This is a genomic window from Terrimonas alba (genome assembly GCF_042434975.1).
Classification (GTDB): Bacteria; Bacteroidota; Bacteroidia; order Chitinophagales; family Chitinophagaceae; genus Terrimonas_B; species Terrimonas_B alba.
Map to the genome: position 1 here is coordinate 234,776 of NZ_JBHMQM010000007.1, position 115,343 is coordinate 350,118.

Here is a 115,343-nt window from a genome sequence, read left to right on the forward strand (position 1 = left end):
AGAATTCTCAGGGCGTTCAGGTCAACTAAAGTACTTGTTAGCCACGTATTCCAAAACCGAACAAAGGGAACTTTTACGGCCGTAGCATTAATTTCAATCCTCTTGGTAATATTTTCGTCAATTGCGATACTGACGGTAGAAGCTGATTTGCCCAACGGTAACATAAAAAATGCTGAGGACGCAATTTGGTGGGCGTTTGCAACAATCACTACCGTTGGATATGGCGATAAATTTCCTGTATCTACCGAAGGAAGAATGATTGCCTCTATTTTAATGATAGCTGGCGTTGGGCTTTTTGGAACATTCACAGGCTTTATAGCCTCATGGTTCATGGAAGGGAAAAAAGAAAATGAGGTTATCGAGGATGTTTTAACTGTAAATTCTTCAGAAAATTAGCAGTGTTTTCAGGATCAAAGTATCGTTCCAGTAAATAGGATTTTTTAAACTCACTTGGAAGAAATTCCCCCCATTTGGAAAATTTAAAAAGGTGCGGATTTTTTTCCAAAGCCTCATCAATTAAACTTTCAATTGATTGCAGCTCACTATTTACCTTTCCTATAATGTCATTAATCGCAGCATCCGTTTTATCAAATTCAAATAAAGAAATGGCTTCGTCATAAAATGTCTTTATCCCTTGAACCTTTAATAAAAAATCAATTGTCCTATTAACCTTTGTACCGTTAAAAGAATAAAACTCTATTACTTTCTCATTCGCTAAAACTGGTCTATCATAATAAAGGTCTTCTATCACGACCGAATTAAACATTTGTTTTAAATCATTGATACCTTCTATAGAACTCTCGTGTGCCTCGACCTCATCTACCGGCTCGTATAGCAATTGCAGCATTTTCTCTCGAATTCGGGAGTGTATATCTCCGCCAGTGCCAAAGAAAAGAGGTTTTCTGCCATCTTTAGCAGGAATAACTTGAATTTTATTTGCTTTCATATCAACATCCACAATTTTCCAAACCCTTGCTGCAAGAAAAATATTCTCATCTGGAACAACCTGGAGAGAGTACGGAATTTCGCCTAACGATTTCCCAGCATTAATCACTTTAAATTTTTCATCTGTTTTGAATACACTGTAAAACGACCTTGAATCTGCTAATTTTTCGCCTTCAACTCCTATTATCAATTCTTGTTTTAAATCTTCAATGAAATCACATCCAATCATATAATCAATCAAATAGTCTACCTCATCAGAGTTAATATTTGAAAATGCGACATTGAATTTTATCCATTCCAATAATTTAACTCTGCTAATTCCTGATTTTTCCTTTAAAACAGAAAGTATTTGATGAAACAAAATATCAAAAGGTTTTTTTTGAGGCGTAAGCGGTTCGATAAAACCTTCTTTGTACAATTCCCAGCACGCAAATGACTGTAATAATTCCCAATTCTTAGTAGCATAAAGTAAAAGATTGCTTTGTGCGCCTTCTTTTCTTCCACTTCGTCCAACACGTTGAATAAGGGAGGCAATGGAAAATGTTGAATTAACTTGAACTACTAAGTCAACTGTTCCAATGTCAATCCCTAATTCCAGGGTAGAGGTACATATTATGCAGAAGTTATGTCTTTTGTTATTCTTCGCAAAGTCTTCAATATATTCTCTTAATTCCTTATCAATTGATGAATGATGAGAAAAATAGTAAGGATGGCCTTTTTTCTTTTCGGATAATTTTTTCAGCTTAACTGCAATTTCTTCCGCTTTTCCCCTGCTATTTGGGAATATTAAAACTTTCTTATCCTTGGTAAGGTCATATAGTTCAGTTATTAAGCTGGGTGGAATTTCATCACCTTCAACTTTCATATATTTGAAAAGTGCTGAAACATCCTTTGCAGTTTTATCAAGTAATACTTTAGTTATATCTTCTTCACCCGTAAATCTTTTGGCTTCATCATAGTCACCTATTGTTGCCGACAAACCTATTGTCCTAATCTTACCTGTACATTTCCCTTTTATTCTTGAAATCAAAGATTTTAAATGTGTACCCCTTTCCGAACCAATGAAAGAATGTATTTCGTCTATTACAATAAACTTCAAATTTGAAAATAATGCGATAATATAATAAGGGTTGTTGACAAACATTGCCTCTAATGACTCTGGCGTAATTAATAAAATCCCTGATGGTTCTTTAATTAATTTCTCTTTAAGGGTTTTATTAGCCTCACCATGCCATTTAGTTACTGTTACGTCTAAATATTTGCACAATTCCTCGATTCGCACAAATTGGTCATTAATAAGAGCAATTAGAGGAGAAATATATAATACTTGTATACCCTTTTCTTTAAAATCAGTTTTGCTAAGAATAGGCAAAAATGCTGCTTCCGTTTTGCCAGAAGCAGTCCTGGATGCCAGAATATAGTTTTCCTCGGTAGACAAAATTTTAGAAATAGCTGCGGCCTGAATAGGTCTCAGGGACTCCCATCGCTTATCCCGAATATATCTTCGTATTGGTTCTGACAGTAGTTCGTAGGCCATTTATATTTCTTCTACATTTTCAAATGCAAGGTTGTCCGGCCGTTCATCTTTAATTTCTAAATCCCCAAACAATTTTTTCTTATCAAGTGAGGAATTTTGCCTCAGTACGCTGAGAATATTCAGAAAGTCCCTAATAACCTCTCTTGGAGTTAAAAATTCATTTGCCCCAGGCTTATTAAAAAGCTCCTCCATGAATAAATGAATATCAGCATCATCAACATTTATTTTCACTTTATAGTTAAAATCAAAAATGGCTTTCAGTTTTTGGAGTAAAACGAAAATTTCATTATGGCTCAAAGGCATTAGGCGAATGACAGGTTGTGCGAAATCTCTAATTTCTACGGTTTCAAACTTATTTGTCTCAAGCCTCGACTTTAATGCTTGATAACTAAACAATCCCCTTCTTTCATTCTCTAAAAACTCTCTTGTCCCTGCAAAATTGATAAAAAAATTGCTCACCTTTCCCTGAAAACAATCATTGTATATCGTAAGAATCTTTTCATAGTTTTTTTCTCTTATTTGCCCTGTAGAAATTTTGTAGAGATTTATCGCTTCATCAAGGTTTACCATAAATCCGCTATACCCCATGCTAACAAAGAGTCTGCAAAAATTCTTCAACATATCATAATAATTCAAGTCATTTATTATTTCCCTTACTCCCAAATCTTGTCTCGCCTCTGTTTTAGTCCTATACTCTCCCTTCAACCATTTTAACGCATCTCTTCTGAGGTTTTCATTATCGGTAATATATCCCTCATAATATTTAAGTACAACTAAGCCAAAATCAAAACCGCCAACATCAGTAAGTTCATTGATAGTTTTCATTATACTATCTTTAATAAGGTTGGCATATGATTCGCTTCTAATATCTGCCAGGGAGATTCCGTTTTCTTGAGCAACTTTCGAAACAATTTGTTCAATCCATTTTTCGAGTAGTATCGAAAGTGCGCCTCCTTCAGGTTTGGTCTGAATAGAGATGTTATCGATTATTGAGGAATATAAAGCTACCGCCTTGTTATCATTGGAATATAGCCTGTTCTCAGGAGTAAAATCAGCATTAGCGACTACGAATTTCTGTTTTAAGGCTACTGTATTTAACAAATGAAGCATAAACGACTTACCCGCTCCAAAATCGCCAATCCAAAACTTAACCATGCTATGACCATTCTTAACGTCTTCTAATGATTTTAAAAAAGCTTCAATTTCATCCGACCGGCCAACTGTAATATGCTGCACGCCAATTTTAGGAACAACTCCACCAAGTAGAGAATTGACTATGGAGGTCGCTTCTTTAGGTTTTACGTTTTCAATCATGGTTCTTAATTTTATTAAAATATTCCTTATTTATTTCGTAGCCATTCTCACCTTCTTCAATCAACAAATCATCCACTGATTCAAAACATTTCTCATTAACACTATCTATCAATTGATTTTTAAACAAGCCTTTGTCCTTAGTAAAGGAATCAATTGTTTCAGTTGTTAAAACAAAATTATTCTCTTCAAATAGTTTCAATAAAAGTTCCTGGTTCTTATTAAGATTTGCTTCAGCGAGAAACTCAGACTTAGGCACTTCTTGAAGAGTTTTTACAGAAATATCAATCTGCATTTCTTCCGCACCGGATTCAACAATTTTTATTTTTGTATCATTGTCTTCATATTCATCATCTAAAACCCCATTCAATATTTCTACGGTCTCAGAATGCTGCGCCTTTACCTCTTTAATGAGAGTATCGTCTAATTGTATCTTCTTTCTTCTCTTTGCAAAAATGGAAGGTGCAGCCTCAATTGCCTTTATAATATCACGGTCTTTTGAAAGTGCGCTTACAACTTTTTCAAATTCGTGTATTTCCTCTTTATTTCTAAATAAACTCTTTTGAATAGTTTTTGCTAATTGCTTACTATCAATCTTAGTTGATTTAAGGTCGGCATATAAATAGTGCAAATAGAGTTTAATTGATTCAAGCCTATCAAATTTTGCCAGAAATTTTGAAGCTTCGAAATATATATTTTCAAGGGACGGGTTTTTTTTGTTAAATTCTCCCAATTGATAAATATTGTCTACAAATAAACCTAAATGAGTTGGACTAAAGGAATTTACTAATTCATCAAATTTACTTTTCCATCTACCTGTGTTTTGCTGATTTAATTCAATTTCCGTTTCCGTGTCAGGAGCAAGTATTGAGCTTTTTAAAGATTCGAGTATCTCAATAGTATCTTTTCCAAAGCGTTTATTAAATTCAGCATTAATTTCCGTAGCAGAGGACAGGAAAATGGCTGACAACTTTCTTTTATGGTCATAAATTTCTCTCATGAAATTTTCACATAGCTGAAATAAGGTTTGAAAAACTTCGGAGTCAACCCTTTCAAGTAATTGTGAGTTACTATTAAAATCTACTCCATAATAATAAATATTATTTGCTTTATAGTACTCCAATACCCAAAATCCTAAAGCACTACTTTGATTATTGAGCGTAGTCCCTTCTTTCTTAAATTTACTTTGTAAAGCTTTGAGAACTTTCAAATAGAGATTAATTGTTGCAACACTGCAGCCTTCAATAGAAATAAAAACATTTGATGGTCTCCAAAATTTATTAAGCCAACTAACATCTTGATTACTTAACCCTAACTGACTTTTATATTTTGTTCCAAGCCGAATATCATCATATAAATACGGCAAAGACTCAACATAATTTCGCTCCTCCTCTTGTTTTACAATTTTTTGATCATTATCGTATATTAGCTTTTGTTCCTTTCCTGTAATATCAATTATAGATTTATCCGTCTCAAGTGTATCCATCTTTGATTGTTTCTTCATGTCTTCAATTAACTTCAAAAAAGTCAAGCAAAACTGATTGTGTGAAAAATCGTTATTAATCAGCAGCTCATATATATCATTATACATTGACTCAAAATCATTTTCCAACCCAACGCTTATGGACAAACCTTCTTGACCAGCTTGCGAATTTGTTTTTATTTTTATAAATGACAGGAGCAATCTTTTTTTGTTATCACTGTTTAGTAAGTCATACGCTAATCCAATTTCATTATAGAAAGGTCTATCTGGCTTAGAGGTCAATCCTTTGACAAGTAGGAAATCTTCCCACTCCAAGCCAAAATATTCATGTGCAAAGGTCAACCCTTCTTCCGAAGAAACTTTCTCTTGCATAGGCTTTATTAGTTTTAACGATTCAGAAGAATTTACAGAGATTTTAGGCTCACCAGATTCGCCCCTTTTGCCAGATTTTGCTACTATAAGAACTACTCCAACCAATAAAACGATAAATGCTATTAATGTGTCTCCGTTAGCGAACCCTCCTATAGAAATAAAACAAAGAGTCACCCCAAGAATTAAACGACCAACATTCATAAGAATCTTTGTAATTAATAGTGATACACCTTTACGAAGCAAAGGTTTAAATTAGTCTATTTCTATTTACAAAATATGGGTCGACAGCATTGCCATTATTTAACGGCGGGGGAATGGGCTTAGAGGCAACTAAGGACTTCAGTTCTGGAATATTTCCGATTGTTGACCAGTCCTGTAATCCCTCGTACCACACAAAAGTGTTATTTGTAAGCTTTTGTGTTTTTAATTGTTCAAAGGTGAGAGGACAATGCTGACTCTGGCCGTGATAGATGAAATACTCAGTCATAGTTAAGGTTCGTTTTAGGTTTAAAAGAATTCTACTTACAATAAAGGAACAAAGGGGTTTAGCCGATTTTTAAGACGTAATGACCAATAAGGAGAACGGCAAGCCCTATAATAATGCCGATAATGATTTTATTGATAATAGCGGCTTTTGCAGGGGCTTTGACAGTATTTTGTTGGAACGATGAAGCTCCGGCAGATTGAGGGGAGTTGTGAAAAACTCCACCCATATTTAATATACTGTCTTTTATATGTACTGGCGATTGATGTGCACTTTCGATTTCCTCTTTAATTTTTTGCTTTATTTCCTTAGCAAATTCTCTTCCTTTTGGAAGTAGACGGACGGTTATTTTTGCTCTGGTTAATGTTATTGCTACTCCGGCTGAACTACTTCCTAAATGACCGTATTTATTGCCATCAAGTTGTATTAATTCATCTTGAACTAAGTGGGCTAAAAGTTGATGAGGGGGGCGGCTATCTTCTCTGGCTTGCTCTAAATCATTATCATTTCGAACCGGGTACATTTCTAATAGCTTATCGCTAATCATTACCCAGTTGCCATATCCGGCTTTATCTATAAATAGCAATATTTCTTCGGCGGGGCTAAGTGGCTCTGTCATTGGAATGTATTTGTATAAAAGTATGAATAATAACTAAACAAATATTAGGTAGAATGTAGGACAAGTTATATATTAAAAGAGCATCTAAATACGATGAAAAGCTAAAGGTCAATGGCTCATTTGAAGATTTAGTTAAGGCATTAGTTACACCCAAGCCAACAACCAACAAAAAGAAGTAGATTAGTAGCTAAACAAAGCTGTTATGTCCCCGTTGCCCCAGCAATTCCCCACGTTTGATCAGCGAATTCAAATTATTTCAGCCAAATTAAGAGGTGCATATTTGGATATGTGTGGCGACTTGGAGTTTGCTCTTGTGGATATTGCTGTAGTTTGCTTAATCAAAGATCACAGAGAAAGAAAAGCCATTAAAGAGGTGTTGCTTGAAAATGCCTATATGTCAAAAAAGATAACAATGGCTGAGTCTGCGCTCAAACGGCATAACATAGGTTATTACAATCAATTCAAAGTTTGTTTTGATAAGTTTAGAGAGCTGACAGGATGGCGCAATAAATTTGCTCACTCTCGAATAACCGGGGATGAGCAGGAGAAAGATTTGTCGTTTATAATATTCCATTACATCAAAGATGGCGAGATGAAGCAAAAGCCTGAAAATGTAAGCGAATTGACAAATAAACTGTCTAAATATGCTGCCTATATTCGCAGCCTGGCTAACTTAATCCCAGTTCTTTATAAAGAGCAATATATTGCTCACTCATGTAGGAGCATGACCTATTCTTCCAATATTTCAATTCTGCCAGAGAATCAGGACAATCGGAAAACAATTTAATTGCTCTATCAAATTCTCTCATAACTCCATCTATTCCTTCCCCTTGTTGTGTGCTTGTGCCTTCATTCGATATAGAAGCCGTTTAAAAGGATTTGAATTCGGTGACTTGAAAAATATCGAATAAAAGTAATGCTTTGATTTTAGATGTCATAGCTAGATTAAACAAGGCGGATAGGTGTTTTTACTTACTTTCGGCTATTTCTAACTTTTCTTTGTGTCTTCGATTACCTGCTCTATCATTATAAAGCAATATCCCTAATACAGTAGCAAAGGAGCAAAATAGAGCAATTACAGATATTCTTATAATTCGCTCGATTAAATGGGCTTTCCGGCTCTCAAAACTTGATTCAATATTGTTAATGTTAAGAAAGACTTTGCCCTCAGCATTGCGGCAATAATCCCAAAATCCATCAACATATTCATACGGAATACTTGCAGCCGGAGCTATTGGAACTACACCCAGGTTAACGAATGGGTCGTTGATATTGTTATCACGCATAAACTTTTCACGTTCTTCCCTTATCTCTGGATGAAGTCTTTCATATTCTTGCTGTTCTCTGATTTTTGATTGTTCCGCCTTCTGCTGAATCTGATAATTTATCTGCTGAGAATTAAAATAACGATGGATTTTAACGGCCTCGTCTTCGCCAAACTTGTTTGGCTGAAATCTAAGCCATAAGAAAACAGCAATTACTACTGTTAGTGATACTGAAATTAATAATGAAGGTTTTGAAAACTTAGCAAGCAATAAACCAAACACTTTATTTCTGAGGTATGCGTGTCTGAAAGTGGCGGGGGAATCAGTAGCTAATAGCGGAGGTGTATTTTTAAAGCAATCTTTTAATTCTTCAATATCTTCTGCTTTTTGCCATGAGGCAGAATCGTTATACCATAGCAGCGTGTTTCTCTTAATCCGTAATTTTCTGAGCAATTGTCCCGTGACAGGGCCGTAGTGTCCTTTATCAGTTTTAATAAAATAGTTGGTCATATACGAATTATAAGGGGAAAAGTGTGGAGTACAGCTATAAATTGGTTTGCGATTTAGAATTCACCTTACTATCTGTGAAGGAAACGCTTATACTTTTTGACTTATCCAAATCGTACCAGATTATTGTTTGTAGGATTATCGTTTTACCATTGACTTGAGAACTACTATTACTAAGTTCTTTCCCTTCGTCAGCCAATAGCTTTACTACATCATCATAAGGCATTCCTGTTGTTATCTTTTTGTACGATTCGTAATTAATCGGAGATTGATTTGTGCTGGCCTGATTGTTTATTAATAGACTTCCTGCATATTCTTTTAAATTAGTTGCAAGAATTTTAAGGTTCTCAAAGTATTCTCCTTTTACAGCCACCCACTCTTTTTTGTTCATCTTAAAAAGCAATGAACTATTATAATTATTACTTGGCGGTTTTTCTCCCTCGAACTTTCCATAATGCACCATGTCGTGAGAGTATTCCAGATTGGAAAACTCATAGATTAGGTTTTTTGCCGTAACTGTGTAAGAAAAACTGAACTTGACAGCACCAAAGGTAGCAGTTGGTACAAGCCCCTTTGTTTTGGTTCTACTATATGTCAGCGTGCCGTTTGTTACATATTTATTGCCTCCCTTATCCTGAGTAAGAACTGACCACAAGGGCAAATTGATTGAGATTTTTTCGGTCTGTTTTGAATTGTCAAGTTTATATACTACGTTCAAGTTTGCTTCATCAATAAGAGTGTATGCCCACTTTGACAGAACATTTTTAATCTCTTGCAGAGATTTGTTTTTTACTGCAATTGAGTCCTTAATTGAAACTAACCCGGTCTGTGAGTTTACTGGCAATTCCTGACTGTATGTTTCAAAATAAATAAAAAGTAGAAGGGATAGGATTGAATATTTCATAGTTGATATTTTTTAGTCGTTTTAACATGGTAGCATTAACTCATACATTTAACTCACTAAAATAATACAATTTGTATGATTTACAAATACATAGGGTCGCTTTTTGTAAAACAAATCCCCAATCCAATATACCTTTTGGTCAAACTCATGAAAGTGAAAGACAAAAGGTTTAATGCCTTGAAAACATATATTGACTCCGGGGAAATAAAAGCGTTCTCCGAAATATTTGAGATTGTTCCAAAAGCTGTTTTTGTAAACGAAACAGGAATAAATTTTGTGCGATTAACTGAGAAAATAAAGAACCCCGAGAAATTCACTGTCAAGGAAATACTCGTTTATGCTCAACTTATAAATGTAGATAGTAGAAAACTATATGACTTGATTATAAAAACCCTTGAAAAAAAACCTTCAACAAAAAAATAAATAGCTGTTCATTAAAATCTTTTTAAAAGAGTTCACTTGCTTCACTAAATTCACTAAGACTAAAAGTGAAGCAAGTGAAGCAAATGAACGGATAAATTAAACATTTATCGTTTTGCCTTAGTAAGGAATACAGATAAACCTATATTCTTCCTTTCTACTGTGTACCCGAGATTTTCAAGTCTCTTTTTGAAATTAGTTTTACTTAAAGCCTTATACCCGTCTGCCTGGCAAAAAACCCTATAATCAGGGTAAATGTGCTTCAACAGTGTAAATGTATCATTCGACTTTACATATTCATCTCCGGATAGAAATAGATGAACACTATCTGATTGTTGTCTGTAGTCTTCTACCATTCCTCTGACTACTTCGCTGTAAGTGAAAGACTTTTGCACATTCAATCTGTTCACACCGTCTAAGACCCAATTAAATACGCCCGGTAACTCCTCTTGAATAATTCTCTTCGCAAGTTCGGGGTCTCGCTCATGTTCCGGAATTGTTGTGTTAAACGGTATAATAATAAATCTTCGAAAAAACGCTTCGGTATGCTCAACCTCCTTTGGTAGTTCATTACAATTGAAACATAACCTTGCATAATCTTCAATGGTAAATGAGTTACCGTACTTTAACCGGCATTGTATTGGTTCGCCAGAAACAAGTTGTTTAAAAATGTCACTTTGAATATTTCCCCTGATTTCGCTTCCATAATTCAACAACTTATCCACTATTAAAGCCCTGTTATGTTCTTCCGATAAATTAGTGAGGGAATAGTTTGAAATGTTAGCTTTTCCCAGCAGAGCATTAACAATTTCGAAAAAAACTGATTTTCCATTTGCCCCACTTCCATAAAGGAGTAAACATTTTTCCAGTTTCAACGACCTGATAAAAACGTATCCAAGGAATTCGCTCAGAATCATTTGAAGGGCCGGGTCGGGCAATACTCGTTCGAGGTATTTCATAAATAATGGAGCCGTCGCAGTTGGTTCAAAGCAGAACGGCAGTTGGTATGTAAGGAAATCTTTATGCGAAAACTTCCGCAATCTGCCACCTTCTGCCGTAATCTCATAAGTCCCATTTTGTAGGTTTATCAGAATAATTCCCTTATCCTTATTAAGGTTAGAAAGGCTAGCTGAAGAATAAAACTGTCTAAGCAATTGTTCCTGGAAGATATAATGTTTCGCATCTATCCTACTTACTCCCATCTTATAAGCTGCTTGGGCTAAAAACCCCTGAAAAAGCAACTCATCAACATTATTCCAGTATTCTCCATTGAAAACATATATGAATCCATTACTTCTGCATAAACCCCAGTTATTCTCTTTTGCAATTGATAAGACGTTATCAACTGTACCGACTAAATAATGTTTATTGGTTAACCTGACATCACCGTTTGACCCATTGTCAACAAGGCTTCGAAAATCAATGGGTTCAATCTTGTCAATCATTTGCTTCAATAAAGATTTGGTAGCATTTGAAGTCATTGTTAAACTGCTCATGCCATACCTCCTTGCTTTTTTGGATTTTGAGTAAGATAGTTTGCAGCGAGTATCGCTACATCGTCCTGGCTTACTTTAGACTTCGGATTTCGAAGCAGCCATTCATCCAATTCAACTCTTCGAAAGTACAGTCTCTTTCCTGTTGGGCAGTAGTGCGGTATTTGTTCCTTACAAGTGAGCTTATACAGCGTTGACGAACTGACCTGTAAGTATTCACAAGCCTCTTTAAAAGTTAGAGTTTCCTTTTTTAGTAATTTAAGTTCTGAAATGTCAGCCTCGATTCTTTTTAAATACGTAATTAAAACTTGTTCCATAATAATGGCTTTAAAATAAAGTATAAAAACCCGCCTATTCCGGTTGAAGGCGGTAACTGTTCAACCGAAATACGAGTGCAAAAAACGAAGGATTCTATGCCTAAATGGTAAGATGGTAAGGCAGGGTAAGGTTCCTTACCGACTTGCTATTAAATCTGAAAAAAAAGACTCAATATGCTTATACTGCTTGGGCTGTGGAGTTAAGCTTTTTGCTTTGGAGAGGCTTGATGCAGTTATTAATGTACCTGCTTGTGAGTGGAATTTTTTCGATGCCTCAATGTTTGAAAAAGTGAACTTTGCGGAAAACTTCTTCATCAAAGAGAGGATATAGGCAACTTGTGTGGTTTCACATTCAAACCTAATCTTCCCCGGAATACTATTGTAATTCTTTGTCGTCAATATTTCAACAAACACTTTTTCCGGGGTTTCCTCATGGTCAATAAATTTTCCAGTGTCCAATATCAATGAATGATATATCTTTCTAAGTATCTCGATTTTATCATTTGTAAAGCCAAAAGAGGTAAGGGTTATCTTAGGTTGCTCTGAAATTATTTTAGCTTCGTTTGAATCTTTATTCTTGTTGCCATTAATCACATAATAAACATCTTTAAAATAAAGGTGACTAAATTGCCGATAAAAGACACGAAGCAAATCAACAATTTCATCATACGTAATTCGACCCGGAATCTCTTTTTTATAAGAAATCTTTAGCGTATAAAGCTCGTTGCTCAAAATCGTGTACAATTCATTCTCTGGTTTTTTATGAGTTAGCAAATCGCTTTCTGTTATCCCGAAATTATTAAGAAACATTTTGTATCGCTCATCGCCTGTCATTAAAATATCTGCAATTTTGTCAAGTTCGGAATTCAAATATTTCAGGTAATCAGTTTTGTTTTCCTTAGTAAGCAACGAAAGATTCTTTAAAAACTCACTTTTAAAATTGGCAAGATAAGACCCCATCCTTGTGGTAAATCCGATAAAAGTACCCTCACCGTAGTAATCAAAGATTCTTTTTTTTAACTCTGTAAATAGTACTTCAAATTCTGAGCTATCGAGTTTCATCTACTGAAATGTTTTTGAGTATTAGGTCAAATTCAAAGTTAATTTATCAACAGCAGCCTTTCGCTTTTGGTCAATGATTTTCGCATAGACCTGGGTGTTCTTTATGTTCTTATGCAATAGTAGTTTCTGAACTGTGTATATATCCACATCATTACTGAGCAACCAAGTTGCAAATGTATGTCGAGAGCAATGGAATGTAATTTTCTTTTTAATACCAGCATTCATTACCCATAAAAGTAATTTAGTGTTTGTATGTGCGCTATACTTTAAACCGTCAAATATTAGCTTTCCTTCGTTTTCTTTCTCACCTAAAACCTCTATTGCTTGCTCGCCAACTTGAATTGTACCTTCTTCATCAGTTTTCTTTTGTTTCAATTGTATAAAGTAACCGTTGGTCTCAGAATACTGAATGTCGTCCCACTTTAATTTCGAGACATCAGACCACCGTAATCCGGTGAAACAGCTAAAGAGAAATGCTTTTTTCAACAATGGATTTTCACAGTCTGATTTTACTAATAGCGTTAATTCTTCTGCTGTCAAAAATTGCTTTCTCGGTTCTTCAGGAACAATACCTTTAACCAAATCTGTGTACTTGTTCTTTATTATGCCTTCACGGTATGCTTCTTTAATTGCAGCAATTATTTTTGAATAATAAGAAACCTTTGTATTTTGACTGAGCGTTCGACCATTAGTGCTTTTTGCTTTCTTTTCCAGGTATTCTTTCCAATTCTCAATCCAAGACTTATCAATATCCGAAAACAAAACATCGGAGTGAAAAGCCTTTAGATACTTAATGGCACTTAACCAGTTGCCATGATTTCCTTTCACCTCTTCACGTTTTTTCGCTAATTGCTCAACATATAAAACAAAGCTTCCTTTAATCCTTGATTTATCTAAGATATTATGCTCGTCATTGAAATACTGCCAACCTCTATCAGTTGCAATCTTATTGGCAACGGCCAGGGTCTTTTCATTGTGAGCTTTTTGTTCATTAGTAAGCCTCCCCTTTTCAGGTTGAGGAAACAGATACATTTTAAGGTACTCGTATTCCCGTTTGCCGTTCTCGTAGATGTCAAGGTAAAGGCTAATTTTCTTTCCCTTTTTTCTTTCCCTTAGTTTAACACTCATATAGTTTAATTGAATAGCTTGTCTATGTCTGTTCTTTTCACGATGGTTCGTCGTTGGAGTTTGGCTGCTCTCAATTTGCCGTTCTCAATCAACCGATATATTGTCCACCGGCTCGCACCAATCAATTGAGCAGTTTCCTTAATACTGAGGAACTCCTTTTGCGCAACGAGTGGGTTATAAAAAGATGTTGAATTTTCTTCCTTGATTACGTCCAGGATTTTCTGTTCTCTAATCCGGGCTTTGTAAGCACGCTTTGCGCAATTATCAGAACAGAACTGGGTAACAGTAGTCTTCGCCGTGAAACCGGCTCCGCAAAAGCGACATATTTTATCTATCCGTAGGTTGCTGCTCATAATTTGTTGCTGTGTGGCGGGGGCGGTGGCTGATAGTAGCTATATGTAGCAAAATCTCGCTCGCTCCGACCATTATAACGATTTGGGCAACAAAAATAATATCCGGGCAACAAATTAGCAACAGAAATAGAAGAAAAATAGTAGTGGGATTGTTAACATTAACAAATCAAACATTTAGTAATCAATCATTTGAAAACGTATGGAAAACATCGGAAAAGGCTGTTACTTTCCGATACAGAATTTACTAAAGATAAAATCAAGCATATCTTCATTGCTAACCTGGCCGGTTATTTCTCCCAGGTAATGCAGGCATCTTCGAATATCCAGAGCTAATAAATCACCCGGCAGTTTATTATCAAGGCCCGTTTTGATATCATGCAAAGATTTTGCAGCTTCCTTTAATGCATGGTAGTGTCGTGCATTGGTTACAATAACGTTTTCTGTTTGCACCTGTCCCTGTAAAACTGCATCCACCATTTTTTCTTTCAACACTTCAACATGCAGATTTTGACGGGCCGAAATAAAAATTATCTTTTCAACATCTTGAAATTTCGCCCTTGCATCTCTTTCACCAATCGCATCAATTTTATTGGCCACCATTAAGTAATTTAATCCCTGGTTGCTGAGCTCTGATTGCTTAGCCTGCATTTCCTGGACACTATCTCCTGCATCAAACAGGTAGACAACCAGGTTTGCCTGTTTCATTTTTTCCAGGCTTCGTTCAACTCCCGCACTTTCAATAGTATCAGCGGTATGTTGTCTTATACCAGCCGTGTCAATTAACCGGAAAAGTATCCCATCGATATTAATGGTTTCCTCAATTGTATCCCGGGTAGTGCCCGGTATGTCGCTGACAATGGCCCGGTTTTCATTTAATAGCGCATTTAATAAAGTGGACTTGCCGGCATTTGGCTTCCCAACAATTGCCACACTCACCCCATTTTTTATAACATTGCCTAACTGAAAGGAGTTGACTAACTGATCGGTTGAAAGCTGTAGCTGCCTGATTAGTTCATAAAAAGCGGAACGGTCGGCAAACTCTACATCTTCCTGTGAAAAATCTAGTTCTAACTCAATCAGGGCAGAGAAACGGATCAATTGTTCTCTTAGTTCCTTTAGTTTGGATGAAAATCCACCACGCATCGTATTCAACGCAGCTTTATGCGACGCTTCGGTATTGCTGGCTATTACATCTGCCACGGCTTCGGCCTGGGCAAGATCCAGTTTACCATTCAAAAAAGCCCGTTGAGTAAACTCCCCCGGCTTCGCCAACCTGGCGCCGCTTTCAATACATGCTTCAATGATGCGCTGATGAATAAAGGGAGATCCGTGACAGCTTATCTCAATCACATCTTCGCCGGTGTATGACCTGGGTGAACGGAATAAGGACAGAACAACCTCATCAATGATTTGATCTTTGTGCTTCAAATATCCTACGTGCAGCGTATTAGCTGCCTCCTGCAAAAGATCTTTTGACGGAAACAGGCTGTTAACAATGGGAAAAGTCATTTCACCACTCAGTCTTATTACTCCAATAGCCCCGATACCTGGCGGTGTAGCCAGTGCCACGATGGTATCATCCCAGCCGGATAAATGATTAATCATGCGATACTCAGAATTGTCTTTTGGCTTCAAAAGTAGACTTCAACTGTCATCCTATAAAAACAAAAATCCTCCCCGCTTGTGCGGGGAGGATATAAAACGCTAAAAATTTGTTTGTTATTCAGACTGAACCTGGAAAGTGATGGGCTGCTTACGATAAGCATTTACACTTCTTCCATTTTGTATAGCTGGAGTCCAGGCCGGACCCTTTTTAATAACCCGGACAGCTTCAGCTTCCATGCCATAGCCGTGATTGGTAAGGGCTCTCACATCACTAATAGAACCATCTTTGCTCACCACAAATTGAACAAATACAGTATAAGTGCCTTCGGGAGCACCGTTATCAACAGGCGCACTTGGGTTAAGATTTCTTTCAAGGTATTTTCTCCAGGCACCCTCGCCGCCTTTAAACTGGGCTTCGATTTCTACTTTTTCAAAGATTTTATTTTCATCTTCTTTTTTTTCTTCAACGATGCCTTTACCGTCGTCAATAACGGCCGGAGCAACTATACCTTCGTCTTTAATACCTTCCTGTTTAATTACATCGATTTTAGCTTCCTTTAACTCCTCTTGTGCCGGAGGTGGTTCCTGCACCTCCTCATCTTTTACGATCTTGGGAGGGGTAAATTTTTGCATTTCGATCTTTGGAGGATCTGGTGGCTTCGGCGGAGGAGGAGGCGGCAATTCCTTGGGTTTTTCCTCTTCCTGCTTGATATCTGCCAAAGTCACTTCTTTAATCTCCACTTTTTTTGACTCACCGTCATCCAGCGAACTTGCCAGTACTGAGCCTAACAAGGCCAGCAGAGCAAGAGAAGCCGTGATAACAAGAGCCAAAATAATGCGCTTATTATAAGTTCTCCGCAGATTATAAGCTCCATATTCCTTGTTCCGGTTTTCAAAAACCAGGTCCAGAATATCAGCGGATAATATTTTGTTGGCTTCCATGTTTAAGTTAATTTAAAATTAGATGCATTTCCCTGACAATTCCATACTTAGTTAGCCGGTGCTGGTGTAGCGCCGCCACCTTCAGTAGCTTTTATCAGGCCTTTTTCGGTGTCCGCAATTTTTACCATGGCAAAACGCTTTACCTGGTTGATCGTCATTTCATCGAGTATATCAACCGTATTTTTATAAGACGCCTCTTCATTGGGTTTAATCACCACAACAAAGTCTTCGTCGGCACATTCAGCCTTGGGATCTTTGCCTTTGGATTTTGCCTTTTCTTCACAGGCAGCATTTCCACGGTAATTGGAGATTACCTCTTTTTTCTTATTGATGATGATATCCCGAATGCCTTTGAAGGTAGTCTGCTTGAAATTGCTACCATCAGGTGCTAACTCACCCTCGTAATAATATACCTGGTCTTTTGCTCCAAGCATTATAGTCAGGGCGCCAGATTGCTTGGCCTTTGTTACTTCCTCCTCTTTATCGGTGTCCTTCGGCATGTTGAGGTCCATTGTAGTGGGCTCATTCATGGTTGCCGTAAAGATGAAGAAGGTGATCAAAAGAAAGCCAAGGTCCACCATGGGAGTCATATCCACACGGGTAGACAGCTTTTTCGCTTTCTTTACACCCGGGCCTTTCTTGTGGCCTCCGCCGCTATCACCGGTATCTAAACTTGCCATAACAGATGATTTTTAATTAATTGAATATTTTATTTCTTTCCTCCTCCGCCGCCGCTTTCTTTCCTGCGCTGTATGCCCAATTCTGAATTAGCAGGTGCATCCTCGGGTGATGTTACAAGATTGTACTTGTGTTGATCATTCCGCTTCATTGCACTTACCACTGCGTCAAACGTGGGGAATTTGGATTTTCCATCACCTTTGATCAGGAACGTCAATGTCTGACCTGCAAAAGCATTTTTCGACGCAGCTATCCATCTTACCAGTTCATTGGTAGCAGAATCCAAAACCGGGATCCCCTCCTGTTTTACATTTTTTTGTTCATCGGCAGGAATAGCGAGCAGGCTTTTTAATTTTGAAAACGGTACTCCAACAGCCGCTGTTTTCCTGAAGTTTGCCATTTCAGCGGGCGATAAACCGAGATTATTTGTCGTATTCAGTTCCTGGATTATTTTATCAAAAACACCGACATTTTTTTCAGACAACACGGAAAAGAAAACTTTATTGTCCTTGTCAATGGTAACCATCACTGCATCATTTGCCGGAAGTTTACCGGCTGAAACGGAGTTGGGAGTTGTAATTTCAACAGGCTCAGGTGGTTTAAACTTGGTAGCCATGATGAAAAAAGAAAGAATCAGGAATGCGATATCCACGAAGGGTGTCATATCGGTATCCGTGCTCTTTTTTGCAATATTTACACTTGGCATTTGTAATAATTTAAAATATTGAGATGAATAGCAATCAAATTTCCATACTAAGTCATCTGCTTTCTGACAAAATTATTTGTACAGCGAAGCAAAACTTTGTGTCAGGGTGAAACCTGATTCATCAATGCCATATGTAATAGAGTCAATCTTAGTGGTAAAGACATTGTACATGATCAGCGCAAATGCTGAGGTACCAATACCAAGGGCAGTGTTATAAAGGGCCTCAGAGATACCAACTGCCAGTTCACCAGCAGCACCGGCACCACCTTCTTTACCCAAAGCCGAGAATGATTTGATCATACCGATTACCGTACCGAGCAGGGCGATCAACGTACCGCAGGATACAATCGTGGATAAGAAAACCAGGTTTTTTGAAAGCATCGGCAGTTCCAGAGCGGTAGCTTCCTCTACTTCTTTTTGGATTGCAATTACTTTTTGATCCGTATCCAGACCGCCTTCGTTGATCATTTCTTTGTAACGGCGAAGACCCGCTTTCATTACATTGGCAACTGATCCGCGTTGTTTGTCGCACTCAGACAGCGCTGCATCTACATTACGATTAGCCAGGTGATACTGCACTTTACGGATAAAGTCAGAAATAGAACCATTACCCATGGCTTTACGAATAGTTAAAAATCTTTCAATAGAAAATACAATCACCATTAGCAACATACCAATCAGTAAGGGTACGATGATACCACCTTCATAAATCCTGTGAAATGCATCTTTAGGATCTTTATGCTCAGGCCAAAATCCGCCACTGGCATCAGGATTCTCAAAGCCGTCAGGGTTACCTAAAACAAAACGCCAGATTGAATAACCGGCAAGAATACATACTACGGGAGCAATCCACGAAATGGCGTTACTGCTTTTCTTTGCTTGCACAGAAGTAGCCTTAACTGTTGCGGTTGCAGTTGGTTTAGTCTCAGCCATGATCTTAATTTTTAGTGTTTTTTTAAATGTTAATGAGCCTTATTTTGAGGCTACAATTCTAATGAAAAAGTTTATACAAAAATCTTCCCGTGATTGTTTTTTTATCACAGAGGGCTTCAAGTTAAGGATTTTTTTAAAAGCACCAACTCCCTGACAAATAATTTGATAACAAATAATATTAATTATTCGTAGCGCAATGCTTCTATAGGGTTTAATCTTCCAGCCTTTAACGCAGGATACAGACCGGCGAGCAGCCCGACAATGCTGCAGATTATGATGCCGTATGCCACCCAATTCCAGGGTACAACAAAGCCTGTATTTAATACAATGGAGAAAATATTTCCAACTAAAATTCCAAGAACAATTCCAAAGACTGCTCCAAGCACACTGATGATCATTGCCTCCAGTAAAAATTGACGTCTCACCATTTTACTCTTGCCACCAATTGCCTTAACCAGGCCTACTTCCTTTGTACGCTCTGATACCGACACCAGCATGATGTTCATAAGACCAATAGCAGCGCCTATCAACGTGATCAGTCCAATTACCGTTGCTGATATGGTAAGAAAGCCAAGACTGTTCATTGCTTTTTCAGCAACACTGTCACTTTTGTCCAACACAAAATTGCTTTCTTCCGTTGTTGTCAATTTTCTTATAGGACGAAATGCTGCCTCTGCCTCACCCATAGCTTCGTTCACCTGCAAAATATCCTGTGTCAAAACAGCTACTACGTAAGAATTGTCAGAGGGAAAGTTTCGGTGCGCACTGGTGTAACTTATGACAACCATATTATCACGGCTAAACCCAAAAGTAGAACCCCGGCTTGCCATCACACCAATAACCCGGAACGGAATATTATTGATGCGTACAGTTGAATTAATGGCCATGCCTGTACTTTCTTTGAAAAGCTTCTTCGCCACATCGTTGCCTAATATGCAAACGTTGCTTGCCGATTGCACTTCGGCCTTATTAATATTTCTTCCTTCCGCAATGGTCAAGCCATTCAATAGTAAATAATTTTCATCACTGCCAAATAACGTAACATTGGGACTTGTTTTTCTTTCTTCTTTTGTGACAATGGAATTTCTATTGCCAAAAATGGAGATGCTGGTGATTGAAGGATAATGAAAGGCTTTTACAAAAAGCTCGGCTTCATCTTTTGTGATCTTTTTTCCAAGGTTAGATTTCTTCTCTTTCTTATTTGATTTTTTTGAAAGCTTGACCTCATTGTTATTACCACCGCCACCAAAATGAATATTTCTTTCCTTGAAACGAACGGTAAACGCATTAGCTCCCATAGAAGAAAAGCTTTCAGAAAACTTTTGGTTCATCGCCTTGATAGCCGTAATAATGCCAACGAGGGCCATAATGCCAAATGCAATAATAGCGACAGTTAATCCGGTACGCAATTTATTGCTGCGAACCGTGCGAAAAGCCAGGGAGAAAACATCGCGGAAATTCATGCTCGATACTTGACCCGAAATTACAGAAAGCAAGCGGATACGGGAAGAAAGTATTATGAGTGGATGAAATCAGTTGCAAGTTTCCAGTTACCGGTTTACTGGCAACTGGAAACAGGTAACTTAAAAATAGAACCAGTAAAGCAATACGTTGGGGAATACGCCCAGGATAATAATAACAGCAGCTAATCCTGCCAAAGACCATTTAAAAGCCGGGGATGCCTGTATAGTGGCCTGGCCCTCTTTAAAGTACATAGCCTGTATGACGCGGAAATAATAGTAAGCACTCACCGCAGCCATCAACACCGCAAAGATCACCAGCCAAACATGGTCACCATTGCCCAGAGCTGCCTTCAGCATATAGAATTTTGCCAGGAAGCCGGCTGTAAGCGGAATACCAGCCAGGGATAAAAATAAGATCGTTGTAACCGCTGCTACGAGTGGTTGCTGTTTTGCCAGGCCATTGAACCCTTCAAAACTATAATCACTCATTTTTGCTAACACGGAAAAAATGCCAATGGTAGCCAGGCAATACGCTGCAGCGTACAACAGAATCCCCTCTTTCGCATCGGTATTCATTGCATACAGGGCCAGCAGCATAAAGCCAGCCTGGGCGATACTCGAATAAGCCAGCATTCTTTTTACGCTTTGCTGAAATACAGCGGTGATATTTCCGATAAATAAAGTAGCTACGGTTATGATTGCAATCCACAACTGCCATTGTGCATGAAAACTTCCAAACGTTTCATCGAACAACCGGATGAAACCGATAAACACGGCCGCCTTTACGATAGTAGCCATGAAAGAAGTAAAAACGGTTGGCGCACCATCGTATACATCCGGTGTCCAGAAATGAAACGGCGCCGCAGATACTTTAAAGGCCATAGAAAAAATGAGCAACAACATGCCGGCCACCGGTAACAGGGATGGTTTGTCAACGACAAACTTCATCTGATCCACGCTAAATGTGCCTGTGGTTCCATAGATAAGCGTAATTCCCATCAACATCAACCCTGTGGAAAAGGAACCCATCAGGAAATATTTCAATGATGCTTCATTGCTTTTTAAATTCTTCTTATCACTTCCGGTGAGAATGTATAATGGAATCGAAATAATTTCAATCCCCAGGAAAAGTATTAGCAATGATTTGAACGAAGTAGTCAGTACAATACCACTAAGTATAAAAAAGGCAAGCGCAAAATACTCGCCATAATGAACACCGACCTTTTCAATATCTTTTGCTGATAAGATAAAATAGATTAGTGCGGAAATAAACGCTATGGAGTTAAACAGCAATGCAAACCTGTCAAAATGCATCATACCTGCTGTATTCACCTTAAAGAATAAAATGCCGCTCATCTCCAGGATATTCGATACCAGTAAAACTGCTACTCCTAAAATTGCAACCATCCGCACTGTATTTTTCTGTTTCAGAAAAACACCGCTGAACATCATAATAACTCCAAAAATTGCCGACAATATTAAAGCGTTCATACCTCTTACTTCGTTAGCAGATGACGTACATCTGATATTTTTAAAATACTATCTGTGATTTCGTTTGTGATATTCAAAACTGGTTGTGGGTATACTCCTATCCAAAAAATGAGTACAACAATAGCACTTAGTGCCAACTTTTCATTCAGCTGAGTATCTAATGCATTTGCTGTCCGGATTACTGACTCCCCATAAAATATTTTGCGAACCAGGTTCAGGGTATAGATGGCCGCGAGAATAATACAAACTCCAGCCAATACCGTAAACCAGATATTAAGTTTGGTGACCTGAGAGCCAAAAATACCGCTGAACATGAGGAACTCCCCGATAAAGGCGTTGGTCAATGGTAGTGCGATATTGGCCAAGGCAATTACCACAAACAGGATGGCCATTGCAGGGGCTTTTTGTGCAAGTCCACCCAGTTCAGACAGCTTTCTTGTTCCAAATTGTCTTTCGATCAGTTCGACCACGATCCAGAGCCCGATAATATTAATACCATGGTTAAACATTTGAATCATTACCCCCTGCATAGCCAATTTGTTTTCTGAGAAAATAGCCACGCACATCAAACCAATGTGAGCAATGGAAGAGTAGGCCACCAATCTTTTAATATCATCTTGTTTTATGGCTATCAATGAAGCGTAGATCATCCCAATAACTGCCAACCATGAAACTCTATCTCCCAATGAATAAGAAGCAATCGGAAGTACGGGTAATAACCACCGAATCACCCCCAGTACGCCCATCTTAACCATGACGCCGCTTAATACCATGGTAGTTGCCGTAGGTGATTGCTCATACGTATCAGGTTGCCAGGTATGAAAGGGAAAGATGGGCATCTTTACAGCAAAAGCAATAAAGAATAACCAGAACAACCAGGTTTGATCCTTGTTTGCCAAACTTGCTCCGGTGGAATAAAAAGATTGAATTGCGAAAGAATGGTCAGGCGTTTTGGCATAAATAAATAAAATACCAACCAACATCAGCAAGGAGCCTACGAACGTATAAATGAAAAACTTAAATGTAACAGCAATCCGTTTTTCGCCACCCCATTGCGAACACAGAAAATAAACGGGTATCAGCGCCAGTTCCCAGAAGAAATAAAACAACAAAGCATCCATTGCCAGGAACACACCCATCATACCTGCTTGTGACAACAGCATCAGGGCAAAAAAACTATTTGGCTTTTTATAGGAAGAGTTCCAGGTAGAAATAAAGATGAGCGGAAAGGCGATCGTGTTTAACAGGCAAAGTAACTGGCCCATTCCATCAAGTTTCACAGCAAAACTGCTTCCGAGTGTCGACATGAATGCGGACTGGTGCTCCAGCCATTTTGCTTCATTTAGTACAGTCAGCCCTACCACAGAAACGACCAGCGTAACAATCGACGAAAACAAAGCCCATGACCGCACCGCTTTTTCATTCTTTATAAGGAATGCAGCCAGCCCGGTCAGTAATGGAATTACTATTAATAAAACAGGGATCATAATTATTTTCTCAGGAAAAATTGAAATACAAAAAACAATACCATGCCCAATACCATCAACAACACGTAACTTCCTACTTGTCCACTTTGCAGCAGCCTTAATTGACGGCTGCCATAATTAACTGCCTTTCCTACTCCATTCACAATACCATCTACCACATTTTTTTCAAAAACATTCTTAAAAAACAGCGCCAGCTTGTCAAGCGGGTTCACAATAATCTTTTCATACAACTCATCCACATACCATTTATCCGCCAACACTTTTCCAAATCCTGTAGCTTCCTCCGTGTCAGGCTTTTTGCTGAATTTATTCCAGGCAAATACAATAGTGACAACAATCAGTGCGGTTGATACCCCGGTCAGCATCCACTCCGTAGCATGTGAAACTTCATGGGTCTCTAAGATCTTATTGGATCCGTCAAACACCGGCGCTAAAAATTCTTTTAAGGAATGTGCTCCATGCATGATGAACTCAGGCACACCTACATAGCCACCGATGATAGAAAGTATGGCCAGTATAACCAGTGGGATAGTAATGGCGGAGGGGCTTTCATGCAAATGATGTTCCTGGTCGTGAGTACCGCGGAAGGCTCCCTTGAATGTTGTTGCATACAACCTGAACATATAAAAAGCCGTAAGCAAAGCCGTTCCCAAACCTATCGCATATATGATGGGTGATTTGGCAAATGCACCGGCTAATATTTCATCCTTTGAAAAGAAGCCTGAAAGCCCCGGAATACCGGCAATTGCCAAACAACCCACTAAAAAAGTCCAGTTGGTTGTTTTCATGTATTTACTTAAGCCACCCATTTTGCGGATATCCTGTTCGCCACCCATGGCATGAATCACACTACCACTTCCGAGAAACAATAACGCTTTGAAAAAGGCATGTGTCATCACATGGAAAACCGCGGCAACATACGACCCTGTCCCCAGGGCGAGAAACATATATCCTAACTGGCTTACCGTAGAGTAAGCCAACACTTTTTTGATATCATTCTGCTTAAGGGCAATCGTAGCGGCAACCAGTGCAGTAGCTAATCCAATAATTGTCACGATGGTCATGGTTACCGGTGACAATGAGTATAAAATATTGCTCCTGGCAATCATATAAATGCCCGCCGTAACCATCGTAGCAGCATGGATTAATGCAGACACAGGAGTAGGACCAGCCATCGCATCAGGCAGCCAGGTATATAATGGTATCTGGGCACTTTTACCGGTAGCTCCGATAAATAATAATATGGTAATAGCGGTAAGGTCGGTGCCGCTAAGCTTGGATACATTAGCAAAAACATCACCGTAAGAAACAGAACCCAGTTTGCTGATCAACCAGAAAATAGCGATCAGGAAAGCCAGGTCACCGATCCGGTTCATGATAAATGCCTTGTTCGCCGCCTTGTTGTATTCTGTATTCCTGAACCAGTAACCGATCAGTAGGTAAGAGCACAATCCAACACCTTCCCAACCGATAAACATGATCACATAGTTGGCGCCCATCACCAGCAACAACATCGAAAAGACGAATAGGTTGAGATAGGAAAAGTATCTGCCGAAATGTTCCGTCTTTTCCTCATGCATATACGAAGTGGAATAGACATGTATTAAAAATCCAACCCCGGTAATGATGAGCAGGAAGATGGAAGATAGTTGGTCAATTTGAAACGCAAAGGGAATGTTTAATTTGTCAACAGCGATAAAGGTGAAATAATTGGCCACATGTGTATTGCCCCCCTTCACCTGCATGAATACCCATACACTGATGAGAAATGAAATGAATACAGTACCACTTCCGATAATACCGATCAGTTCTTTTGACAAAAGCTTTCGGCCAAGACCGTTGATCAAAAAGCCGATCAGCGGCAGCAGCGGAACTAAATAAACCAAGTCTAATGCGTTCTTCATAAAACCCGTTCTGGCTCCCCCTAAAGGTGGAGTATCCACTCACAGCCCTGAAGCTGATAGTGGTCTTTTAAAAAATAGTTATTCAATGATCAGGACTCCTTAAGCCCCTCCACCGGAGGGGTTTGATGAGGCCTAGTGTTTTAACCTGTTCAAAAAATTTACATCAACCGAATGAATATTACGATACATCATCACGATAATGGCCAACCCCACACTCACCTCGGCTGCCGCAACTACCATGATGAAGAATACAAATAACTGTCCGTCCGTACCGGCTACTGCATTACCAGTGGCAGCGGCATTCAGGTGGTGCATTTTTGAAAATGCCACCAATAATAAATTCACGGCATTCAACATCAGCTCTATGCACATAAAGATGATGATCGCATTACGGCGAGTGAGCACTCCCACAATACCGATGCAGAATAAAGCAATGGACAGAAATATGTAATAATTTATTGGCATACGGCCTCCCCTAAATCCCCTCCCAAAGAAGGGACTTGCCACTCACTGCCCAAAGGGCTGCAAGTGTACTATTTTTTAATATTGAATAAAGAACTATTAGTTAAAGAATGCGACCCCGAGTTCCGTCGCCTTGCTCCTCGTAGGGGCAGGCGCAACGGACGACCTGCCGGCAGGCAGGTGCCATAAAAAACTAAAGCGGGTTCCACAGTCATTCAACTAACTATTAAAAGAACATTCAAAAAACTATAAGAATACCCGATCTAAGTTCCCCCTTCCCTTCGACTTCGCTCAGGACGGGACAGGGGGTTAATCTTTCTTCCCAATCACTACCGCACCTATCATGGCACTTAAAAACAGAATACTGCTTATCTCAAACGGTACTACGTAGGTCGTGAACAACTCATTTCCCAGGTTTTTGATCAGACCGATATCCCCCCCTTTTACCTGTGCCAGCCGACCTTTTATTTCACTATTTCTCAAAGCTGCAACCAGGATCAACAACAAACACCCACCCGCTAAAGCCCCGGCAATTTTTAACCAGCGATTTTTTTGTGGTTCTGTTTCTTTATTCAGGTTCATCAGCATGATCACAAACAGGAACAAGACCATGATCGCACCTGCATACACGATGACGTTTACAATTGCGAGAAACTGCGCATTCAATAAAATATAATGACCGGAAATGGCAAAGAAGGTAACGATGAGCCACAACACACTGTAAACGGGATTTTTGCTAACTACCACCATCAAAGCCCCAAACAAAGCCATCACTGAAAGTAACCAAAACAATATTTGTGTAATTCCCATAAGCTAATAGCTTTTCTCCGCCGTCGCGGATGCAAACCCTGGATGCTTTTTTTTAATTAATTAATTATCAGAACTAACTTCAAAAGTTGCCTATTAAACTCCCTGAACTCCCGCTGCCCTGTCCCCTAACGCTTTTTTATAGGCTTCCGGGTTTTCCTTCGGATTAGGGATCAACAGGTCTTCTTTTTTATAGATAAACCCCTGTCGTCCGTAATTCGCCGGAGCAAACGTCTGCGACAAATAAATTGCGTCCTTCGGACAGGCTTCTTCACAATAGCCGCAGAAAATACAACGCAGCATGTTGATCTCATACTTTGCCGCATATTTTTCTTCACGGTATAGATGTTCTTCGCCCGGCTGCCGTTCTGCCGCTTCCATCGTGATAGCTTCTGCAGGACAGGCCAAAGCACAAAGACCGCAGGCGGTACAGCGTTCACGCCCCTCTTCATCACGGTTCAATATCTGCAGTCCGCGGAACACTTTAGAAAAAGTTCTTTTCTGCTCGGGGTATTGTATGGTTGCTTTTCTTTTGAACAAATGCGATAACGTGATCAGCATCCCTTTCGCAATATTCCACAGGTAGATCTTCTCCAGCCAGGTCATTGGCTTGCGGTCCACTTGTTTTGCTCTTTGTGTTAATTGCATATCTCAACTCTCCCAACAGGAGATTTTAATTTTTCGCAAATATAAGGCCTCACCTCCCTTCCTCCTCTCCCATCCTTCGACAAGCTCAGGACGAGGAGGCGGTACTATATCACTTTAATCATCATTATAACTACCACATCAATTTTATATCTCTACTCAACGCTCCCGAAGACACAGATGTTATCGGTATTTTCGAAAAGCGAGGGCTGTGTTTGGATGGTCCCGACATTTCGTCGGGATCGGGATGGGGCTTTATCTCTTCAACCACAGCACCACCGCGGCAGTCAATATCATATTGACCAATGCCAGTGGTATCAATGTTCTCCAACCCAACTTCATCAGCTGATCAAACCGGAAACGCGGAATGGTCCAACGGATCCACATAAACAGGAATATGAACAGCGATGCCTTGATCATTAACACAGAAAAACCAATCAGTGATAATAACCATGGAGCCAGCCCCCAGCTTGCTTCATTTACAAAAGGTATATCATACCCACCGAAATACAGTGTTGACATGATCACCCCACTGATAAACATATTGATGTATTCAGCAAAAAGATAGAAACCCAGTTTCATAGATGAGTACTCCTGGTGATAACCGAAGTTCAATTCATTTTCTGCTTCCGGCAGATCAAACGGTGTACGGTTACACTCGGCCAGGGCACACACAAAAAAGATAAGAAAGCCCAATGGCTGATACCAGATATGCCAGTTGAAAAATCCATCACCTAACTGGTTTCCCACAATGGTACTCATGCGCAAATCACCTACCAGCATCAGCAATGCAATCAAAGCAAGCCCCATTGGTAACTCATAGGATACCATTTGGGAAGCTCCCCGTATAGCTGCCAATAATGAAAACTTATTATTAGATGCCCAGCCGCCGATCATGATACCGTATACGCCAAGGCTGACTACTCCAAACACATACAGGATGCCGATATTAATGTCCGCTATCTGTAAATTAATCTGCCTGTCACCGATGGAGAAAGATGGTCCCCAGGGAACTACGGCACTTGTTAGCAATGCGGTTATCATTGCCAAAGCTGGTCCCAGTATGAAAAGAAACTTCGAAGACAGAAGAGGTATGATCTCTTCTTTAAAAAATAGCTTGCCACCATCAGCCAGAGGTTGCAGCAATCCAAAAATACCCGCACGGTTAGGACCAATACGATCCTGCAGAAAGGCGGCTACTTTACGTTCAGCATAGGTGGCATACATAGCTACCACCATCGATAGGGAAACAATTACCGCTATCAACACAAATTTTTCCAAAATAAAAAACCAATCAACTGCGAGGAAATACATTGCCATTATTGTTTCTTATTATTAAATGTTGCACCTGTTGCCGGCCCGTTTATTTCACTTAGGTCAACAGTCGGATCATTTACATCACTGATGGTATGAATATCCATCAACAATTTCGGTTGTCTTCCGCCCATTACTTCTGCTATCGTTTCCTGCGGCTTTCTTGCTCCGACATAATGATTGGCTGAAATAACTGAATGACGATTGACTTTGGTCGGACCTTCAATTACCCAATCACTCAACTTCTTTTTATCGAAGCGGCAGTCATTGCATATCCAGCCTGGTTTGCCATCATAGCTTTGCACTTCACCCCATTCATCTTTCCTGGCAGTTACCCTCAACACTTCGTCACCACGATTCCAAAGTGTTACCTTGCCGTTACAGGTTGGACAATCACGATGCGCATCAACCGGCTTGGTAAACCAAACACGGTTTTTAAAACGGAAGGTTCTATCGGTTAATGCACCGACAGGGCATACATCAATCATATTTCCGCTGAAGTCATTGTCGATAGCTTTGGAAATATAGGTTGATATCTCGGCATGATCTCCCCGATCCAGTACACCATGTACACGGTTGTTGGTCAACTGATCGGCGACGTAGGTACAACGATAACAAAGAATGCACCTTGTCATGTGCAGTTGTATGTAGGGACCAATATCTTCTTTCTCAAATGTTCTTCTGGAAAACTCATACCGGGTGCCTTCTTTACCATGTTCGTAACTCAGGTCCTGCAAGTGACATTCACCGGCCTGGTCACAAATCGGGCAATCGAGCGGATGATTTAATAAAAGGAATTCCACCACACCGGCCCTTGCATCCATTACTCTTTCACTGGTGATATTTTTTACAATCATGCCATCCATTACCGTGGTACGGCAACTTGCTACCAGTTTTGGCATTGGCCTTGGGTCTGCGGTAGAGCCAGCTGCTACTTCCACCAGGCAAGTCCGGCACTTGCCACCACTACCTTTTAGTTTGCTATAGAAACACATTGCCGGTGGTGTAACATCCCCACCAATCCTTCGTGCAGCCATCAGGATAGTTGTTCCTGGCTCCACGTCGATGGAGATATTGTCAATGGTTACTTTAAATAATTTCTTTTCTTCAGCCATATTTTGTTTCTCGCAGCGAACGCAAAGAAAATGCGGCGCAACGTTTTATAATTTATTAGCAATCCTTTTTATTCCGTCTTTAAGAAGCACTACATTGAAATTTATCAATAAGCCCAGCTTAATGTTTGCCAATTTTAAATAAGTCGACACTTGTTTAAAATGTATATCCGCCAAATTCTCAATACTCTTTATCTCTATAATCACTTTATCGTCCAAAATTACATCAGCCCTAAACCCAATATCCATTTTGATATCTTCATGAACCACTGAAATCCCAAACTGTCGCTTGAAAGGAATTCCAGTCTTTGCCCATTCATAACAAAATATTTCTTCATAAACACTTTCAAATAACCCAGGTCCATATTGCCGATGAATCGCAAAACAAATATCTAATGCCAATGTGGCTATTTCATTTTCATTCATATACATCGCGTCCGTTGCCCCGTTGCTATCGCTGCGTGAAAACTTTTACGCAGGTACACCTAATGGTTCCGCATAATGCGCCAAACCATAGTTTCTTTTTGTACACTCACCCGGATTCAGCACATGCCATTCAAACTCATCCCTGAAATGACGGATAGCTGCGGCTACGGGCCATGCAGCCGCATCTCCCAAAGGACAAATGGTATTTCCCTCAATTTTTCGCTGTATATCCCAAAGCAGGTCAATATCACTCAGCTTACCCTGCCCTTTTTCCAAACGCAATAATAATTTTTCCATCCAGCCTGTTCCTTCACGGCATGGCGAACATTGACCACAGCTTTCATGACGATAAAATCTTGCTAGTGTATACGTATGTTTTACGACGCACTGGTCTTCATCCAACACAATAAACCCACCCGATCCCATCATAGTTCCTGTTGCAAAACCGCCATCACTCAAGCTTTCATAGTTCATCATTCGGGAGGCACCCTTGGCTGTTTTCAACAATAGATTAGCTGGCAAAATAGGAACTGAAGAACCGCCCGGAATACAAGCCTTTAATCTTTTACCATTTTTGATACCGCCACACCATTCATCGCTGAAAATAAATTCTTCGACAGAGATGGTCATATCGATTTCATAAACACCCGGCTTATTAATATTACCACAGGCTGAAATAAGTTTTGTACCTGTTGATTTACCCACCCCAATCTTTGCATACTCGTCAGCTCCTTCATTGATAATGGGAACAACAGCGGCAATGGTTTCAACATTGTTTACCACTGTAGGGCAATCCCATAAACCCTTTACAGCCGGGAATGGAGGTTTTATTCTTGGATTACCTCTTTTGCCTTCCAGGGATTCCAACAAAGCTGTTTCCTCGCCACAGATATAAGCACCGGCGCCCCGCTGCACATAGATCTCGCAATCGAAACCACTGCCCTGGATATTTTTTCCTAACCACCCATTATTTTTTGCTTCTGTTATCGCTTGTTCGAGAATATCAACAATCCAGGCATATTCCCCACGGATGTAGATATAAGAACGATTAGAGCCTAATGCAAAAGACGAAACGATCATTCCTTCAATCAGCAGGTGGGGAATGAACTCCATCAGGTAACGATCCTTGAAGGTTCCGGGTTCTGATTCATCAGCATTTACTACCAGGTAGCGGGGTACGCCTTCGGGTTTAGCCAAAAAGCTCCATTTCATTCCTGTAGGGAAACCAGCGCCACCGCGTCCTCTTAATCCGCTCTTTTTTACCTCTTCGGTAATATCATTGGGCGCCATCTTCAACGCCTTCTCCACACTTCTGTAACCACCTTCACGGCGATACACATCATAATACCTGATGTTTTCAACGTGAGCTTTTTCTAATAATAATTTTCTTCCCATGCCTTATCCTTGAAAAGGATTTTATTTTAATGGTTCAATTTTTTTAAAAGTTCCTGGTCCATTTTCACTCAATGATTTCCAATTCTCCATAAGTTCATCCTTATGCATGCTGGCCCATTCAGCAACAAGTCCCCCAAAGCTTTCGGCGGTAAGTTTCCCTCGATAATTCCAAAATCCATTATTGAAATTTGGGCCGAAAACTCAGCATATTCTGCGTGAAAATGTGGCGGCACATGATCGCCGAAATACATTTTAATGAGAATTCCGTAGAAGCTGCTTATTACCCGCATATTCCTCAAAAGTTTTTCCAATCAACTGTAAATAAAAAGCGTCCGGGTCCATATCAATATTTTCATTCCATTCCAGCTTTTTATCTTCAGTTATAACAAATTTTCCAAAATTCACTTCCTCATTCCAAAAATCAAATACTCCCTTTCCTCTCCATTTGGATAAATCAATAATCCCACTTATTCCATCTTCAAACTCCACAAAAAGTTTATATCCGGGTTTAGCTTCCGCTTTTTTTAAATATGGAATTAATTTGCTCATTTTCTTTCATTATAACTTCGCACTTTGTCTCGCTATCAACTGCCAGCCTTTTTTTGTTTTCATCCAAACCTGTAATACATGCAGGTTCATCGCAAAAACTTTATCATTCAATTTTCCTTCAGTTGCAATATTCATTCTCACGGTTGCCCATTTCTTATTAATAGCAGCAATCGTCGTGAGGCTATTTTCAATTTTTTGATACGATAACTTCCCGCTTGCAAAATCATTCCACACATCATCATGTGACTGTACCCAACCGTTAGAATGACCAAAACTTACTTTATTGTGCAACAGTCTTGACAAAGCAACGCTGTCTTTTTCCACTAATGCTTTATCCAGGGTTCGCATCGCTTCTTTTAAGCCAACGCAATCAACCTGTGCAACAAGAATCAAACTTGTAAAGAGCAAAATCACAGTGATCCAAATCCGCATTCTTTGTCCACTATTTATTTTTTAAAGTATATTCTTTTATCACTCTATCGCCTCACTTATAAATTCAGTTCGTTTTCTTTAATACATATTTATACGCCAGGTTCCCGGTTATCCGCTGGTTATCGGCTCCCAACTGGATCAGCGTCGAATCTGTTTTTAAATAATGATCCGCTCCCTCAGTAATGCCCAGCAGGTGCAATGTATCACCGTGCATCATGAATTTATCATGGTAAGAAAATTCATTACTGCCCGGCTCCTTCGCTTTTCTTGAAATATACAAATCACGCCTGCTGTAGGTGCCGTTATCCATAAGACTAAGAGACACTTCAATACCTTCACAATCAGCACAAGGTATGACCCCATGATAACTTTCTGTCACCACCGGTTCCTTTTTTACTACCTGGGCTGCTGTACTGGTATCTTTCGATTCCTCTTTTTTATTACCAGCATTATTACATGCCACAAAAACAAAGAACAAACTCATCAGACTGATGATCTTTTTCATATGTGCAAGCGTTTGGTTTAGTTGTTGGCAACCACACTTTTCCTGCATTCATCAATGATCTGGTCAACCCGCTCCTTTGTCAAATGCTCTTTATAATATTTGCCCATCTGCATCATTGGCGCATAACCACAGGCTCCCAGGCACTCCACCGTCTTTAAAGTAAACATGCCATCGTTGGTTGTTTGACCAGGGCGGATACCCAATTTCTCTCCTATATAATCAATGATATCATCACTGCCACTAACCATGCAGGGCCCTGTTTGGCAAACTTCGAACATATATCTGCCGACAGGTTTCAAATTGAACATGCTATAGAAAGTAGCTACTTCATACACTTCAATAGGCGTAATATTCAACAGTGTTGCTACATAATCCATCACCGGCACATCGAGCCAGCCACCAAACTCCTGCTGCGCCAAATGCAGTACAGGGATGACAGCACTTTTTTGTTTTCCATCCGGGTACCGGGAAATAATTCCCTGCACCTCCTTTAATTTATCGTCTGAAAATTTTATCATATTTCCCCAACCCCTAAAGGGAAGTTTTGCTCCCATCTCTTAAAGGGTGCCTGAAACACTCCAATAGATGAAAGAGTTTTTATTTTTTAATCTGGTTGATCAATGATCTAAAAGCTGATGTGTGCGACGCAACAAGTGCCCATCTGGGTATTGAAGTCCACAACACAATATTCAACTACTCTTAATAAGAACTATTCAAATTGAAAAAGAATGATTGACCTAAGTCCCCCTTTAGGGGACAGGGGTTAAGCATCCATTTCGCCTGCAATCAAATTCAATGATGACATCACGATGATTGCATCACTGAGCATAGCACCTTTTGTCAACTCTTCATAAGCCTGGTAATAAATGAAGCATGGCCTGCGAAAATGAAGACGATAAGGTGTTCTTCCACCATCACTGATCAGGTAAAATCCAAGCTCCCCATTTCCACCTTCCACACTCTGATATACTTCACCCGGTGGCATAACGATTTCACCCATAATGATCTTGAAATGCCAGATCAATGCTTCCATCTTTGTGTACACATCTTTCTTTTCGGGCAAATAGTATTCAGGAACATCAGCGTGATAAATATCTGCCTCCGCTCCTTTAAATTCCTGCACTTTTTTAAATGCCTGGTCAAGGATGCGCAGCGATTGCCACATTTCCTGGTTTCGAACTAAAAAACGATCATAGCAGTCACCCGTAGTTCCTACGGGAATATCAAACTCAAAATCTTCGTAGCTGCTATAAGGTGTATGTGTACGTATGTCATAATCTACACCAGCGGCACGAAGATTAGGACCGGTGAAGCCATAGTTCATAGCCCGCTCAGCACTGATAGGACCTGCGCCGATAGTCCGTTCCATAAATATCCTGTTGCGGGTAAACAGGTTTTCAAATTCTTTTAATACCCGTGGATATTCGTCGAGAAATTTTTGAATTTTTTGAAACGCGATGTCATTGAAATTTCTCTCAAAACCGCCGATGCGGCCGATATTAGTAGTCAAACGTGAACCGCAAACCTCTTCATATATTTCATAGATCAGCTCACGATATTGCATCACATATAAAAAACCGGTGTACGCACCACTATCCACACCAACAATAGAATTACAGATCAGGTGATCGGATATCCTGGCGAGTTCCATGATAATGATCCGGAGATAATCCACTCTTTTAGGCGTTTTCACGCCTAATAATTTTTCACAGGTGAGATGCCAGCCCATATTATTGATAGGCGACGAACAATAGTTTAACCTGTCTGTAAGTGGGGTAATCTGGTACAGGGAACGATGCTCGGCAATTTTTTCAAAAGCCCGGTGAATATAGCCGATTGTTTGCTCTGCAGAAACAATGCGTTCACCATCCAACTCCAGGATATTCTGCATTACACCATGCGTGGCCGGGTGCGTAGGCCCCAGGTTTAACGTGGTAGTGGTTTTCTCAATACTCCCTTCCGGAAGCTTTATATGCTGTTCAGCCATGATAGCCCAATCCTTTTTAAAGGGATCATTAGTTTATAATTCAAACAATATTTTCGCCCACATTGTCTTTGTCCGATTCGATTATCGTTCCGTGATCCGTTTTTTCTGTGCCAAATCCAATCGTTCCACCCCTGCCAAACATTTCATCATCTTTATCAATACGGCTTTGATCTTCCAGTGGGTATTGCTTGCGCATCGGGAAGTAGTCCATCTCATCGACATTCAAAATCCTTTTCAGGTTAGGATGACCGACAAAATTGATCCCGTAAAAATCATAGGTTTCTCTTTCCATCCAATTGGCGGCTGAAAATAATCCTGTAGCCGTGTAAACGTCCGGCTTATCTATTTTGGTAAATACCTTGAAACGGATACGGACGTTGTCCCTGAGATTGTGCAAATGATAGACAACCGCTAATTCTTTGTCTTTATTTCCCGGGTAATGTACGGCACAGAGATCGGTAAGAAACCTGAATTTCAACTCCTCATCATCGTATAAAAAATTCAGGACTTTGAGATTTATTTCTTTCGGGGCTTCAAAAGTGAGCATGCCATACGGCTCTTCAAAACCCGAAACCTGGTCACTAAATTTTTCCGTTAGCCGTTGTCTGATATGTTCGTTTGTAAGAGACATAAACCCAAATCCGCCACGGCGGAGCCTTAAATCCCGAATGTCGAAAAGACATTACAGGTGATTAAAAATTTAGTTTATAAACCTTGTTCACCAGACTAAATACTTTGCCTCCCAAGTTTCTCCGCCGCGGCGGAGGACAGCGGGCTATTGTATTCCATAACTCTCCAATAACGCTTTATACTTTTCACTATTCCTCCTTCTCAGGCTTTCTCTACCTACCAAATCCTGTATCCGCATCACACCGTCAATAATTGCTTCGGGACGCGGAGGACAGCCCGGAACATACACATCTACCGGCACTACCTGGTCTATCCCTTGTAATACGCTGTAGGTGTCAAATATGCCACCGCTGGATGCACAGGCTCCAACGGCCATCACCCAGCGAGGTTCTGCCATCTGCAGATAAACCTGTTTTACAACAGGGCCCATTTTTTTGGCAATAGTTCCCATTACCATCAGCAAATCACACTGGCGGGGCGAAAAACCCACTCTTTCACTACCAAAACGTGCCAGATCATAATGTGCACCCATGGTAGCCATAAACTCAATACCGCAGCAGGATGTTGCAAAGGGCAAGGGCCAGATCGAATTTTTTCTTGCCAGGCCAATAACACTATTCAACGACGTAGCAAAAAAACCTTCCCCCTGGTGACCTTCGGGCATTTCAGCCATGCTTATATCGGCCACCAGTGGCTTCTGTGTGATGTTATATGATACAGGACGTGACATAAACAAATTTGAAAATTCAACAATTTGAAAATCTGAACTCACTTCTTAGTAAAAACAAACGTAACTGGCTAAAGTTCCGTTTCTGTGAAGCCAATTCTCCGGTTTTTCAAGCTAGTCTTCCCACTTCAATGCGCCTTTTTTTATAATATATAGAAATCCGCAGAGGAAAAATCCCACAAACATGATAACGGCCCAAAAACCGCTCCAACCCAGCTCCTTAAAATTTACCGCATACGGATAGAAAAAAATCACTTCTACATCAAAAAGGACAAACAATATCGCTGTGAGAAAGTATTTTATCGCCATTGGCTGGCGGGCATCACCATGTGTTTCAATTCCGCTGGCAAAACCCTGCAACTTGTCAGTAGTTTTTCTTTTAGGGCCCAGTAAATGGGTCGCTACCATCAAAAAAGCGACAAGACCTACCGCAAAAATTACCTGTATAGCAACCGGTAAATAAGAACCGGCATCAGAGGTGGATGGATTTATCTGGAGTAAGTGGATCATTTTTTTTGCCTCGGCAGCAAAAATAAGGTAGCAACATCAATAATCAACGGAAATTCCAAATATCCAGGGCAAACAAATAGCCCGGTTACCCGGGCTATAATTAAATCAGATTTATACATAATATCTATCCTGCGGAAGATTTCTTTGCTCCGCTACCGGAACTACTTTTCGGTGACGAACTTTTAGCAGGCTGCCTGGGTGCCGGCGTTGGCTTTGAAAGATCGTCAATGTTCTTTTGTATGCTTTGTTTAACAGCCGGATCAGCGGAAGCATTCATCATTATCTTCAAATAATCTATTGCCTTTGCTTTATCTCCTTTTTCCAGGTGGTAAGTAGCCAGGAAATAAGACGAACTTGAAATTTGTTTTGCATATTTCACAGAATCCTTCTGGGCAAATGCCAACAACTTTTCAGCAGCTGGTAAAGCAATACTGTCCTTTTTAACTGTGTCGAGCACGTTTGCATTGTTAAACATCCATTCCCAACCAAATGGCTGATCAGGGAATTTCTCCGCAACCACTTTAAATATGTCATATGATTTTGCATACTGCTGAGCACGATAATTAGCGATGCCAGCAGCAAAATAATCATTGATGTTAAGGTTAGGCTTTGTTTCCAAAATCAACTGCTGAAGTTGTGATTCGTTTACATAATCCTTTTTACCACCAAAGAAAGCAGTACCTTTTTTCAATAAGTCAATCTTGTTTTCCAAAACCGTATCTGCTTTAATCCCCTCCTGGTAAGCAGCTAATACCACAGCTTCCTGACCGGGAATGGTTGAATAAACAGCTGCTTTCATTTGGTAATCCAATGGAGTCAAATCATCGGGTTTCGCTTTAGCGAAATATTGATCAACAGGTTCTTTCGCCGACGCTGTATCTTTCTTTTGCAAATAGCTATCGGCGATCAATTTATAAGAACGGGCTTTTGCATTCGCTCCTGTCTGTGCAATAATATTCTTGGCACAGGCAATAGCTCCGTCAAAATCTTTTTTAGCCCAAAGTGTCTGGCATCTCAAATAATCATTTTGAGGATCCTGGTCAGTATTGGCAATATATTTTTTAGCATAGTCTTCAGCGGCAGCAAAATCACGGCCCAATTTTAAATAATACAGATCATAATAAGCAGGGGCAAAACGGGCATCAGCATTGATGGCATCTTTCAGGTATTTTTCGTACAAATCCCAGTTGCGCTGGCTGTTGAAGAGCTGTGCCATGCGATGATAAGCCGGTGCAAATTTTGGATTTGCTTCAGTAGCTTTCTGATAATTCTGAAAAGCCGCTCCACCTGCTTCTCCAGGTTTTGCTTTACGAATAGCATTACCCAGGTTTAAAAATATATTAGCATTTTTGGGATCTCTCTGTGCAGCAACTTCCAATTTTTCTACTGCATAGTTGATATCGCCCCCTTTTTTCTCCTTTACATTGTAAGTATTTGTGATAGCACGGCCCACCGCATTCAAAATAGCAGGGTCATCACCTTTCTTACCACGGGTCATGGTAATAGCAGCTTCAAAACGTTGACGGGCTTCGCTGGTTTTATTCTCCATTAGCTCCACTTGCCCCATACCCACTATTACCAAAGGAGCGTTAGCACTACTTAACAAGGCTTTACTATAAAGATTTTTAGCGCCGGCTGTGTCATCCATTTCAATTAAAGTCTGGCCCAGCCAGTAAGTAGCATCGATATTATTAGGATTAGAGGCTAATAACTTTTCGAATGTTGCTTTTGCACTTTTGTAACGTTCCGCGTAAAGGTCATTTACACCGTCCTGTAGTGATTGTGCCTTAACAGCACTTACAAACAGTAGGCTAGTGACCAAAAATGTAATAGAGATTTTCTTCATTTTTCTTTCACTTTTTAAGAGTTGTAAATATAACCACTTTGTTTTATTCGCTTACCCGAACTGGCCTGAAGGTAAAATCTTTCTGCGCCGGCATCAGGTAGGCCCTTTTAAAAATTAATTGTCCTATCTCGCCGCTCATAAAATCTGCAAATCCTTTTCCCAATCCGCGGTGCTTCTCTTTCAATATGTATACCAAATCACGTACCATAGGGTATCTGCGCAGGTAAATATTGGCCTGCACGGGCAATATATACTTGCCCTTCAGGTCCATGCTTTCTAATTGCACCATCTTTACTTTCTCCAAAAAACTGATTTGTTTTTCATCTTCTCTATTACCGATCCAGCTTACGCCAATAAACCCGATTGCCTGTGGGTTTTTCGCTACATAGTCAATAACACCTTCGCTTGTTCTTGCAGCTACTGCTGCGGGAGTGAGAGAATCGTTTTTCAATACAGAATCGACGATAAAACGTACCGTACTGGTTGCCTGCACTCCGTCAAATACCGGGATTAATTTTTTCTTAAAGTTTCCGGTAAGTATTTCCTTAATCTCCGATATGGTAAATAATGAATCCTCAGCCTCAGGGCTTACAATAACAGCGACCGCATCCCGGGCAATCACCATCTTTTTTGGGGAAATCCTGAAAGAGTCAACGATAAATTTTTTCTCCTGATCGCTAAATCCTCTCGTCGCAATGATCATCCGGATGCTGTCTATGGCCATATCTTTCAAACATTCCGCTTCCGGCTTGTAAGTAACGTTTATTCGGGTACCGGGATGGTTGGCTTCGTATACTTTTACCTGTTCATCGATGATAGGTTTGAAAGATTCGTCCGCACTCACATGTATAAGGCCCCGGTCAGGCGTATCCAATAACGTCTTTTCTTTTTCCTTAAATGACTGACAACCGTTCAGTAGAAAAAAAGCACAAGAAAGTATAAAAACCAGGTATTTCGTACTAATAAATGCTTGCATCAGAGCCTTCTTTTTCATTTATCACCTTTCATCACTTACTTAAAATAATTCTTTTTGTATCCCCGGTACATGCGCCATACACCATATAAAATGCAGATAAATCCAAAAATCTTATCGATGTCATTAGGGGGAAAGTTTTCATTGAACTGCAGAGTGAGCCTGTCCCTGATCATAAAAAAAATGCCGACGCAGGTAATCAGGCCACCGATTGCATAATCCATTATTGCTTTTCGCAGCGCAATCTGTTTTCTTTTTTGCTTTTCATATTCCTCAATCATGAATAGTGACTTTCGTGGTGGGCAAATTATTACATTTTTGTTGATTGCCCCGATAAAAAGTTGTTGAACAACAGACTCAATTCGCAAGTTGGGTGGTTTATCCCGGCATTTTCATGCAAGTCTATTTTATATAAATGGATAAATGAGATGCATTCTGTTATTTAAATCCATAAACTCCTGGAAGGTTGGTAAAGCAATGGAGACCTGATAAGCTGTGGTTATATTTGCAGGATGAAAATCTTAATGGTTTGTTTAGGCAATATTTGCCGGAGCCCGTTGGCCGAAGGTATTTTACAGCAAAAGGCCTTTGAGGCCGGCTTAAACTGGAGCGTTGAGAGTGCCGGAACAAATAGTTATCATATTGGCGAAGCTCCGCACCATTTATCGCAAAAGGTTGCAAAGCTGAATGGACTTGACATCAGCAGGCAACGTGCCCGCAGGTTTGTGCCAGCCGATTTTGATGCATATGATAAAATTTATGCCCTGGCAGGCGATGTACTGGATGACATTCAGCGCATCGCCGAAAACAAATATGACCCGAAAAAAGTGGATTTGCTGATGAATGAAATTTTCCCGGGCAAAAACCTGGATGTACCCGATCCCTGGTATGGACCGGAGCCGGGTTATCACGAAGTATATAAAATGATAGACGAAGTATGCACCCGCATCATCGAAAAATATACCCCAACCCTGCCTACCGGACAGGCAGGCCCTAAAGGGGCTTTGAAAACACCTTTCAAATTGAAATAATCTTATTAATGGCAAAAGTTACAGTTGGTTTACCACAAGGCACCCGGGATTTTGGCCCCGAGGTCGTACGCAAACGCAATTATATTCTGAATACGATAAAAAATGTTTTTGAACTATACGGCTTCCAACCGTTGGAAACACCAGCCATGGAAAACCTGGAAACATTAATGGGAAAATATGGAGAAGAAGGCGATAAATTAATTTTCAAGATTCTTAACAACGGTCTTAACGACCCAAAAAATATTGACAAAGCCAAAACAGCATTTGAAAAAGTATTGGAAGGCAAAAATGATAAAAACCTGACTGAACGGGCACTGAAATATGATCTCACTATTCCCTTTGCCCGCTATGTAGCCATGAATTATGGGCAGCTCACCATGCCGTTTAAGCGTTACCAAATACAACCAGTATGGCGGGCCGACAGACCGCAGAAGGGCCGCTACCGGGAGTTTTATCAATGTGATGCAGACGTTGTCGGCAGCAACTCTTTGTTGAATGAAGTAGAACTGACAAATATTTATACCACCGTTTTTCAACAACTCGGCATACCGGTCGAAATAAAAATTAATAGTCGAAAAATATTGGCGGCACTGGCTGAACAATGTGGTGGCGCTGATAAATTGATTGATATTACCATTGCCATTGACAAACTCGATAAGATCGGTTTGGAAAAAGTAAAAGAAGAATTGAAGGGAAAAGGATTAAATGATCCACAAATTGCCATTATCGAAAAATATTTGAGCATTAGCGGTGATAATGGTGAAAAACTGGCGCAGATAAAAAACTTACTTGCTAATAACTCACTGGCCAAAAAAGGAATCGAAGAAATTGAATACATCCTTTCCTATTTCCCAATCCCTACTCCCCAATCCCTCATCACTATTGACTTCACCCTTGCAAGAGGATTGAATTATTATACCGGAATTATTTTCGAGATAAAAGCGAATAACGTGCAAATGGGAAGTATCGGCGGCGGTGGCAGATATGATGATCTTACCGGTTTGTTTGGTGTTCCCAATATTCCCGGCGTAGGCATCTCATTTGGTGTCGACCGTATTTATGATGTGATGGAAGAATTGAATCTTTTTCCAACGGAAGTGCACACAGGCACACAGGTTTTATTTTTTAATTTGGGCGAAGCGGAAAGCAGGAAAGCATTTGAACTGGTGCAGCGGCTAAGAAATAATAACACTCGCTGCGAACTATTTCATGAAACGACTAAATTTGACAAGCAGTTTAAATATGCGGAAAAGAAAAATATTCCATATATAATTATCATTGGAAGTAAAGAGCTTGCAGAAAATAATTGTAACATTAAAAACCTTAGAACTGGCGAACAAACAACACTACCTGTTGCCGATCTTATTAATTTTTCCTTTATTTGACCTCCTATAAAATCAAAACAATCAAATGCAATGAGACAAAAACCATTATTCCTTGTATTATCCATTTCTGCCTTATTATTTGCAGCATCCTGTAAAAAAGGTGGTAAAACCGGTTTGCTGGTTCCAAAAGACGCAGCTCTCGTGGTACATATCAACAGTGCTTCACTTTCTTCCAAACTTAGCTGGGATGAGATCAGCCAAACAGATTGGTTCAAAGAAATGTCAAAAGAAGCAACTGATAGCACTGCACAAAAATTATTGAAAGATCCCGGTCAGTCAGGCATTGATACGAAAGCTGACCTTGTTTTTTATATGAAACGCCAGGGACGTGGAGGCTATATCGTTTTTGAAGGAGCCATAAAAGATGCAGCAGCATTCGAGGCATTTAATAAAGAAATCAGCAAAGGAAAAGCTACACGCACCAAGGATGGCGACATTAATTATATGGTGTCGGATAAATCGGGTCTGCTTGCCTGGAACAGCTCTAAATTTGCTTACCTGGCAGATTCACCTTTGCCGGACATGCAACAAGGCTTTAACAGCCAAAGCAGGTTTGAAATGTATAAATTTCCTGAAGACAGTCTCAAACTTTTTGCAAAAACCGCATTGACGCTTAAGTCCGACGATAACCTCGACAATGATTCCCGCTTTGCCTCAATGATCAAGGATGGCAGCGATATGCATTTATGGATGAATGCGTCTGGATTGTACGGCAACACATTAGGTGGTATGCTGTCCATGATGAAATTCAACTCGCTGCTCGAAAATAATGTGTCGGCTATGTCACTGAATTTCGACAACGGCAAAATTGCGATGAAATCGAAGAGTTATTATGGTAAAGAGATCAGCAAACTGATGTCGGACTACCCACCCAAGCCTCTTAGCGGGGATGTATTAAATCGCATCCCTTCACAAAATGTGGTGGGTGTTTTTGCGATGAACTATCAACCGGCCGCTTTAAAAGAATTTTTAAGAATAACTGGTTTCGATGGTGTCGTTAATGGCTTTCTGGGCCGTGCCGGCTATAGCGTAGAAGAATTTATTAAGGCAAACAAAGGCGAGGTCCTGCTGGCTGTTTCCGATCTGGAAATGAAAACAAAAGAAGTTTCAATGGAAATGGGCGAAGGACAAGAACCTTATAAATACACCAAAACCGAACCTGACATGAAAGTTTTGTTTGCTACTTCTGTCAATGATAAAGCCGCTTTTGATAAACTGATTGGTGTGGTAATAGAGCAAACCAAGGGAATGAAATCAGCTAATTCCCCAGAGATTCACTACAAACTTGACAATAATTGGTTTGCTGCCAGCAACTCTCCTGAACACATGAACACATTCCTTGGCGGCACAACTAACAAAAATGTGGTAGCAGACAAGATCGGTGGTCATCCATTTGGTTTTTATGTTGACATTCAAAAAATAATAAAAACAGGCGAAACTTCGGTATCAGATAGCAGCGCTAAATCTGCCATGACGGCGTCTTACAATATGTGGCAGGATATTATTGCCACAGGCGGCGAATACAAGGACGATGGGTTGGAATTCGAGATGACGGTAAATCTTGTTGACAAAAACGTTAACAGTCTGAAGCAGCTGAACCAGTACATTAACACCATGTACAAGATCAACGAAGAAAAAAAGAACAGGTACAAAGGCTTTATGATGGAAGCACCTGCCGTGGTGGATACAACCGCCCAGGTCAATCCTTAATTAAATTCTTTAGAATAAATTACAAGGTTACAGCAATGACACACTGTAACCTTTATTATTTAGAGCAATGTCTTTTTATGCAATTACAAATAAATAACCTGCTCCCTGCTTATTTTGAGCAAAGCAGGACACAATTGTCGGAGGTTTGGGGCAAGGAACTTGTATTTGATAAAGGAGAATGGATAAAAATTGTTGCGCCATCGGGAAGTGGAAAATCGTCACTCATGAATTTCCTCTATGGCATGCGAAATGATTATAACGGTACGATCAGCTATAGCAATAAACCGATCCGTAATTTTTCAGCAGAAGATCTTGCTCATCACCGGAAAGATCATCTCAGCATTGTTTTCCAGGATTTGCGCCTCTTTCCGGCACAAACAGTACTGGAAAACCTGGAAATAAAACGCCAGTTGAATCCATTTCATCCGCCTGAGAAGATAAAAGAAATGGCGAACAGGTTAGGTATAGAAGATAAGCTGAACAGCACCTGTAACACCTGCTCTTATGGCGAACAGCAGCGTATTGCTATTATCCGTTCATTATTGCAGCCATTTGAGTTTTTATTACTGGACGAGCCATTTAGTCACTTGGATGATAACAATGCTCAAAAAGCGATGGTACTGATGCTTGAAGAAGCAAGGGCAAGAAATGCTGCTATTATTTTTGCAGATTTGGAAAGAATTGATTTTTATCCCTACACGAGGTTGCTTCATTTATAAGGCCTCCTCCCGACCTCCTCCCAGGGAGGGGGCCACCAACACACAACCCTCGCTTTTCGGAGAGATTGATTGAATAATACTCTTCGAAAATGCAGAGTAGAGATATGAAACCAATGTGGTAGTTATTAAGATTAGGAAAGATATGCAGCACCGTCCCTCTCCAGGGAGAGGGAAAAGAGGGTGAGGTTAAAAACAAACAAAATGAATTTATCGTTCAAACCTATAAGGCCACTTTTACAAACAGGAACCAATGCCTTATCCCGTTGGTTCTCTTATATTGGATTGGGCATCGGCGTATTGCTTTTACTGTGTTCCATTCAAATGTATATTAATATTCAGCAAATGCTGAAAGAAGGCTCGATCCGGAAAGATGGGTTCGATTTTATTTCCATTACCAAAACTGTCACCAATGAAACGATGGGACAGGCGGACAAAAATCTTTTCCAGGCAGCTGATATCGCTGAGTTAAAATCAAAACCATTCCTGGAAGATGTGGCTCCGCTTGAGGCCAACCAGTTCCAGGTAGAATTAAGCGCCGCTGGCGTATTGCCGTTCAGAACCAATCTTTTTTTAGAAACCATCGAAAATAGCTTTTTGGATACGGTACCTCCCTCCTTTCAATGGCAGCCGGGTCAAACAAAAATTCCTATTATCATTTCCTCCGATTTCCTGGAAATCTTCAATGTATTTGGACCCAGTTATAACCTGCCGCAGGTGTCACAAGAAACTGCAACAGGCATCCCGGTTTATATCACCTGCCATGGCGATGGCAGCCTTGAACAAACTTTCCAGGGACAGATAGTGGCATTCAGCGACAGGATCAATTCCGTATTGGTTCCAAAAACATTTTTGGACTGGGCTAATCTTACTTTCAAAGGCAGAAAGTCAGATCATGCATCGCGGCTTTATATAAAAACAAAAGATGCAAATAGTACGGATCTCTTGAATTTTTTGGATCAAAAAAATTATAAGATCAATAAGGATAAAACAAAATTCGGCCGCATGAAACAGGTTTTCCAGGGCATCTTTACTGGTCTGGCTGTATTTGGCTTACTGGTAATTGTGCTAGCCCTGATGCTTTTTTCATTTTATCTGCAATTGGTGATTGCCCGCAGCAAAGACAGTCTGCAACTGTTGCTGACATTAGGCTATTCACCGGGGTGGCTCAGTAAAAAAGTGGCCCGCCAGTTTATACCAGTTTACATGCTGATCGTATTGATAGCGTTAACCATTACACAATTAATGCAATGGGCCTTTCATCAATTGGTGATGTATAATAGGACGGAACTGTCTACGCCATTGCATTGGGTAGTATTGATTACCGCCCTGGTATTGATCTTCCTTTCGCTGGTAACTAATTACAGGTTGGTAAAAAGACTTTTGTACAAACTTTATTAGAAAAGTTAACCAGGCTTTATCTGAGCTAAATGATGCTCGAGGTGAGCCACGTAGTCACAAATGATCCAACCCAATGTTTTAAGTTCCTTATTGTCATACTTCGGATCAACAGCGTAGTTTAATTTTTCAGCGGGAATATTTTTAACGACATAGATGATCTGTTGATTCAATGCCTTCCACAAATCAAGCAGATGCTGCAATGGAAGCTGTTGATAAGCATTCACGGCTACCAAATCGTTTTGCCGGTAAGAAACAACCTGGTAAGGCTGTGGCAAAAACTGGATCTCCGTAAATCGCTTCAGGTTGTTGATGGCAGAATCAACCAGGTGACCTAGTATTTCCTGCTTTGACCATTTACCCGGTGCTGGTTTCTGTAATAATTGTTCAGGAGAAAATGTCGCATAGATTCTATCCATACCTTCAATGTGATGACTAAGCCGATTCATGGCGTCATCAATATTCGTTTCTTCCGCAAAAAAACCGGCGGTTTGCCAACTCGTTTTAAAACTCATGCGACAAAATTAACTTGCCGGGTCAAGAAAAACCAACCAAAAAAGGGTGAACGGTTCACCCCTTATCATTCGATATTTAAAATGTTTCTTTCTTATCATTTGTCCGGCGACGGAACTTGTTCTTCCACTTTCTTTCCATCGAGAATCAAATTGCCGACTTCTACATAGAGTCCGTTTATTTTTCCTTTTTCATCCCGTTTAAAAGTAGCCATTCCTGAATAGGCTACCACTTCAAAGACATCTTTTTCCATCGGCTTCAATTCCGAACTACCTTGTGATGAACTCCCCATTAAAACGCCGTTTTCCAAAGCGACTTTTATTTCCGGCACTTCGCTTCCATCCGGAAAAACATATTTGCCTGTGTATTCCTTTAATGAATCAGCAGCAGGAGTTGTCGGAGCTTGTTGGGCATTGGCAATAATTGACCCTGACAATACAAAAAATAAGAGAAGAAATTTCCGCATGGTGTAGTGTTTTAGCTGGTGTTATGAATATGTTTGACAAAAGTTACTAATACTTATACTTATTCAACTCCTTCATAGATAACAGCAGCTCCCTGGCCTACTCCAATGCACATGGTAGCCAGCCCATACCTGGAATTTCTTCTTTTCATTTCATGTAATAAGGTAGCGGAAATACGTACACCACTACATCCTAATGGATGACCAATAGCAATAGCACCGCCGTTTACATTAACTTTTTCATTATTCAATCCGAGCTCACGGATACAGGCGATGGATTGCGAGGCAAATGCTTCGTTCAATTCAACTAAATCAAGATCGCTTATTTTTAACCCAGCCCGCTGCAATGCTTTTTTTGTTGCCGGTACCGGACCAATGCCCATGATAGCAGGATCTACCCCTGCCACAGCCATCGAAACAATTTTCGCCATCGGCCTCAGCTCATATTTCTTCAGAGCTTCTTCACTGGCGAGCAACATCGCGGCCGCCCCGTCATTGATGCCCGAGGAATTGCCTGCGGTAACCGTACCATCCTTTACAAAAGCTGGTTTTAGTCCTGCCAGCTTCTCCAGCGAAGTTTGCCGGGGAAACTCATCATCAACCATCCAACTCACCAGCCCATTATTATACAATTCCACGGCTGTCAGTTCATCATCCCATTTTTTTGCTTCCCGTGCGGCAAAATATTTTTCCTGCGACTGAAGCGCAAAAACATCCTGCTCCTCCCGTGAAATGTTCCATTGTTTTGCCACATTCTCCGCCGTTTCACCCATGCTATAAGGATGATACATACCCGCCAGTTTCTTATTGACAAAGCGCCAGCCTAATGTGGTATCATACATTTCATGACTTCTTGAAAAAGGCGTTGCTGATTTTGCCATGACAAAAGGGGCTCTCGTCATACTTTCCACGCCACCGGCAATGATCAGCTCGGCATCACCACACATCACCTGCCTTGATGCATCCATGATGGCCTGCAAACCTGAAGCACACAACCGATTTACTGTTGAACCAGCTACACTCACTGGCAGTCCTGCCAGCAGTGCCGCCATTCTCGCCACATTTCGATTGTCCTCACCAGCCTGGTTGGCCGCACCGGCAATCACTTCTTCAATTGCTGTCACATCAATGGATTCGTGGCGCTGCAACAACGCAATGATCACATTGGCCAGCAGGTCATCAGGCCTGGAATTGGCTAATGCCCCACCATATTTTCCAATCGGTGTTCTTATAACATCAATAACATAAGCCGTTTTCATAAACTGATCTCAAAATTGGCAATTAAAAAATTTATACTTAGCGAAATATAAAATTACTTCAGGAATTTTCGAACCAGTGACTTAGCCTTAATACGGCAAATATTAAACAAAAATGTTTTATACAAAATTGTTTAATACAGGAATGCTTATTTTGATATAAGAAGTCGGCCTGTTTTGCTATTCCCTGTGACTATCTTTGCAGCATGTTAAAAGCCGCACAACGCAACATCCGCCATTTAAGCCTGAAAGATATGGAAGAGTATTTCGCCTCATTTGGCGAAAAGAAATTCAGGGCCAAACAGGTGTATGACTGGCTTTGGTTAAAACCGGTTCGCAGTTTTGATGAAATGACGAATCTTTCAAAAGATTTGCGCCAAAAGCTGGCCACTGAGTTTAACCTGCCTGCTTTACAAATTGATCATACGCAACATTCGGAAGACGGTACTTTCAAACTTCGCTTCAAAACGCATGATGGTCATTTTGTGGAAGGTGTGTTAATCCCAACCGTATCTGGTCGATACACGGCGTGTGTATCGTCCCAAATCGGTTGCAGCCTTAGTTGTAAGTTTTGCGCTACGGGCTATATGGATCGCAAACGCAACCTTGAGTTTGACGAGATATATGATGAAGTGGCCTTACTGAATCAACTCTGTGAGAAAGAATATGGAAAAAAGCTAAGCAACATTGTTTATATGGGCATGGGTGAGCCTTTATTAAATTATAAAAATGTATTAAAATCAATTGAACGAATCACCGCTGCAGATGGCCTGGCCATGAGCCCCAAACGAATCACTGTTTCAACAGCCGGTGTGGCAAAAATGATAAAGCAATTAGGTGATGATAAAGTTAAATTCAAGCTTGCTTTATCCCTGCATGCTGCTACTGATGAAAAACGCCATGAAATCATGCCGATCAACGATACTAACAATATCAAATCGCTTATTGAGGCACTCAACTATTTTTACAAGCAAACTAAAAATGAGATCACCTTTGAATACATTCTTTTCAAAGATTTTAATGACTCGCTGAAGGATGCCGACGAACTGATCAGGATTTATCGCCAGGTTCCCGCCGATCTTGTCAACCTGATTGAATACAATCCAATTGATGCGGCAAAATTTGAAAAGCCCGATGAAGATAAAGTGGAGGCATTTATGTATTATCTTGGCAAACACGGAGTCAATGCCCGTCTTCGCCGCAGCCGTGGAAAAGATATTGATGCAGCTTGCGGCCAGTTGGCCAACAAGGAAGAAGCCCCAAACCCCTAAAAGAGCTTTGCAAATTTCCACAATCCGAATTGATTGCTATCACAGCCGTTTATCAGTGATATCAACCATCTACGAATGATTTCATACTTCGGTTAAACCCCGGCAACCGACAATGGTCTGTTAATTGAAAAAAAACTTTAACAAACCCCGCCGGAAGTTTATGCATTCAACCGGCATCTAAAACAAAAAGAAAATTATGAAGAAGATACTCTTAAGTATAATGGCTGCCGCATTGGTTGTAGCAGCATCGCAGGCGCAGGAGATCAAAGACCGTGAGCCGGCAAAACAACATATGATGAAAAGACATCATCACGGTGATGAGTTTAAAAATCTGAATCTTACGGAAGATCAAAAAGCAAAATTCAACGCCCTACGTGAAGAGAACCGCAGGCAAATGGAAGAACTGAAGAAAAACGATAATATCACGGTAAAGGAATGGAAAGCCAAAATGGAGGCACAACGCAAAGACCACCGTGCAAAAATGCAAAGCATTCTCACGGATGATCAAAAAGCACAATTGGAAAAATCAAGACAAGAAAGAAAAGTAAAAATCGAGCAGCGGGCAAAAGAGAGAAGTGAGAAAATGAAAACTGAACTTGGCCTTACTGATGAACAAGCTGCCAAGTTAAAAACCAACCGCGAAGCCCTGGCTTCTCAATTAAAAGCAATCCGTGAAAACGGCTCACTGACTGATGATGTTAAAAAAGAGCAGGCAAAAGAATTGATAAAAAAGCAACGGGAAGAAATGAAGTCTATATTGACAGAAGAACAATTGAAAAAATGGGAAGAGCAAAAGAAGCAAAGACCCCATCGCAGAAAGATCGTTTAAGGACGGTGTGATGAGTGAACTGAGGGCCCGCTGATTATCGGCGGGCTTTTTAGTTATCTTTGCGGCTCATCTACTGTTGCAAAACAGCAAATTATTCTCAACATGAAAAAAAAATCGACCCCGTTTGACAAGTTTGCGAAAAAGAAAAGCAATGCCGCCATTAAAGAGCAGTTTAAACAAGAAAAAAGAAAAATAAAAAAAGAAAGAGAAGAGTATTTTGAACAGAAAAGAGCTGAGGCAAGGAAACAGAAGTTGGAAACTGGACGTCAGAGATCGCAAGTGACTGGTCAAAAATCAAAAGTGAAAGGTCAAAGGGAAGAAGTGAGAAGTCAAAAAACGGAAGTCAGAAGTCAGAGACCGGAAGTAATAAACAGGAATCAACTGGCAACAGGCGACCGGCAACTGGCAACTCTTATGCCGCTCAACAAATTTCTTGCCCACAGTGGCGTGGCGGCACGACGAGAGGCTGCCGAAATTGTGAAGCAGGGAAGGGTGAAGGTGAATAAAGTCGTCATTACAGAACCGGGACATAAAGTAACAGCGCAAGACGATATCAGGATAAATGGCAAAAGAGTATTTGTTTCAAAAAACCTCGTTTATATTTTATTGAATAAACCCAAAGATTATATCACTACCACTGATGATCCACAAGGAAGAAAAACAGTGTTGGATATTATTGGTAATGCCATAACAGAAAGAATTTATCCTGTAGGACGGTTGGACAGAAATACTTCCGGTGTTCTGTTGCTGACCAATGATGGCGAATTGTCGCAAAAGCTAACCCATCCCAGCAACCAGATAAAAAAGGTTTATCATGTTACGCTTAACAAACCACTTGAGAAAAAAGATTTCGAAAAGATCCTGAACGGCGTTACACTGGAAGACGGTCCGGCCAGTGTGGATGTGCTGGCTTATGCCGATATAAAAGACAAAACACAAATTGGTGTTGAAATACATAGCGGCCGCAACCGCATTGTTCGACGCATCTTTGAATCATTAGGTTATGATGTAAAAAATCTTGACAGGGTAATATTTGCCGGCCTCACCAAGAAAAATGTGGAGCGGGGCAAATGGCGCTTCCTGACGGAAAAAGAAGTGAGGGACTTAAAACATTTTGGCAAAGGCAAATAATCACTACCTCTTCTATTTAGCTCACACTACAACAAACACCTGTATAACGAATCTATTTACATGAAACTGGCCGATCTGCTGATATTTGAGGACGATGATGTCATTGCATTGAACAAGCCTTCAGGATTGTTATCTATTCCTGACCGCGAGGGGAAAGACCCCTCACTAAAAGACATGCTGCAGGACAAATATGAAAAAGTGTTCACCGTTCACCGTCTCGATAAAGACACCAGCGGTCTTATTGTGTTTGCAAAAAATGAGGTGGCTCACCGGCATCTTTCCCTGCAATTTGAAGAAAGAAAAACAGAAAAAATCTACGTTGGGCTTGTGATCGGACACCCTGCCAATGAAAAAGGAACAATCGATCTGCCCATTGCTGAAAACATGGTGACCCGCGGAGTGATGCTTATTAATCGAAGGGGAAAACCCTCTGTTACTGACTATGAAGTATTGGAAAATTTTGGCAGTTACTCATGGATGCAGTTCCGGATACATACAGGGCGGACACACCAGATAAGAGTGCATATGAAAGACCTGGGTCACCCGATTGTCTGCGACGAGTTATATGGCGATGGAAAACCCCTGTTATTATCCTCCCTAAAAAGCAAATTCAAACTTTCAAAGAATGAACTGGAAGAAAGGCCACTTTTAAACCGGCTTGCGCTTCATGCCAGCCGCTTAAGCTTTTCCAAACCTAATGGTGAACCAATAAAATTGGAAGCCGAACTACATAAGGATATGCGGGCAACCTTACAACAGCTTGGTAAATGGAAAAAGAACAAACAAAAATAGATTTCACATCTTCCTAATCCGACGATCTCCCTTTGCAATTCAGGTATTGCTATCTTTGAACAGCATATTTTATGTTTAAAGTAGTCTCTTACCAGGTTGCCGATAGCATTGACTTAAAAAGTCTGAAATCGGCTTTTAATGAAGAGCTGGAGTACAGCGATGCGGATGAACTTTTTTATAGCATCAACCCGGAACAGTATGTCGCTATTTTTAAATACGGGGTAATTAGTTTTTTAAACTACGACGCCAATGCCACCAATTCGTTTCTCTCGTTTATAGAACCTTTTTGCAAGAACCTGTTTACCGAATTCCTGAGCGATGAGTTCATCGTGGAGACCGGTGTAAAAGAGAGAAAGATCAGCTATAATAAAATTGAAATAGTATCAGCCGAGCCGGAAGCGCTGCGCATGATCATGCTAACAGTAGCCCAATCAGTTGCCCTGGATTATTATTCACAACAAGCCAGCACACTCCTGGAGGATACTAACTATCATACCCTGTTGCTCGAAAAAAAGGGACGGCTCGCTATTTCAGGACGCAACCTGAAAAAGTATATTGGCAAGACTTTATTACTTAAAAACAGGATATCCCAACATCTCTACATTTTCGATTCCCCACCGGAAACCTGGGAAAATGAGCGGCTGGATAAATTACACATCGAATTGAAGCGTAACTTTGATCTCACTGAAAGATTTCGTGGTGTGTCGGATGGCTTAGAAATTGTAAAAGAAAACCTGGAATTATTCAGAGACATATTGCAATATCGCAATAGTGTTTTTCTTGAATGGATCATTATTATACTCATCGCTATCGAAGTCGCTCATTTTTTCTTTGAAAAAATATGGCCATAAAAAAGCTCAACCGAAGTTGAGCCAGGATAAAACAAAACGGCAGGTTTATCTCACCACCAGGCTTCTTCTTGTTACGGTATTGATCTCAATATTTTTGGTGAGCCGTTGCTTGCCGCTGATCAACGTTATTTCGTAATAACCATCTGCAACCTGGTCAAAATTGTACCGGCATTTGTAATCTATAGTTTCAAAGACAGTATCTACCAGCAAGCCATATTCGTGGTGACTTATTTGCAACTGTACCTTCCTTCCTTTCTCATTTTGAACAAAGAGGTTGAATGCTGTGGCCACCTCGTCAGGAATAATTGACATATTAAGAGTTGCGTCTTTCCCAGGCAGTTTTTTGTCATTGGTAGTAACTGAGTAATACGATTGCTGAGAAAAAGCGGACGCCGAAACGAATAGCGCGATAATAAAAATGAACTTCGTTTGCATAGTTGAGGTTTTTGATTAATGATGACGCAAAGCTAAATGCGGCATATTATCTCAACATAATGCAAAGAATAAGTTTAGTTTACAAAAGAGAAAGGAAAACTTAACACAATGAATTATGAATAATGAGTTGTGACTTTGGTGCATCCCAAATTCACTTGTACTTTTTACGTTTCACCATTCACACTAACATTTCTCCAATGCCTGCAAAATATCATTTAAAATATCATCGGGATGTTCTAATCCTACAGAAATACGAATGAGGCCGGGGGTAATGCCCACAGTATTTCTCTCTTCTTCCGTTAATTTGGAATGTGTAGTGGAAGCGGGATGTGATGCAATACTTCTGCTATCACCAAGATTGTTGGTCATCGAAAGCATTTGCAAAGCGTTTAAAAATTTTCTTCCGCTTTCCACACCGCCTTTTATTTCAAATGTGAGAATGCCGCCACCATTGGCCATTTGTTTTTTGGCGATCTCATATTGGGGATGATCAGGAAGAAAAGGATATTTGACCCAACCAAGCTTTACATGATTTTGCAAAGCCCTGGCAAGATACAGTGCGTTGGAAGCATGCTTTTCCATTCGTATAAATAAAGTCTCCAGGCTTTTGGTCAATACCCAGGCATTGAAAGGACTCATGGATGGTCCTGTATTACGAATGAATAAATACAATTGTTTGATCAACTCTTTTGTACCGACTACAACACCGCCTAATACCCTTCCTTGTCCATCTATAAATTTGGTAGCGGAATGCAGCACAAGATCAGCGCCATATTGCATTGGCTGCTGCACAGCAGGTGTGGCAAAACAATTGTCTACCACGAACAAGATATTATGTTGTTTGCATAAGTCTGCCACTTTCTCAATATCGATAATATCAAGCCCGGGGTTGGAAGGAGTTTCGACATACAACATTTTTGTTGTTGGCTTTATCAACTCTTCGATAGTGTCCGGCTTCGTCATATCAAAATAGGAATATTCAATCCCCCATTTGGGTAAATACTTAGTAAGTATGGTATGCGTGGAGCCAAATACCGCTGATGCTGAAATGATATGATCACCTTTTGACAGGAAGGTCATGAAAGTAGAGAAGATCGCAGCCATGCCTGTACCGGTAGCCACGCCATCCTCTGCGCCTTCCAAGGCTGCCACCTTCGCAATGAATTCATCAACCGTAGGGTTTGAAAACCGGGAATAGATATTTACATCTAATGTATCATCTGCAAAAGCAGCACCCATTTCTTCCGCTGAATCATAAGTAAAGCTGCTGGTCAGAAACAAAGGAGTAGCATGCTCCTTCTGGTTGGTTCGTTCGGTTTGAAGTCGGATGGCTCTTGTTTCCGGATGTTGCGACATAAGCTACTAATCATTTAAAATTGGAGTGCAAAGATAAGTGCCAAATCCAAAATGGCCGCTGGTATACTAGCTTATGACAATATAATTACCGGTTTACTCTGCAAATTCTACTTTATGTATTTCTTCCCGGGAAGTATTATAGAGATCGTACCAATCCTGCTGGTCCAGGTTGATATCAAAAGCGTTGACGATGTTCCGGATGCGTTGCTCATTGAGTGTGCCGATCAATGGCAAAGCACCCAATTTTATTAACCAGGCTACTGCAATTGATTCGACATTGGCATTATATTTTTTGCCGATCTCGCCCAATTTGTAATGCACTCTAACGGCTAACGGATCAGTGCCATTCTCAATTCTGCCTCCGGCAAGGGGCGCAGCCGCCAGGGGACGCATATATCGTTGTTTGATATAATCGATCTGGCCATTATCCAATGCGGTTGTGTTGAGCAGGTTTAATTCGATATGGTTGGTTACAATCGGTGCTCTTAAATAAGAAGCTAAAAGCTGGTGTTGGAAAACAGAAAAATTGGCTACTCCAATATTCCTGATCTTACCGGATGTTCTTAATCTTTCCAACGTCAGGGCAGTTTCTTCCAGGTTGGACAAAGGATCCAGTTGATCAAGCAGGAAAATATCGATATACTCCGTCTTTAATTTTTGCAGTGAGTTCTCCACGCTTTTGAGAATATGTGCCGCTGAAGTGTCATAATACTTTACTCTTATTTCGGGTCGATTGGGGTGCGGGATATTTACCCCACACTTGGTGAACAACACGACATCTTCCCGCTTGAAAGATTTTTGCCGCATTATATTGCCGAACAATTCTTCACACTGGTAACCACCATATGTATCGGCATGATCAAATGTATTGATACCAAGTTCCAGGCACAGGTTAACGATCTTTTCCATTGTATGGACCCCGGTAGCGCTGGTATCTTCCCAGCGCCAAAAGCCATAAACGGCCGGTGAAACTTTAGGACCCGAATCGCTGAGATAAATTTTTTCCATAATTGCTATTTGTAGCAATAAAATTATTGCAATTAAGCCATATTGAAGTAACAAGACTGAAAGTCTGTTATCGCAAGTTGAGATTATGAAAATAAAACAGCCTTGCCGCATGATTACCGCGATAGCGATTACAGGCAGCCAGTTGCTGAAAGATGCTCATATAACCAAACTGGGAGTTATCATACCAGTTTACATGATAAGCAAAGCCCACAAAAAAACGATTTTGGTCAAAATAATTACTGACTATTTTTTTCCGAAATAGCTTTGCTCTTATTACTGATGATAACACCTGGGAATAGGAAAAAGAGTTTATGACTGCATTCATTAATACAATTCATGGAGGAAAAAATTTTCCGGCACAAGGTGCGGAGCGAGCTGAACCCTGAACGTGCGACGCAAGAAACGATAATAGTACTACAGCCGACATAGTCATTTACTTAAAGTGTTTGTAAACCCACGAGCACAATCCCTTCATCAGGTTCAGTGTAATCGACGCCGCGGTCGGATTCAAACCGACATGAAAGGTTTTGCAGACCTATACCTAACCATTAGTCCGCCAGTTGGCGGGTGATCTAAAATGGCATCCCGAAGAATCGGGACGCCTTCTCTAGTTAATGTTTGCTATAGAAAGAAGAAATACACAAAGAAATAATTGGCTTACCTATTCAATAAGCCGTCAACGGTGATAGCAGCGTAATACAAAGCGCCAATGGTTGGCCCACCTGCATATTGGATATGCCTGGTGTTGAAAATATTGGTGCCACCAAACTTAATAGTCGATTTTGCCGAAGGAATTTTATAAGTAATCTGGGCATCAACATTATTAATGGCTGCAATAGCACCAGTCACCAACGGACTTTCCCACAAAAAACTATCCTGCCATTTCCAAACGATATTGAAGCCAAGATTTTTTGTGATAGCCCTGTTGCCAATAGATAAATTGGTAGTCCATTCCGGCGTATTGAACCCGGTTACAAATAAATCCGGCGTCGCATTTCCTTTTATCTTATTGTAATTAACATTACCGGATATAGTAAAAGTTTTATAGAAATTATAAGTAACACCCAGTGATGACCCATAGGTGGTATACTTGTTTTTAGCATTGGTATACACCCGGTAGCGATCCTGTCCTTTACTGGCTGCATTACCATTACTGGCGGTTGTGGCATCGCGGTTTCTGTCTATCATCGCTATCACTGCAGCATCAGAACCTACTGTTTCGTCCTTGGGAACATATACCTGCACCTGGCCAAGAAAACCATCATAAATATTGGCATAAGCATCAAAGTCGATAAATAGTTTGTTGTTAAATAAAATGCTCTTATAACCAATCTCGAAAGAGTTGATGCCTTCAGGACGGCCATCCGGAAGGTTGGCCACTTGCAGCAATGACCGGTTTGCTAACGCGGCCGAATCAGAATTGCCCGCTGCTTTTACAGCGGCATTGAATGCAGCCACCGAAGATTGGGTGTAACTATTTTCACGGAAACCCAAGCCATCATTGATAACCGGTAAAATGCCCACTCTTTTCACCCGGCCATTGTTTACGTAGGATAATGCTTCAAAAAGGGCCGGGAAGCGATATCCTTTTTGAAAAGTAGTACGGATGTTATGTTTTCCTGCCAAAGTATAAACTGCCGCCAGCCGGGGTGTAAACTGGGTTTTGAATTCAGGATTATGGTCTGCCCTTAGTGAACCGGTTAACTTAAGCTTATCTCCCAGCAACTTTTTTGTAACCTGTACAAATCCTCCCAATTTTTTATAATACGTATTATCACCAAAGGTTCCATCTTTTAAAGGGGTGTTTCTTTCAGCAATAGGTCGTTTGAAATCAACAAAGTTGTTTCCGTCGGGTATTAACTCATACACCCGGTAATCACCACCTGCTAAAAGGTCAAAATATTTAGTGTATTGGCTAAGATCCCACTGACCTTCGACATGGTAGATATTACTTTTTTGCACTAATGCCGCCCCTCCTGTTACAGGCGCACCAGGAATCAGGCTTGATTTAATGTCCCAGTTATTGATTTTAACGATGGAATCTTTTACATTATTGAACCTTGCTGTCCCCGGCTCCACCCGGCCTGCATCTGCCCGCTGGCGGGCATAGGCCGTAGCTCCAGCAAGATTGGCCGAGGTAAGTGCACCACCATTATTGGCTGCATATTCATTGAGTGCTGCTTTAAACTTTGTATTCCATGCACTGCCACTGCCGCCTGAGTAAAGATCAAGATTATCAGCCAAAGGTTTTACATTGTACGAATCGCCGGTGTTTTCTTTAGACATATAGGCTTTGATAGTATAACTGCTTCCTTTTAATTCTACCTGGTGATTTTGAACAATCACGTTATCCAGCTTCACTTTATTCCCCCGCTGAAAAACACCATCCATCTTACCAATGCGATAGGAATAAGACAATTCCGTCTTTGGATTGATCCGGTAGTGCAGGGCAGCATCGAATTTCAGGTTATCGACTGTTGGATCAACGAGGTCCTTTTCCCAATACCCGGTTCTTGCTACTGTCAACGTTCTGTTATCAACGCCATCAATGGTCAACCCCGTAACAGATACCGTGTTGCTCAGTTGCAGGGCATCATCACCATATTTATTCCAACCATCAAAGGCTATATTATTCGTTCCATCCAAAGAAGGATATGCAGGATTGGCGGTATTCCTGCTGTTGGGATTTTGATCCAATCTTGTATCCGATATCCAATCGGTCGCCCTTAAATAACCTGCATTGATCTTGAATGCAAATCGGTCTTTAAACGCTTTCGCATAGCGGATAGCTGTTTCTGTTAAAATGCCGGGATCATGGTCGGCGCCATCAATATGGTTGACACCTGTACGCTGAAAAATACTAAGTCCCTGAGATGTAAATGGACTCTTTGTGATAAGATTGGCCAGTCCGTTAATGGCATTCATTCCATATAAAGCTGAAGCAGCACCGGGGGTTATCTCAACACTCTGCACATCCAATTCTGTAGGACCAATAGCATTCCCTAAAGGCACACCCAATGTTGCCGCCTGCATATCGATGCCGTCCACCAATTGCATAAAACGGAAATTATTGGGGATATTAAATCCGCGGGTATTGGGCACTTTAAACGTAATTGAAGATGTTGTTAACTGAACGCCTTTCACATTACCCAATGCATCGTAGAAAGAGGCAGCGGGTGTTTCCCGGATAGCACGGATATCTAATTTTTCTACGGCTACAGGAGATTTTAAAATACTTTCAGATACACGGGAAGCTGTCACCACAACTTCATTGCCCAATACTGTTTGCGTGGCAAGAGCCACCTGCAAACCCGACCCAAGGCTTTTTACTTCGAGCTCCTGCGGCTGAAACCCGATGGACGAAAATAAAAGTGTGAAGGGTAGTTTTGTTGTGGTACGCAACGTGAAGCTGCCCGTATTATTAGTAACCGTGCCGGCAATAGTACCTTTTACCTGTACGCTCACATCAGCCAACGGTTCCTGGCTTTCCTGATTAGTTACTTTTCCGGATACTTCAATCAGCGTGGCATCTTGTCCAAATGAATTGATGCCTGAAATAAGGAATAATATTAGGAGAACAAATTTAGCCTGATTTGCTCCTTTTGTTTTTGTGTTTTGAAAGATAACGGTAAGGCTCCTTATAAATATTTGCTTTAATTGCATAATCCTGGTTTGTTCAATAATTTATTAGTCTACTAATTTAGTAGATTAAAAATGCAAAAAAATTTTTCTTCTATACTAAAAACTAGCCGGCACAACATCGCCGGAATAAACAAGAAGGCAAGCAAGATTGATAACCGAATGTTGATTTCATAAATGTTTCGCAAACATAAGGGAAAAATATATTGTCTACAAAACTTGTAGACTAATATTTTTATTTTCCTTCTTAAAATATTTTAACCAATATTTTCATGCTCCAGAAAATAACCAATGCGCCCAATAAAATAAAGGATGTTTTACGGGGCAATCTTCCGGTAAGTTTCGCTGCGATTGGAGCTGCAATTAATCCACCGACCACTAATCCAAGAATAGCTTGCCAATGACTAACGCCCAGCAATGTAAAAAATGTAAAGGCACTTGCCAGTGTTACAAAAAATTCTGTAAGGCTAACAGATCCTATCACATATTTGGGGCTTCTTCCTTTTGTGATCAGGGTGGTAGTAACAATAGGTCCCCATCCGCCGCCGCCAAATGAATCCAAAAACCCACCGGCGCCCGCTAATAAGCCGTATCGTTTAAACTTTTTTTGTTGTTGCTGCTTGCGAAAAGCAGTCACTAAGATGCGTACACCCAGGAACAATGTATAGGCTGCCATGATTGGACGCAGGTATTCAATATGCGTTTGACCAAGCTGCGTTAGCAGGATCGCTCCTAAGATTGCCCCGATGACCCCGGGTATCAATAATGCTTTGAATAATTTTTTATTGACATTTCCGAATTTATAGTGACTATAACCAGAAGCTCCACTTGCAAACATTTCTGCTGTGTGGATGCTGCCGCTGATGGCTGCAGGATTAACACCCGCAGATAGCATGATTGTGGCACTGGTAACACCATAGCCCATTCCGAGGGCACCATCAACTAATTGCGCCAGGAAACCGGCCAGCAACATCAACGGAAAGTTTTTATCCAATGTATTATACCAGGCTACTGTATCATCTGCTATAGTCTGAAAAGGCAAGTATGAAAAAATAAAGTGCCCCACCAGCATTAACGCAAAGCCCAGCAATGAATAAGTAGCAATCTTTCTCCACCTCCGCTCCTTATACGCATTGTCTTTTTCAACCAACACCCTAGTGAGTGAATTCAGCTTTTTTACTTTATACTCAAAATTGCCGTTTAGCTTGTTGCGAACCTTATGAATATTCTCAATAGCTTCATCGAGTTCAGCGGGTATGGCGTCATGCAAAACTTCTTTTACCCGTTTAGCAATAGTTGGCGACTTACCGTTTGTCGATATAGCTATTTTCAGATTTCCTTTTTGTACGATACTGCTTAAATAAAAATCGCATTGCTCAGGAGTATCGGCAACATTAACGAGTAATTTTTTTTCCTTTGCCTGCTGGCGAATGCGTAAACTTTCTTCTTTATCGTTGATGGCAATAATAACCAGGTCTTTCTCAACAAGGTCAACCGGGTGAAAACTTCTTTTTTCAATTACTACGTTGCTATGTGATGCAGCTAGTTTTTTTACTGCCTCTGAAACTTCCGTTGCCACGATATGTACCGAAGTCGAAGGAGAATTCGTTAATAAGCTTGTTAGTTTTTCTAATCCCACTTTACCTGCGCCAACCAGCAAAACTCTCAGATCTTCCAGCTTCAAAAAAACCGGGAACAAATGATTAGTGGCAGGTCCTGATGAATCATGCTTTTCCATAGCTGTTGCTTTTATTTTTTCCAACGATTCACTCATAAAGCTCGATTAATTGCTTGTACAAAATTGACCCTGACAACAGGTTGCCAGGTATGGCTACTGAACTGTCGCCAATTCATCAGTACTAATTGAACCTGGTTTTTTGAAGTAAAGGCATACTCACCTCCCACCCAAATCCGGTATTGATCCCAGTCGTCTTTCGTCTTACTGCTTTGCCACATCAATTCATTTCCAATTAAACCTTTCCATTTCTCTGTAAATATATGGTCTGCTGCTAACTTGTACCGAAAACGAAAAGCCACTCCATCCTGGCTTGTCCAATGCCGTTGCTCGGTCCTGAACTGATTGGTTAATTGCCACTTCTTAAATTTAACTTCATGACGCACCTCTTCCCAGAGTCTCAGTTCATCATTTACTGTCTTTTTCCCCAATGCCTCAATCTGCTTTTGATGAAACCAGGCAACACCCCCTCCAACTATCCACTGCCTGCTCAACTGATAATGTACGCCGGTTCGAACGGCTACCAGCCCTACCAGGGGGTGGTTTGCAAAATTTCTCGCCTGTACATCTGTGTTTAGCAACCACCTTTTGTTGATGGAATATTTCAAGTAGTAAGCAGGCCACCAACTTATATGCTTATTAACCGCTGACTGAGCCTTCGCACCAGTCATTACTAATAAAAACGAAGCCGATATGGTCAATTTACTAATTGGCATGTATCCACTTGCGGTATGAAAAATCACCAAATGTTTCCCCGCTCTTTCTTTCGGCCGCATATACTCCTAATAGTTCATCCAATGTCTCCAGTATTTGGCCCTCATTCAAATGGTCCTTATAGACCTTGTTCAATCTTTCACCCAGCCTGTCACCACCAATATGCAAATTATAATGCCCATACGCTGTTCCCACAAAGCCTATCTCGGCGGCAGGAGAACGTCCGCAGCCATTTGGACATCCCGTCATTCGCAAAACAATTTCTTCGTTTTGCAAGGAATATTTTTCGAGTAGCGGCTCAATCTTATCAATTAAGGTTGGTAAATAACGTTGAGCCTCGGCCAATGCCAGGGGACAAGTATTAAAAGCCACACAGGCAATGGCATTTTTTCTTAACACACCAGCCTTATCAGTATGTTCAATGATTCCAAACTGGTTCAAAATATCTTCGATTGTCCTTTTATCTTTTTCGGCTACGTCACTGATGATCACATTTTGATTGCCGGTAAAACGGAAGTTTGCTTTTCCGGTTTTTGCCACTTCAAGCAACGCAGTTTTCAGCGGCGCCTTTTCATCGTCTAATACTCTTCCATTTTCAACGAATACAGTATAGAACCAATTTCCTTCATGATTTTGGCGCCAGCCATAATGATCCTTTCTTGAAGTGAACTCGTACGGCTTTGTCGGTTCCAGCTTAAATCCACAACGCTTTTCCAACTCTTCCCTGAATCCATCCACTCCAAACCTGTCAATAGTATACTTCAAGCGAGCCAGTTTTCGATCACTCCTGTTACCATGGTCTCTTTGTATGGTCATAACCTCATATACTGCCTTCAACACGTTTTCTGTATCAACAAAACCTAATACAGAAGCGAGTCTCGGATAAGTATGAGGATTGCCGTGTGTAGCACTAAGGCCACCGCCGGCAGCAATATTGAACCCGATGAGTTTATCATTTTCAATAATGGCGATCAGGCCAAGATCATTGGTCAATACATCGACATCATTATTGGGCGGGATAGCGATCCCTATCTTAAATTTCCGCGGTAAATATCTTTCCTGGTATAGCGGATCCTCTTCATTCCTGTCGGCAATTTTTTCTTCATTCAACCATACTTCATAATACGCTCTTGTTTTCGGAAGAGCCAATGTGCTGATTTTATCTGCATATTTAAACACCTCCTCATGAATTGCTGATTCCTTTGGGTGTGCACTGCAGGTTACATTGCGGTTTACATCACCACAGGCAGCGATAGAATCGAGATGCAGTGTATTAAACGATTGTATAGTAGGCCTGATATGCGATTTCAGGATGCCATGTAATTGAACCGTTTGTCTTGTCGTAATTTTTATGGTGCCAGTCGAATGTTCGCCGGCGATATGATGCAAGCCTATCCATTGTTGAGGTGTGAGAAATCCACCCGGGAGGCGCAGCCGGATCATATACGAATAAAGCCATTCCAGCTTCTTCGCACTTCTCTCCTCCCTCCTGTCACGATCATCCTGCTGGTACATACCGTGAAATTTGATCAGGGATTGATCATCTTCACGCAATGCACCGGTTATAGCATCGGTAAGACTTTCCTTCAAAGTACCGCGAAGGCCTTTACTCGCTGTCTTTATTCTTTCAACCGGTGATAAGTTAGTTTTATCGCTCATTTACTTCTTTTAAAATTTTTGGAATTGGGAAATCTTCCTTTTAATACACATCTTTTTCAAACCTGCCTTCCTTCTTCAATTGCTCTAAATACTTTTTTGCTTCGTCGCCGCTTTTCTTACCCTGCTCGCCTATTATCTGTAATAGAGCATGTTCAACATCTTTGCTCATCGGGTCTTTTGTACCACTGATGTAAACAGACGCTCCGTTGTCAATCCACTGATAAAGTTCCTCAGCCTTTTCCAACATCCGATGTTGTACATAAATTTTTTCCTTTTGATCTCTCGAGAATGCCAAGTCTAAGTTGTGTAACACCCCGGTCTCCACATAATTCTGAATTTCGGTCTGGTATAAAAAATCTGTGATAAAGTGCTGTTCGCCGAAGAAAAACCAGTTTCTTCCAGATGCACCCGTCGCATCCCGCTCAGCTAAAAATGACCTGAAAGGCGCTGCACCCGTACCAGGTCCAATCATGATAATATCCTTTTCAGGAGCTGGTAATTTGAAATTCTTATCCTTATGTACATAAAAAGTCAGGGATGAGTTAACAGGCTGATCGCCCAGAAACTCGCTGCATAGCCCATACCGCTGTTCATCCAGTGCCAGGAAACGATCTCTTGCGACCGTGATATGCACTTCGGTATTGCCGTGTCCATTTGGTGATGAAGCGATAGAATATAATCTTGGCGCAATCGGCATCAATATCTTGATCACTTCCAGGAATTGCGTCGCATCTTTTACCGGGTAAATGCGCAATAAATCAACAAGGTCCATTCTTGTATCCGGAATTTCCTGCTGTATAATGGCCGCATATTTTTTGATCGTAGATGTAAGCAGGTAGCAGACATTGAGATGCTGAGAAAGCAATTCCTTTACCGTTGCTTTTGCTTTGGTTGCTTCAACGACAAGCGTTTCATCTATGCCAGTCAATGAAATGATCCTGTTTACTACATCTTCCCTGTTGCGGGGAATGATGCCGATGGTATCACCCGGTTCATACTCAATAGGTTCGTCTGTTCCTATTTCGATATGATAAGTTTTCTTATTGGAACCACGGTCGTTCAGGTTGATGTTGGCCAATATGGTTCCATTATAATATTTTTTCCCGGCTGGTTTTTTTGCAGTTGAAGGCACAGCCACCGATGCAGGCGCAGCGGCCGGTTGTTCATTTAAAATTGCCAACACTTTATCGAACCATTGCTGGGCATCTTCTTCATAATCCACATCACATTTCTGCAGCGGCACTACTCTTTTAGCCCCAAACTTGCCGAACTGTGCATCCACATCTTCACCCGTTTTGCAAAACATGGGGTAAGATGTATCACCCAGCGCCAGGACACTATATTTAAGATGAGAAAGATCAAGGGTCGCTTCATGAATATGATCATAAAATTTCTTAGCAGGGATAGGAGGCTCACCTTCGCCTTGTGTACTGATCACCACAAAAAAATAATCTTCTTTTGGTAAATCTGTAAGGCGGTATTGATCCAATCCAACCAGCTTTGCATTTACTCCCTTTTTCTTAGCCACGGCTGCCAGATGTGCCGACAATCTTTTTGCATTGCCTGTTTCGGTACCAAAAGCAAGGGTGACTTTTTTTGTAGCCACAGGCTTCGCTTCATGCCCATTTGCCTGGGGCGTAGCATGTGTCTTGCCATTGGCTACGATACCAGACAAATATCCATTGATCCAGATAAGCTCTTCCTTTGAATAGCTATCAATCAGTTCGTGTAGTTGTTTTAGTTTTACTTCTCCCAGCATAGCAGCTTATCATTTTACGGTAACCAATTGATTAAAAACAGATCCTTCTTTTCCTGCTGCAAACCACTTAGAGTCGTTGTGCAACATCACCACATCACCGACAATTACCAGTGAAGGAGAACTGAATTTTATATTGGCAAAATCTATTACACAGTTTGTTAAAGTTGAAATATGAACACGTTGATGCTCCGTCGTCGCCTGCTCGATCACTGCTAATGGCGTAAATGGCTTTTTTGAATAACGCAACAACAGTTCGGATAAATTAAAAAGATTCCTGGCTCCCATGTAGAATACTAATGTGTCCTGGGTGTTAGCCCATGTTTTCCATTTCTCAGGACTATAATGGCTGCATGGATTAAAGGTGATAAACTGCACAGCCTTTGCATAACCTCTTGCGGTAAGCGGAATTCCCGCATAAGCAGAAGCACCCGAAGCAGCAGTGATGCCCGGAATAATTTCGTACGGCACATCATTCTCCTGCAAGGCCATCAGTTCATCCAGCACATTACTGAAAAAAGCTACATCGCCACCCTTCAACCGCAACACGGTTTTACCATTCTTTGCGTGATTCACCAACAACTTATTAATGTCTTCCTGCGCCACCGATCCATCATGATAACCCTGTTTGCCTGTCATCAACGCCAATACATCTTTGCGGGCATATAAATCAATGATCTCGGGATTTACGAGCCTGTCAGCCAGTATTACATCAGCTTCAGCCAATTTTTTCTGAAGTTTAACGGTAATCAACTCCACATCACCAGGACCGGCGCCTGCGATGATCACTTTTCCAGTTGATTGTTCCTTGTTCATAATCACACTTTGTTTTTTTACTTACTTCAATAAAACCGCCGCCACCGTACTATTGCCTGTTTCGTCAATTAGTATAGCGCTACCATTTACATTGAGCTTATCATATGAATCATAAACAAGCGCAGATGCTGTTTTGATAGTTGCCTTCACTACTTCGTTCAGCTTCACGTTACCTTCAACAGGCTGCTGTTGTAGCGTATTTACGTCGAGCTTGTAATCAATTTTCTTCACCACCGCCTTTACAAGACGACTATTATGTTGTAAGTAATATTTATTTCCGCTTTGCAAAGGCTTATCATCCATCCAGCACAATAACACCTCCAGTTCGTTGCTCACCTGTGGCAGGTTATCAACTTTTGCAATAGCATCGCCACGGCTGATATCAATGTCATCAGCCAATTGGATAGTGACGCTTTGCGGAGCAAACACTTCACTTACTTCTTTTCCTCCCACTTCTAATTTGCTGATTGTTGTCTCGATGCCGGCAGGTAACACTTTTACTTTATCACCTGTTCTGTAAACACCACTAGTCACTTTTCCGGCATAACCTCTGTAATCATGCAACTCTTCTGTTTGCGGCCTGATTACGAATTGCACCTGGAAACGTGCATCTTCCAAATTAATATCATGATTGATTTCGATATCTTCTAAAAATTCCAGTAGCGGCTTGCCTTCATACCAGTCGATGCGTTCAGACCTGTCCACTATGTTATCACCATTCAACGCACTGATAGGTATATAAGTAATATCTGTTAAGCCAAGTTGTTTGGCGACATCTGCATAATCAATGACGATGTTGTTAAAAACATCCTGCGAATATTCCACGAGGTCCATCTTGTTGATAGCAATAACCACATGGGGAATTTTCAAAAGAGACGCAATGATAGAATGACGACGGGTTTGCTCTACCACACCTTGCCTTGCATCGATCAAAATAATGATCAGGTTAGCATTGGAAGCTCCTGTGATCATATTACGGGTGTACTGTACGTGACCCGGCGCATCGGCGATAATAAATTTTCTTTTAGGTGTAGTGAAATAGCGATAGGCAACATCGATCGTAATACCTTGCTCTCTTTCTGCACGAAGACCATCTGTCAATAAGGCCAAATCAACCGAACCGTCTGTTCTGTTTTTTGTTGATTTCTCCAAAGCTTCCAGTTGATCAACCAAAATGTTTTTACTGTCGTACAGCAAACGACCAATCAATGTACTCTTGCCATCATCAACACTTCCTGCTGTTATAAATCTAAGTAAGTCCATTACCCTAGTTTTTGTTTAGAATTTTGCTTGTGAGCAACGTGATTAAAAATATCCGTTTTTCTTCCTGTCTTCCATAGCGGCTTCCGTCACTTTATCGTCGATCCTGGTTTCACCCCTTTCACTGATGCGTGTTGAGATAATCTCGTTGATCACTTCATCCAGTGTTGAGGCTTTCGATTCCACGGCAGCCGTACAAGTCATGTCACCAACAGTACGATAGCGAACCTGTTTTTTGAGGATCACATCCGATTCTTCAATTTCAATGAAGTCAGAAACAGCTACCAGCTGTCCTTCATGTTCTATCACTTCTCTTTCGTGAGCAAAATAAATAGATGGCAAAGCGATGTTTTCTTTGCGGATATAATTCCAGATATCTAATTCTGTCCAATTGCTGATGGGGAACACCCGTACATTCTCGCCTTTATGTATGCGACCATTATAAATGTTCCAGAGCTCAGGTCTTTGCAGTTTTGGATCCCATTGTCCAAATTCATCACGGACAGAAAAGATCCTTTCTTTAGCTCTCGCCTTTTCTTCATCACGACGGGCGCCACCGATACAAGCATCGAATTTAAATTCCTCGATTGTATCCAGTAATGTATGTGTCTGTAACCAATTACGGCTGGCAAATTTTCCTTTAGGCTCAGTAAGATTTTTCTGTTTGATAGTGTCTTCCACTTTTCTAACAACCAGGCTGGCATTTACCTGTTTGGCCAATTCATCCCGAAACTCCAGGGCCTCTGGAAAGTTGTGACCGGTGTCGATATGCACCAAAGGAAAAGGGATTTTTCCGGGGGCAAAGGCTTTTTTAGCCAGGTGCACTAGCGTGATCGAATCTTTTCCACCACTAAAAAGCAGCGCAGGCCTTTCAAATTGCGCAACAACTTCACGGAAAATATGGATGCTCTCCGCTTCCAGCTGTTGCAGGTAATCCAATTGATAATTATTCATACTTCTTTCTTTAATGTCTACTCATTCAGTAGACTTCTATAGCAAAAAAAATTAACTAGCTTTCACTATGCTTGCATGCAAACCACATTCCTTCTGTGATGTTTCCCACCACCAGCGTCCTGCTCTTGCATCTTCACCCGGCTCGATTGCTCTTGTGCAGGGTGCGCAACCAATACTGATAAATCCTTTATCATGTAATGTATTATAAGGCACATAGTGCTCTTTGATATAAGCCATTACGTCATCATAAGTCCAACTGATCAGCGGGTTGAACTTATACAATTGTTTTTCTTCCGACCATTCTATCATCGGCATATCCTTCCTGTTATTGGACTGGTCAGCACGAAGCCCCGTGATCCAAACCCTGGCTCCTTTTAAAGCCCGGTTTAATGGAATCACTTTCCGGATATGACAACATTCTTTCCTGTTTTCTACCGATTCATAAAAGCTATTGATCCCCTTTGTAACAACAAATTCTTCCACATCCCTTGCCTCCGGAAAATAAACTTTTATCGGCTTTTTGTACCGGGCGGTTGTTTTATCCAACAGCTCGTATGTTTCGTTGAAGAGACGACCAGTATCGATCGTAAATATTTCAACCGGTATATTATTTTTAAAAATAACATCCGTCAATACCTGGTCCTCCTGCCCGAGCGAAGACGAAAAGACCACTTTGCCGGGAAACAAGTCAGCGACCAGGCCTATTGCTTCCGGCAAAGAGCTCTTCTCAATCTCCGATATTTGTTCGGGGGTTAGCATTCTTTCCAATTATAAATTTGGCTGCGGTGTATAACGCAGGTAGGGTTTTACAATCTTCACTCCTTTGGGGAATTTTTTTATTGCATCTTCTGTAGATACAGCCGGTACTACAATTACATCTTCACCACCGTTCCAATCAGCTGGAGTAGCTACACTGTAACCAGCTGTCAATTGCAAGGAGTCAACCACCCGGAGCACTTCATTGAAGTTTCTTCCTGTAGAAGCGGGATAAGTGATCATCAACTTTACCAACTTATCGGGTCCAATAACAAACAGGGAACGAACAGTGGCCGTAGCTGAAGCATTGGGATGAATCATATCATACAAAGTAGCAACGGTTCTGTCTTCGTCAGCAATGATTGGAAAACCAACAGAGCAGTTTTGTGTCTCATTAATATCTTTTCTCCATTCGAAATGTTTATCCAATGGATCTACGCTTACTGCCAATACTTTTACATTACGTTTAGCAAACTCTTCCTGCAACAACGCTGTCTTTCCAAGCTCGGTGGTGCAAACGGGAGTGAAATCAGCCGGGTGTGAAAATAAAATACCCCAGCTATTACCGAGATATTCATAAAAATCAATTTCTCCTTCTGTCGTTTGTGCTTTAAAGTTGGGAGCAACATCCCCTAAACGTAATGACATAAAATAAAAATTTAGTGAAAACAAAAATAAGGACAAATACAAAGCCCACCAAGTTTGTAGACTAAAAATACGCAAACGATCCCACTAACTATCGTTTGTCAAAAAAAGAAATGATTATTTAGACCACGAGGTCACTCAAAGTGCGATTTTCCAGGATATTTAATGTGGCATCCCGAACCTCTATCATCATATCGTGAAGCCCGCAACTTGTCTCGTTGCAGTTTTTACAACGCTCATAGAAATAAAGACTTACGCATGGCAACATGGCAATTGGACCATTGATGAGCCGGACCACAGTAGCTACCTTTACTTTGGAAGGATGTGTCTTTAAAAAATACCCCCCACCCTTTCCTTTTTTGCTGTCCAGTATATCAGCTTTTTTCAATTCCAACAAAATATTTTCCAGGAATTTTAACGGAATCTTTTTCTTTTTAGCTATTTCGGAAATAAGCACAGGCCCTTTATCAAATCGCTCTGCTAAGTAGGTTAGGGCCTTAAAGGCATACTGTGATTTTTTGGATAACATAATTCTAGTTCAATAACTCCAATTTATAATGAATTGGCGAATTTTTCTTCAACATGGCTGACACACCACAATATTTTTCCAACGACAGGTCTATTGCTTTCTTCACTTTATCTTCATTTTCTCCTGCTGTTTTTATTTTATAAGTCACCCAAATGTCTTTGAATACCCTCGGGTGGTCGGTGGTTTGTTCCGTTTCCACATCAATAGTAAGATCCGAAAATTCTACCCTCATTTTTTCCAAAATATCAACAACGTCTATACCGGAGCAGGCAGCTATTGCCGATAAAAGCAAGGCCTTGGGATTGGGTCCTTCCTTCCTGTTTCCATCAATACTAAATACGTTTTGTTCCAACTTGCTTTCAAATGCATGGTCATGTTTCCAGGTTGTCGATGTTTTCATCTGTCTGTTTTTTATTGTTTTTTGGTCAGTACTTGTCCCGAACTGGCTTCGGGATGGAACCCCGCAAATAATTATCCCCCTGTCTGAGAAAAATTATCATGCCCGGTTTCATGTTTATACTCCTTTAACTGATGTTTTTTGTTCTGAGATATATTTTCCAGTGTCCACTCAATGCTTTTTTCAAACCGATGTTGCCTCACCTGGCAATCAGTTTTATTACAAATATGGCATTGAAACGATAAACAAGCATCTGCATGGACCATTAATTCAACAGATTCACCAAATTTTTGTTTCACAAGTTCTGATAATTTATCAATTTCCAGATGTGCCTCGTGTACATTCAGGTACCAGGGTACAGTAAGATGGCAATCAATATGCAGTACAGCTCCATATTTTATTACACGAAGATTATGAAGGTCGATCCAGTTTTTCTGCCGGTTATTATTCAACAATTCGACCATTTCGGATAAGAGTTTCTCATCCGCCTCATCCATGATGCCGGCAATGGACCTGCGGATAATGCCATAACCGGTGACGATGATAAAAAGTGCAATGCCAATGGCCACCACACTATCTATCCATAGCAAACCGGTAAAATGCATGATAATAAGGGCAGCAACAATCCCGGCTGTTGACCATGCATCACTCTGTAGGTGTTTTCCGCTCGCCACTAACGCCAGGGAGTTATTGGCCCTGCCAATACGGAGACAGACAAAAGCAGTAACGAAATTAATAACAGCTGTAGCTGCTACCAGACCAATACCCAGGTCAAGTTTATGCAAGACAACAGGATAAATAAGTTGTTTGATTGCCTGGTAAATGATTACAACACCGGCAATCAATATCATGGTTCCCTCAATAGCAGCTGACAAAAACTCTGCTTTACCATGTCCGTAAGGGTGATCCTTATCCCTGGGCTTCGCTGCCACAAACAGGCTATACAGCCCAATAAAACCTGCAGCTACATTTACAATACTCTCCATTGCATCGGTAAGAATAGAAACGGAATTAGTAAAGTACCAGGCAACAAATTTTACCATCAGCAGCAATACTGAAATAGCAGCTACCCATTTTTGAACCCGCAAATTTTGATTAGCTGTTTCCAAGAGGAGAAATTATTCAAAACGTTCTTTCACATGGCTCAACCATTGTTGCCTTGCAAAGATTAAAAACTCTTTCGGTGCAAACATAAAATCTTTTTCACTCTGGTATCGGCCGAACAATTTATCCCAGTCATCTTCCGTACCCGTGTACTCCTTCCACATTTCCAGGTTGACGTTGTCATCCTTTACATTAAACTTGCTTTCTTCACCCGATCTGACCCACATATTCCCTCTGAGAGCATATTTAACGGTATCCTCATGCATGATCAGTTTCATAAATGCAGGGGAAACATCACTACGGCAGGCGAGTTTGTACTGTACAATGGTTTCTGCAATTCCATCCTTATCAAGGTCAGAAATACTGGTGGAACCTTTGATAAACTCCGCAGTAAGATCAAAAGGGCAGTTACTTTCGCTGTCACTTATTCGCCACAACAATTTATACACTGAATCTTTTTTCACAAAATGAAAGGCATGTATCTCTATTGAAGAAACAGCTTCACCTTCTTTATTATCCATCAGGGGTTTGACGGTCGAGGTAATTAAAATATTTTCTCCCAGCTTATCCTTCCATTTCCATGCCTCGTGGGCCTTTCCTTTAAATTTTACTGTTTTGGGAAGTTGACCGGGAGCAATTTTTTTGACTGAAGTAAGGACCTGAGCTCTACTATGAGATAAAGAAAAAAACAGGAAGACAAACAAAATTATAACACGACGCATATTTAGTTTAGAACAATCGCAACATTATAGTTTAAATACTTCCGACCTTTCTTTTCGTACCCAGTTGAAGACGTCCGATGAATCCACGAAAAGATTTAGCCATCCGGTAATACCACTCTTTATTGAATAGTTGAGAATCTCTCATAGCTTTATAAGTTAGAAATACACCGATAGGTACTAAAATAAAGGCGGCCAGCCACATGCCCGCAAATGGTGTAAGTGTGTCTTCCTTAGCAAACTTTTCACCCACTGTAGTGGAGAAATAAAATACCATGAAAAAACTAATCGCTGCAATCAATGGTGTACCTAACCCACCCTTGCGAATAATAGATCCCAGCGGTGCACCAATCAAAAAAAGTATTATGCAGGCCATCGATAAAACAATTTTACGATGCCATTCAATCTTGTGTTTTCGCAAAACCTTTTCTTTATCGGTCATTATCAATTTTCGATTGGCGATACTTGAGGTGAGGGAGGTTACCTGGTTAATAGCTCCCTGGTGTACTGCATAATTGGCTGAGTCAGGGATCAGGTCATCAAATGTTTTTGCGGCTCTAAAAAGACTGTCTGGCTCTTTTGACTTTTTCGTACTCGTGCTATCAAGGTATTTTGAAAATTTTAATGCAGACAGTACGATCGACTCGTCCAGTTGTTTTCTTACCTTTTTATTTTCCTTCGCCAGTGAGTCGATGGCAATATTCAATTGCCGCATGCTGTAAACCCTTTCGTTGTTTTTATTGACGCTGTCATTGGTTTGCACAAATTGAAATGAGCTTAAGTCAAATTGCTTTTTAAACTCTTTAAATCCCAGCCTGATATAATCGCTCTTTGCATTGTAGTTATTACCCCTTTCTTCATAACGCCAGCCATCTTTAAGGTTGAATTCCAGGTAACGTTTATCTTCTGTTACCCGCATTACACCACTTTTGGCGATAATAAAATTATCCTGTACAGGATTTCCCTGCTCATAAACGATCACGTCGCGGATGATGCTGTCATTCGCTTCTTTTTTTCCAATCTTTATCGCAAAGCCGTTGATCCGGTCATAAAACACCCCCTCTTTCAAATCGAAAGCAGGTTTGGCATAGACAATATCAGTCAATAACGTACGGGACTTGAGGAAAGCAACAGGGATCACATAATTAGAAAATAAAAAAGCAATGCCACTTATAAACAGTGAAATGAAAAACAAAGGACGCATAAAACGCAACAGCGAAATACCGGCGGATTTGATCGCCACCAGTTCAAAACTTTCGCCAAGGCTGCCGAATGTCATTAAAGAAGAAAGTAATATGGCCAGCGGTAAAGCAAGTGGAATGAGTACGGCGCTTTGATACCAGATAAACTTTAAAACGATGTCGATGCCTAAGCCCTTTCCGACAAAATCATCAATGTAAAGCCAAAAGAACTGCATGACCAACACCAGCAGGGTAATAAAAAAGGTGGCGATAAATGGACCGATGAAGGCTTTGACAATAAGCTTATCTAACTTTTTGAACACTTAACTTTAAGTTATGGATACGGCAAAAATAAGGCTTTCAGCAGAGGAGGAGGCATTGGTATGCAGGACTGATTGGATTTTAACAAAGAACCGCGTTCTCGAAAAAATAAAAATCATGTTAGCGTCCCTGCAAACCCAACAACAGCACAGGTTTGATCAATTTCAACATCGCTTTCCGCAGGAAATAAATACTACTCCTAAAATATCAAAAGGCGAAAATTATAAGGGCCTCCCTTATCTCATTTTAGATTATCCAAGATTTTTTAACAGGGAAGACGTTTTTGCCATCCGCTCATTTTTTTGGTGGGGCAACTTTTTTAGCACTACACTTCAATTGTCCGGAACTTATAAAACGGAATTTGAAAAGCAAATCATCGACTCATTTGAAGAACTTCAAACCCGGGATTTTTATACCTGTATAAACGCCGATCCCTGGGAGCATCATTTTGATCCGGACAATTATTTATCGCTTAATGATCTAAACAAAAAAGGGTTCGAAGCCCTGATACGTCAAGGCTCCTTCATTAAATTATCGAAGAAACTCCCTGTAGAGCAATCGAATGATGCAGAAAAAAAACTGGCGCAAAACTTCGACCAGTTAATTACTATGCTAGTGGCTGGTTAGTTACCAAGACGATGGAACAGGTCTTTCACCTGGTGATCCCATAAAAGGCTTTGGTCTTTGATATCTTTTTTCTCAGCAAAATCTTTAACCACCAAAATGGTTTGATTGGTTATTTCCGATTTTTCTATACTGAATTCAAAAAATTCATTTTTGGGCGCATCCAGCCAGCGAAAACGAATATGCTTTTCCTCCTCGCTTTCCAGTACCTCGGCTTTTTCAAAATTTCCATTCCAGCCAAAATAAAAAATATTGTCCCTCTCATCTACCTTGTCTGCAAACCACTCACCGAGGCCTGCGGGTGTTGAAAGGAATTCATAAAGGATAGTTGGTGAACACCTAACCGGGAACTCTAACGTATATAATTGCTTGCTCATTTTTTTAAAAAATAATATCTGTGGCTGCAATAATAAATAATAAATCGTCGCATTAAACTAATTTCTTTTTAATTTTTTTGACGAATCAAAGGCCAGAGATTTTTATATGTAAAATAAAAGGAATGAAAAACCGTTAAAAGGAAGGTAATTTTTTTGGAGTATATTAAGTTAATTCTTAAATTGCTCTGACATCCAATGTTTTCTGAAGATCAGAAAGATCATTGAGATGGGTATTTTTAGAGGCTAAAAACCAAAACAAGATCAATAACCCTTAAAATAACCCACTAAACCCCAATACCTATGAGTATGCGCCAATTGAAGATCACGAAGTCTATCACGAATCGTGAGTCTCAAAGTCTGGAAAAGTACCTCCAGGAGATAGGCAAGGTCGAATTAATCTCCTCCGATGAAGAAGTAAGGCTTGCCGTTCTTATCCGCCAGGGATGCCAAAAATCACTCGATCGTCTTACAAAAGCTAATCTTCGTTTCGTGGTGTCTGTTGCAAAACAGTATCAAAATCAGGGCTTGTCTTTGCCTGACCTGATCAACGAAGGAAATCTCGGGCTCATCAAGGCTGCACAGCGATTTGATGAAACCCGCGGTTTTAAATTTATCTCGTATGCGGTTTGGTGGATCCGTCAAAGTATTTTACAGGCTTTGGCCGAGCAATCCCGAATCGTTCGCCTGCCTCTTAATAAAGTGGGCCTTACCAACAAAGTTCAAAAAGCTTTCTCCCAACTGGAGCAACAGTTTGAAAGAGAGCCATCCGCAGAAGAATTGGCCGAAATGCTTGAAATGGATCTCGACGAAGTATCAGCTTCACTCAGCATCTCATCCCGCCATGTGAGTATGGATACGCCTATTTCTGAAGGCGAAGACGGCACTTTACTGGACATACTGGAAAATCCCAATGCAGAAAAAACGGATAGCGACCTGGATCATACCCAATCATTAAAAACCGAGATAGACCGCTCTCTTAAAACCCTTACTGAAAGACAAAAAGAAGTGATTTGCTATTTCTTTGGAATTGGAGTAGATCACCCGATGAGCCTGGAGGATATCGGTGAAAGATTTAACCTGACAAGGGAAAGGGTCCGCCAGATCAAAGACAAGGCAATCACCAAACTCAGAACCACCAATCGAATTAATCTTTTAAGAACTTATTTAGGCGTATGATATAATTTTTACACTACTTATCTTTGCAATTCTTTAAAAAGTGAACATGATGTTCACTTTTTGTTTTATCGGGCTGAGCTTACCGAAGCCCGATTAAATAAAATAATGCTCACCCTTCGTCAAGCTCAGGGTGACAGAGAAAACGAAATAGCGACAATGTTTAATAACCTGCAGGATAAATTAGAAAGCGCCTTTAAAAACCTGAAAGGCCAGGCCCGGATTACCGAGCTAAACGTGGCTACTACTGTAAAAGAAATCCGCCGTGCATTGGTGGATGCTGATGTCAACTATAAAATAGCTAAAGAGTTTACCGATAAAATCAAAGACAAAGCCATTGGAGAAAAGGTTATAAATGCCATTAGCCCGGGCCAGTTGATGACGAAAATCGTGAAAGATGAATTGGCGGAACTGATGGGTGGACAGGAAGCCGTGTTTAACGCAAAAGGCAATCCTGCCGTAATTCTGATTGCAGGTCTCCAGGGTAGTGGTAAGACGACTTTCAGCGGTAAGCTGGCCAATTATCTAAAAACTAAGAAAGGCTTGTCACCGCTTCTTGTTGCCGCCGATATCTATCGCCCCGCCGCGATGGAGCAATTGAGAGTATTGGGTGAACAGATCAAAGTGGATGTGCATGTGGAGTTGGAAAACAAAGATGCCGTTGCCATTGCACAAAATGCAGTCAAAGAAGCAAAGAGTAAAAATAAAAACGTAGTTATCATAGATACGGCCGGTCGTTTGGCCATTGACGAAGCGATGATGACCGAAGTTGCCAATATCCGTAATGCCGTTAATCCACAGGAAATATTATTTGTAGTGGATAGTATGACCGGTCAGGATGCTGTGAACACCGCTAAGGCTTTTAATGACCGTCTTGACTTCACTGGAGTAGTATTGACAAAATTGGACGGTGATACCCGTGGTGGTGCCGCCATTTCCATCAAATACACGGTTAATAAACCCATCAAATTCACCAGTGCCGGTGAAAAAATGGATACATTGGACGTGTTCTATCCCGAAAGGATGGCACAACGTATCCTGGGCATGGGTGATATTACCAGCCTCGTCGAAAAAGCACAGGAGCAGTTTGACGAAGAGCAGGCTAAAAAGCTGGAAAGCAAGATCCGCAAAAACAAGTTTGACTTTGCCGACTTTAAGATGCAGCTCGAACAGATCAAAAAAATGGGAAACATGAAAGATCTGTTGGGTATGGTACCTGGCGTAGGCAGTAAAATAAAAGACATCGATATCAATAATGACTCTTTCAAAGGCATTGAGGCCATGATCAACTCCATGACTCCCGCCGAAAGAGCTGATCCGGATCTAATTGATGGCAGCCGCCGCAAACGGATTGCGAAAGGCGCCGGCAAGGATATCAGCGAAGTAAATGCCTTTATGAAGCAGTTTGAACAAATGCGGGATATGATGAAAGACATGAATAAAATGGGGATGTTTGGAAAGATGATGCCGGGAATGAGGAGATAGTGCACGATCGATTGTTCGTAATTAACTGTTGTCAACGAAATCTCTTAAAAGTTATAAATGCATGGCAGTATCCCACTTGAAAGGAAATTTTTACTACAGTTAACGAGTTAAGAGCCGTCCATGTAATAGTGCACTTTCTTTTGCCATTTTCCCCTCCCCTTCCTATCTTCGCCATTCCGGTTACACTGAGCACTTGTCGAAGTGCCGGTTTTAACAATTATTGTTTAACGCCTATAAATTTCTATTTAAAATGGCAGCCAAAATCCGTCTTCAAAGACACGGGTCAAAAAAGAGACCCTTCTATTTCATCGTTGTTGCTGACTCACGCAGCCCCCGTGATGGTAAATTCATCCAAAAATTAGGTACTTACAATCCCCTGACCGTTCCTGCTACTATCCAGCTGGATCGTCAAAAGGCATTGGAGTGGTTGAACAAAGGTGCTACACCTACTGATACTGTTCGCCGTATCCTTAGCTTTAAAGGAGTATTGTATTTGAAACACCTTCTTCGCGGTGTAAGCCTGGGATTGTTTGATGATGCGACAGCTATGCAAAAATTCACAACCTGGAGCACAGAGCATGATGCCCAGATTAAAAAACGCCAGGAAGAAGCTGCACGCAGCAGAAGAACCCGCCGTCCTATGCCAGGTCGCAGACCTGAAAGAAAGACACAGGGTGAGAGCGGCAGTGAAGGATAAATAATCCGTCAATTGACGGGACAAAAAATCCGTCCTGAAAGTTCATGAATCCCGGCTTTTAAGTCGGGATTTTTTTTACAACCACGAATCACAGTAATTCGTTTTAATTAATCATGCAGTTCGTGGCAAAATTTATTCGTATTAATTCGTGTAATTCGTGGCTGAATACTTTAAAATAGGAAAACTGGTCGCTGCTTTTGGGATAAATGGTCAACTTATACTTCAACATGAGTTGGGTAAAAAAACAGCATTGAAAGATCTGCAGGCCATTTTCATTGAAGAGAAAAAAAAATCATTTCTTCCCTGGTTCATAACAGCTGCCAAAATAAAAAGCGAAAATGAAATCTACCTTTCGCTGGAAGGAGTAATGACCCGTGAAGATGCATTGAAGCTTGTACAAAAAGAAGTATGGCTGACAGAAACAGATTTTAAAAAATTCGCTGCCAAATCCGCTCCTGCCAGTCTATTGGGCTACACTGTTATTGACGACGGAAATGAGCTAGGTACTATACTGGAAGTGATAGAACAACCCCATCAGTTACTTTGCCGCATCGAAATACAATCCAAAGAAGTATTAATACCGCTGAATGAAGCTTTCCTCGAAAAAATAGACCATCGAAAAAAACAAGTGCTGGTCACATTACCGGAAGGATTGCTGGATATTTATTTGGGCTAACCTGTTTTAAAGCCGCCAGGTTATTTTCTATCTGGACAAGATGCCGTTGCTCATGTGCTATTAAAAACCGGAATGTATCTCCGAGTTTCAGTTTAATAAATTTAGAAATGGTTATTGGAATACGAATACTTCCGATATTTTTTGATTTGGCCTGCTCCAGCAACTCCAGCAGGTAATGCTGATGTTCTAAAAAAGAGTTCAATACCGGGAAAGCGTCGAGGAATTTTGGCGGCCGGTGATCTTTAGGAGATTTCATTTTATTCGCAACTGTTCCGTCTTCCTTTGGCTTCATCAATTTGGTAAAATAATCCCCCAGCCAACCCGGTTTAAACAATTCATTTGCCGGCTTATCCACTTGCAACGATTTTTCAATGGCCAATAAGTAATAGCGGCTATAACTGTTAAGATGTTCCAGCACCTCGATGACGCTCCATGTACCCGGCGCCGGCTGTTGCAATAAAACGGCGGGATCAATAGTCCTGAAATAAGTAGCTGTTAATATCAGTTTGCGAACATCAGCCTGTAGCTGATCCAACACCTCTGTGCTCTTGTACTTTTGCATGTCTCTAAATTTTAGTCAAACCTACTATGAGCCTTCCCGAAAAATCTTGGTATTTCCCAAGATTTTTATCCTTCGATTTACGCTCAGAATCACAGTTTCACAAACGTACAGAACTCATCAGTTTACTAAAGGTAGTGGCATCAATGCCAAGATAAGACGCAAGATACTTATGGGGTATGATCTGCAATACATGCGGACTTCTTTTTAACAAGCTTCTAAATTTTTCTTCCGCACTGAAACACTGCAACTCAATCTGTCTTTCCAGCACTCCTTTCAAAATGAGGCCTGTCAGATGCAATACCATTTTCTGAATGTTTGGATATTGGTTCATCAACTCCTCCATTTGCTTATAGGTTATCCGCAAAAACTTACTGGCCGTCAACGTCTCCATAAAATACCCGGATGGCGTTTGTGTTAGAAAGGAATCTGCTAACCCGGAGAAAGAAGGAGGATAAGTAAACACCACGGTAGCTTCCTGGTTGTCTTTGCCAATATAAAACCCCCGCTGGATGCCCTCTACTACAAAATAAAGATAACGCTCCGTCTCTCCTGCCGCCGTTAAAATCGTTTTACGCTTGCATTCAAAGGGCTGCCAGCCGGTTAAAAGTTTTTCCAACTCCTCTTCTTTCAGCGGAAAGGCTGCTGTAATAAATTGCCGGAGCACACTTGTATCTATAACTTTATTTGACATCGGAACGGATAAAGTCTGCTAATAGTTTCATCCTGTAGTAAAGATTGCTCAACATAAGAGAGATATTATTTTTCACATTCATCACACTCCCATTGTTCATCTTTTTGATGTTCTTGAGCTCTTCTATTTTTTCATCAATTTTATCTACCAGTTTATCAGTTTCCCAACCGATGTATTTTTTGTTTCTCTCGTCAAAAACATGATACGGCTCGATGCAACCGGGTTTTAATTTTTTAAACTTGAAATTATCCTTAATAGCCTCCTTGATCGAATCGTTGCTTAGCATATCGATCATCGTATCCTGTGACACGTTATTCAAAAATCCATTATGGAAAATATTGAGATTGTTGCGAAGTTCGCGGATAACCTGCCGTTTTAATATATCAGTGGTCTTACCTTCTTTATTCAGAAAAGCAATTAGTTCTTTCAGCGGGCCAATACCTGTTTTAAGCCATTCAAGGGTCATAGAAAGATTTTGAAATTTTGGAATTGGGAAATTTCCTTTTTATTTATCAAACTTCCCTGATCCGAAAACCAAAATAGTTTAAAAATTGTTAACTGCCTTCATCTTCAAAATTTTCCAATTTCCCCATTGACCTTTTTCCAATTAAGTAACTTTGAAAAATGCCGGAACAGCTTCGACATATTGCCCATTTTGACCTTGACTCGTTTTTTGTGGCGGTGGAGGTCATCAATAATCCTTCTTTAAAAGGAAAGGCGATTATTGTAGGTGGAACCAGCGATCGTGGGGTTGTGTCAACCTGCAGTTACGAGGCAAGGAAGTATGGTGTGCATTCAGCTATGCCTATGCGGACAGCGATGAAACTTTGTCCGCATGCCATCTTGCTGCAAGGCACACGAGGTCAATACAGTAAATATTCCCGGTGGGTTACTGATATCATTGCTTCCAAAGTTCCTTTGTTTGAAAAAGCATCCATCGATGAGTTTTACTGTGATCTTACAGGAATGGATAAATTTTTTAATGTCAGTAAGTACACCCGCGAACTGCGGGAACTGGTAATCAAAGAAACAGGACTGCCCATTTCCTGCGGTTTATCCTCGGCAAAATTTATCAGCAAGATCGCTACCAATGAAGCCAAACCCAATGGATTCCTGGAGGTGCCGCATGGAAAAGAAAAAGAATTTCTGTGGCCCTTAAAAATTGAAAAAATCAATGGTGTTGGAAAGCAGACAGAGCAACAGCTTAAAAATTTCGGCATCTATACCATTGAAGATATTGCAAGAACACCCGTTGAACTACTGGAAAAATATGTTGGCAGTTGGGGACATTCTCTTTGGAAAAAAGCCCACGGAATCGGTTCTGCTGAAATTGAAACAGACTGGGAGCAAAAAAGCATGAGCCGTGAAAATACTTTTCATGAAAATATAACGGATATCCAGGCATTGCACCGTGAACTGGTGCGATTGACAGAGCAAAATGCCTATGATCTCCGTAGCGATGAAAAGCTGACGGGCTGTGTGACGGTGAAAATCCGCTACCCTGATTTTGAAACGGTATCAAGACAAGAAACTATTGACTATACTTCGCTGGACGATCTATTAATTGCCAAAGTAAAAGATCTGTTTACCAAACTCTATCGCAAAGGCGAGCCCGTTCGTTTGCTGGGTGTTCGCTTCAGCCAGCTGATACCTTTTACCATGCAAATGAATTTGTTTAACAACAACGAAGAGAAACTCAACCTGTATAAAGCTGTTGACAATATCAAGGACAGGTTTGGAAATAAGGCAGTGACCAAAGCCGCTACTTCGTCCCTTGTTGATGGAAATAATAGAAATACCATCAAGAACAACAAAAAAAAGTCGGCGGATTAACAATCCCGCCAGTCAACCCAACTTATTTCCTAACAAGACAGCTATTATTCTCATCCTCCTTATCTTCGTCCCTATTGCCTGCCACTGGACGGGTGGCCTTTTTCAAACTATTCAAATTTGTTTGTCATGCAAACATGGAAAGATTACCAGGAAAAAAATAAGGACCGTTTTTTAAATGAAATGCTGGAGCTGCTCCGTATACCCTCTGTAAGTGCCAAAAGCGAACACAAAGCTGATATGGGAAAATGTGCTGAGGCTGTAAAGCAAAACTTACTGGCTGCAGGTTGTGATAAGGCCGAAGTGATGGCGACCGACGGACATCCTGTTGTATTTGGTGAAAAAATCATTGATGCCGGCAAACCAACCGTTTTGGTATATGGACATTATGATGTACAGCCGGCTGAGCCATTGGAACTTTGGACCAACCCACCTTTTGAACCAACTATTATTGATGGAAAAATCTTTGCCCGCGGATCAGCCGATGATAAAGGGCAGTTTTTTATGCATGTAAAAGCATTGGAGACTATGGTGAAAACAAACACTATGTCCACCAATATTAAATTCCTGATTGAAGGTGAGGAAGAAGTGGGCTCGCCCAACCTGGGAAAGTTTGTTGCAGCAAATAAAGAATTGCTTAAGGCGGACGTGATATTGATCAGCGACAGTGCCATGTTAAGTATGGAAAATCCCTCTCTGGATACGGGAGTACGTGGCCTAAGTTATATACAGGTAGAAGTAACCGGAGCCAACCGTGATCTGCATAGCGGCACGTACGGAGGTGCTGTTGCGAACCCGATCACCATTTTAGCGAAAATGATCGCCAGTTGCCATGATGAAAACAATCATGTAACCATACCCGGCTTCTATGATGATGTAGTTGTCGCCAGTGCTGAAGAAAGAGCTTTGATCAATAAAGCTCCCTTTGATGAAAAAGAATATAAAGACGAACTGGGGATAAAAGAATTGTGGGGTGAGAAAGGTTATACCACCTATGAACGAACTGGCATTCGTCCAACACTGGAGATAAATGGAATTTGGGGTGGCTATACCGGTGAAGGAGCTAAAACTGTGTTGCCTTCCAAAGCCTATGCAAAAATTTCTGCACGGTTGGTGCCTAACCAATCTTCGGATAAAATGACGGAAAAATTATTGAATTATTTTAAATCCATTGCCCCCAAATCGGTGGAAGTAAAAGCAGAATTACATCACGGTGGTGAGCCTTATATGACACCAATCGATAGTAAAGGTTATAAAGCAGCATCGAAAGCTGTAGAAACCACTTTTGGAAAAACTCCTATTCCTGTTCGCGGCGGGGGCAGCATTCCTATCTGCTCTATCCTGGAAAAAGAATTGGGAATAAAGATCGTTTTTATGGGTTTTGGCCTGGACAATGACAACCTGCATAGCCCGAATGAAAAATACAATATTGAAAATTATTATAAAGGCATTGAGACGATCCCTTATTTCCATAAGTATTTTGCGGAAGCCCTCTAAATCTCTGCCTACCCCGATTTTTATCGGAGCTAAAAGGGAGACTTTAGAATCCGACAGCACCAACCTCACTTCTTTGAGTGAGGTTTTTTAATTTTGAAAAGATGACTGAAAAGGAAAAATTACGGCTTGACAAATACCTCTGGGCCATCCGGCTTTTTAAAACAAGAACAATGGCGGCTACGGCGTGTGATAATGGGAAAGTAAAGGCGGATGGTGTTGCTGTTAAGGCAGCAAGACCGGTAAAGATCGGCGACGAATATGAAGTAAAAACCGACGCCAAACGCTGGCGAATAAAGGTAACCGGCTTGTTAGAAAAAAGGGCCGCTCATAGTGAGGCCATAAAAAATTATATCGACATTACACCGCCCGAAGAACTGGAACGGATAAAATTCCAGGCGGCCAGTTTTCATACCGGCAAGCGTCAAAGTAAAATTGGAAGGCCTACCAAAAAAGAACGAAGGGACCTTGATGATTTCTTAGAAGAGTAGCAACGACTTTGGAGTTTGTGCCTTTATTTCTATTTTTAGTGCTATCAATCTTATCGCTGTTAACTATGAAATATTCTCTGCTTATTTCCGTGCTGAGTGTTTTGTTTTTGAGTTGTACCAAAGACGAAGCGGAAGATACGGATGCACCTTCCATCACGATTAGCTCTCCAACCAATAATACGGTATTGCCTGCGGGTGAAGTTCATATTAAGGGAACTATTGCCGACAATGCCTATATCAACCAGGTTCATGTAGAAGTGTATGATGGCGGTGGCGCAGAGGTAGTGCATGTACATATCCATCCTGCTACTAAGAATTATGCCCTTGATCAAAGCTTCACTGCTCAAAGTGGCAAGAGTTATAAAATAAAAATCATCGCAGAAGATCCTTCTACAAATTCTTTTACCAGGCAAATTGATATAACATGCAACTAGTGGCCCCGGCTCCGCTGGATACATCATTCTTCATTTATCTTTGAAGCATCCCAGACCCCCCTTTAGGGGTTGGGGGCTTCATGCGAATAGATATCATTACTGTTTTACCAGAATTATTGAAAAGCCCTTTTGAACACAGCATCATGAAAAGAGCGCAGGCCAGGGGACTATTGGAAGTGCACACTCATAATCTTCGTAAATGGGCCATTAATAACCAGGGCCAGGTTGACGATTACCAATATGGTGGCGGTGCAGGCATGGTTATGATGTGTGAGCCACTGGCCAACGCTATCGAAGAATTATCAAAAGACCGGAAATATGACGAGATCATTTTTTTAACGCCGGATGGAGAAACGTTGACGCAAAAAATTGCAAACACGCTTTCATTAAAGGAAAACATCATCATGATTTGCGGCCATTATAAAGGCATTGATGAAAGAATACGGGAACATTTTGTCACCAAAGAAATTTCCATTGGTGATTATGTACTAAGCGGTGGTGAACTGGCAGCTGCAGTGCTGGTAGATGCGATAGGTCGCTTATTACCGGGTGTATTAAATGATGAAACTTCTGCCCTTTTTGACTCCTTCCAGGATAATTTATTAGCGCCACCTGTGTATACCCGACCTGCTGATTTCCGGGGCTGGAAGGTTCCGGATATATTATTAAGCGGTGATCCGAAAAAAGTGGATGACTGGCGTCATGATGAAGCAATGAAAAGAACAAAGGAAAGAAGGCCCGGGTTGCTGTAAGAATGATCGTTTCGTCGACGATAGAGTATTGAGCACCCGTTCAACCGTTTGCGCCATCTTCCTTTTTGCCATTTTACCGTTGATTAATTCAGGAACTTGCAGCAATAAAAAATTGCACTGTCATGTCTACGAATCGAAGAAATTTTTTACGCAGTATATCCATTGGTGGCGGCCTTCTCGCTACCGGTCTTCCTTCTTTTGCAGGCAGTTTAGCCGCGACAGATGAGGAGTTGGAACGCTCTTCCCAATTTGAATCCGGTAAACAACGTTTTAATATGTGTGGCTATGCCGCACCAAAAATTCCCACGGTTCGTGTGGCGGTTGTAGGATTGGGTATGCGGGGAGGTGATGCAGCGGGTCGCCTGAGTTATATCGATGGATTGGAGATAGTTGCCCTGTGCGATAAATATCCTGACCGTGTGGCCAAAGCACAAAAAACCCTGGAGAAAAGAAACCGGCCCAAAGCAAAAGAGTATAGCGGTGAGGATGGCTGGAGAGCTTTGTGTGAAAGTACTGACATCGACCTTGTTTATAACGTTACCCCCTGGCACCTCCATGCACCTATTGCCTTAATGGCCATGAAAAATGGGAAACATGCCGCCACGGAAGTAAACGCTGGCTTATCCATTGATCAACTGTGGGAGTTGGTGGAAACATCGGAGAAAACAAAGCAACACTGCATGATGCTGGAAAACTGTTGCTATGATTTCTTCGAATTATTAACATTGAATATGGCACGCCAGGGATTGTTTGGTGAATTGGTGCAAGGCGAAGGCGCCTACATCCATGATCTGAGCAAAGATTGGCTTTTTAATAAAAATGCTTACGCCGACATGTGGCGGTTGAAACAAAATTACCAACACAATGGAAACCTCTATCCTACCCATGGCCTTGGTCCCATTGCCCAATGCATGAATATTAACCGGGGTGATAAAATGGATCACCTGGTTAGCATGAGCACCAATGATTTTACGCTGAACAATATGGCCAGGGATATGGCAGCGAAAGATCCATTCTTTAACGAGTTTGTCGATAAGCCCTACCGTGGCAATATGAACACTACCATCATTCGCACCAATAGGGGCAAAAACATTATGCTGCAGCATGATGTTTCCACACTTCGGCCTTATTCACGGCTGCATATGCTAAGCGGCACCAAAGGCGTTGCGCAAAAATACCCGGGACCAGAAAGAATAGCATTTGGTCACAGTTGGATCAAAAAAGAAGAATTAGATGAGCTCTATAAAAAATATACCCCGCCGATTGTAAAACATATTGGTGAGATAGCTAAAGAAGTAGGCGGACACGGCGGCATGGATTTTATCATGGACTGGCGGCTGATCGATTGCCTGCGTAATGGTCTGCCACTTGACCAGGACGTATATGATGCAGCGGCATGGAGTTCTATCATTCCCTTGAGTGGTACGTCTGTTGGCAAAAAATCAAGAACCGTGGATATACCCGATTTTACAAGAGGTGCATGGAAAACTAACAAACCTGTGGATCTGACATTGAATGGAGGCGCCACCACGCAGGTGCGAAAGATTGAAAAAAATTAATCGGCGCTGGAAGTAATTACTAAGTTTCTAAAGAAGATGAGCCGGGAATTTATTTTCCCGGCTCATCTTTTTGGATTAATTCTCCTGCTGTTAAAATAATCTTTCGTTATACCAGATTCCACTATTAACCGTTTTTACAATAAGGGTAACTGCAAATAAAGCTGTCTAAATGATAGGAAAAGCTGTAGTTTTACCGCATTCCGAATGTTTTGACAAGATAAGAAATTGAAAAGCAGTTTATTACCCCTGTCAAAAAGTTTATAGCCAATCACTTTTAAAATATTCATGAAGAATCTGACCACCATCACAGACCCGGTTTATATACCAAAAGAAAAATACAGTAGCTATGATAAATTTTGGCTCCGTTATATCAATGACCCCCGTGATCTTCCCTTTATTTACCTGCTGACTGCTATTCATATCTTAGTAATTCCTGCTGCCATCGTTCTTTACACCCCGCTGTTAGAAGGCTGGTATTGGTGGCTGGCTTATATTCCTTACTTCTATGTTTCCCAGATGTATTTTAAAGGTCGCTTTGGCCTGATGCTTCATTGCATCAGTCACAGAAGGCTGTTTAAAAAAGGATATACCTGGATTTATAACTGGATCATCTGGGGAGTTTGCCCGTTGTTTGGCCATACACCTGAAACATATTTTGTACACCACATGGCCATGCACCATGTAGAGAATAATATGGAAGACGATGCCAGCAGTACCCTGTCATATAACAGGGACAGCCTTTGGGGTTTCACGCAATATGTTTTACGCTTTTTGTTTTTAGGATTCAGGGACACATTCATGTACTTGTTTACTAAAAAAAGAAAAAAGTTTTACCTCAGGCTTACCTATGGTGAAATGTCCTTTTTTGTTTTTTGCATCGCCATGTGCTTTGTCAACCTGGAAGCAACCCTTTTTATTTTTATTATTCCTTTTTTGTTTGCCCGTGTGGTGATGATGCTTGGCAACTGGGCTCAGCATGCCTTCATTGACCCCAACGACCCCGAAGAAAATACAATCAACTGCATCAACACCAAATACAACAAAATTTGCTGGAATGATGGCTATCATGCTGTACATCATTTGCGTCCCGCTCTTCATTATACCGAAATACCGGTTGAGTTTATGAAAAACAAAGACAAATTTGCACAACAGAAAGTCTTTGTCTTTGACGGCATTCACTATCTCCACATTTTTGTCTGGCTCATGACCAAACGTTATGATAAACTGGCTGACAACATCGTTAATATCAACAATGTGTTTAGCAGCAAAGAAGAAGTAATAGCACTGATGAAAGAAAGAACAAGAAAAATCACAGTGCCGGCAGCATTACAGCTGGCAACTGGCAGTTAAGCCAGACGCAACAGAAAAAAACTTCTTTTCAATCCTCCATCTATAACTTAGCTATTCAAACAGCATAGTTATGTCGTCATTTTCCATTACTGGTAACCTTGTTGACGTTTATCACCAGAAAATCTATCCCGCAGAAATAACAGTTGAAAACGGGAAGATTCTTTCCATAACCTCAAACCCTAAACTTCAACCCGCTAACTATATTCTCCCCGGGTTCATCGACAGCCATGTTCACATTGAAAGCTCTATGCTGGTTCCGTCAGAATTTGCAAGATTAGCTGTTGTACATGGTACTGTAGCCACCGTCAGCGATCCGCATGAAATAGCTAATGTTTGTGGTATGGAGGGCGTCGAGTTTATGATAGAAAACGGGAAGACGGTTCCTTTCAAATTCAATTTTGGAGCGCCGAGCTGTGTACCGGCTACTATATTTGAAACAGCCGGGGCATCGCTTGATGCTAATGATGTAGAAAAATTATTACAGCGAAAGGAAATAAAATATCTCAGTGAGATGATGAATTTCCCCGGTGTGTTGAATGAAGATGAAGAAGTGATGAAAAAAATTGCATCAGCTCACAAGCTATTAAAACCTGTAGATGGACATGCCCCGGGGTTAAGAGGCGAAGACGCCAAAAATTATATTGCTGCAGGTATCACAACCGATCATGAATGTTTCACCAAAGAAGAAGCACTTGACAAATTACAAAACGGCATGAAGATCATCATCCGTGAAGGCAGCGCTGCAAAGAATTTTGATGCATTGATCGACCTGCTGCATGATTATCCGAACCAAATGATGTTTTGCAGTGATGATAAACATCCCGATAGTCTTGTTTTGGGACATATCAACCAGCTATGTGCAAGATCTGTAGCCAAAGGCATTGATATTTTTAAAATACTAAAAGCTGCCTGTATCAATCCTGTGCAGCATTACAAACTGGATGTCGGAACGTTAAGAGAAGGTGATGCCGCCGATTTTATAGTAGTGAAGGACCTGGAAAATTTTGAAGTGGTTAAAACATTTATTGATGGCGGGTTGGTTGCAGAAGACGGAAAATCAAAAGTGAAAAGTCAAAAATCAACTATCATCAACAATTTCTCCTGCAACAAAAAATCAGTGGAAGATTTTGAAATCCTGCTCCCCACTCACCACTCACCACTCACCATCCCTGTCATCGAAGCATTAGACGGACAATTGATCACCAACAAACTTTCTTTTGACCCTAAGATTGAAAGTGGCAAAATAGTAAGTGATGCGATAAGAGATATTCTAAAGATCGTTGTCGTCAATCGTTACAAAGAAGTTCCGGCCGCAAAATCTTTTATAAAAAATTTTGGACTGAAACAAGGAGCTTTAGCCTCATCTGTAGCGCATGATAGCCATAATATTGTTGCTGTAGGTGTGGATGATGAAAGCATTTGTAAAGCTGTCAATATGATCATCGAACACCAGGGTGGCGTTAGTTTTGTAAAAGATAATGTAGAACTAATTGTTCCCCTGCCGGTAGCAGGGCTGATGAGCAATGAAGATGGCTACCATGTTGCCCAACAATACTCAATGATCGACAAAGCTGCAAAAGACGCAGGTTCTGGTTTAGCTTCTCCCTTTATGACATTATCGTTTATGGCATTACTGGTGATACCGCATTTGAAATTGAGTGATAGGGGATTGTTTGATGGAGATAAGTTTGAGTTTATTTAAAGTTGATACCTTTAAGATGCCAATTTTTCCCGCATGTCGCAGTCTCATCAACTCGCAGCTATTATGTTTACCGATATTGCCGGTTACACTGCATTAATGGGTGAGGATGAGCAAAAAGCTTTTGACCTGCTTAAAAAGAACAGGGAATTACAAAAACCAATCATTGAACAATTCAATGGCCATTGGATAAAGGAAATAGGCGACGGTGTTCTGGCAAGTTACAATTCTGTTTCTGATGCAGTTACAGCGGCAATAAAAATACAGGAAGCCTGCAATGCCGCAGAAGATTTTCAACTGCGTATAGGGATCCATCTCGGGGAAGTAATATTTGAGAACGATGATGTATTTGGTGATGGTGTAAATATTGCCTCACGGATCCAGGCTGTTGCAAAACCCGGCTGTATTTATGTTTCTGAATCGGTTAATCATAATGTGGCGAACAAAAAAGGTTTTCAGACAAGGTTTATAAAAGAAGAAACGCTGAAGAACGTAAAAAAACCGGTAAAAATTTATGAGGTAATTACCAGCCCCACTTCCAAATTAGCCATACCGCTAACGAAAGAGTCATCGAAACAATCGTTGGAAAAAAGTATTGCTGTTCTTCCATTTGTAAACATGAGTAATGATCCTGAACAGGAATATTTCTGTGATGGGATCTCTGAAGAGATAATTAATGCTCTTGCACAATTAAACAATCTGCGGGTTATTGCACGGACATCGGTTTTTTCATTTAAGGGTAAAAATCTTGATGTCCGTGAAATCGGGAAGACACTTGCTGTTAAAACACTTTTAGAGGGAAGTGTACGTAAAGCAGGTAACCGTTTGCGAATTACCACGCAACTTGTGAGGGTTTCTGATGGTTCGCATATATGGTCGGATCGCTACGACCGTGTGCTTGAAGATGTATTCTCAATCCAGGAAAATATTGCAGAAAATGTAGCAACAGCTTTACAGGGTGTTTTAACCAATAAAGAAAAAGAAGCCATTCGTCGTCCGGAAACAGTTATTGAAGCTTATGAATATTTTCTTAAAGGCCGTCAACTTTTTCATCAATTGGTTTTGAATGAAGCAAAAAAAATGTTTGAAAAAGCTATAGAATTGGATAGTGGGTATGCTCCTGCATATGCCGGGCTTGCTGATACGCATTCGTGGCTCTATGAATGGGTGGGTGCAAATAATTATGACCTGGAGGCAGCAGAAAGAAATAGCCGGAAAGCACTTTCTTTAGCTCCTAACCTTGCTGAAAGTCATTCATCACGTGGATATGTTCTCTCCCTTGGTAAAAATTATGATGAAGCTGAACAAGAATTTAAAAAAGCGATACAATTGAACCCTAATTCTTATGATGCATATTATTATTATGGCAGGTCCTGCTTTGCCCGTGGTCAAATTCAGGAATCAGCCGAACTCTTTCGCAAAGCTTCCGAAGTGCGTCGGGAAGATTTTCAAAGTATGCTTCTTCTTGCTCAGTCGTTGCGCATGCTGGGAAACGACAAAGCTGAGGAAGCAACCCTGGAAGGTATAAACAGGGCAAAAAAACAATTGGAACTCAATCCAACTGACAGAAGAGCACTTTCTCTTACAGCCGGAAATTTGTTTGAGACCGGCGAAAAAGAAGAAGCCTTGCAGTGGATAAACAAGGCACTGGATTTATACCCCGAAGATGTTGGTGTTCTAATTAATGCCGCTTGCCTTTTTGCTAAAGCTGGTAATAATGAAAAAGCACTAAATCTTTTAGGAAAGGTTTTTGGTAAAGGATTTGGTAAAAAAGATTGGATTGAGCATGATCCGGATTATGATTCACTTAGGAATGAACCCCGCTTTCAGGCCTTGCTTAATAAACTGCAATGAAAAACTCAAAATCATCTTACCTGTTTTATAAAAAGATTTATTATAAACAAATGAGCCAATTCCGCCAGCTTGCCGTTTCCACATGGAAAGATTGAAGGTCCCCGAATCATTTTTTATCATTCAGCTGACTTCCGGAGGTTATTTTGCGATAATGGCAGAGACGATAAATTTGGATTTATACAAAAAAAATAAAAAGCAGGATGAGATATCCCTTGGTTTTATTAACGACAATTTGCTTAATGGGGTGTAATCAGAAGGATTCAAAAAAACAGAAGGATAAATCGGTTACCCAAATAAAAGATTCCCTCTCAACTAAACCGGAATTTAAAAAGGATAGTACTACCCTGGTATCAGCCGATTCATCGCTGCTTCAGGTATCAAAAGATATTCTTGCAATTATTAAAACAAAAGATCTTTCTAAAATGTCTTCTTATGTCCACCCGGACCTGGGAATTCGTTTTTCTCCCTATGCTTTTGTTGACACTATTCATCACCAGCACCTGTTACCTCAACAATTGACAACATTCAATCAACAGAAAAAGGTATTGATTTGGGGATCACACGACGGATCTGGTGAACCTATTAAATTAAGCATCCATAAATACTTCGATGAGTTTGTGTACGACGCAGATTTTATAAACGCTCCTCATCAAGCCGTTAATAAAGTATTGGCAAGCGGCAATTCATTAAACAATCTGAAGGTGATATATCCCTACGCTGACTTTACAGAATTCTATTTTCCCGGTTTTGATCCTAAATATGGCGGAATGGACTGGAAAACCCTGCGGCTCGTTTTTCAAACTGAAAATAATAGGTCTTGGCTGATTGCCATCATCCATGACGAATGGACTATCTAATTTTTTCCTCACTACTCAGTTCCAAAATATCGTAAGCCTCACAAAATGTTGGGAAATTTTCCCTGCCGCTTGCTGTCATTACGCCGACAGCAATTTCATATAAATACTGGCTTTGAATAGTTTAAAAGATTTTCACCTGCCCGAAATTTTTCTGGCATTCCATTTGGCTTACTGACAGTGAGGAAATTCAACCGCAGATAAAAATTTAGAATTATGAAAAGGGTATTAGAAATAACAGCCGTAAAAAGTAAGGCCAGTTTTCATGAAAGAATGATTGAAGATTTTGTTCAGCAAAATCTCCCCGCCAAAGTTTATCATACCAGCAGGCTTTCCGGAATGGGTGACTTCACTGCTACTTACAAAGAAATTGAAAGTTGCGCAGCTGAAACACCAGTGAATGGTCCGGTAGAAATTTTTTATATGGCTGATTCAAGAGATGAGGCAAAATGTCTCAGGGTGCTGGTGAACTCAAGATTTTTTGTTTTCTGCACCAGGAATGAAATGGCTAACTACCGGGTGGCGTGGAGTTGTTCTTTATCATGATCAACCAGCTAACCTTTAAAATCCATCATTCCTCCTGAAACGTTATATTTTTTTAAGATTTTCACATTCTTTTAGTACCCGAAATATCATCAACTGCGTCTAATGAACAGGAAGAAATTAAAAGACAAAAAAATTAACCATGAACAACAATTTACTCATCAGTGCGATTTTGGATCAGCCGCAGTTCCTGGAAAGTTTTGTAGAAAAATTGGCGTATCGTCGTTATGATATTGGTTACGGACAGGCGCTGGTACCAAAAAATTTTCGAGCTATTGAAACTTCATCAACTGAAACCTACATAAGCGGCACAGTTGCTATCGTAGATAACGATGAAGTAATAAATATGCCATTTATCACCCGGTTTTTGTTTACCTGTTCCAAAGAAAAAGATGGTCCGTACAAATTAGGCGGAAGTTTTTCTCTTTCTTAAACATATTCACTCAGCATATATCAAATAAGAGAGACTGCTCCGTAAGGCAGTCTCTTTTACTTCCGTGTAGGCGAGGATTAATGTTTTCCACATCCTTGCTATTCAGCTTGATCGTGCCAGGGAAAACTATCCGCATTTGTGTTTAACTCCCAATAAATTTCGATCTATACCGGTTTCATTAAGCGTTTCTGCGTCAAAGAGTCTTCCGTTGATCATTGTCTAAATATAGCATTGAATTTGCTATTATCATTTTGTGTCATCACCGGTTAATCTTTCAATATGGCGCAACTTGGGACAGGAAGAAGACAGGAAATAATCAACAGCCTCACACATGGCCTTGGTATTTTGTTTGGAATAACCTGCACTCCCATTTTGATTATGCAAGCAGTAAAAAACGGAAGCCCGGCAGAAACAATGGGTGTAGCAATCTATGGATTTTCTTTTTTAATGGTTTTTACTTTTTCCACTTTGTATCATGGCCTTCAGCAGGAAAGAATAAAAAGACTGATGAAAATATTTGATCACATCAGTATCTTTTTTTTAATCGCGGGCACTTACACTCCTTTCCTTCTTATTTACATGAATAATAGCACTGGCATCATTTTGCTTATCATACTTTGGTCGTTAACTGTTTCAGGAACGATATTCAAATGTTTTTTTACAGGCCGCTGGGAAATACTTTCTACAATTATTTACCTGGCCATGGGCTGGATCATGGTGGTGCCTGGTCGTGGCTTTTTTTCAAATATGCCTGTTTCCGTTATTGTATTGATACTTACCGGTGCAGGGCTTTACACTTTGGGTGTTAGTTTTTATATCTGGGAAAAACACAAGTACAGCCATGCTATATGGCATTCATTTGTATTAGCTGCTGCCATCTGTCATTATGTTGCTGTGTTAATTGCTGTATAAAAACAGGAACACAGATCATCATGATTGTTATGATTGGTTATGATTTTCTGTGGCGTTCTTTTTCTTAATCTTGGCAAGTTGTTAATTCTCCGTAAATTAGGATACCAAAAAACAACCGCATGAAAAAGTTCTTTCAAATCCCACCCAGGATTTTGCTCCTGGGATTAACAGCATTTTGTTGCAATTTTCTTTCAGCACAGGTAACCACTGCCACACTAAGTGGCTTGGTCCAGGATTCAAAAGGTGTTGGCTTGCCCTCAGCAACTGTCACTGTAGAATACCCCGATGCAGGTATTAAACAGGTATTAGTCACACGGTCCGATGGTCGTTTCACCGTTCCCAATCTTAGGGTAGGTGGTCCTTATAAAGTGACCGTCGATCATGTCAGTCATAATTCAATCGTGACAGAGAATATTTTCCTGGAACTCGGTCTCAACAATACTGTTGAACTCACTTTACAGGATAAAACTACTGAGTTGAGTGGTGTGACTGTTACAGCTACCGGCGCCAAAATATTTGACAACAAAAGAACCGGCGCCTCCACCAATATCAGCAGCCGGTTATTAAAAGAACTTCCTACTATCAGCAGATCTGCGGATGACTATCTAAGGCTTGCACCTTCTGCATCTGCTAACTACAACGGGATGTCATTTGCCGGTCGCAATGGGCAGTACAATAATTTTTCATTAGATGGTGCTGTGTTCAATAACCCATTTGGATTGGATGCTCCCACACCTGGTGGACAAACAGGTGCTCAACCAATTTCTTTAGATGCCATTGAGCAAATACAGGTAAACATCGCTCCTTATGATGTGACACAAGCCGGGTTTACTGGTGCAGGTGTAAACACTGTTACCAAGTCAGGAAGTAACAGAACTACCGGGACCGTATATGGATTTTATCGCAACCAGGATATGACGGGCAAAAAAGTAAATAAAAATAAATTGGTTGTTCCCGACCTGAGCCAACTGCAGGCAGGATTTGCATTAGGTGGTGCCATCAAAAAGAATAAGCTGTTTTATTTTTTAAGTTTTGAAACAGAACAGCGAAAAGATGAGGCCAGCAGCTATGTTGCCAGAAACAGTGGCAATGCAAATAATACAAACACGTCCCGTGTATTGGAGTCGGATTTGCAACTGGTGAGTAGTATATTAAAAACAGAGTTTGGGTATGAAACCGGACCATACCAGGGATATACACATGATCAAACCAACTATAAATGGCTGGCCAAATTAGATTGGAACATCAACAGTGTTCACAAGCTGTCATTTACTTACAATGGACTGGATGCAAAAAAAGATAAACCAGCTCACCCAAGTGCGATCTTCCGCAGAGGGCCGGATTATACTACACTTCAGTTCGAGAATTCGGGATATGAGATCACCAATAAACTCAATTCTTTTGGCGCTGAATTGAAATCAAATTTCAGTAGTAACGCTGCCAATAAATTAAGAATTGTGTATTCAATTTTTCGGGACAATCGTAATCCCTTTTCGGCGCCATTCCCGGTCCTTAATCTTTTTAAGAGCGGAGCCATGTATATTGTAGCCGGAGAGGAACCTTTCTCTATTAATAACGTACTTGACCAGGATGCTTTTCAGGTTACAAACGATTTCAATCTTTACAAGAAAAATCACAGTTTCACATTTGGGGCCTCTTTTGAGTCGTTTAAATTTGGCAACTCATTTAACCTGTTTGGTTATGGACAAAGTTCTGTGTTACCATTACCACTTTCCGATTTTCTAACAAAAGCGCCAAATGACGAACCGGTAGTACCTACATTCAGTGGCCCGCAGCGCTTATCAGTGGCCCAGGCAGCAGCCCAGGCCGCCGCCGCCGCAGGACAATGGACCTGGTATTATTTAACAGTGGGTCAGCTATCAGCTTATGCACAAGACGAATGGCAGGTAAATAACAAACTCAGACTTACCTATGGGCTTCGCATAGATATGCCTGTTTATTTTCCGGACAAATGCAAAATTGTGCCGGCCGGAGGGACTGCAAGTTCTCCCACTATACCAAATAACGATCCGCAGGTATTATTTGATAAAGATGGAAACCGTGTGACTAATGGCGTGGGTAAGGATCTTGATAATACAAGGCTTCCAACCAAAACACCATTATTCTCTCCACGGATTGGATTTAACTGGGATTTAATGGGCAATAAAACAGTGCAGCTCCGTGGTGGTTCGGGTTTATTTACCGGTCGTTTCCCATTTGTATGGCTGGGCAACCAGATCGGCAACCCCTTTACAGGATTTTATAATGTAACCGACAAGGATTTTAAATGGCCACAAGTATGGCGCTCCAATATCGGGGGCGATTTCAAAATCCCGTCAGGTACAATCTTCACGGTTGATGTGGCTTATACAAAAGATGTAAACGCCATGATGGTTCGCAATTATAATTTGGGAACACCGACGGGTGTTTTAAATAGCGGCACAGGTGATAAAAGAAGTATTTATAAGGTGACTGATAAAGGTTCTGACCCTACAACTACTTTTGTGAATAATAATACTTATGTGTTTACCAATACCAAAAAAGGCTACCAGTTCAATGTTTCATTACAAGCTCAGCAAACTTTTGCAAAGGGCTTATTTGCAATGGCTGCATATAACTTTAACGTAGCCAAAGATGCGAGTTCTATCTCTGCAGAAATTTCCAGCGATGCATTTGACAGAAACCCAATTCTCAATAATGCTAATGCGGCAATTGAATCCCATTCATTATACGGAAATAAACACCGGTTTTTCCTGGCTGGTTCAAAAAAATGGCTATATGCCGGTAATAAATGGGGAACAACCATTTCTTTGTTCAGTTCGTGGACATCAGGTAACCGCTTTGCTTATGTGTATGGCGGAGATATTAATAATGATGGAACTGGTTCCAATGATTTATTATATGTTCCAACCGATGCTGAAATAGACGTCATGAATTTTGTTGAATTGGAGGACGTAAATGGTAATATCCAAAGTCCGGCAACACAACGCACAGCTCTTAAGCAATTCATAGCCCAGGATGAATATCTAAGCGAAAGGCGAGGCCGGCACACCGAAAAATATGGTGCAGAGTCACCCTGGTATAGCCAGCTTGACCTTCGGATTTTACAAGATCTTTATATAAACCAAAAGAGTCGGCAAACATTGCAATTCAGCGTTGATTTGATCAACTTTGGTAACCTGATTAGCAGCAAATGGGGTGTACGGGAATATGCTACCACTTCTGGTTATTTTCAACCTATAACTGTTTCCTATAACAACAATAGCCCGGCTTATCAGTTCGATCCTTCAATAAAAAATACATTTGTAGCCAGTCCCGACTTACCATCCCGCTGGCAATTGCAATTGGGTCTCCGGTATATTTTTTAGAACTGCTTGTTACTCTTATCAAAAAACCCTGCTAAAACAGGGTTTTTTGATTTAATAAAATTCGTCGGCTTGTCAACCCCTTCGCATTTCACCGACTCCATCCCATCACTCACCGACTTTCAATTCACTATCGCCCACTCCCTATTGCCCACTCGCCATTCACAACTTAGTTTTACTTAAAATTTGAACGAACCATGAACGATTTCAGAAATTATAATGAGGAAAGAAGCAACCGTTGGGAAAGCAGGGTGGAACGCCATGGAAGCCATGGACATATCTGGACGGGTATTTTTTTATTGGCGATTGGTGGACTTGCCCTGGTAAGAAGTTTTGGCGTACCCGTCCCCGATTGGCTTTTTAGCTGGCAGATGCTATTGATTGCCATCGGTCTTTTTATAGGATTTCGGAAAGGGTTTCGTGATGGCGGTTGGTTTGTACCTATCATTATTGGTGGCGCCTTTTTGGCTAATGACTATATTTTAAATGGAGATCTGCGCCGGCATATCTGGCCATTGATTTTAATTACCGTGGGCGCCTTTTTCATCTTTCGTCCCCGGCACAAACACGGCGCCTGCTGGAGACAAAAAAAAATTTCAGACATGCAATCACAAGCCAACCCGTCAGTAGCAAATGATCAGGAATATTCCCAGGATGATTTCATCGACAGTACCAGCATTTTCAGCGGTACAAAAAAAGTGATCCTGTCCAAGAATTTTAAAGGGGGTGACATTGTCAACATTTTTGGCGGTAGTGAAATTGACCTGACCCAGGCGGACATGGCCACACCGGCAGTATTGGAAGTAACAGCCATTTTTGGCGGAGCTACTCTCATCGTGCCTTCTAATTGGGCTATTAAGTCTGAAGCAGTCACCATTTTCGGGGGGATTGGTGATAAAAGAAAGATTGCACCCTTAACCGAATCTCCCACGAAGACCCTGGTGCTAAAAGGAACGATGATTTTCGGAGGCATGGAGATCAAGAGCTATTAAGAAGTTTCCGGTTACCTGTTACCGGTAAGTTGAAAAATGAAAGATTCCTTTTTTAACGGGAACCGGCAACTGGAAACTGGTAACTGGTAACTGGTAACTGATAACTGGAAACCGGGAATTGGCAACATTTCGACTATCGCTCAGTGGTAACCTAAATAAGTAAACTAATAACTAAACGACTATGAACTGGTATCTCGCAAAAATCGTATTTCGCATTATTTGTGGCGAAGGTGAGCATACGCCGCAGTTTGATGAACAACTCAGGCTTGTAGCAGCCAATAACAAAGAGGAAGCTTTTCAAAAGGCACAGGAAATGGGTCAGCAGGAAGAAGAGACATTTTATAATCGCAAAGAACAATTGGTTCAATGGCAGTTTATCAATATCAGTGAACTGTACCGGCTTAGTGAACTGATCGACGGTGCCGAACTGTATTCCCGTATTGAAGAAAAAGACAATGCAGAAGCATATATCTATACAATCAATCAAAAGGCAGAGAACATTGTGTGCAATGAAACCAATCATTTGTTACAACTTACCTGATCATTTAATGCCAGCATCCCCATTTTCGACAAGACGCTTTTTGATCACATTCAGCATAGCATGGTTTGTTTTGATGGCGGACCATGCCATGTTGTTGTACAAATTTGAGTTTCCATTAGACGCAGCCATCCTTGATAGTGTGATCAGCAATGTTCCGTTGTTAGGTGTATGCCTGTTAGTGATGAATACGATCCGTTATTATTTGCCCGGCAGGGACCAGTATATGAACATCCTGGTGATGTGTATTGTATTGACAGTGCTATGGCTGTTCTTTATTAAATGGATATTGGGACTCACACTGGGTGATTTTACCAACTATGATGCATTTCTGAAACGGTCGATTGTCATTCGCTTTAGCATTGGTTTTTTGGTATTGGGAATTGTAACCATGATGGGCATCAACTGGTTTACCTGGCAAGAACAGCAGAGCAACGAAGAACGAAAAAAAGATGCTGAAAAACTGGCGAAGGAAGCGGAACTTTTCAAACTGCGTCAGCAACTGCAACCACATTTTTTATTCAACAGTTTAAACTCGATCAATGCATTGATTGGAATAAGACCCGAGGAAGCGAGAAAGATGGTGCAACAGTTATCCGATTTTCTAAGAGGCACTATAAAAAAGGAAGAAACACAATGGGTAAACCTGACGGAGGAACTGCAATATCTTCAACTTTATCTTGACATAGAGAAAGTGAGATTTGGCAACCGATTGGGTACAATGATTGAAATAGATGAGGCGACACAAAATATGAAATTGCCAGCCTTGCTTTTACAACCTATTGTAGAAAATGCAATAAAGTTTGGCTTGTATGATACCACCGGCGAAACAATTATCCGGCTACAAACCATCAAACAGGATGACGAGCTGATTATTAAAGTAAGCAATCCTTTTGACCCTGAAACATCTTCGCCCAAACAGGGGACTGGCTTTGGATTAAAATCGGTTCAGCGCCGGCTTTACCTTCTATTTGCCAGGCATGACCTGCTGACAACCGAGGCGAAGCAAAATATTTTTACAACTACGGTAAAAATTCCGCAGTTGCAATAATCAACAAGAACACATCCATGAGCAAAGTAATTATCATAGACGATGAAGTGCTGGCAAGAAGCATAGTCAAAGAATATTTGCAAAAACATCCTAACCTTGAACTCGTGGCAGAATGCGGTGATGGTTTTGAAGGGGTAAAAGCAATACAACAGCATCAGCCCGATCTCGTATTTTTAGATATCCAGATGCCTAAGATCAATGGCTTTGAAATGCTGGAGCTCATCGAACAGCCACCTTCTGTGATCTTCACTACCGCCTTTGATGAATATGCCATCAAGGCATTTGAAGCACACGCCATCGACTACCTCCTAAAACCCTTCAACCAGGAACGTTTTGACAAGGCAGTAAAAAAATGGCTGGAAAAAAAGAACAACACCCAGGAATCGGCTACACACGACCTGCTGGAAACTGCTTCACAATCCCCTTCGCAAAGCAACCGCATCGTTGTAAAGAATGGCAGCAAGATCAAGATCATTCCCGTGCATGATGTTTATTACCTCGAAGCTGCTGATGACTATGTAAAAATTCATACACAGGAAGGCTATTTCCTGAAAAATAAAACGATGAATCATTTTGAACAGGTGCTGGATGGACAGCAGTTTGTCCGCTCTCACCGTTCCTATATCGTGAATGTGCAACAGATCACCCGTATCGATCCTTATGAGAAGGACAATCATGTAGCGGTGCTCCGGACAGGTGCTAAGGTGCCGGTCAGCAGGGGCGGCTATGGAAAATTAAAAGCGGTGCTGGGGTTGTAAAAATGTCGGCGGGAATTATAATAAATTGTTGGAGGAGCTTCAAATGAAGCTCCTCTTTTCTTTACGAATTATATTATATTTATAACAGGGATCTTGTTAGTTCAAATCCTACCCCAGTAGCTAGAAAGCAGTTTCTTTCCGATAATCCTGCCTTCCGCATACCACTGTTCCGGCAAGCTCAATAGATTTCCACATTACGGAAGGACAATAGACTACAATCCTGATACCCCAAAACACTGGCAATCTTCCTGCCTTTGTTTACCGAAGATCAGCCAATCATGGATGAAGCAGGGCTCTTCGCATTCTCATTAATTAACAAATAATGAAACTGACCAAAGAAATAGAAAAAGAAGTCCGGCAGGTGTATCTGGAATATTGGGATTGTTATAAAAATGGCAACTGGAAAAAAATCGCATCATTCCTGGATAATAACATTAAAATGATCGGCAGCACTGAAGCAGAAGTGTACAATAACAAAAAGGAGGTTATAAAATTTTTTAAGGATACGTCTGCCGAAGTGGCCGGGAAAATTGAATTTCGGAACAGGAAGATAGAAATCATTCCGGCTGACCGGCATGCAATGATTAATGAGCATCTCGATTTATACATCAACACCGGGAAGCGATGGGAGTTTTATTCCAAAATAAGATTAACCTCTTTGCTGAACAAAACAAAACAAGGATGGAAGTTTATCCAGCAACACGGCTCTGTACCCGATGTAAAAGTGCAGGGCAACGAAACAATAGCTTTCAGTAAAATCTCCAGGGAAAACGAGGAACTAAGAGAAGCGGTTAAGCGGCGCACTGTTGAACTGCAACAAAAAAATAGAGATCTGGAAATTGAAACTTCACTTGAGCGGGTAAGAACCGTGGCTATGGGAATGAAACAACCTGCTGATATGCCTGAAGTGTGCCACGTTATTTCGCAGGAAATGGAAAGCCTGGGTATAAATGAAATGCGGAATGTGCAAACGGCGATCATTGATGAAGGAAGGGCAAGCTATCTCAACTATGAATATTTCCGGTTAAGCAAGAAAACATTCATTACTGAAATAGAGTATAAAAAACAAAAAGATGTAGCAGCTTTTGTGAAAAAAATGCTTAAGGGCCCTGATGGCTTTTTTACCAAAACTTTTAAAGCTGCTGAACTTAAAAATTGGATTCAATATCAAACCAGATCTGGACAGTTTGTTGACCCGCATCTTTACCAGGTCAAATCGCTTCACTATTATTTTTATTCCATCGGCCCGGGTGCATTGGGCATCTCAACCTATGTACCCTTGAATAAAGACGAGATCAGCCTCTTCAAACGCTTCCGCAATGTATTTCAATTGGCTTATCGCAGGTTTATTGATATCCAAAACGCTGAAGCGCAGGCAAGGGAGGCACAGATAGAAGCCGCATTGGAAAAAGTACGTTCCCGCTCTTTAGCCATGCACAAAAGCCATGAACTCCAGGAAGTGGTTCACACCGTTTTCGAAAAATTGAATGAGCTGAATGTTGAATTATATACCGCGATCATATTCATTTTTGCAGAAGGCTCAAAAGATATTGTATGGTGGCTGGAAAACAAAGCTCGTCAACAGTATGCGAGGATACTCGTTCCATACGCTGATAATCATTACCTGAAAGATATATTTGAAGCAAAAGAAAAGGGAAAGGATTTTTTTTCAGCAACTTATTCTTTCGAAGAAAAAAAGGATCTGTTCAATCATCTTTTTGAAAATACCGATTTTAAATATGTCCCCGGGAAACAAAAACAATTTCTTTTGGAGAGTGAATTAGCTACTATGTCTGTGGCCCTGGCGGAAAACACGGGCATTAATATCACCAGTTACACTAAAAAAAAGTTTTCAGAACAGGAAAATGAAATACTCAAAAGATTTGCGAGGGTTTTCGACCAGGCCTATACCCGTTTTCTCGATCTGCAAAAAGCAGAAGCGCAGGCAAGGGAGGCAAAGATTGAAGCTGCGCTGGAACGTGTTCGTGCAAAAGCAATGGCCATGCAAAACTCTGATGAGCTCAGCGACCTCGTGGCTATTTTATTTGACGAGTTGACAAAGCTTGAGTTAACGCTGGCCCGGTGCATCATCTGGATCTTTGACAGCGATACCTTGTCGGCGAGAGTTTGGATGGCCAATTCGGAAGATAAAAAATCGGCAGAGAGTTATTTTATCAAACGCATTCATCATCCGTATTATGACGCCATCATTGATGGCTGGCAAAATCGGAATCAAAAATGGGAATATGATCTTAAAGGAGATGATAAGAAATCAATAGATCAACTATTGTTGAATGAAACAGAATTATCTCAGCTGCCGCACCCCGTGAAGAAAGGCATTCTCAATTCTGAACACACGATAGTGTCAGGATCATTCAACAATTTTGGGTTGATTGAAGCATCAGGGCCTGATGCACTGTCAGATGAACAGATGGAAATTCTTAGCCGTTTTGCCAAAGTATTTGATCTCACCTATACCCGGTTCAATGATCTGAAGCAGGCAGAGGCTAATGCAAAAGAAGCCGTAAAGCAGGCTGCACTCAACCGCATCCGTGCGGAGATTGCATCTATGCGCAGTGTGGGTGACCTGGAGAGAATTACTCCATTGATCTGGAATGAGCTCACCATACTCAGCATTCCTTTCATCCGTTGTGGCGTCTTTATCATGGATGACTCACAACAGATCATACATACTTTCCTGTCTACACCCGACGGAAGGGCTATTGCTGCGTTTCACTTACCCTATGCTACCCCGGGCAATATGAGTTATATATTGAGCCACTGGCACCGGAAGGAAATTTACATCGATCATTGGGCAGAAGCAGCCTTCACAGATCTTGCTGAGACATTATTGCACCAGGGTGCGATTTCTTCCAGGGAACAATACCTGAAAACTCTTCCGCCCGGCGGCTTCTATCTCCATTTTCTTCCTTTCCTGCAGGGCATGTTATATGTTGGCAATACAACCGCATTGGATGAAGAAAGTATAAAATTACTTCAATCAGTAGCCGATGCATTCTCCACTGCCTATGCCCGCTATGAAGATTTCAACAAACTGGAGGCGGCTAAACAACAGGTCGAGAAAACACTGACTGATCTAAAGCAGGCTCAAACACAGCTGATCCAATCAGAAAAAATGGCCTCGCTCGGTGAGCTTACCGCCGGCATTGCGCATGAAATTCAAAACCCGTTAAACTTCGTAAACAATTTCTCCGAAGTAAGCAACGAACTGATTGACGAGATGAAAGAGGAACTGAGCAAAGGAAATAAGGATGATGCATTTGCTATTGCAAACGATATACAACAAAACCTGGAAAAAATATTGAATCATGGTAAACGGGCGGATGGCATAGTAAAAGGCATGCTGCAACATTCCCGAACCAGCAGCGGCCAAAAGGAGCCTACAGATATAAATGCTTTATGTGAGGAGTATTTGAGATTAGCTTTTCATGGCCTTCGGGCAAAAGACAAATCGTTCAATGCCAAATTCGAAACCGAATTTGACAAAAGCATTGGAAAAATAAATGTGGTACCACAGGAAATTGGCCGGGTGATACTGAATTTGATCAACAATGCTTTTTATGCCGTTAGCGAAAAAAAGAAACAAAACCTGGACGGATATCAGCCTACTGTTACGGTAATCACTAAAAAATCAGATGATAAGGTACTCATTCTTGTTAAGGATAACGGGAATGGCATTCCGCAAAAAGTTTTGGATAAAATATTTCAACCATTCTTTACAACAAAACCAACCGGACAAGGAACAGGATTAGGTTTGAGTTTGAGCTATGATATTGTAAAGGCGCATGGAGGCGAGCTAAAAGTAAATACAAAGGAGGGAGAAAAAAGTGAGTTTGTTATTCAATTGCCATTTGACTGAATCAGGATGAGAGAGCATATAGAGAACGGTGAAGAAGGATTTTCCGGTTTTCTGAATTCGTTGCCTTTTAAAAGCGTATCCCCTGGCTCCCGCTGATTTGAGGGTGAACAACATTGAAGTTCATGTCAGGCGAATTTCTTAGCTTTTACATAGAAATAGAATCTGCGCTTTTATAGTAAAGACCTGCCCTTTGCGAACCGGTGAAGCCTGATTGTTGCTTTGTATTGTGATTATCTGTATCACCCTGTGAACAAACGCTGGCTTAGCATTATTCCATCCCTGGGTTGTCAATACAATTTTTATTTACAATAAAACCAACAATTATGCGTAAGTCTTATTTGTCGTTTATTACGGCCCTGGCATTCACTGCCATCTTTTTTGCCAAATGCGCTGATAACAAACAAGCCGACCCGACGATTGAATCAACCGCAGCAGCGGAAAAAACCAATTTTGGTGGTTATGAAACGCAGGTAAAATGGGGTGAACACCTCGTCACAATTGGCGGTTGCAATGACTGTCACACACCCAAGAAAATGACCTCCATGGGGCCGGTTGATGACAGCACCTTACTTTTATCCGGACACCCTGAAAAATTGCCGGCACCGGATGTCGATAGGAAACAAATGGAAAGCAAAGGATTGGTAGTCACATCAGATTTTACCGCCTGGATCGGTCCCTGGGGAATTTCCTATTCGGCTAACCTTACACCTGATGAGACAGGTACGGGCAAGTGGACCGAGAATCAGTTTCTTTATGCTGTCAGGAACAGTATCAGCAAAGGACTTCCCGGATCAAGGCCGTTGATGCCACCCATGTCCATGATGCCGGTCAAACATATGACTGATGATGAATTGAAGGCCATATTTGCCTACCTGAGAACAATTAAACCCATTAAGAATAATTCCGTTCAACCCACTCCCCCGGTGTTACCCATGAAATAATAAAAAGGGATTACAATGAATAGATATCAATCCTTGTTGGGTGTCAATAACAGCAAGGATTGACTATTTATTATTAACAAAGCCATAGAAGGACAATGAAATAAGAATAGTGGACAAGAGCAGTTAAAAATACTCCTTTCTTCTCTCCAACAGGACAGGGAACAGGACTGGAATTAGGTTTGAGTTATGATATTGTAAAAGCACATGGCTGTGAGTTGAAGGTAGAAACGAAAGAAGGTGAAGGAAGTAGTTTTATTATTCAACTGCTTGCGTAAACAACCTGAAGAGTATGAAAAGATTTTTTCTTATAACAATCATTTTATTACAGGCATTTTTTCTGAAAACGCAAACTATCTCCCAAGACAGTATTATTACACTTTTGAAAGCCGGCAGGGAAGATACAACACAGGTAATGTTAATATCTGAGTTAAGCCGGCAAATGCAATGGTCAAACCCGGATTCAGCGTATACACTTGCACTGGAAGGAATAAAACTTGCCGGAAAAATAAACTTTTACAGGGGCGAGATGTATTGTAAGGTTTCAGCAGCAGCATGCTCATGGAGTCTCGGCAACTATGCTTTGGCAATAGAATTATTACTTCCCATTATTCCTGATGCCGAGAAAACAAAAGATATAAGATTGATGACAGGGATACTTAGCAACCTTCACAATGCATACCGGGATCAGGGAGATTATGGTGAAGCATTGAACTATTATATTATGGTTGATCAGTATGCTCCGTTCGTTGATGGCTGTCGGTATTGCAAAGTAGGAAAAGCAGCTAAAGCTTTTCTTTATTTTCAAATGGGAAAAAAGGATTCCATAGGATTTTTCATTCAGGAGGCTTTGCGTTATCCCCCCTCCCCCGGGCTCGATGGATGGATTTTCTCGGTGGCAGGAAATATCTATGCCGATCAAAAAAAATATGATTCTTCTTTTTTATATTATGGGCTTAGCATCCCTACGCTGATCAAGGAAAATAATCTGAAAGACCTTGCCTGGACATATAATAACATTACATCCTTATTTAAACTGAGAGGCCAAATTGATTCTGCTTTTTTATATGTAAATAAATCATTAATGCTTTCACGGAAAGGAGGATTTGCTAAGGAAGCAATGGAATCAAATTTATTATTGGCTGAACTATATGAAGCAAAGAAATCTGATAGCTCACTTTATTATTTTAAAAAGGCTATTGCAGCGAGGGACAGCTTATACAACCAGGAAAAACAAAAGCAAATATTAGGATATAAATTCAAAGAAGATTTATATCAACAGCAAGCTGAAGCTGAAAAAAAACAAAGAGAAAATAGAATAAAACAATTCTTTTTGACAGGACTGGTCATCTTTTTCTTAGCGATTGCCTTTCTCCTTTTTCGCAACAACCGACATAGGCAAAAGGCATATAAATTATTAAAAAGACAAAAAGAGCAAACAGAAAAACAAAAGATAAAAACCGAAGAAACATTGGCAGAACTTAAATCAACACAAGCTCAACTGATCCAATCCGAAAAAATGGCCTCGCTGGGTGAGTTAACCGCCGGTATTGCTCATGAAATTCAAAACCCACTAAACTTTGTCAATAATTTTTCGGAGGTAAACAGAGAATTGATAGAGGAATTGAAAGGTGAAAAGGCAAAAGTGAAAAGTGAAAGGGATGAACAGCTGGAAAATCAACTACTCACTGATATTGAACAGAACCTGGAAAAAATAAACCATCATGGCAAAAGAGCCGATGCCATTGTAAAAGGAATGCTTCAACATTCAAGAACGAATAGCGGGCAAAAAGAATCAACAGACATTAATGCATTATGTGATGAATATTTGCGGTTGGCTTATCATGGATTAAGGGCAAAAGACAAATCGTTTAACGCCAGGTTTGAAACCGATTTTGACCCTACTGTTGAAAAAATAAATGTAGTTCCACAGGATATCGGAAGAGTTATTTTAAATTTAATCAACAATGCTTTTTACTCCGTTACTGAAAAAAGGAGACAACAGCCAGTTGATTATGAGCCAACCGTGTCCGTTCGTACAAGGAAACTACCCGGTAAAATACAGATTAGCATAAAAGACAATGGGAACGGGATTCCGCCACCTATCATGGAAAAGATGTTCCAACCATTTTTCACTACGAAGCCAACAGGCCAGGGAACAGGTTTGGGCTTGTCTTTAAGCTACGACATCGTTACCAAGGGACATGGCGGCCTCATGAAAGCTGAAAGCAAAGAAGGCGAATTCGCAGAATTTATTATCCAGTTACCAACGTAAATTTTAAAAAATGAAACTACTGGTAGTAGATGACGAAACAGATGTGAGGCCGCTGTTTGAACAACGCTTCAGGAAAGAGATCCGGAGCGGGGAAACAGAATTTGCGTTCGCTTATTCCGGCGAAGAGGCGCTTAACTACCTTAACCAACATGTTCACGAAGCCGTTCTCATTCTTTCAGACATCAATATGCCGGGTATGAGTGGCCTTGAATTGCTGCGCCGGATAAAAACAAGATTTGAACAACCGCCACCTGTTGTAATGATGATTACGGCTTACGGAGATCCCGAAAATTATAACCAGGCCATGAAAATGGGCGCCGATGATTTTTTGACGAAGCCTATTGATTTTACTTTATTAAAGGAAAAACTAAAAATAGTTGCTCATGGCAAAAATATTGGTAGTAGATGACGAAACAGATCTTGAAGCGCTGATCAAACAAAAGTTCCGGCAGAAAATAAGGGAACACCGTTATGAGTTTGTGTTTGCAACGAACGGGAATCAGGCATTGGATCAGCTACAGCAACATACCGACATAGATATTGTGCTGAGTGATATCAATATGCCGGAAATGGATGGACTCACCCTGCTTACCAAATTAAACGAAACAAAACCGTTATTAAAATCTGTGATCGTATCAGCTTATGGTGATATGGAAAACATTCGTACCGCGATGAACCGCGGCGCTTTCGATTTTATTACCAAACCGGTAAATTTTGAGGACTTGGAACTGACCATGGAAAAAACGATTCGCTATGTTTCGCAAATGAAGGAAACACTGAGGGCGATCAAGGAAAACAATATACTGCGGATGTATGTTGATGAGTCAGTTCTCAATTTTATGAACAGCCGGGAATATGAATCATCACTCATGGCGAATGAAACAGTAGAAGCCACCGTGGCATTTATAGATATCTGCAGTTTTACCAAAATCAGTGAAAATGAAGACCCCGATACCGTGGTGAGCTTGTTGAACAACTATTTTGATGTAATGGTAAAAGAGATCATTGCACAGGATGGACATATTGATAAGTTTATCGGCGATGCCATCATGGCCGTGTTCAGGGGTGAGTATCACCTGGATCGTGCCATTGATGCCTGCCTTGCTGTGCGTTGTCAAATCGAAAAACTTCCTCAACAGGCAAACAAAGTATCATTTTTTCCAAAAGTTTCCATTGGTATCAACAGTGGTGAAATGGTTTCGGGCAATATCGGGTCGGCCAATCTTCGGCGATTGGATTACACTGTTGTAGGTGACACGGTGAATGTTGCACAACGGCTGCAGTCAGTGGCCGGGGAGGGACAAATAGTTATTACCGAAGCGGCTTATGAAAAAGTAAAAGAGTCATTTAGCTGCCGGCCAATAGGCGAAGTAAGTTTGAAAAACAAAGCCCATCCCATCCCGGCTTATGAAGTGCTGGGCTGACGAATAATAGATGAGCATCTACTCTTCCTGGCCCATCCACATCGCACCACCTACGGAATCTCTCTGCGCTCCGGTAACAGAAGCCAATACATTCGTTTCTTCCCGCCAGCGCAGCACGGCGATCAGCGCCATGATCAGCGCTTCCTTATACTTCACCAATTTTTCATCGGGGATAATCACCTCTATGTCCAGTTGCTTTAGGTGGTCCTGTAATCGCTCTACCAGGAAGCTGTTAAAAGCTCCGCCACCAGTGCACAGAAGTTTAAGGCTCGAAGTTTGAAGTTTGAGGTCGTTGACTGATGCAATGGCATGCGTTACCTGCATTGCTATATGTTCGGTATAAGTTCGCAAGGCATCAGCTGTGCTGCTTCCCGCATTCAAGATTAACGGATATACGATGTTAGTTCCAAAATCATTCGCCAGGGACTTTGGATATGCCGCTTTGTAGAAATCCAATCCATTCAATTTTTCCAGCAAAGCATTATCTACATTACCCAATGCGGCCATTTTCCCGCCCTCATCATACTCCTTGCCCTCTTTGGCAGTCAACATATTCAGCACCCGGTTAGCGGCACAAATGTCAAATGCCAGGTAGTTGTCCTGGTTGAAAGAAATATTAGCAATCCCACCAATGTTTAAAAAATAATCATAATCGCCCAGCAACAATTTTTCACCGATGGGAACGATTGGCGCACCCTGCCCTCCCAATGCAACATCCATTGCCCGCAGGTCCGAGACAACAGGCAAACTGGTAGCAGCCGCAATAGAAGCACCATCTCCTAATTGGGCTGTCATTTTTTTAGCAGGCAGGTGAAACGTGGTATGGCCATGGGACCCGATCACTGCAACCTTATATTGCAATTGATGCTCTTCCACAAAACGGTTCACCTGCTGCCCCAGGTAATGGCCATAGTCGGTATGTAACAACTGGTAGTCCAGCGCATTTAATGTGACGGCATTTTTTAATTTATCGGCCCATTCTTGCGAATATGAATAACAGTCGGCTGCTTTTATTTCATAACTCCATTTTCCACCGTTTTCATGTATTTCCGCAAAAACAATGTCAAGCCCATCCAATGAACTGCCACTCATTAAACCTATTGCCCTGTAGATCATTAAACTGATTTTAGATTAGATTTGCCAAAAGTAAGGCGAAGAAAAGTTTAAAAGTTTAAGAAGTTCAAAACGTTCCAGAGGTTTTGGCAGCAGTTACAAACTTTTAAAGTGTATTAAATCTATAGAACCTTTTAAACCTGTGAAACTTCTGAAACCAAATACAGCAAGCAATGGTTATAAACTTAAGTGAGCAGCACAGTCTTATCAGTAATTGGGTTGGCGAACTCAGGGATGTGGATATCCAGGCCGACAGGATGCGTTTTCGCCGCAACCTGGAACGTATCGGAGAAGTAGCTGCCTACGAGATCAGCCAGGTATTGCCTTTCACTGAAAAAGAAGTGCAAACACCCATGGGAACAGCCAGTTGCAAGGTTTTAGAACAACAGCCCGTATTGGCGACTATACTAAGGGCAGGCTTACCATTGCACCAGGGGCTTTTAAACTATTTTGACAAAGCCGACAATGCATTTATCTCTGCCTACCGCAAGCACAACCAGGATGGCAGTTTCGACATTAGCCTTGACTATATTTCATGCCCGGAGCTGGAGGACAGGGTCGTCATCATATCGGACCCAATGCTCGCCACCGGTTCGTCGCTGGTCAAAACCATTCATTTTCTTAAAGAAGAAGGGCATCCAAAAGAAATTCATATCGTGGTTGCTATCGCCTGCACCGTCGGCATTGAATATGTAAAAAGAGAAGACCCCCAGGTTACTATCTGGTGTGGCGATATTGACGATGAGCTAACCGCCAAAGGTTATATCGTGCCGGGTTTGGGTGATGCAGGCGACCTGGCTTTTGGCGTAAAAGTGCAGATGTAGATTGAACATTCGACTGGTAATAACAAAGTCAGTTTTATCCGGCAGGGCAACTAGCCTGAATAATTTCCCGTTTTTTATAAAAAGCAGCAACCGGGGTCTTTTGCGGGTCTTTTATTTATTGTATTTTGCCCACTCTATAGACAAATTGTGCAGGCAATCAACTTCGGGCAATTTTAAAAACGAGACAACGTTTATAGAATGCTGCCTGTCACAAATAACATGGTGCGTCTGCAGAGAAAAAACTTAATTGCTGAGATGAAAAAACTTCTTTTAACCCTGGCTATTTGTGCTGCCTTGCTTACTGAGTCCCTTGGCCAGGACCCCAATTTTTCCCAATTCTTTGCTTCGCCCCTTACCATGAACCCGGCTATGACTGGAAAATTTGACGGGGTATTTCGCTTTGCATCCAATTACCGGAACCAATGGCCTACTATTAATAACGCTTACACCACGATGACGGCTTCGCTGGATATGGGTATCCTGAAAAACAGAATTCCCGACTTTGATCAGTTTGGTATCGGCATCATGGGTTATAGTGACAAAGCCGGCGATGGTGCGTTGAATAGTAATTATCTCGGTTTATCTCTTGCCTATCACAAAGCCCTTGATGAAAACGGCTATCACCAACTGGGTGCCGGTTTCCAGGGAACTTATATGAATAAGCGATTAAACACCGCTAAACTTTTATTTGAAGACCAGTTGACCTCATCAGGCTTTACCGGTATTACCAATGAAAGCTTCTCAGCCCAACAGGTAAACCTGAATTATTTTGACTTGAACGCTGGCGTGATCTATAATGGCACTACCAACGGCTATAACAATTTTTACTTTGGTGCATCCATGTATCATATCAATCGGCCGAAAGAGAGTTTTCAAAAAGGCGATTTTGTACTGAATGCGAGAACAACCATACAAGGCGGTGCAAGAATACCAGTTGGTTCGTATAATTCATTGCATGTGGCCGCTAATCACAGCATGCAAGCCAAAGCTCACAATACGATGATCGGCGGTGCATTTTCACTCAACGTCAATAACGACGAAGAAAACCCTACCAATTTCTACCTCGGAAGCTGGTACCGGTTTGAAGATGCCATTATCCCTTATGTCGGCCTGGAGTTTGGCGAGTGGCATTTTGGAGCATCGTATGATGTAAATACTTCTTCTTTAAAACCTGCTTCCAACTCCAGGGGCGGTGTTGAAATTTCACTCATCTATATTAAGAAACCGACCGACCCAAATGCGAAGAAGTTGAATTGTCCTAAATTTTAATGAATGTGACGGAGCTTACCGTTACCTTTCCCGATAAAAAATAATACAATCTTAAAGGACTGGCTAAATATGCATTTTTAAATTCTCATGAGCATTGGTAACAGAAACCAGCAAAAAAGAGTGATTAAAATGGCTGCTACGATATTCATGACAAAACCCGCTCTTAGCATTTGTTTTAGTTTAATATGACCACTGGCAAATACAATGGCATTGGGTGGTGTGCCCATGGGTAACATACTTGCACAACTCGCAGCCAGTGTCATCGCAATACCCAGCTCCAGCGGATTCATTCCAATAGCGTCAGCCAATGATGAAACAACAGGAGCGAAAACGATTACCTGGGCCACATTACTCATTACTTCGCTAAGAAACATCGTCACTAAAGTCACAATCAGCAATAAGATAAACTTATCCCCGGCAAACTGGGAAAGCCACTCTCCTAATTGCTTCATCAGCCCGGCATTTTCAAGTCCGTTGGCCAACGAAATACCACCCCCAAACAATAATAAAATTCCCCAGGCCATTTTATTGGTATCCGGCCACTCCAATATGGAATCTGAATTTTCGGATTTAGCCGGGCAAATAAATAAAGCAATAGCGCCTGTAATCGCTATTAGTGTGTCGTTCAACTTTAGAAATGATTGGCTGATGTTGATCAGGTCTTTGGTGATCCATAACAAGGCAGTTCCTAAAAATATAGCCAGCACCCTTTTTTCATTAACGGAAACAGGACCTAGTTCGGCGAGTTCATCTCTTATCAATTGCCGTGTGGCCATATCCGATTTAATATGATTAGGGAAAAGCCATTTAACCATCACCCAGTATAGACAGAACAGTAATAAAATAGCCAGCGGCGTGCACATCATCATCCAGCCAAGGAAGTCCACGGAATATGCATATTTTTTTTCTATATAAGCAACATAAGCCACGTTTGGTGGTGTGCCGATAATAGTGGCAATCCCTCCTATGTTGGAAGCATACGCAATAGCCAGCATAATGGTCAGAGAAAAATTAGCGATGTTGCCGCTGCTGTTATTATTCTCCTTCATTACATGTATAACCGACAAAGCGATGGGGAACATCATCATGGTGGTGGCGGTATTACTCAGCCACATACTCAACAACCCAGTCGCCAGAATAAATCCCAGCACAATACGGTCGCCGCTGGTGCCGGTAAGCCGGATGATGTTTAAAGCAATACGGCGATGGAGGTTCCACTTCTCTATGGCAAGCCCCAACATAAACCCACCCATAAATAAAAAAATAACCGGGTTGGCATAGGGGGAAGCCGCTTCTTCCATCGATGATATTTTCAGTAGGGGGAAAAGAACAAGCGGAACTAAAGCTACTACCGGCATCGGCAATGCTTCCCCTACCCACCAGGTAATCATTAAACCGGCAACAGCCAATACATTTACACCTCCGGCATTGACACGGAAAGGATTGACGAAATAAAGAAATAAGGCAATGATGACTCCGGCTAATAATGCAATGATCTTCGTTCTTTGCTTAGTGTTGGTTATTGGCAATCGGTATATTTTGGTTTTCAAGATACAATCTTAAGAGGAAAAAGTCATAGAAGACATATCAGTCAACAGGTCATTATCAATCCTGAGTGATACTCGTCTATTTGATGTGTATGACTACGTTGACTAATTGACTATCGCGGTTTACCGCTCACAAAAGGATTTCCTTTTATATAATAACGGTAAGGCAACAAAGCATCTTCACCCGCATAGTCAACGCCAATGCGTGGTGATGTTGCTATTTCATTTTTGGTATAGGCAAAGCCATCGTCCATCAAATAAATGGTACCGCCTAGCAATGATGTGCCAGTATCATTTGTATGGATGCCTAATGCTGTGGAAACATTGCCCGGCCCTTTTGTCAATGTGTTATCCAAACCATTTTTACCTGTTCTGATCAACATGTCCCTGATTCCCTTTTCCGGCTCCAGTGAACGAATAAGAATCGCATGCGGTGTATCCTTTTCATGCGTCACCACATTAAATAAATGATGAATGCCATAACAGAGATAAACATAAGCCAGGCCGCCATCGGCATACATAACTTCATTACGTTTTGTTCTTCTCCCTCCAAAAGCATGTGATGCTTTATCCGGGAAACCGGCGTATGCTTCGCATTCTACAATGCGTCCCGACGTAATGACCCCATCTTTTTTTGTCACCAATAGTTTTCCCATCAATTCACGGGCAATCAACAGCACATCATCTCTCCTATAAAAATCTAACGATAGCTTTTTCATCTTCTTGCTAGTTACCGGCAACAGGTAACCGGAAACTTATCCTTTGCTTATTGCCTGTTGCCAATTGTCTCTTGTAGCTTAATCCATTATATTTACCTCTC

112 protein-coding genes (1 of these 112 cut by a window edge) are annotated in these 115,343 nt (G+C 40.9%); 43 read left to right on the forward strand and 69 right to left on the reverse strand.

Going from position 1 to position 115,343, the window contains the following annotated elements; genetic code table 11:
- On the forward strand, positions 1-396 hold the 3' portion of the coding sequence (locus tag ACFEL9_RS20200) for a potassium channel family protein (RefSeq protein ID WP_385894001.1). The gene continues 303 nt to the left of window position 1, outside the view; the window shows 396 of its 699 coding nt (coding positions 304-699); its start codon lies beyond the left edge, outside the window; the stop codon is at positions 394-396.
- Here the strand turns inward: ACFEL9_RS20200 and ACFEL9_RS20205 are convergent.
- Genes ACFEL9_RS20205 through ACFEL9_RS20225 form a run of 5 tightly spaced genes read right to left on the reverse strand, consistent with a single transcriptional unit; the run spans position 356 to position 6,751 of the window.
- Positions 356-2,482: a DEAD/DEAH box helicase gene (locus ACFEL9_RS20205; RefSeq protein WP_385894003.1), complete on the reverse strand. Its 2,127-nt coding sequence runs from the start codon at positions 2,480-2,482 to the stop codon at positions 356-358. The two genes, ACFEL9_RS20200 and ACFEL9_RS20205, sit on opposite strands and share 41 nt — an antisense overlap.
- The gene (locus tag ACFEL9_RS20210) at positions 2,483-3,796 is read right to left on the reverse strand and encodes an ATP-binding protein (RefSeq protein ID WP_385894005.1); all 1,314 of its coding nucleotides are present in this window, start codon (positions 3,794-3,796) and stop codon (positions 2,483-2,485) included.
- The gene (locus ACFEL9_RS20215) at positions 3,789-5,849 is read right to left on the reverse strand and encodes a tellurite resistance TerB C-terminal domain-containing protein (RefSeq protein ID WP_385894007.1); all 2,061 of its coding nucleotides are present in this window, start codon (positions 5,847-5,849) and stop codon (positions 3,789-3,791) included. The genes ACFEL9_RS20210 and ACFEL9_RS20215 overlap by 8 nt, the downstream gene beginning before the upstream one ends.
- A 46-nt stretch (positions 5,850-5,895) precedes the next feature.
- Positions 5,896-6,135, reverse strand: a complete 240-nt coding sequence (locus ACFEL9_RS20220) for a DUF4339 domain-containing protein (RefSeq protein WP_385894009.1) — start codon at positions 6,133-6,135, stop codon at positions 5,896-5,898.
- Between the two features lie 58 nt (positions 6,136-6,193).
- Positions 6,194-6,751, reverse strand: a complete 558-nt coding sequence (locus ACFEL9_RS20225) for a hypothetical protein (RefSeq protein WP_385894011.1) — start codon at positions 6,749-6,751, stop codon at positions 6,194-6,196.
- A 202-nt stretch (positions 6,752-6,953) separates the two neighbouring features.
- Between ACFEL9_RS20225 and ACFEL9_RS20230 the strand changes: the two genes are divergently transcribed.
- Complete coding sequence (locus ACFEL9_RS20230; protein WP_385894013.1) at positions 6,954-7,538, forward strand: hypothetical protein; 585 nt, start codon at positions 6,954-6,956, stop codon at positions 7,536-7,538.
- A gap of 181 nt (positions 7,539-7,719) precedes the next feature.
- Here ACFEL9_RS20230 and ACFEL9_RS20235 read toward each other — a convergent pair whose 3' ends face one another.
- Together ACFEL9_RS20235 and ACFEL9_RS20240 are read right to left on the reverse strand one after the other, a co-directional pair.
- On the reverse strand, positions 7,720-8,526 hold the full coding sequence (locus ACFEL9_RS20235) for a DUF4339 domain-containing protein (protein WP_385894015.1): 807 nt from the start codon (positions 8,524-8,526) through the stop codon (positions 7,720-7,722).
- Between the two features lie 34 nt (positions 8,527-8,560).
- Positions 8,561-9,427, reverse strand: coding sequence for a hypothetical protein (locus ACFEL9_RS20240; protein ID WP_385894017.1), 867 nt, complete (start codon positions 9,425-9,427; stop codon positions 8,561-8,563).
- 75 nt (positions 9,428-9,502) lie between these two features.
- On the opposite strand from ACFEL9_RS20240, the gene ACFEL9_RS20245 reads away from it, so the two are divergent.
- Positions 9,503-9,850, forward strand: a complete 348-nt coding sequence (locus ACFEL9_RS20245) for a hypothetical protein (RefSeq protein ID WP_385894019.1) — start codon at positions 9,503-9,505, stop codon at positions 9,848-9,850.
- A gap of 104 nt (positions 9,851-9,954) precedes the next feature.
- Here the strand turns inward: ACFEL9_RS20245 and ACFEL9_RS20250 are convergent, their stop codons facing one another.
- The 33 genes from ACFEL9_RS20250 to ACFEL9_RS20410 all read right to left on the reverse strand — a co-directional run bounded on the left by ACFEL9_RS20250 (position 9,955) and on the right by ACFEL9_RS20410 (position 40,010).
- Positions 9,955-11,343, reverse strand: a complete 1,389-nt coding sequence (locus ACFEL9_RS20250; RefSeq protein ID WP_385894021.1) for a DNA primase family protein — start codon at positions 11,341-11,343, stop codon at positions 9,955-9,957.
- Positions 11,340-11,657, reverse strand: a complete 318-nt coding sequence (locus ACFEL9_RS20255; RefSeq protein WP_385894023.1) for a helix-turn-helix domain-containing protein — start codon at positions 11,655-11,657, stop codon at positions 11,340-11,342. Before ACFEL9_RS20255 ends, ACFEL9_RS20250 begins: the two co-directional genes overlap by 4 nt.
- Positions 11,658-11,792: 135 nt before the next feature.
- Positions 11,793-12,719, reverse strand: coding sequence for a DUF6617 family protein (locus ACFEL9_RS20260; RefSeq protein ID WP_385894025.1), 927 nt, complete (start codon positions 12,717-12,719; stop codon positions 11,793-11,795).
- Positions 12,720-12,740: 21 nt separating this feature from the next.
- The gene (locus tag ACFEL9_RS20265) at positions 12,741-13,847 is read right to left on the reverse strand and encodes a tyrosine-type recombinase/integrase (RefSeq protein ID WP_385894027.1); all 1,107 of its coding nucleotides are present in this window, start codon (positions 13,845-13,847) and stop codon (positions 12,741-12,743) included.
- A 5-nt stretch (positions 13,848-13,852) separates the two neighbouring features.
- Positions 13,853-14,200 (reverse strand): helix-turn-helix domain-containing protein, encoded by a 348-nt coding sequence (locus tag ACFEL9_RS20270; RefSeq protein WP_385894029.1) that lies wholly within the window; start codon positions 14,198-14,200, stop codon positions 13,853-13,855.
- A 222-nt stretch (positions 14,201-14,422) separates the two neighbouring features.
- A complete protein-coding gene (gene mnmE / locus ACFEL9_RS20275; protein WP_385894031.1) occupies positions 14,423-15,805 on the reverse strand; it encodes a tRNA uridine-5-carboxymethylaminomethyl(34) synthesis GTPase MnmE in 1,383 nt (460 codons plus the stop codon).
- 114 nt (positions 15,806-15,919) lie between these two features.
- Positions 15,920-16,747 (reverse strand): energy transducer TonB, encoded by an 828-nt coding sequence (locus ACFEL9_RS20280; RefSeq protein WP_385894033.1) that lies wholly within the window; start codon positions 16,745-16,747, stop codon positions 15,920-15,922.
- A 47-nt stretch (positions 16,748-16,794) separates the two neighbouring features.
- On the reverse strand, positions 16,795-17,427 hold the full coding sequence (locus ACFEL9_RS20285) for an ExbD/TolR family protein (RefSeq protein WP_385894035.1): 633 nt from the start codon (positions 17,425-17,427) through the stop codon (positions 16,795-16,797).
- A 29-nt stretch (positions 17,428-17,456) separates the two neighbouring features.
- Entirely contained in the window at positions 17,457-18,131 is a 675-nt protein-coding gene (locus ACFEL9_RS20290) for an ExbD/TolR family protein (protein ID WP_385894037.1), read from the reverse strand.
- A gap of 72 nt (positions 18,132-18,203) precedes the next feature.
- On the reverse strand, positions 18,204-19,064 hold the full coding sequence (locus tag ACFEL9_RS20295) for a MotA/TolQ/ExbB proton channel family protein (protein WP_385894039.1): 861 nt from the start codon (positions 19,062-19,064) through the stop codon (positions 18,204-18,206).
- A gap of 182 nt (positions 19,065-19,246) precedes the next feature.
- Positions 19,247-20,527: an ABC transporter permease gene (locus tag ACFEL9_RS20300; protein ID WP_385894041.1), complete on the reverse strand. Its 1,281-nt coding sequence runs from the start codon at positions 20,525-20,527 to the stop codon at positions 19,247-19,249.
- Between the two features lie 120 nt (positions 20,528-20,647).
- Positions 20,648-22,018, reverse strand: coding sequence for an NADH-quinone oxidoreductase subunit N (locus ACFEL9_RS20305; RefSeq protein WP_385894043.1), 1,371 nt, complete (start codon positions 22,016-22,018; stop codon positions 20,648-20,650).
- A gap of 5 nt (positions 22,019-22,023) precedes the next feature.
- Positions 22,024-23,505 carry a complex I subunit 4 family protein gene (locus ACFEL9_RS20310; protein ID WP_385894044.1) on the reverse strand — a complete coding sequence of 494 codons (1,482 nt, stop codon included), beginning with the start codon at positions 23,503-23,505 and terminating at the stop codon, positions 22,024-22,026.
- A 2-nt stretch (positions 23,506-23,507) separates the two neighbouring features.
- A complete protein-coding gene (nuoL, locus tag ACFEL9_RS20315) occupies positions 23,508-25,409 on the reverse strand; it encodes an NADH-quinone oxidoreductase subunit L (protein ID WP_385894046.1) in 1,902 nt (633 codons plus the stop codon).
- Between the two features lie 132 nt (positions 25,410-25,541).
- Positions 25,542-25,874, reverse strand: coding sequence for an NADH-quinone oxidoreductase subunit NuoK (nuoK, locus tag ACFEL9_RS20320; protein ID WP_385894048.1), 333 nt, complete (start codon positions 25,872-25,874; stop codon positions 25,542-25,544).
- Positions 25,875-26,180: 306 nt separating this feature from the next.
- Positions 26,181-26,681, reverse strand: a complete 501-nt coding sequence (locus ACFEL9_RS20325) for an NADH-quinone oxidoreductase subunit J family protein (protein WP_385894049.1) — start codon at positions 26,679-26,681, stop codon at positions 26,181-26,183.
- A gap of 93 nt (positions 26,682-26,774) precedes the next feature.
- Positions 26,775-27,326 (reverse strand): NADH-quinone oxidoreductase subunit NuoI, encoded by a 552-nt coding sequence (nuoI, locus tag ACFEL9_RS20330; RefSeq protein WP_385894051.1) that lies wholly within the window; start codon positions 27,324-27,326, stop codon positions 26,775-26,777.
- Positions 27,327-27,578: 252 nt separating this feature from the next.
- Entirely contained in the window at positions 27,579-28,637 is a 1,059-nt protein-coding gene (gene nuoH, locus ACFEL9_RS20335; RefSeq protein ID WP_385894052.1) for an NADH-quinone oxidoreductase subunit NuoH, read from the reverse strand.
- Positions 28,638-28,642: 5 nt separating this feature from the next.
- Positions 28,643-29,752 carry an NADH-quinone oxidoreductase subunit G gene (locus ACFEL9_RS20340; RefSeq protein WP_385894054.1) on the reverse strand — a complete coding sequence of 370 codons (1,110 nt, stop codon included), beginning with the start codon at positions 29,750-29,752 and terminating at the stop codon, positions 28,643-28,645.
- Positions 29,753-29,797: 45 nt separating this feature from the next.
- On the reverse strand, positions 29,798-30,175 hold the full coding sequence (locus ACFEL9_RS20345) for a GxxExxY protein (protein ID WP_385894056.1): 378 nt from the start codon (positions 30,173-30,175) through the stop codon (positions 29,798-29,800).
- Positions 30,176-30,220: 45 nt separating this feature from the next.
- Positions 30,221-31,570 carry an NADH-quinone oxidoreductase subunit NuoF gene (gene nuoF / locus ACFEL9_RS20350; protein ID WP_385894058.1) on the reverse strand — a complete coding sequence of 450 codons (1,350 nt, stop codon included), beginning with the start codon at positions 31,568-31,570 and terminating at the stop codon, positions 30,221-30,223.
- A 68-nt stretch (positions 31,571-31,638) separates the two neighbouring features.
- The gene (locus tag ACFEL9_RS20355) at positions 31,639-31,860 is read right to left on the reverse strand and encodes a DUF4160 domain-containing protein (RefSeq protein WP_385894060.1); all 222 of its coding nucleotides are present in this window, start codon (positions 31,858-31,860) and stop codon (positions 31,639-31,641) included.
- On the reverse strand, positions 31,823-32,119 hold the full coding sequence (locus ACFEL9_RS20360; protein WP_385894062.1) for a DUF2442 domain-containing protein: 297 nt from the start codon (positions 32,117-32,119) through the stop codon (positions 31,823-31,825). The genes ACFEL9_RS20355 and ACFEL9_RS20360 overlap by 38 nt, the downstream gene beginning before the upstream one ends.
- A gap of 9 nt (positions 32,120-32,128) precedes the next feature.
- On the reverse strand, positions 32,129-32,551 hold the full coding sequence (locus tag ACFEL9_RS20365) for a nuclear transport factor 2 family protein (RefSeq protein ID WP_385894064.1): 423 nt from the start codon (positions 32,549-32,551) through the stop codon (positions 32,129-32,131).
- Positions 32,552-32,615: 64 nt separating this feature from the next.
- A complete protein-coding gene (locus tag ACFEL9_RS20370; RefSeq protein ID WP_385894066.1) occupies positions 32,616-33,056 on the reverse strand; it encodes a copper resistance protein NlpE in 441 nt (146 codons plus the stop codon).
- 17 nt (positions 33,057-33,073) lie between these two features.
- Positions 33,074-33,574 (reverse strand): NADH-quinone oxidoreductase subunit NuoE family protein, encoded by a 501-nt coding sequence (locus ACFEL9_RS20375; RefSeq protein WP_385894068.1) that lies wholly within the window; start codon positions 33,572-33,574, stop codon positions 33,074-33,076.
- A 245-nt stretch (positions 33,575-33,819) separates the two neighbouring features.
- A complete protein-coding gene (locus tag ACFEL9_RS20380) occupies positions 33,820-35,043 on the reverse strand; it encodes an NADH-quinone oxidoreductase subunit D (RefSeq protein WP_385894070.1) in 1,224 nt (407 codons plus the stop codon).
- A 40-nt stretch (positions 35,044-35,083) separates the two neighbouring features.
- A complete protein-coding gene (locus ACFEL9_RS20385) occupies positions 35,084-35,674 on the reverse strand; it encodes an NADH-quinone oxidoreductase subunit C (protein ID WP_385894072.1) in 591 nt (196 codons plus the stop codon).
- A gap of 144 nt (positions 35,675-35,818) precedes the next feature.
- Positions 35,819-36,403 (reverse strand): NADH-quinone oxidoreductase subunit B, encoded by a 585-nt coding sequence (locus ACFEL9_RS20390; protein WP_446753365.1) that lies wholly within the window; start codon positions 36,401-36,403, stop codon positions 35,819-35,821.
- 111 nt (positions 36,404-36,514) lie between these two features.
- Entirely contained in the window at positions 36,515-36,910 is a 396-nt protein-coding gene (locus tag ACFEL9_RS20395) for an NADH-quinone oxidoreductase subunit A (RefSeq protein ID WP_276500949.1), read from the reverse strand.
- 124 nt (positions 36,911-37,034) lie between these two features.
- Complete coding sequence (locus tag ACFEL9_RS20400; RefSeq protein ID WP_385894074.1) at positions 37,035-38,756, reverse strand: tetratricopeptide repeat protein; 1,722 nt, start codon at positions 38,754-38,756, stop codon at positions 37,035-37,037.
- A 43-nt stretch (positions 38,757-38,799) separates the two neighbouring features.
- Positions 38,800-39,750 carry a PstS family phosphate ABC transporter substrate-binding protein gene (locus ACFEL9_RS20405; RefSeq protein ID WP_385894076.1) on the reverse strand — a complete coding sequence of 317 codons (951 nt, stop codon included), beginning with the start codon at positions 39,748-39,750 and terminating at the stop codon, positions 38,800-38,802.
- Between the two features lie 17 nt (positions 39,751-39,767).
- Complete coding sequence (locus ACFEL9_RS20410) at positions 39,768-40,010, reverse strand: hypothetical protein (protein ID WP_385894078.1); 243 nt, start codon at positions 40,008-40,010, stop codon at positions 39,768-39,770.
- Between the two features lie 231 nt (positions 40,011-40,241).
- On the opposite strand from ACFEL9_RS20410, the gene ACFEL9_RS20415 reads away from it, so the two are divergent.
- The 5 genes from ACFEL9_RS20415 to ACFEL9_RS20435 all read left to right on the forward strand — a co-directional run bounded on the left by ACFEL9_RS20415 (position 40,242) and on the right by ACFEL9_RS20435 (position 45,972).
- Positions 40,242-40,760, forward strand: coding sequence for a low molecular weight protein-tyrosine-phosphatase (locus ACFEL9_RS20415; protein WP_385894079.1), 519 nt, complete (start codon positions 40,242-40,244; stop codon positions 40,758-40,760).
- A gap of 8 nt (positions 40,761-40,768) precedes the next feature.
- Entirely contained in the window at positions 40,769-42,145 is a 1,377-nt protein-coding gene (gene hisS / locus ACFEL9_RS20420; protein WP_385894081.1) for a histidine--tRNA ligase, read from the forward strand.
- 30 nt (positions 42,146-42,175) lie between these two features.
- A complete protein-coding gene (locus ACFEL9_RS20425) occupies positions 42,176-43,855 on the forward strand; it encodes a DUF4836 family protein (RefSeq protein ID WP_385894083.1) in 1,680 nt (559 codons plus the stop codon).
- Positions 43,856-43,932: 77 nt separating this feature from the next.
- Positions 43,933-44,574, forward strand: a complete 642-nt coding sequence (locus ACFEL9_RS20430; protein WP_385894085.1) for an ATP-binding cassette domain-containing protein — start codon at positions 43,933-43,935, stop codon at positions 44,572-44,574.
- A gap of 201 nt (positions 44,575-44,775) precedes the next feature.
- Positions 44,776-45,972 carry an ABC transporter permease gene (locus tag ACFEL9_RS20435; RefSeq protein ID WP_385894087.1) on the forward strand — a complete coding sequence of 399 codons (1,197 nt, stop codon included), beginning with the start codon at positions 44,776-44,778 and terminating at the stop codon, positions 45,970-45,972.
- A 5-nt stretch (positions 45,973-45,977) separates the two neighbouring features.
- Here the strand turns inward: ACFEL9_RS20435 and ACFEL9_RS20440 are convergent, their stop codons facing one another.
- From ACFEL9_RS20440 to ACFEL9_RS20450, 3 genes are all read right to left on the reverse strand, one after another.
- Complete coding sequence (locus ACFEL9_RS20440) at positions 45,978-46,484, reverse strand: DinB family protein (RefSeq protein ID WP_385894089.1); 507 nt, start codon at positions 46,482-46,484, stop codon at positions 45,978-45,980.
- A 95-nt stretch (positions 46,485-46,579) separates the two neighbouring features.
- The gene (locus tag ACFEL9_RS20445) at positions 46,580-46,948 is read right to left on the reverse strand and encodes a DUF3471 domain-containing protein (protein ID WP_385894091.1); all 369 of its coding nucleotides are present in this window, start codon (positions 46,946-46,948) and stop codon (positions 46,580-46,582) included.
- A gap of 59 nt (positions 46,949-47,007) precedes the next feature.
- Positions 47,008-48,204, reverse strand: a complete 1,197-nt coding sequence (locus ACFEL9_RS20450; protein WP_385894093.1) for a thiolase family protein — start codon at positions 48,202-48,204, stop codon at positions 47,008-47,010.
- A 203-nt stretch (positions 48,205-48,407) separates the two neighbouring features.
- Here ACFEL9_RS20450 and rlmN point away from each other — a divergent pair, with 203 nt between their 5' ends.
- The 5 genes from rlmN to ACFEL9_RS20475 all read left to right on the forward strand — a co-directional run bounded on the left by rlmN (position 48,408) and on the right by ACFEL9_RS20475 (position 53,075).
- The gene (gene rlmN, locus ACFEL9_RS20455) at positions 48,408-49,472 is read left to right on the forward strand and encodes a dual-specificity RNA methyltransferase RlmN (RefSeq protein ID WP_385894095.1); all 1,065 of its coding nucleotides are present in this window, start codon (positions 48,408-48,410) and stop codon (positions 49,470-49,472) included.
- A gap of 196 nt (positions 49,473-49,668) precedes the next feature.
- Positions 49,669-50,301 carry a DUF4890 domain-containing protein gene (locus ACFEL9_RS20460; protein WP_385894097.1) on the forward strand — a complete coding sequence of 211 codons (633 nt, stop codon included), beginning with the start codon at positions 49,669-49,671 and terminating at the stop codon, positions 50,299-50,301.
- 102 nt (positions 50,302-50,403) lie between these two features.
- The gene (locus ACFEL9_RS20465; protein WP_385894099.1) at positions 50,404-51,432 is read left to right on the forward strand and encodes a pseudouridine synthase; all 1,029 of its coding nucleotides are present in this window, start codon (positions 50,404-50,406) and stop codon (positions 51,430-51,432) included.
- A gap of 60 nt (positions 51,433-51,492) precedes the next feature.
- Complete coding sequence (locus ACFEL9_RS20470; protein WP_385894101.1) at positions 51,493-52,224, forward strand: RluA family pseudouridine synthase; 732 nt, start codon at positions 51,493-51,495, stop codon at positions 52,222-52,224.
- A 71-nt stretch (positions 52,225-52,295) separates the two neighbouring features.
- Positions 52,296-53,075 (forward strand): RMD1 family protein, encoded by a 780-nt coding sequence (locus ACFEL9_RS20475; protein WP_385894103.1) that lies wholly within the window; start codon positions 52,296-52,298, stop codon positions 53,073-53,075.
- Positions 53,076-53,120: 45 nt separating this feature from the next.
- On the opposite strand, the gene ACFEL9_RS20480 is transcribed toward ACFEL9_RS20475, so the two are convergent.
- The 19 genes from ACFEL9_RS20480 to ACFEL9_RS20570 all read right to left on the reverse strand — a co-directional run bounded on the left by ACFEL9_RS20480 (position 53,121) and on the right by ACFEL9_RS20570 (position 74,061).
- On the reverse strand, positions 53,121-53,510 hold the full coding sequence (locus tag ACFEL9_RS20480) for a hypothetical protein (RefSeq protein WP_385894105.1): 390 nt from the start codon (positions 53,508-53,510) through the stop codon (positions 53,121-53,123).
- Between the two features lie 183 nt (positions 53,511-53,693).
- Positions 53,694-54,866: a trans-sulfuration enzyme family protein gene (locus ACFEL9_RS20485; protein WP_385894107.1), complete on the reverse strand. Its 1,173-nt coding sequence runs from the start codon at positions 54,864-54,866 to the stop codon at positions 53,694-53,696.
- Between the two features lie 93 nt (positions 54,867-54,959).
- Positions 54,960-55,874, reverse strand: coding sequence for an aldo/keto reductase (locus ACFEL9_RS20490; RefSeq protein WP_385894109.1), 915 nt, complete (start codon positions 55,872-55,874; stop codon positions 54,960-54,962).
- A 67-nt stretch (positions 55,875-55,941) separates the two neighbouring features.
- Positions 55,942-56,199, reverse strand: coding sequence for a porin family protein (locus ACFEL9_RS20495; protein ID WP_385894111.1), 258 nt, complete (start codon positions 56,197-56,199; stop codon positions 55,942-55,944).
- Between the two features lie 332 nt (positions 56,200-56,531).
- Complete coding sequence (locus ACFEL9_RS20500) at positions 56,532-59,537, reverse strand: TonB-dependent receptor domain-containing protein (protein ID WP_385894113.1); 3,006 nt, start codon at positions 59,535-59,537, stop codon at positions 56,532-56,534.
- 223 nt (positions 59,538-59,760) lie between these two features.
- Complete coding sequence (locus ACFEL9_RS20505; protein ID WP_385894115.1) at positions 59,761-61,287, reverse strand: TSUP family transporter; 1,527 nt, start codon at positions 61,285-61,287, stop codon at positions 59,761-59,763.
- Positions 61,284-61,964: a DUF2490 domain-containing protein gene (locus ACFEL9_RS20510; RefSeq protein WP_385894116.1), complete on the reverse strand. Its 681-nt coding sequence runs from the start codon at positions 61,962-61,964 to the stop codon at positions 61,284-61,286. The genes ACFEL9_RS20505 and ACFEL9_RS20510 overlap by 4 nt, the downstream gene beginning before the upstream one ends.
- Entirely contained in the window at positions 61,954-63,621 is a 1,668-nt protein-coding gene (cysI, locus tag ACFEL9_RS20515) for an assimilatory sulfite reductase (NADPH) hemoprotein subunit (protein ID WP_385894118.1), read from the reverse strand. Before cysI ends, ACFEL9_RS20510 begins: the two co-directional genes overlap by 11 nt.
- A 40-nt stretch (positions 63,622-63,661) precedes the next feature.
- Positions 63,662-65,380, reverse strand: a complete 1,719-nt coding sequence (locus tag ACFEL9_RS20520; protein ID WP_385894120.1) for a diflavin oxidoreductase — start codon at positions 65,378-65,380, stop codon at positions 63,662-63,664.
- A gap of 9 nt (positions 65,381-65,389) precedes the next feature.
- Positions 65,390-66,193 (reverse strand): uroporphyrinogen-III C-methyltransferase, encoded by an 804-nt coding sequence (cobA, locus tag ACFEL9_RS20525; RefSeq protein ID WP_385894122.1) that lies wholly within the window; start codon positions 66,191-66,193, stop codon positions 65,390-65,392.
- Between the two features lie 21 nt (positions 66,194-66,214).
- Positions 66,215-67,456, reverse strand: a complete 1,242-nt coding sequence (locus ACFEL9_RS20530) for a sulfate adenylyltransferase subunit 1 (RefSeq protein WP_385894124.1) — start codon at positions 67,454-67,456, stop codon at positions 66,215-66,217.
- Positions 67,457-67,498: 42 nt separating this feature from the next.
- A complete protein-coding gene (gene cysD / locus ACFEL9_RS20535; RefSeq protein ID WP_385894126.1) occupies positions 67,499-68,407 on the reverse strand; it encodes a sulfate adenylyltransferase subunit CysD in 909 nt (302 codons plus the stop codon).
- Positions 68,408-68,458: 51 nt separating this feature from the next.
- Positions 68,459-69,166, reverse strand: a complete 708-nt coding sequence (locus ACFEL9_RS20540) for a phosphoadenylyl-sulfate reductase (RefSeq protein ID WP_385894127.1) — start codon at positions 69,164-69,166, stop codon at positions 68,459-68,461.
- A 9-nt stretch (positions 69,167-69,175) separates the two neighbouring features.
- Complete coding sequence (locus ACFEL9_RS20545; RefSeq protein ID WP_385894129.1) at positions 69,176-69,811, reverse strand: peroxiredoxin; 636 nt, start codon at positions 69,809-69,811, stop codon at positions 69,176-69,178.
- A 118-nt stretch (positions 69,812-69,929) separates the two neighbouring features.
- Positions 69,930-70,337, reverse strand: a complete 408-nt coding sequence (locus tag ACFEL9_RS20550) for an RrF2 family transcriptional regulator (RefSeq protein WP_276500919.1) — start codon at positions 70,335-70,337, stop codon at positions 69,930-69,932.
- Positions 70,338-70,341: 4 nt separating this feature from the next.
- Positions 70,342-70,737 (reverse strand): OsmC family protein, encoded by a 396-nt coding sequence (locus ACFEL9_RS20555; RefSeq protein ID WP_385894131.1) that lies wholly within the window; start codon positions 70,735-70,737, stop codon positions 70,342-70,344.
- Positions 70,738-70,808: 71 nt separating this feature from the next.
- A complete protein-coding gene (locus ACFEL9_RS20560; RefSeq protein ID WP_385894133.1) occupies positions 70,809-71,843 on the reverse strand; it encodes a cation diffusion facilitator family transporter in 1,035 nt (344 codons plus the stop codon).
- Between the two features lie 9 nt (positions 71,844-71,852).
- Positions 71,853-72,560, reverse strand: a complete 708-nt coding sequence (locus ACFEL9_RS20565) for a M949_RS01915 family surface polysaccharide biosynthesis protein (protein WP_385894135.1) — start codon at positions 72,558-72,560, stop codon at positions 71,853-71,855.
- Between the two features lie 31 nt (positions 72,561-72,591).
- Positions 72,592-74,061 carry an LptF/LptG family permease gene (locus ACFEL9_RS20570; protein WP_385894137.1) on the reverse strand — a complete coding sequence of 490 codons (1,470 nt, stop codon included), beginning with the start codon at positions 74,059-74,061 and terminating at the stop codon, positions 72,592-72,594.
- Positions 74,062-74,074: 13 nt separating this feature from the next.
- On the opposite strand from ACFEL9_RS20570, the gene ACFEL9_RS20575 reads away from it, so the two are divergent.
- Positions 74,075-74,686 carry a hypothetical protein gene (locus ACFEL9_RS20575; RefSeq protein ID WP_385894139.1) on the forward strand — a complete coding sequence of 204 codons (612 nt, stop codon included), beginning with the start codon at positions 74,075-74,077 and terminating at the stop codon, positions 74,684-74,686.
- Here the strand turns inward: ACFEL9_RS20575 and ACFEL9_RS20580 are convergent.
- Positions 74,683-75,060, reverse strand: a complete 378-nt coding sequence (locus ACFEL9_RS20580; RefSeq protein WP_276500914.1) for an START-like domain-containing protein — start codon at positions 75,058-75,060, stop codon at positions 74,683-74,685. The two genes, ACFEL9_RS20575 and ACFEL9_RS20580, sit on opposite strands and share 4 nt — an antisense overlap.
- A gap of 300 nt (positions 75,061-75,360) precedes the next feature.
- On the opposite strand from ACFEL9_RS20580, the gene ACFEL9_RS20585 reads away from it, so the two are divergent.
- From ACFEL9_RS20585 to rimM, 4 genes are all read left to right on the forward strand, one after another.
- A complete protein-coding gene (locus tag ACFEL9_RS20585; RefSeq protein ID WP_385894141.1) occupies positions 75,361-76,236 on the forward strand; it encodes a sigma-70 family RNA polymerase sigma factor in 876 nt (291 codons plus the stop codon).
- 105 nt (positions 76,237-76,341) lie between these two features.
- Entirely contained in the window at positions 76,342-77,718 is a 1,377-nt protein-coding gene (ffh, locus tag ACFEL9_RS20590) for a signal recognition particle protein (RefSeq protein ID WP_446753366.1), read from the forward strand.
- Between the two features lie 250 nt (positions 77,719-77,968).
- Entirely contained in the window at positions 77,969-78,415 is a 447-nt protein-coding gene (rpsP, locus tag ACFEL9_RS20595) for a 30S ribosomal protein S16 (RefSeq protein WP_385894143.1), read from the forward strand.
- A gap of 157 nt (positions 78,416-78,572) precedes the next feature.
- Entirely contained in the window at positions 78,573-79,091 is a 519-nt protein-coding gene (rimM, locus tag ACFEL9_RS20600) for a ribosome maturation factor RimM (protein ID WP_385894145.1), read from the forward strand.
- Here the strand turns inward: rimM and ACFEL9_RS20605 are convergent.
- From ACFEL9_RS20605 to ACFEL9_RS20615, 3 genes are all read right to left on the reverse strand, one after another.
- On the reverse strand, positions 79,051-79,653 hold the full coding sequence (locus ACFEL9_RS20605) for a DinB family protein (protein ID WP_385894147.1): 603 nt from the start codon (positions 79,651-79,653) through the stop codon (positions 79,051-79,053). The genes rimM and ACFEL9_RS20605 overlap by 41 nt on opposite strands.
- A 97-nt stretch (positions 79,654-79,750) precedes the next feature.
- Entirely contained in the window at positions 79,751-80,344 is a 594-nt protein-coding gene (locus ACFEL9_RS20610) for a Crp/Fnr family transcriptional regulator (protein WP_385894149.1), read from the reverse strand.
- Entirely contained in the window at positions 80,334-80,810 is a 477-nt protein-coding gene (locus tag ACFEL9_RS20615; RefSeq protein WP_385894151.1) for a hypothetical protein, read from the reverse strand. Before ACFEL9_RS20615 ends, ACFEL9_RS20610 begins: the two co-directional genes overlap by 11 nt.
- Positions 80,811-80,968: 158 nt before the next feature.
- On the opposite strand from ACFEL9_RS20615, the gene dinB reads away from it, so the two are divergent.
- The 23 genes from dinB (at position 80,969) to ACFEL9_RS20730 (ending at position 109,770) form a co-directional block, all read left to right on the forward strand.
- Positions 80,969-82,177, forward strand: a complete 1,209-nt coding sequence (gene dinB / locus ACFEL9_RS20620) for a DNA polymerase IV (protein ID WP_385894153.1) — start codon at positions 80,969-80,971, stop codon at positions 82,175-82,177.
- A 126-nt stretch (positions 82,178-82,303) separates the two neighbouring features.
- Positions 82,304-83,671 (forward strand): dipeptidase, encoded by a 1,368-nt coding sequence (locus ACFEL9_RS20625; protein ID WP_385894155.1) that lies wholly within the window; start codon positions 82,304-82,306, stop codon positions 83,669-83,671.
- A gap of 101 nt (positions 83,672-83,772) precedes the next feature.
- Positions 83,773-84,159, forward strand: coding sequence for an Hsp15 family ribosome-associated heat shock protein (locus ACFEL9_RS20630; RefSeq protein ID WP_385894157.1), 387 nt, complete (start codon positions 83,773-83,775; stop codon positions 84,157-84,159).
- Between the two features lie 65 nt (positions 84,160-84,224).
- Positions 84,225-84,593 (forward strand): Ig-like domain-containing protein, encoded by a 369-nt coding sequence (locus ACFEL9_RS20635; RefSeq protein ID WP_385894159.1) that lies wholly within the window; start codon positions 84,225-84,227, stop codon positions 84,591-84,593.
- 80 nt (positions 84,594-84,673) lie between these two features.
- Positions 84,674-85,345 (forward strand): tRNA (guanosine(37)-N1)-methyltransferase TrmD, encoded by a 672-nt coding sequence (gene trmD / locus ACFEL9_RS20640; protein WP_385894160.1) that lies wholly within the window; start codon positions 84,674-84,676, stop codon positions 85,343-85,345.
- Between the two features lie 122 nt (positions 85,346-85,467).
- Positions 85,468-86,904 carry a Gfo/Idh/MocA family protein gene (locus ACFEL9_RS20645; RefSeq protein ID WP_385894161.1) on the forward strand — a complete coding sequence of 479 codons (1,437 nt, stop codon included), beginning with the start codon at positions 85,468-85,470 and terminating at the stop codon, positions 86,902-86,904.
- 285 nt (positions 86,905-87,189) lie between these two features.
- The gene (locus ACFEL9_RS20650; RefSeq protein WP_385894163.1) at positions 87,190-88,254 is read left to right on the forward strand and encodes a fatty acid desaturase family protein; all 1,065 of its coding nucleotides are present in this window, start codon (positions 87,190-87,192) and stop codon (positions 88,252-88,254) included.
- 70 nt (positions 88,255-88,324) lie between these two features.
- A complete protein-coding gene (gene ade / locus ACFEL9_RS20655; RefSeq protein ID WP_385894164.1) occupies positions 88,325-89,956 on the forward strand; it encodes an adenine deaminase in 1,632 nt (543 codons plus the stop codon).
- Between the two features lie 33 nt (positions 89,957-89,989).
- Positions 89,990-91,807 carry a TPR end-of-group domain-containing protein gene (locus ACFEL9_RS20660; protein WP_385894166.1) on the forward strand — a complete coding sequence of 606 codons (1,818 nt, stop codon included), beginning with the start codon at positions 89,990-89,992 and terminating at the stop codon, positions 91,805-91,807.
- Positions 91,808-92,007: 200 nt separating this feature from the next.
- On the forward strand, positions 92,008-92,664 hold the full coding sequence (locus ACFEL9_RS20665; RefSeq protein WP_385894168.1) for a hypothetical protein: 657 nt from the start codon (positions 92,008-92,010) through the stop codon (positions 92,662-92,664).
- Between the two features lie 213 nt (positions 92,665-92,877).
- Positions 92,878-93,207, forward strand: coding sequence for a hypothetical protein (locus ACFEL9_RS20670; RefSeq protein WP_385894170.1), 330 nt, complete (start codon positions 92,878-92,880; stop codon positions 93,205-93,207).
- Positions 93,208-93,346: 139 nt separating this feature from the next.
- Complete coding sequence (locus ACFEL9_RS20675; RefSeq protein WP_385894172.1) at positions 93,347-93,637, forward strand: hypothetical protein; 291 nt, start codon at positions 93,347-93,349, stop codon at positions 93,635-93,637.
- A 279-nt stretch (positions 93,638-93,916) separates the two neighbouring features.
- Positions 93,917-94,549, forward strand: a complete 633-nt coding sequence (trhA, locus tag ACFEL9_RS20680) for a PAQR family membrane homeostasis protein TrhA (protein ID WP_385894174.1) — start codon at positions 93,917-93,919, stop codon at positions 94,547-94,549.
- Between the two features lie 119 nt (positions 94,550-94,668).
- Positions 94,669-97,917 carry a TonB-dependent receptor gene (locus tag ACFEL9_RS20685; protein ID WP_385894176.1) on the forward strand — a complete coding sequence of 1,083 codons (3,249 nt, stop codon included), beginning with the start codon at positions 94,669-94,671 and terminating at the stop codon, positions 97,915-97,917.
- A gap of 194 nt (positions 97,918-98,111) precedes the next feature.
- A complete protein-coding gene (locus tag ACFEL9_RS20690) occupies positions 98,112-98,906 on the forward strand; it encodes a LiaF transmembrane domain-containing protein (RefSeq protein ID WP_385894178.1) in 795 nt (264 codons plus the stop codon).
- 181 nt (positions 98,907-99,087) lie between these two features.
- Positions 99,088-99,447: a DUF4288 domain-containing protein gene (locus ACFEL9_RS20695; protein ID WP_385894180.1), complete on the forward strand. Its 360-nt coding sequence runs from the start codon at positions 99,088-99,090 to the stop codon at positions 99,445-99,447.
- Positions 99,416-100,495 carry a sensor histidine kinase gene (locus tag ACFEL9_RS20700; protein WP_385894182.1) on the forward strand — a complete coding sequence of 360 codons (1,080 nt, stop codon included), beginning with the start codon at positions 99,416-99,418 and terminating at the stop codon, positions 100,493-100,495. Before ACFEL9_RS20695 ends, ACFEL9_RS20700 begins: the two co-directional genes overlap by 32 nt.
- Positions 100,496-100,512: 17 nt before the next feature.
- Positions 100,513-101,253 (forward strand): LytR/AlgR family response regulator transcription factor, encoded by a 741-nt coding sequence (locus ACFEL9_RS20705; RefSeq protein ID WP_385894184.1) that lies wholly within the window; start codon positions 100,513-100,515, stop codon positions 101,251-101,253.
- Positions 101,254-101,575: 322 nt separating this feature from the next.
- Positions 101,576-105,133: an ATP-binding protein gene (locus ACFEL9_RS20710; protein WP_385894186.1), complete on the forward strand. Its 3,558-nt coding sequence runs from the start codon at positions 101,576-101,578 to the stop codon at positions 105,131-105,133.
- A 323-nt stretch (positions 105,134-105,456) separates the two neighbouring features.
- Complete coding sequence (locus tag ACFEL9_RS20715) at positions 105,457-106,074, forward strand: c-type cytochrome (RefSeq protein WP_385894187.1); 618 nt, start codon at positions 105,457-105,459, stop codon at positions 106,072-106,074.
- 289 nt (positions 106,075-106,363) lie between these two features.
- Positions 106,364-108,346: a tetratricopeptide repeat-containing sensor histidine kinase gene (locus ACFEL9_RS20720; protein WP_385894189.1), complete on the forward strand. Its 1,983-nt coding sequence runs from the start codon at positions 106,364-106,366 to the stop codon at positions 108,344-108,346.
- A gap of 10 nt (positions 108,347-108,356) precedes the next feature.
- Positions 108,357-108,755: a response regulator gene (locus ACFEL9_RS20725; protein WP_385894191.1), complete on the forward strand. Its 399-nt coding sequence runs from the start codon at positions 108,357-108,359 to the stop codon at positions 108,753-108,755.
- Positions 108,730-109,770: an adenylate/guanylate cyclase domain-containing protein gene (locus ACFEL9_RS20730; protein ID WP_385894193.1), complete on the forward strand. Its 1,041-nt coding sequence runs from the start codon at positions 108,730-108,732 to the stop codon at positions 109,768-109,770. Before ACFEL9_RS20725 ends, ACFEL9_RS20730 begins: the two co-directional genes overlap by 26 nt.
- Before the next feature lie 18 nt (positions 109,771-109,788).
- Here the strand turns inward: ACFEL9_RS20730 and ACFEL9_RS20735 are convergent, their stop codons facing one another.
- Complete coding sequence (locus tag ACFEL9_RS20735) at positions 109,789-110,886, reverse strand: anhydro-N-acetylmuramic acid kinase (protein ID WP_385894194.1); 1,098 nt, start codon at positions 110,884-110,886, stop codon at positions 109,789-109,791.
- A 170-nt stretch (positions 110,887-111,056) separates the two neighbouring features.
- Between ACFEL9_RS20735 and upp the strand changes: the two genes are divergently transcribed.
- Together upp and ACFEL9_RS20745 are read left to right on the forward strand one after the other, a co-directional pair.
- Positions 111,057-111,707 (forward strand): uracil phosphoribosyltransferase, encoded by a 651-nt coding sequence (gene upp, locus ACFEL9_RS20740; RefSeq protein WP_385894196.1) that lies wholly within the window; start codon positions 111,057-111,059, stop codon positions 111,705-111,707.
- Between the two features lie 255 nt (positions 111,708-111,962).
- Complete coding sequence (locus ACFEL9_RS20745) at positions 111,963-112,976, forward strand: PorP/SprF family type IX secretion system membrane protein (RefSeq protein ID WP_385894198.1); 1,014 nt, start codon at positions 111,963-111,965, stop codon at positions 112,974-112,976.
- A 77-nt stretch (positions 112,977-113,053) separates the two neighbouring features.
- Here ACFEL9_RS20745 and ACFEL9_RS20750 read toward each other — a convergent pair whose 3' ends face one another.
- The gene (locus ACFEL9_RS20750) at positions 113,054-114,505 is read right to left on the reverse strand and encodes an SLC13 family permease (protein WP_385894200.1); all 1,452 of its coding nucleotides are present in this window, start codon (positions 114,503-114,505) and stop codon (positions 113,054-113,056) included.
- Positions 114,506-114,636: 131 nt separating this feature from the next.
- Positions 114,637-115,242, reverse strand: coding sequence for a DNA-3-methyladenine glycosylase (locus ACFEL9_RS20755; RefSeq protein ID WP_385894202.1), 606 nt, complete (start codon positions 115,240-115,242; stop codon positions 114,637-114,639).
- Between the last annotated feature and the right edge of the window lie 101 nt (positions 115,243-115,343).

Bases quoted from the DNA above. Each gene is read 5' to 3' on its own strand.
- ACFEL9_RS20205 (WP_385894003.1), bottom strand. From the start codon at position 2,482: ATGGCCTACGAACTACTGTCAGAACCAATACGAAGATATATTCGGGAT.
- ACFEL9_RS20210 (WP_385894005.1), bottom strand. From the start codon at position 3,796: ATGATTGAAAACGTAAAACCTAAAGAAGCGACCTCCATAGTCAATTCT.
- ACFEL9_RS20215 (WP_385894007.1), bottom strand. From the start codon at position 5,849: ATGAATGTTGGTCGTTTAATTCTTGGGGTGACTCTTTGTTTTATTTCT.
- ACFEL9_RS20220 (WP_385894009.1), bottom strand. From the start codon at position 6,135: ATGACTGAGTATTTCATCTATCACGGCCAGAGTCAGCATTGTCCTCTC.
- ACFEL9_RS20225 (WP_385894011.1), bottom strand. From the start codon at position 6,751: ATGACAGAGCCACTTAGCCCCGCCGAAGAAATATTGCTATTTATAGAT.
- ACFEL9_RS20230 (WP_385894013.1), top strand. From the start codon at position 6,954: ATGTCCCCGTTGCCCCAGCAATTCCCCACGTTTGATCAGCGAATTCAA.
- ACFEL9_RS20235 (WP_385894015.1), bottom strand. From the start codon at position 8,526: ATGACCAACTATTTTATTAAAACTGATAAAGGACACTACGGCCCTGTC.
- ACFEL9_RS20240 (WP_385894017.1), bottom strand. From the start codon at position 9,427: ATGAAATATTCAATCCTATCCCTTCTACTTTTTATTTATTTTGAAACA.
- ACFEL9_RS20245 (WP_385894019.1), top strand. From the start codon at position 9,503: ATGATTTACAAATACATAGGGTCGCTTTTTGTAAAACAAATCCCCAAT.
- ACFEL9_RS20250 (WP_385894021.1), bottom strand. From the start codon at position 11,343: ATGAGCAGTTTAACAATGACTTCAAATGCTACCAAATCTTTATTGAAG.
- ACFEL9_RS20255 (WP_385894023.1), bottom strand. From the start codon at position 11,657: ATGGAACAAGTTTTAATTACGTATTTAAAAAGAATCGAGGCTGACATT.
- ACFEL9_RS20260 (WP_385894025.1), bottom strand. From the start codon at position 12,719: ATGAAACTCGATAGCTCAGAATTTGAAGTACTATTTACAGAGTTAAAA.
- ACFEL9_RS20265 (WP_385894027.1), bottom strand. From the start codon at position 13,847: ATGAGTGTTAAACTAAGGGAAAGAAAAAAGGGAAAGAAAATTAGCCTT.
- ACFEL9_RS20270 (WP_385894029.1), bottom strand. From the start codon at position 14,200: ATGAGCAGCAACCTACGGATAGATAAAATATGTCGCTTTTGCGGAGCC.
- mnmE (WP_385894031.1), bottom strand. From the start codon at position 15,805: ATGATTAATCATTTATCCGGCTGGGATGATACCATCGTGGCACTGGCT.
- ACFEL9_RS20280 (WP_385894033.1), bottom strand. From the start codon at position 16,747: ATGGAAGCCAACAAAATATTATCCGCTGATATTCTGGACCTGGTTTTT.
- ACFEL9_RS20285 (WP_385894035.1), bottom strand. From the start codon at position 17,427: ATGGCAAGTTTAGATACCGGTGATAGCGGCGGAGGCCACAAGAAAGGC.
- ACFEL9_RS20290 (WP_385894037.1), bottom strand. From the start codon at position 18,131: ATGCCAAGTGTAAATATTGCAAAAAAGAGCACGGATACCGATATGACA.
- ACFEL9_RS20295 (WP_385894039.1), bottom strand. From the start codon at position 19,064: ATGGCTGAGACTAAACCAACTGCAACCGCAACAGTTAAGGCTACTTCT.
- ACFEL9_RS20300 (WP_385894041.1), bottom strand. From the start codon at position 20,527: ATGAATTTCCGCGATGTTTTCTCCCTGGCTTTTCGCACGGTTCGCAGC.
- ACFEL9_RS20305 (WP_385894043.1), bottom strand. From the start codon at position 22,018: ATGAACGCTTTAATATTGTCGGCAATTTTTGGAGTTATTATGATGTTC.
- ACFEL9_RS20310 (WP_385894044.1), bottom strand. From the start codon at position 23,505: ATGATCCCTGTTTTATTAATAGTAATTCCATTACTGACCGGGCTGGCT.
- nuoL (WP_385894046.1), bottom strand. From the start codon at position 25,409: ATGAAGAACGCATTAGACTTGGTTTATTTAGTTCCGCTGCTGCCGCTG.
- nuoK (WP_385894048.1), bottom strand. From the start codon at position 25,874: ATGCCAATAAATTATTACATATTTCTGTCCATTGCTTTATTCTGCATC.
- ACFEL9_RS20325 (WP_385894049.1), bottom strand. From the start codon at position 26,681: ATGGGAATTACACAAATATTGTTTTGGTTACTTTCAGTGATGGCTTTG.
- nuoI (WP_385894051.1), bottom strand. From the start codon at position 27,326: ATGCAATTAACACAAAGAGCAAAACAAGTGGACCGCAAGCCAATGACC.
- nuoH (WP_385894052.1), bottom strand. From the start codon at position 28,637: ATGTATTTCCTCGCAGTTGATTGGTTTTTTATTTTGGAAAAATTTGTG.
- ACFEL9_RS20340 (WP_385894054.1), bottom strand. From the start codon at position 29,752: ATGGCTGAAGAAAAGAAATTATTTAAAGTAACCATTGACAATATCTCC.
- ACFEL9_RS20345 (WP_385894056.1), bottom strand. From the start codon at position 30,175: ATGAATGAAAATGAAATAGCCACATTGGCATTAGATATTTGTTTTGCG.
- nuoF (WP_385894058.1), bottom strand. From the start codon at position 31,570: ATGGGAAGAAAATTATTATTAGAAAAAGCTCACGTTGAAAACATCAGG.
- ACFEL9_RS20355 (WP_385894060.1), bottom strand. From the start codon at position 31,860: ATGCGGGTAATAAGCAGCTTCTACGGAATTCTCATTAAAATGTATTTC.
- ACFEL9_RS20360 (WP_385894062.1), bottom strand. From the start codon at position 32,119: ATGAGCAAATTAATTCCATATTTAAAAAAAGCGGAAGCTAAACCCGGA.
- ACFEL9_RS20365 (WP_385894064.1), bottom strand. From the start codon at position 32,551: ATGCGGATTTGGATCACTGTGATTTTGCTCTTTACAAGTTTGATTCTT.
- ACFEL9_RS20370 (WP_385894066.1), bottom strand. From the start codon at position 33,056: ATGAAAAAGATCATCAGTCTGATGAGTTTGTTCTTTGTTTTTGTGGCA.
- ACFEL9_RS20375 (WP_385894068.1), bottom strand. From the start codon at position 33,574: ATGATAAAATTTTCAGACGATAAATTAAAGGAGGTGCAGGGAATTATT.
- ACFEL9_RS20380 (WP_385894070.1), bottom strand. From the start codon at position 35,043: ATGGCTGAACAGCATATAAAGCTTCCGGAAGGGAGTATTGAGAAAACC.
- ACFEL9_RS20385 (WP_385894072.1), bottom strand. From the start codon at position 35,674: ATGTCTCTTACAAACGAACATATCAGACAACGGCTAACGGAAAAATTT.
- ACFEL9_RS20390 (WP_446753365.1), bottom strand. From the start codon at position 36,403: ATGTCACGTCCTGTATCATATAACATCACACAGAAGCCACTGGTGGCC.
- ACFEL9_RS20395 (WP_276500949.1), bottom strand. From the start codon at position 36,910: ATGATCCACTTACTCCAGATAAATCCATCCACCTCTGATGCCGGTTCT.
- ACFEL9_RS20400 (WP_385894074.1), bottom strand. From the start codon at position 38,756: ATGAAGAAAATCTCTATTACATTTTTGGTCACTAGCCTACTGTTTGTA.
- ACFEL9_RS20405 (WP_385894076.1), bottom strand. From the start codon at position 39,750: ATGAAAAAGAAGGCTCTGATGCAAGCATTTATTAGTACGAAATACCTG.
- ACFEL9_RS20410 (WP_385894078.1), bottom strand. From the start codon at position 40,010: ATGATTGAGGAATATGAAAAGCAAAAAAGAAAACAGATTGCGCTGCGA.
- ACFEL9_RS20415 (WP_385894079.1), top strand. From the start codon at position 40,242: ATGAAAATCTTAATGGTTTGTTTAGGCAATATTTGCCGGAGCCCGTTG.
- hisS (WP_385894081.1), top strand. From the start codon at position 40,769: ATGGCAAAAGTTACAGTTGGTTTACCACAAGGCACCCGGGATTTTGGC.
- ACFEL9_RS20425 (WP_385894083.1), top strand. From the start codon at position 42,176: ATGAGACAAAAACCATTATTCCTTGTATTATCCATTTCTGCCTTATTA.
- ACFEL9_RS20430 (WP_385894085.1), top strand. From the start codon at position 43,933: ATGCAATTACAAATAAATAACCTGCTCCCTGCTTATTTTGAGCAAAGC.
- ACFEL9_RS20435 (WP_385894087.1), top strand. From the start codon at position 44,776: ATGAATTTATCGTTCAAACCTATAAGGCCACTTTTACAAACAGGAACC.
- ACFEL9_RS20440 (WP_385894089.1), bottom strand. From the start codon at position 46,484: ATGAGTTTTAAAACGAGTTGGCAAACCGCCGGTTTTTTTGCGGAAGAA.
- ACFEL9_RS20445 (WP_385894091.1), bottom strand. From the start codon at position 46,948: ATGCGGAAATTTCTTCTCTTATTTTTTGTATTGTCAGGGTCAATTATT.
- ACFEL9_RS20450 (WP_385894093.1), bottom strand. From the start codon at position 48,204: ATGAAAACGGCTTATGTTATTGATGTTATAAGAACACCGATTGGAAAA.
- rlmN (WP_385894095.1), top strand. From the start codon at position 48,408: ATGTTAAAAGCCGCACAACGCAACATCCGCCATTTAAGCCTGAAAGAT.
- ACFEL9_RS20460 (WP_385894097.1), top strand. From the start codon at position 49,669: ATGAAGAAGATACTCTTAAGTATAATGGCTGCCGCATTGGTTGTAGCA.
- ACFEL9_RS20465 (WP_385894099.1), top strand. From the start codon at position 50,404: ATGAAAAAAAAATCGACCCCGTTTGACAAGTTTGCGAAAAAGAAAAGC.
- ACFEL9_RS20470 (WP_385894101.1), top strand. From the start codon at position 51,493: ATGAAACTGGCCGATCTGCTGATATTTGAGGACGATGATGTCATTGCA.
- ACFEL9_RS20475 (WP_385894103.1), top strand. From the start codon at position 52,296: ATGTTTAAAGTAGTCTCTTACCAGGTTGCCGATAGCATTGACTTAAAA.
- ACFEL9_RS20480 (WP_385894105.1), bottom strand. From the start codon at position 53,510: ATGCAAACGAAGTTCATTTTTATTATCGCGCTATTCGTTTCGGCGTCC.
- ACFEL9_RS20485 (WP_385894107.1), bottom strand. From the start codon at position 54,866: ATGTCGCAACATCCGGAAACAAGAGCCATCCGACTTCAAACCGAACGA.
- ACFEL9_RS20490 (WP_385894109.1), bottom strand. From the start codon at position 55,874: ATGGAAAAAATTTATCTCAGCGATTCGGGTCCTAAAGTTTCACCGGCC.
- ACFEL9_RS20495 (WP_385894111.1), bottom strand. From the start codon at position 56,199: ATGAATGCAGTCATAAACTCTTTTTCCTATTCCCAGGTGTTATCATCA.
- ACFEL9_RS20500 (WP_385894113.1), bottom strand. From the start codon at position 59,537: ATGCAATTAAAGCAAATATTTATAAGGAGCCTTACCGTTATCTTTCAA.
- ACFEL9_RS20505 (WP_385894115.1), bottom strand. From the start codon at position 61,287: ATGAGTGAATCGTTGGAAAAAATAAAAGCAACAGCTATGGAAAAGCAT.
- ACFEL9_RS20510 (WP_385894116.1), bottom strand. From the start codon at position 61,964: ATGCCAATTAGTAAATTGACCATATCGGCTTCGTTTTTATTAGTAATG.
- cysI (WP_385894118.1), bottom strand. From the start codon at position 63,621: ATGAGCGATAAAACTAACTTATCACCGGTTGAAAGAATAAAGACAGCG.
- ACFEL9_RS20520 (WP_385894120.1), bottom strand. From the start codon at position 65,380: ATGCTGGGAGAAGTAAAACTAAAACAACTACACGAACTGATTGATAGC.
- cobA (WP_385894122.1), bottom strand. From the start codon at position 66,193: ATGAACAAGGAACAATCAACTGGAAAAGTGATCATCGCAGGCGCCGGT.
- ACFEL9_RS20530 (WP_385894124.1), bottom strand. From the start codon at position 67,456: ATGGACTTACTTAGATTTATAACAGCAGGAAGTGTTGATGATGGCAAG.
- cysD (WP_385894126.1), bottom strand. From the start codon at position 68,407: ATGAATAATTATCAATTGGATTACCTGCAACAGCTGGAAGCGGAGAGC.
- ACFEL9_RS20540 (WP_385894127.1), bottom strand. From the start codon at position 69,166: ATGCTAACCCCCGAACAAATATCGGAGATTGAGAAGAGCTCTTTGCCG.
- ACFEL9_RS20545 (WP_385894129.1), bottom strand. From the start codon at position 69,811: ATGTCATTACGTTTAGGGGATGTTGCTCCCAACTTTAAAGCACAAACG.
- ACFEL9_RS20550 (WP_276500919.1), bottom strand. From the start codon at position 70,337: ATGTTATCCAAAAAATCACAGTATGCCTTTAAGGCCCTAACCTACTTA.
- ACFEL9_RS20555 (WP_385894131.1), bottom strand. From the start codon at position 70,737: ATGAAAACATCGACAACCTGGAAACATGACCATGCATTTGAAAGCAAG.
- ACFEL9_RS20565 (WP_385894135.1), bottom strand. From the start codon at position 72,560: ATGCGTCGTGTTATAATTTTGTTTGTCTTCCTGTTTTTTTCTTTATCT.
- ACFEL9_RS20575 (WP_385894139.1), top strand. From the start codon at position 74,075: ATGGATACGGCAAAAATAAGGCTTTCAGCAGAGGAGGAGGCATTGGTA.
- ACFEL9_RS20580 (WP_276500914.1), bottom strand. From the start codon at position 75,060: ATGAGCAAGCAATTATATACGTTAGAGTTCCCGGTTAGGTGTTCACCA.
- ACFEL9_RS20585 (WP_385894141.1), top strand. From the start codon at position 75,361: ATGAGTATGCGCCAATTGAAGATCACGAAGTCTATCACGAATCGTGAG.
- ffh (WP_446753366.1), top strand. From the start codon at position 76,342: ATGCTCACCCTTCGTCAAGCTCAGGGTGACAGAGAAAACGAAATAGCG.
- rpsP (WP_385894143.1), top strand. From the start codon at position 77,969: ATGGCAGCCAAAATCCGTCTTCAAAGACACGGGTCAAAAAAGAGACCC.
- ACFEL9_RS20605 (WP_385894147.1), bottom strand. From the start codon at position 79,653: ATGCAAAAGTACAAGAGCACAGAGGTGTTGGATCAGCTACAGGCTGAT.
- ACFEL9_RS20610 (WP_385894149.1), bottom strand. From the start codon at position 80,344: ATGTCAAATAAAGTTATAGATACAAGTGTGCTCCGGCAATTTATTACA.
- ACFEL9_RS20615 (WP_385894151.1), bottom strand. From the start codon at position 80,810: ATGACCCTTGAATGGCTTAAAACAGGTATTGGCCCGCTGAAAGAACTA.
- dinB (WP_385894153.1), top strand. From the start codon at position 80,969: ATGCCGGAACAGCTTCGACATATTGCCCATTTTGACCTTGACTCGTTT.
- ACFEL9_RS20625 (WP_385894155.1), top strand. From the start codon at position 82,304: ATGCAAACATGGAAAGATTACCAGGAAAAAAATAAGGACCGTTTTTTA.
- ACFEL9_RS20630 (WP_385894157.1), top strand. From the start codon at position 83,773: ATGACTGAAAAGGAAAAATTACGGCTTGACAAATACCTCTGGGCCATC.
- ACFEL9_RS20635 (WP_385894159.1), top strand. From the start codon at position 84,225: ATGAAATATTCTCTGCTTATTTCCGTGCTGAGTGTTTTGTTTTTGAGT.
- trmD (WP_385894160.1), top strand. From the start codon at position 84,674: ATGCGAATAGATATCATTACTGTTTTACCAGAATTATTGAAAAGCCCT.
- ACFEL9_RS20645 (WP_385894161.1), top strand. From the start codon at position 85,468: ATGTCTACGAATCGAAGAAATTTTTTACGCAGTATATCCATTGGTGGC.
- ACFEL9_RS20650 (WP_385894163.1), top strand. From the start codon at position 87,190: ATGAAGAATCTGACCACCATCACAGACCCGGTTTATATACCAAAAGAA.
- ade (WP_385894164.1), top strand. From the start codon at position 88,325: ATGTCGTCATTTTCCATTACTGGTAACCTTGTTGACGTTTATCACCAG.
- ACFEL9_RS20660 (WP_385894166.1), top strand. From the start codon at position 89,990: ATGTCGCAGTCTCATCAACTCGCAGCTATTATGTTTACCGATATTGCC.
- ACFEL9_RS20665 (WP_385894168.1), top strand. From the start codon at position 92,008: ATGAGATATCCCTTGGTTTTATTAACGACAATTTGCTTAATGGGGTGT.
- ACFEL9_RS20670 (WP_385894170.1), top strand. From the start codon at position 92,878: ATGAAAAGGGTATTAGAAATAACAGCCGTAAAAAGTAAGGCCAGTTTT.
- ACFEL9_RS20675 (WP_385894172.1), top strand. From the start codon at position 93,347: ATGAACAACAATTTACTCATCAGTGCGATTTTGGATCAGCCGCAGTTC.
- trhA (WP_385894174.1), top strand. From the start codon at position 93,917: ATGGCGCAACTTGGGACAGGAAGAAGACAGGAAATAATCAACAGCCTC.
- ACFEL9_RS20685 (WP_385894176.1), top strand. From the start codon at position 94,669: ATGAAAAAGTTCTTTCAAATCCCACCCAGGATTTTGCTCCTGGGATTA.
- ACFEL9_RS20690 (WP_385894178.1), top strand. From the start codon at position 98,112: ATGAACGATTTCAGAAATTATAATGAGGAAAGAAGCAACCGTTGGGAA.
- ACFEL9_RS20695 (WP_385894180.1), top strand. From the start codon at position 99,088: ATGAACTGGTATCTCGCAAAAATCGTATTTCGCATTATTTGTGGCGAA.
- ACFEL9_RS20700 (WP_385894182.1), top strand. From the start codon at position 99,416: ATGAAACCAATCATTTGTTACAACTTACCTGATCATTTAATGCCAGCA.
- ACFEL9_RS20705 (WP_385894184.1), top strand. From the start codon at position 100,513: ATGAGCAAAGTAATTATCATAGACGATGAAGTGCTGGCAAGAAGCATA.
- ACFEL9_RS20710 (WP_385894186.1), top strand. From the start codon at position 101,576: ATGAAACTGACCAAAGAAATAGAAAAAGAAGTCCGGCAGGTGTATCTG.
- ACFEL9_RS20715 (WP_385894187.1), top strand. From the start codon at position 105,457: ATGCGTAAGTCTTATTTGTCGTTTATTACGGCCCTGGCATTCACTGCC.
- ACFEL9_RS20720 (WP_385894189.1), top strand. From the start codon at position 106,364: ATGAAAAGATTTTTTCTTATAACAATCATTTTATTACAGGCATTTTTT.
- ACFEL9_RS20725 (WP_385894191.1), top strand. From the start codon at position 108,357: ATGAAACTACTGGTAGTAGATGACGAAACAGATGTGAGGCCGCTGTTT.
- ACFEL9_RS20730 (WP_385894193.1), top strand. From the start codon at position 108,730: ATGGCAAAAATATTGGTAGTAGATGACGAAACAGATCTTGAAGCGCTG.
- ACFEL9_RS20735 (WP_385894194.1), bottom strand. From the start codon at position 110,886: ATGATCTACAGGGCAATAGGTTTAATGAGTGGCAGTTCATTGGATGGG.
- upp (WP_385894196.1), top strand. From the start codon at position 111,057: ATGGTTATAAACTTAAGTGAGCAGCACAGTCTTATCAGTAATTGGGTT.
- ACFEL9_RS20745 (WP_385894198.1), top strand. From the start codon at position 111,963: ATGAAAAAACTTCTTTTAACCCTGGCTATTTGTGCTGCCTTGCTTACT.
- ACFEL9_RS20755 (WP_385894202.1), bottom strand. From the start codon at position 115,242: ATGAAAAAGCTATCGTTAGATTTTTATAGGAGAGATGATGTGCTGTTG.